Origin of the sequence: Shewanella vesiculosa (genome assembly GCF_009994065.1) — a bacterium.
GTDB classification, from domain to species: Bacteria; Pseudomonadota; Gammaproteobacteria; order Enterobacterales; family Shewanellaceae; genus Shewanella; species Shewanella vesiculosa.
In genome coordinates this window covers 1-115,343 of sequence record NZ_JAACSD010000011.1, presented here as the reverse complement: position 1 = coordinate 115,343, position 115,343 = coordinate 1, and the positions used below count along the sequence as shown (strand labels likewise).

At 42.1% G+C, this 115,343-nt stretch carries 103 protein-coding genes (1 of these 103 running past the window's edge); 49 read left to right on the top strand and 54 right to left on the bottom strand.

Annotated elements, in window-relative coordinates; translation table 11 throughout:
* Both GW828_RS12855 and GW828_RS12850 read right to left on the bottom strand, forming a co-directional pair.
* A protein-coding gene (locus tag GW828_RS12855) for a sigma-54 interaction domain-containing protein (RefSeq protein ID WP_273058032.1) crosses the window boundary here: on the bottom strand, positions 1-806 show its 5' portion. The gene continues 637 nt to the left of window position 1, outside the view; 806 of the gene's 1,443 nt are visible here — the first part of the coding sequence; its start codon is at positions 804-806; its stop codon lies off the left edge, out of view.
* A 203-nt stretch (positions 807-1,009) separates the two neighbouring features.
* The gene (locus tag GW828_RS12850) at positions 1,010-1,660 is read right to left on the bottom strand and encodes a paraquat-inducible protein A (RefSeq protein WP_273058031.1); all 651 of its coding nucleotides are present in this window, start codon (positions 1,658-1,660) and stop codon (positions 1,010-1,012) included.
* Between the two features lie 160 nt (positions 1,661-1,820).
* Between GW828_RS12850 and GW828_RS12845 the strand changes: the two genes are divergently transcribed.
* From GW828_RS12845 to GW828_RS12830, 4 genes are read left to right on the top strand one after another with little or no spacing between them, the layout of a single operon-like run.
* Positions 1,821-2,516 carry a methylamine utilization protein gene (locus tag GW828_RS12845; protein ID WP_273058030.1) on the top strand — a complete coding sequence of 232 codons (696 nt, stop codon included), beginning with the start codon at positions 1,821-1,823 and terminating at the stop codon, positions 2,514-2,516.
* Complete coding sequence (locus GW828_RS12840; protein WP_273058029.1) at positions 2,506-4,815, top strand: putative bifunctional diguanylate cyclase/phosphodiesterase; 2,310 nt, start codon at positions 2,506-2,508, stop codon at positions 4,813-4,815. The genes GW828_RS12845 and GW828_RS12840 overlap by 11 nt, the downstream gene beginning before the upstream one ends.
* A gap of 18 nt (positions 4,816-4,833) precedes the next feature.
* Positions 4,834-5,676 carry a DUF3034 family protein gene (locus tag GW828_RS12835; RefSeq protein WP_124016714.1) on the top strand — a complete coding sequence of 281 codons (843 nt, stop codon included), beginning with the start codon at positions 4,834-4,836 and terminating at the stop codon, positions 5,674-5,676.
* Positions 5,676-6,107 carry a group I truncated hemoglobin gene (locus GW828_RS12830; RefSeq protein ID WP_124016713.1) on the top strand — a complete coding sequence of 144 codons (432 nt, stop codon included), beginning with the start codon at positions 5,676-5,678 and terminating at the stop codon, positions 6,105-6,107. The genes GW828_RS12835 and GW828_RS12830 overlap by 1 nt, the downstream gene beginning before the upstream one ends.
* A gap of 34 nt (positions 6,108-6,141) precedes the next feature.
* On the opposite strand, the gene GW828_RS12825 is transcribed toward GW828_RS12830, so the two are convergent.
* Positions 6,142-7,335, bottom strand: a complete 1,194-nt coding sequence (locus GW828_RS12825; protein ID WP_273058028.1) for a cyclic di-GMP phosphodiesterase — start codon at positions 7,333-7,335, stop codon at positions 6,142-6,144.
* Positions 7,336-7,690: 355 nt separating this feature from the next.
* Here GW828_RS12825 and GW828_RS12820 point away from each other — a divergent pair, with 355 nt between their 5' ends.
* Positions 7,691-9,049, top strand: coding sequence for an isochorismate synthase (locus GW828_RS12820; protein ID WP_420542431.1), 1,359 nt, complete (start codon positions 7,691-7,693; stop codon positions 9,047-9,049).
* Between the two features lie 304 nt (positions 9,050-9,353).
* Positions 9,354-10,034, top strand: a complete 681-nt coding sequence (locus GW828_RS12815; RefSeq protein ID WP_273058026.1) for a 7-cyano-7-deazaguanine/7-aminomethyl-7-deazaguanine transporter — start codon at positions 9,354-9,356, stop codon at positions 10,032-10,034.
* 543 nt (positions 10,035-10,577) lie between these two features.
* On the opposite strand, the gene GW828_RS12810 is transcribed toward GW828_RS12815, so the two are convergent.
* Together GW828_RS12810 and GW828_RS12805 are read right to left on the bottom strand one after the other, a co-directional pair.
* Positions 10,578-12,668 (bottom strand): sensor histidine kinase, encoded by a 2,091-nt coding sequence (locus GW828_RS12810; RefSeq protein ID WP_124016773.1) that lies wholly within the window; start codon positions 12,666-12,668, stop codon positions 10,578-10,580.
* Positions 12,669-12,724: 56 nt separating this feature from the next.
* Positions 12,725-14,113 (bottom strand): sigma-54-dependent transcriptional regulator, encoded by a 1,389-nt coding sequence (locus tag GW828_RS12805; protein WP_273058025.1) that lies wholly within the window; start codon positions 14,111-14,113, stop codon positions 12,725-12,727.
* A 644-nt stretch (positions 14,114-14,757) separates the two neighbouring features.
* Here GW828_RS12805 and GW828_RS12800 point away from each other — a divergent pair.
* The 7 genes from GW828_RS12800 to mutM all read left to right on the top strand — a co-directional run bounded on the left by GW828_RS12800 (position 14,758) and on the right by mutM (position 20,948).
* Positions 14,758-15,522 (top strand): ABC transporter substrate-binding protein, encoded by a 765-nt coding sequence (locus GW828_RS12800; protein ID WP_371697349.1) that lies wholly within the window; start codon positions 14,758-14,760, stop codon positions 15,520-15,522.
* Positions 15,519-16,226 (top strand): ABC transporter permease, encoded by a 708-nt coding sequence (locus GW828_RS12795; protein WP_124016707.1) that lies wholly within the window; start codon positions 15,519-15,521, stop codon positions 16,224-16,226. Before GW828_RS12800 ends, GW828_RS12795 begins: the two co-directional genes overlap by 4 nt.
* A gap of 58 nt (positions 16,227-16,284) precedes the next feature.
* Positions 16,285-16,977 carry an energy-coupling factor ABC transporter ATP-binding protein gene (locus tag GW828_RS12790; protein ID WP_420542433.1) on the top strand — a complete coding sequence of 231 codons (693 nt, stop codon included), beginning with the start codon at positions 16,285-16,287 and terminating at the stop codon, positions 16,975-16,977.
* Positions 16,961-17,551: a molybdenum cofactor guanylyltransferase MobA gene (gene mobA, locus GW828_RS12785; protein ID WP_182698238.1), complete on the top strand. Its 591-nt coding sequence runs from the start codon at positions 16,961-16,963 to the stop codon at positions 17,549-17,551. Before GW828_RS12790 ends, mobA begins: the two co-directional genes overlap by 17 nt.
* A gap of 18 nt (positions 17,552-17,569) precedes the next feature.
* A complete protein-coding gene (locus GW828_RS12780; protein ID WP_182698237.1) occupies positions 17,570-19,387 on the top strand; it encodes a bifunctional molybdopterin-guanine dinucleotide biosynthesis adaptor protein MobB/molybdopterin molybdotransferase MoeA in 1,818 nt (605 codons plus the stop codon).
* Between the two features lie 278 nt (positions 19,388-19,665).
* Positions 19,666-20,124 (top strand): hypothetical protein, encoded by a 459-nt coding sequence (locus GW828_RS12775; RefSeq protein ID WP_182741151.1) that lies wholly within the window; start codon positions 19,666-19,668, stop codon positions 20,122-20,124.
* Between the two features lie 8 nt (positions 20,125-20,132).
* Positions 20,133-20,948 carry a bifunctional DNA-formamidopyrimidine glycosylase/DNA-(apurinic or apyrimidinic site) lyase gene (gene mutM, locus GW828_RS12770; RefSeq protein WP_124016702.1) on the top strand — a complete coding sequence of 272 codons (816 nt, stop codon included), beginning with the start codon at positions 20,133-20,135 and terminating at the stop codon, positions 20,946-20,948.
* Positions 20,949-21,044: 96 nt separating this feature from the next.
* Here mutM and GW828_RS12765 read toward each other — a convergent pair whose 3' ends face one another.
* The 3 genes from GW828_RS12765 to GW828_RS12755 form a co-directional block, all read right to left on the bottom strand.
* Positions 21,045-22,544 carry a capsule assembly Wzi family protein gene (locus GW828_RS12765; RefSeq protein ID WP_273059586.1) on the bottom strand — a complete coding sequence of 500 codons (1,500 nt, stop codon included), beginning with the start codon at positions 22,542-22,544 and terminating at the stop codon, positions 21,045-21,047.
* Positions 22,545-22,548: 4 nt separating this feature from the next.
* Positions 22,549-23,055 (bottom strand): pantetheine-phosphate adenylyltransferase, encoded by a 507-nt coding sequence (coaD, locus tag GW828_RS12760; protein WP_124016700.1) that lies wholly within the window; start codon positions 23,053-23,055, stop codon positions 22,549-22,551.
* Between the two features lie 104 nt (positions 23,056-23,159).
* Entirely contained in the window at positions 23,160-23,915 is a 756-nt protein-coding gene (locus GW828_RS12755) for a glycosyltransferase family 25 protein (protein WP_124016699.1), read from the bottom strand.
* Positions 23,916-24,421: 506 nt separating this feature from the next.
* Between GW828_RS12755 and GW828_RS12750 the strand changes: the two genes are divergently transcribed.
* From GW828_RS12750 to GW828_RS12730, 5 genes are all read left to right on the top strand, one after another.
* The gene (locus GW828_RS12750) at positions 24,422-25,423 is read left to right on the top strand and encodes a glycosyltransferase family 9 protein (RefSeq protein WP_273059583.1); all 1,002 of its coding nucleotides are present in this window, start codon (positions 24,422-24,424) and stop codon (positions 25,421-25,423) included.
* A gap of 52 nt (positions 25,424-25,475) precedes the next feature.
* Positions 25,476-26,429, top strand: coding sequence for an ADP-glyceromanno-heptose 6-epimerase (rfaD, locus tag GW828_RS12745; protein ID WP_182698227.1), 954 nt, complete (start codon positions 25,476-25,478; stop codon positions 26,427-26,429).
* Positions 26,430-26,475: 46 nt separating this feature from the next.
* A complete protein-coding gene (locus tag GW828_RS12740) occupies positions 26,476-27,321 on the top strand; it encodes a glycosyltransferase (protein ID WP_124016696.1) in 846 nt (281 codons plus the stop codon).
* Positions 27,322-27,413: 92 nt separating this feature from the next.
* On the top strand, positions 27,414-28,196 hold the full coding sequence (locus GW828_RS12735) for a glycosyltransferase family 25 protein (protein ID WP_182741154.1): 783 nt from the start codon (positions 27,414-27,416) through the stop codon (positions 28,194-28,196).
* 1 nt (position 28,197) lies between these two features.
* The gene (locus GW828_RS12730) at positions 28,198-29,337 is read left to right on the top strand and encodes a glycosyltransferase family 9 protein (protein ID WP_182741155.1); all 1,140 of its coding nucleotides are present in this window, start codon (positions 28,198-28,200) and stop codon (positions 29,335-29,337) included.
* Positions 29,338-29,403: 66 nt separating this feature from the next.
* Here GW828_RS12730 and GW828_RS12725 read toward each other — a convergent pair whose 3' ends face one another.
* Both GW828_RS12725 and GW828_RS12720 read right to left on the bottom strand, forming a co-directional pair.
* Entirely contained in the window at positions 29,404-30,399 is a 996-nt protein-coding gene (locus GW828_RS12725; protein ID WP_124016693.1) for a glycosyltransferase family 4 protein, read from the bottom strand.
* Positions 30,400-30,452: 53 nt separating this feature from the next.
* Positions 30,453-31,514 carry a glycosyltransferase family 9 protein gene (locus GW828_RS12720; protein WP_182741156.1) on the bottom strand — a complete coding sequence of 354 codons (1,062 nt, stop codon included), beginning with the start codon at positions 31,512-31,514 and terminating at the stop codon, positions 30,453-30,455.
* 110 nt (positions 31,515-31,624) lie between these two features.
* Between GW828_RS12720 and GW828_RS12715 the strand changes: the two genes are divergently transcribed.
* A complete protein-coding gene (locus tag GW828_RS12715) occupies positions 31,625-32,353 on the top strand; it encodes a 3-deoxy-D-manno-octulosonic acid kinase (protein ID WP_273059578.1) in 729 nt (242 codons plus the stop codon).
* Between the two features lie 44 nt (positions 32,354-32,397).
* On the opposite strand, the gene waaA is transcribed toward GW828_RS12715, so the two are convergent.
* On the bottom strand, positions 32,398-33,660 hold the full coding sequence (gene waaA, locus GW828_RS12710; protein ID WP_182741158.1) for a lipid IV(A) 3-deoxy-D-manno-octulosonic acid transferase: 1,263 nt from the start codon (positions 33,658-33,660) through the stop codon (positions 32,398-32,400).
* 117 nt (positions 33,661-33,777) lie between these two features.
* Between waaA and GW828_RS12705 the strand changes: the two genes are divergently transcribed.
* The 5 genes from GW828_RS12705 to glpG all read left to right on the top strand — a co-directional run bounded on the left by GW828_RS12705 (position 33,778) and on the right by glpG (position 38,281).
* Positions 33,778-34,434: a TetR/AcrR family transcriptional regulator gene (locus tag GW828_RS12705; RefSeq protein WP_124016689.1), complete on the top strand. Its 657-nt coding sequence runs from the start codon at positions 33,778-33,780 to the stop codon at positions 34,432-34,434.
* A 334-nt stretch (positions 34,435-34,768) separates the two neighbouring features.
* Positions 34,769-35,962 carry a glycine C-acetyltransferase gene (locus GW828_RS12700; protein ID WP_273059576.1) on the top strand — a complete coding sequence of 398 codons (1,194 nt, stop codon included), beginning with the start codon at positions 34,769-34,771 and terminating at the stop codon, positions 35,960-35,962.
* A 24-nt stretch (positions 35,963-35,986) separates the two neighbouring features.
* Positions 35,987-37,012, top strand: a complete 1,026-nt coding sequence (tdh, locus tag GW828_RS12695) for an L-threonine 3-dehydrogenase (protein ID WP_124016687.1) — start codon at positions 35,987-35,989, stop codon at positions 37,010-37,012.
* Positions 37,013-37,124: 112 nt separating this feature from the next.
* Entirely contained in the window at positions 37,125-37,433 is a 309-nt protein-coding gene (glpE, locus tag GW828_RS12690) for a thiosulfate sulfurtransferase GlpE (protein ID WP_124016686.1), read from the top strand.
* Positions 37,430-38,281: a rhomboid family intramembrane serine protease GlpG gene (gene glpG, locus GW828_RS12685; RefSeq protein WP_182741159.1), complete on the top strand. Its 852-nt coding sequence runs from the start codon at positions 37,430-37,432 to the stop codon at positions 38,279-38,281. Before glpE ends, glpG begins: the two co-directional genes overlap by 4 nt.
* 89 nt (positions 38,282-38,370) lie before the next feature.
* On the opposite strand, the gene elbB is transcribed toward glpG, so the two are convergent.
* On the bottom strand, positions 38,371-39,024 hold the full coding sequence (gene elbB, locus GW828_RS12680; RefSeq protein WP_182723160.1) for an isoprenoid biosynthesis glyoxalase ElbB: 654 nt from the start codon (positions 39,022-39,024) through the stop codon (positions 38,371-38,373).
* Positions 39,025-39,554: 530 nt separating this feature from the next.
* Between elbB and polA the strand changes: the two genes are divergently transcribed.
* Positions 39,555-42,314, top strand: a complete 2,760-nt coding sequence (polA, locus tag GW828_RS12675; RefSeq protein ID WP_273059573.1) for a DNA polymerase I — start codon at positions 39,555-39,557, stop codon at positions 42,312-42,314.
* 684 nt (positions 42,315-42,998) lie between these two features.
* On the opposite strand, the gene yihA is transcribed toward polA, so the two are convergent.
* Entirely contained in the window at positions 42,999-43,661 is a 663-nt protein-coding gene (yihA, locus tag GW828_RS12670) for a ribosome biogenesis GTP-binding protein YihA/YsxC (RefSeq protein WP_124016682.1), read from the bottom strand.
* A gap of 263 nt (positions 43,662-43,924) precedes the next feature.
* On the opposite strand from yihA, the gene GW828_RS12665 reads away from it, so the two are divergent.
* From GW828_RS12665 to GW828_RS12645, 5 genes are all read left to right on the top strand, one after another.
* Positions 43,925-44,548, top strand: coding sequence for a c-type cytochrome (locus GW828_RS12665; protein WP_182698217.1), 624 nt, complete (start codon positions 43,925-43,927; stop codon positions 44,546-44,548).
* Between the two features lie 837 nt (positions 44,549-45,385).
* On the top strand, positions 45,386-46,048 hold the full coding sequence (locus GW828_RS12660; RefSeq protein WP_124016680.1) for a methyltransferase domain-containing protein: 663 nt from the start codon (positions 45,386-45,388) through the stop codon (positions 46,046-46,048).
* Positions 46,049-46,103: 55 nt separating this feature from the next.
* On the top strand, positions 46,104-46,652 hold the full coding sequence (gene yihI, locus GW828_RS12655; RefSeq protein ID WP_124016679.1) for a Der GTPase-activating protein YihI: 549 nt from the start codon (positions 46,104-46,106) through the stop codon (positions 46,650-46,652).
* A gap of 95 nt (positions 46,653-46,747) precedes the next feature.
* Positions 46,748-47,215, top strand: a complete 468-nt coding sequence (locus tag GW828_RS12650) for a DUF2489 domain-containing protein (protein WP_124016678.1) — start codon at positions 46,748-46,750, stop codon at positions 47,213-47,215.
* 338 nt (positions 47,216-47,553) lie between these two features.
* Entirely contained in the window at positions 47,554-48,108 is a 555-nt protein-coding gene (locus tag GW828_RS12645) for a 1-acyl-sn-glycerol-3-phosphate acyltransferase (protein ID WP_182742493.1), read from the top strand.
* Positions 48,109-48,367: 259 nt separating this feature from the next.
* Here the strand turns inward: GW828_RS12645 and GW828_RS12640 are convergent, their stop codons facing one another.
* The 4 genes from GW828_RS12640 to hutC form a co-directional block, all read right to left on the bottom strand.
* The gene (locus GW828_RS12640; RefSeq protein WP_220487642.1) at positions 48,368-49,612 is read right to left on the bottom strand and encodes a mechanosensitive ion channel family protein; all 1,245 of its coding nucleotides are present in this window, start codon (positions 49,610-49,612) and stop codon (positions 48,368-48,370) included.
* Positions 49,613-49,965: 353 nt separating this feature from the next.
* Complete coding sequence (hutH, locus tag GW828_RS12635) at positions 49,966-51,504, bottom strand: histidine ammonia-lyase (protein WP_273059569.1); 1,539 nt, start codon at positions 51,502-51,504, stop codon at positions 49,966-49,968.
* Positions 51,505-51,507: 3 nt separating this feature from the next.
* Entirely contained in the window at positions 51,508-53,178 is a 1,671-nt protein-coding gene (hutU, locus tag GW828_RS12630) for a urocanate hydratase (RefSeq protein ID WP_273059567.1), read from the bottom strand.
* Positions 53,179-53,273: 95 nt separating this feature from the next.
* The gene (gene hutC, locus GW828_RS12625; protein WP_182756947.1) at positions 53,274-53,981 is read right to left on the bottom strand and encodes a histidine utilization repressor; all 708 of its coding nucleotides are present in this window, start codon (positions 53,979-53,981) and stop codon (positions 53,274-53,276) included.
* A 134-nt stretch (positions 53,982-54,115) separates the two neighbouring features.
* Here hutC and hutI point away from each other — a divergent pair, with 134 nt between their 5' ends.
* Entirely contained in the window at positions 54,116-55,348 is a 1,233-nt protein-coding gene (gene hutI, locus GW828_RS12620) for an imidazolonepropionase (RefSeq protein WP_273059564.1), read from the top strand.
* A gap of 411 nt (positions 55,349-55,759) precedes the next feature.
* On the opposite strand, the gene GW828_RS12615 is transcribed toward hutI, so the two are convergent.
* Positions 55,760-56,248 carry a DUF2846 domain-containing protein gene (locus GW828_RS12615; protein ID WP_273059562.1) on the bottom strand — a complete coding sequence of 163 codons (489 nt, stop codon included), beginning with the start codon at positions 56,246-56,248 and terminating at the stop codon, positions 55,760-55,762.
* A gap of 357 nt (positions 56,249-56,605) precedes the next feature.
* On the opposite strand from GW828_RS12615, the gene GW828_RS12610 reads away from it, so the two are divergent.
* Positions 56,606-58,267: an amidohydrolase gene (locus GW828_RS12610; RefSeq protein ID WP_273059560.1), complete on the top strand. Its 1,662-nt coding sequence runs from the start codon at positions 56,606-56,608 to the stop codon at positions 58,265-58,267.
* A 295-nt stretch (positions 58,268-58,562) separates the two neighbouring features.
* On the opposite strand, the gene GW828_RS12605 is transcribed toward GW828_RS12610, so the two are convergent.
* A complete protein-coding gene (locus GW828_RS12605; protein ID WP_273059558.1) occupies positions 58,563-58,919 on the bottom strand; it encodes a nuclear transport factor 2 family protein in 357 nt (118 codons plus the stop codon).
* 213 nt (positions 58,920-59,132) lie between these two features.
* The gene (locus tag GW828_RS12600; RefSeq protein WP_182698208.1) at positions 59,133-59,372 is read right to left on the bottom strand and encodes an HP1242/YdcH family protein; all 240 of its coding nucleotides are present in this window, start codon (positions 59,370-59,372) and stop codon (positions 59,133-59,135) included.
* Between the two features lie 180 nt (positions 59,373-59,552).
* Between GW828_RS12600 and GW828_RS12595 the strand changes: the two genes are divergently transcribed.
* A complete protein-coding gene (locus GW828_RS12595; protein ID WP_273059556.1) occupies positions 59,553-61,418 on the top strand; it encodes a DUF885 domain-containing protein in 1,866 nt (621 codons plus the stop codon).
* Between the two features lie 74 nt (positions 61,419-61,492).
* On the opposite strand, the gene GW828_RS12590 is transcribed toward GW828_RS12595, so the two are convergent.
* The gene (locus GW828_RS12590; RefSeq protein WP_273059554.1) at positions 61,493-62,686 is read right to left on the bottom strand and encodes an alpha/beta hydrolase-fold protein; all 1,194 of its coding nucleotides are present in this window, start codon (positions 62,684-62,686) and stop codon (positions 61,493-61,495) included.
* Positions 62,687-62,898: 212 nt separating this feature from the next.
* On the opposite strand from GW828_RS12590, the gene mtnC reads away from it, so the two are divergent.
* A complete protein-coding gene (gene mtnC, locus GW828_RS12585) occupies positions 62,899-63,579 on the top strand; it encodes an acireductone synthase (RefSeq protein ID WP_182698206.1) in 681 nt (226 codons plus the stop codon).
* A gap of 60 nt (positions 63,580-63,639) precedes the next feature.
* On the opposite strand, the gene GW828_RS12580 is transcribed toward mtnC, so the two are convergent.
* Complete coding sequence (locus GW828_RS12580; protein WP_182723150.1) at positions 63,640-64,671, bottom strand: hypothetical protein; 1,032 nt, start codon at positions 64,669-64,671, stop codon at positions 63,640-63,642.
* A 137-nt stretch (positions 64,672-64,808) separates the two neighbouring features.
* Between GW828_RS12580 and GW828_RS12575 the strand changes: the two genes are divergently transcribed.
* Complete coding sequence (locus GW828_RS12575; RefSeq protein ID WP_124016666.1) at positions 64,809-65,231, top strand: acyl-CoA thioesterase; 423 nt, start codon at positions 64,809-64,811, stop codon at positions 65,229-65,231.
* A 54-nt stretch (positions 65,232-65,285) separates the two neighbouring features.
* Positions 65,286-65,543: a GNAT family N-acetyltransferase gene (locus tag GW828_RS12570; RefSeq protein ID WP_124016665.1), complete on the top strand. Its 258-nt coding sequence runs from the start codon at positions 65,286-65,288 to the stop codon at positions 65,541-65,543.
* A 40-nt stretch (positions 65,544-65,583) separates the two neighbouring features.
* On the opposite strand, the gene GW828_RS12565 is transcribed toward GW828_RS12570, so the two are convergent.
* From GW828_RS12565 to GW828_RS12535, 7 genes are all read right to left on the bottom strand, one after another.
* Entirely contained in the window at positions 65,584-65,970 is a 387-nt protein-coding gene (locus GW828_RS12565; protein WP_404948466.1) for an acyl-CoA thioesterase, read from the bottom strand.
* Positions 65,971-66,333: 363 nt separating this feature from the next.
* Complete coding sequence (locus GW828_RS12560; protein ID WP_273059550.1) at positions 66,334-66,837, bottom strand: hypothetical protein; 504 nt, start codon at positions 66,835-66,837, stop codon at positions 66,334-66,336.
* A 346-nt stretch (positions 66,838-67,183) separates the two neighbouring features.
* A complete protein-coding gene (locus GW828_RS12555; protein ID WP_273059548.1) occupies positions 67,184-67,627 on the bottom strand; it encodes a hypothetical protein in 444 nt (147 codons plus the stop codon).
* 244 nt (positions 67,628-67,871) lie between these two features.
* The gene (locus GW828_RS12550; RefSeq protein ID WP_273059546.1) at positions 67,872-69,665 is read right to left on the bottom strand and encodes an AMP-dependent synthetase/ligase; all 1,794 of its coding nucleotides are present in this window, start codon (positions 69,663-69,665) and stop codon (positions 67,872-67,874) included.
* A 129-nt stretch (positions 69,666-69,794) separates the two neighbouring features.
* Entirely contained in the window at positions 69,795-71,087 is a 1,293-nt protein-coding gene (locus tag GW828_RS12545; RefSeq protein ID WP_273059545.1) for an ABC transporter permease, read from the bottom strand.
* Positions 71,084-71,953 carry an ABC transporter ATP-binding protein gene (locus GW828_RS12540; protein ID WP_273059543.1) on the bottom strand — a complete coding sequence of 290 codons (870 nt, stop codon included), beginning with the start codon at positions 71,951-71,953 and terminating at the stop codon, positions 71,084-71,086. Before GW828_RS12540 ends, GW828_RS12545 begins: the two co-directional genes overlap by 4 nt.
* Positions 71,954-72,007: 54 nt before the next feature.
* Entirely contained in the window at positions 72,008-72,385 is a 378-nt protein-coding gene (locus tag GW828_RS12535) for a GntR family transcriptional regulator (RefSeq protein ID WP_124016658.1), read from the bottom strand.
* A gap of 94 nt (positions 72,386-72,479) precedes the next feature.
* Here GW828_RS12535 and GW828_RS12530 point away from each other — a divergent pair, with 94 nt between their 5' ends.
* The 4 genes from GW828_RS12530 to GW828_RS12515 all read left to right on the top strand — a co-directional run bounded on the left by GW828_RS12530 (position 72,480) and on the right by GW828_RS12515 (position 76,313).
* The gene (locus GW828_RS12530; RefSeq protein WP_124016657.1) at positions 72,480-74,078 is read left to right on the top strand and encodes an alpha/beta hydrolase; all 1,599 of its coding nucleotides are present in this window, start codon (positions 72,480-72,482) and stop codon (positions 74,076-74,078) included.
* A gap of 2 nt (positions 74,079-74,080) precedes the next feature.
* Positions 74,081-74,815, top strand: coding sequence for an ABC transporter ATP-binding protein (locus GW828_RS12525; RefSeq protein ID WP_124016656.1), 735 nt, complete (start codon positions 74,081-74,083; stop codon positions 74,813-74,815).
* Positions 74,815-75,948: an ABC transporter permease gene (locus tag GW828_RS12520; RefSeq protein ID WP_273059540.1), complete on the top strand. Its 1,134-nt coding sequence runs from the start codon at positions 74,815-74,817 to the stop codon at positions 75,946-75,948. The genes GW828_RS12525 and GW828_RS12520 overlap by 1 nt, the downstream gene beginning before the upstream one ends.
* A gap of 140 nt (positions 75,949-76,088) precedes the next feature.
* Positions 76,089-76,313, top strand: coding sequence for a hypothetical protein (locus GW828_RS12515; RefSeq protein ID WP_124016654.1), 225 nt, complete (start codon positions 76,089-76,091; stop codon positions 76,311-76,313).
* A 52-nt stretch (positions 76,314-76,365) separates the two neighbouring features.
* Here the strand turns inward: GW828_RS12515 and GW828_RS12510 are convergent, their stop codons facing one another.
* The 3 genes from GW828_RS12510 to GW828_RS12500 all read right to left on the bottom strand — a co-directional run bounded on the left by GW828_RS12510 (position 76,366) and on the right by GW828_RS12500 (position 79,850).
* On the bottom strand, positions 76,366-77,928 hold the full coding sequence (locus tag GW828_RS12510) for a sensor domain-containing diguanylate cyclase (RefSeq protein WP_273059538.1): 1,563 nt from the start codon (positions 77,926-77,928) through the stop codon (positions 76,366-76,368).
* A 230-nt stretch (positions 77,929-78,158) separates the two neighbouring features.
* Positions 78,159-78,692: a molybdopterin adenylyltransferase gene (mog, locus tag GW828_RS12505; RefSeq protein WP_182698193.1), complete on the bottom strand. Its 534-nt coding sequence runs from the start codon at positions 78,690-78,692 to the stop codon at positions 78,159-78,161.
* A gap of 534 nt (positions 78,693-79,226) precedes the next feature.
* Positions 79,227-79,850 carry a TetR/AcrR family transcriptional regulator gene (locus GW828_RS12500; RefSeq protein WP_124016650.1) on the bottom strand — a complete coding sequence of 208 codons (624 nt, stop codon included), beginning with the start codon at positions 79,848-79,850 and terminating at the stop codon, positions 79,227-79,229.
* 408 nt (positions 79,851-80,258) lie between these two features.
* Here GW828_RS12500 and GW828_RS12495 point away from each other — a divergent pair, with 408 nt between their 5' ends.
* Positions 80,259-81,491 (top strand): efflux RND transporter periplasmic adaptor subunit, encoded by a 1,233-nt coding sequence (locus GW828_RS12495; RefSeq protein ID WP_182723142.1) that lies wholly within the window; start codon positions 80,259-80,261, stop codon positions 81,489-81,491.
* Between the two features lie 9 nt (positions 81,492-81,500).
* Complete coding sequence (locus GW828_RS12490) at positions 81,501-84,665, top strand: efflux RND transporter permease subunit (protein WP_420542432.1); 3,165 nt, start codon at positions 81,501-81,503, stop codon at positions 84,663-84,665.
* 93 nt (positions 84,666-84,758) lie between these two features.
* On the opposite strand, the gene GW828_RS12485 is transcribed toward GW828_RS12490, so the two are convergent.
* The 3 genes from GW828_RS12485 to GW828_RS12475 form a co-directional block, all read right to left on the bottom strand.
* Entirely contained in the window at positions 84,759-85,715 is a 957-nt protein-coding gene (locus GW828_RS12485; protein ID WP_273059533.1) for a carbohydrate kinase family protein, read from the bottom strand.
* Between the two features lie 104 nt (positions 85,716-85,819).
* Positions 85,820-88,216 (bottom strand): TonB-dependent receptor domain-containing protein, encoded by a 2,397-nt coding sequence (locus tag GW828_RS12480; protein ID WP_273059531.1) that lies wholly within the window; start codon positions 88,214-88,216, stop codon positions 85,820-85,822.
* 269 nt (positions 88,217-88,485) lie between these two features.
* The gene (locus tag GW828_RS12475) at positions 88,486-89,706 is read right to left on the bottom strand and encodes an MFS transporter (RefSeq protein WP_124016645.1); all 1,221 of its coding nucleotides are present in this window, start codon (positions 89,704-89,706) and stop codon (positions 88,486-88,488) included.
* Positions 89,707-89,893: 187 nt separating this feature from the next.
* Here GW828_RS12475 and gtfA point away from each other — a divergent pair, with 187 nt between their 5' ends.
* Positions 89,894-91,375 carry a sucrose phosphorylase gene (gene gtfA / locus GW828_RS12470; RefSeq protein ID WP_273059529.1) on the top strand — a complete coding sequence of 494 codons (1,482 nt, stop codon included), beginning with the start codon at positions 89,894-89,896 and terminating at the stop codon, positions 91,373-91,375.
* Positions 91,376-91,462: 87 nt separating this feature from the next.
* On the opposite strand, the gene GW828_RS12465 is transcribed toward gtfA, so the two are convergent.
* From GW828_RS12465 to GW828_RS12445, 5 genes are all read right to left on the bottom strand, one after another.
* Positions 91,463-92,494 (bottom strand): LacI family DNA-binding transcriptional regulator, encoded by a 1,032-nt coding sequence (locus tag GW828_RS12465; protein WP_124016643.1) that lies wholly within the window; start codon positions 92,492-92,494, stop codon positions 91,463-91,465.
* A gap of 153 nt (positions 92,495-92,647) precedes the next feature.
* Positions 92,648-93,208 carry a C40 family peptidase gene (locus GW828_RS12460; RefSeq protein ID WP_273059527.1) on the bottom strand — a complete coding sequence of 187 codons (561 nt, stop codon included), beginning with the start codon at positions 93,206-93,208 and terminating at the stop codon, positions 92,648-92,650.
* 91 nt (positions 93,209-93,299) lie between these two features.
* Positions 93,300-93,884, bottom strand: a complete 585-nt coding sequence (locus GW828_RS12455; protein ID WP_182698189.1) for a TetR/AcrR family transcriptional regulator — start codon at positions 93,882-93,884, stop codon at positions 93,300-93,302.
* Positions 93,885-94,027: 143 nt separating this feature from the next.
* Complete coding sequence (locus GW828_RS12450; protein ID WP_182698188.1) at positions 94,028-94,579, bottom strand: BON domain-containing protein; 552 nt, start codon at positions 94,577-94,579, stop codon at positions 94,028-94,030.
* A gap of 274 nt (positions 94,580-94,853) precedes the next feature.
* The gene (locus GW828_RS12445; protein ID WP_124016639.1) at positions 94,854-95,330 is read right to left on the bottom strand and encodes a hypothetical protein; all 477 of its coding nucleotides are present in this window, start codon (positions 95,328-95,330) and stop codon (positions 94,854-94,856) included.
* Between the two features lie 266 nt (positions 95,331-95,596).
* Here GW828_RS12445 and GW828_RS12440 point away from each other — a divergent pair, with 266 nt between their 5' ends.
* Positions 95,597-96,961 carry a sigma-54 interaction domain-containing protein gene (locus GW828_RS12440; protein WP_124016638.1) on the top strand — a complete coding sequence of 455 codons (1,365 nt, stop codon included), beginning with the start codon at positions 95,597-95,599 and terminating at the stop codon, positions 96,959-96,961.
* A gap of 15 nt (positions 96,962-96,976) precedes the next feature.
* Here the strand turns inward: GW828_RS12440 and GW828_RS12435 are convergent, their stop codons facing one another.
* The 12 genes from GW828_RS12435 to GW828_RS12380 form a co-directional block, all read right to left on the bottom strand.
* The gene (locus tag GW828_RS12435; protein ID WP_124016637.1) at positions 96,977-98,629 is read right to left on the bottom strand and encodes a diacylglycerol kinase family protein; all 1,653 of its coding nucleotides are present in this window, start codon (positions 98,627-98,629) and stop codon (positions 96,977-96,979) included.
* Between the two features lie 213 nt (positions 98,630-98,842).
* Entirely contained in the window at positions 98,843-99,037 is a 195-nt protein-coding gene (locus GW828_RS12430) for a hypothetical protein (RefSeq protein ID WP_124016636.1), read from the bottom strand.
* 80 nt (positions 99,038-99,117) lie between these two features.
* Positions 99,118-99,294, bottom strand: coding sequence for a DUF1328 family protein (locus tag GW828_RS12425; protein ID WP_124016635.1), 177 nt, complete (start codon positions 99,292-99,294; stop codon positions 99,118-99,120).
* 330 nt (positions 99,295-99,624) lie between these two features.
* Complete coding sequence (gene arsJ / locus GW828_RS12420; protein ID WP_273059522.1) at positions 99,625-100,842, bottom strand: organoarsenical effux MFS transporter ArsJ; 1,218 nt, start codon at positions 100,840-100,842, stop codon at positions 99,625-99,627.
* 6 nt (positions 100,843-100,848) lie between these two features.
* Positions 100,849-101,859, bottom strand: a complete 1,011-nt coding sequence (locus tag GW828_RS12415; protein ID WP_124016633.1) for an ArsJ-associated glyceraldehyde-3-phosphate dehydrogenase — start codon at positions 101,857-101,859, stop codon at positions 100,849-100,851.
* Between the two features lie 61 nt (positions 101,860-101,920).
* Positions 101,921-102,415: a phosphatase domain-containing putative toxin gene (locus GW828_RS12410; protein WP_273059520.1), complete on the bottom strand. Its 495-nt coding sequence runs from the start codon at positions 102,413-102,415 to the stop codon at positions 101,921-101,923.
* A gap of 74 nt (positions 102,416-102,489) precedes the next feature.
* Positions 102,490-103,509, bottom strand: coding sequence for an ACR3 family arsenite efflux transporter (gene arsB, locus GW828_RS12405; RefSeq protein WP_124016631.1), 1,020 nt, complete (start codon positions 103,507-103,509; stop codon positions 102,490-102,492).
* A 59-nt stretch (positions 103,510-103,568) separates the two neighbouring features.
* Positions 103,569-104,381: a metalloregulator ArsR/SmtB family transcription factor gene (locus GW828_RS12400; RefSeq protein ID WP_124016630.1), complete on the bottom strand. Its 813-nt coding sequence runs from the start codon at positions 104,379-104,381 to the stop codon at positions 103,569-103,571.
* 232 nt (positions 104,382-104,613) lie between these two features.
* A complete protein-coding gene (locus tag GW828_RS12395) occupies positions 104,614-105,795 on the bottom strand; it encodes a BaiN/RdsA family NAD(P)/FAD-dependent oxidoreductase (RefSeq protein WP_182723133.1) in 1,182 nt (393 codons plus the stop codon).
* A 126-nt stretch (positions 105,796-105,921) separates the two neighbouring features.
* Positions 105,922-106,938 carry an NAD(P)H-dependent glycerol-3-phosphate dehydrogenase gene (gene gpsA / locus GW828_RS12390; protein WP_124016628.1) on the bottom strand — a complete coding sequence of 339 codons (1,017 nt, stop codon included), beginning with the start codon at positions 106,936-106,938 and terminating at the stop codon, positions 105,922-105,924.
* A 3-nt stretch (positions 106,939-106,941) separates the two neighbouring features.
* Positions 106,942-107,415: a protein-export chaperone SecB gene (gene secB, locus GW828_RS12385; protein WP_124016627.1), complete on the bottom strand. Its 474-nt coding sequence runs from the start codon at positions 107,413-107,415 to the stop codon at positions 106,942-106,944.
* 208 nt (positions 107,416-107,623) lie between these two features.
* Positions 107,624-108,058 (bottom strand): rhodanese-like domain-containing protein, encoded by a 435-nt coding sequence (locus GW828_RS12380; RefSeq protein WP_124016626.1) that lies wholly within the window; start codon positions 108,056-108,058, stop codon positions 107,624-107,626.
* Between the two features lie 247 nt (positions 108,059-108,305).
* Between GW828_RS12380 and gpmM the strand changes: the two genes are divergently transcribed.
* From gpmM to GW828_RS12365, 3 genes are all read left to right on the top strand, one after another.
* The gene (gene gpmM / locus GW828_RS12375) at positions 108,306-109,850 is read left to right on the top strand and encodes a 2,3-bisphosphoglycerate-independent phosphoglycerate mutase (RefSeq protein ID WP_182723225.1); all 1,545 of its coding nucleotides are present in this window, start codon (positions 108,306-108,308) and stop codon (positions 109,848-109,850) included.
* 10 nt (positions 109,851-109,860) lie between these two features.
* On the top strand, positions 109,861-110,994 hold the full coding sequence (locus GW828_RS12370; protein ID WP_124016624.1) for a murein hydrolase activator EnvC family protein: 1,134 nt from the start codon (positions 109,861-109,863) through the stop codon (positions 110,992-110,994).
* Positions 110,995-111,182: 188 nt separating this feature from the next.
* Positions 111,183-111,941 carry a divergent polysaccharide deacetylase family protein gene (locus tag GW828_RS12365; protein WP_420542430.1) on the top strand — a complete coding sequence of 253 codons (759 nt, stop codon included), beginning with the start codon at positions 111,183-111,185 and terminating at the stop codon, positions 111,939-111,941.
* Here GW828_RS12365 and GW828_RS12360 read toward each other — a convergent pair.
* Together GW828_RS12360 and GW828_RS12355 are read right to left on the bottom strand one after the other, a co-directional pair.
* Positions 111,916-112,371, bottom strand: a complete 456-nt coding sequence (locus GW828_RS12360; RefSeq protein ID WP_273059514.1) for an Rrf2 family transcriptional regulator — start codon at positions 112,369-112,371, stop codon at positions 111,916-111,918. The genes GW828_RS12365 and GW828_RS12360 overlap by 26 nt on opposite strands.
* Positions 112,372-112,406: 35 nt before the next feature.
* Positions 112,407-112,658, bottom strand: coding sequence for a YkgJ family cysteine cluster protein (locus GW828_RS12355; protein ID WP_124016622.1), 252 nt, complete (start codon positions 112,656-112,658; stop codon positions 112,407-112,409).
* Between the two features lie 240 nt (positions 112,659-112,898).
* Between GW828_RS12355 and rihA the strand changes: the two genes are divergently transcribed.
* Positions 112,899-113,831 carry a pyrimidine-specific ribonucleoside hydrolase RihA gene (gene rihA, locus GW828_RS12350; protein ID WP_273059512.1) on the top strand — a complete coding sequence of 311 codons (933 nt, stop codon included), beginning with the start codon at positions 112,899-112,901 and terminating at the stop codon, positions 113,829-113,831.
* Positions 113,832-113,884: 53 nt separating this feature from the next.
* Complete coding sequence (gene rbsK, locus GW828_RS12345) at positions 113,885-114,793, top strand: ribokinase (RefSeq protein WP_273059511.1); 909 nt, start codon at positions 113,885-113,887, stop codon at positions 114,791-114,793.
* Positions 114,794-115,343: the final 550 nt, after the last annotated feature.

The window sequence follows — 115,343 nt, the reverse complement described above, 5'->3', positions numbered from 1 at the left end:
TTGGCTAATTCAAATCGGCCTTTGCGACGCGCTGTGGCACCAGTAAATGCGCCTTTTTCATGCCCAAACAGCTCACTTTCTAACAAGGCCGTCGAAAATGCAGCGCAGTTAACACTTACCATAGGCTGGTCTTTACGATGACTTAGCCTATGTAAGTTACGCGCAACTAACTCTTTGCCGGTGCCGTTTTCACCACAAATTAATACCGTACTGTCGGTATTTGCGACTAAGTGGATCTGTTGAATGAGTTGATTGATAGGTTGGCTGTTACCCGATATTCCTGAGGCGCCTTGCTGACCTTGAAGCTCAGTGAGTAAGTATTGATTTTCTGATGCTAACCGTTCTGACAAAGCCTGCACTTGTGCCAATGCTTGTCTCAATGATTGCTCGGTATGTTTTTGCATGCTTACATCACGAAATATCGCGATAACACCGACGAGTTGTTGCTGATCATATACTGGTGTTGAACTGTAATACACAGGAAAGCTGCTGCCATCTTTACGCCAAAATACATCGTCGGTCACTTGCCGAGGGATAGCATCATGTAAGGTGCGATAAATGGGGCAATCATGCTGAGGATAATGACTGCCATCAGCATGACTATGATGATGACAGTCATGAATATTTCTGCCAATTAATTCGGCACTTTTCCAGCCGGTCATTTGTTCTGCCGCGGGATTAATAAACACTGCATTACCGGCTAAATCAAAACCATATACGCCCTCTGTCATGGCATTAAGCAATAGAGTATTTTCGGGTAGAAAATGATCAGAGCCAATATACTCAGAGGTTGTAGAGTCAGTCATAGTCAATCTTAAGGTTACCAATGCATATGCTCATTATAACCATTGCAAAACATAAGTCGCGAAATATCACGACTTTGAATATCCAAAACAATAATGACTTATTTTCGTGTTATTCACGACTCATCAAGATAATGAGAAACTGATTTAAGCTCTTTTTATTTTAAGGTCGATATTATCGTCGTCAGCCCAAAAACCCAGCAGCATCAGCCGTCAATATTAACAAAGGTACTCTGTGACTTTCGCGTTTGTGTCATGTCGATCATCATCTGGCTGGCGATTGAAAAAATACAGTAGCCTAGAAAATAATAGAAACCGATTTCAAACTGAGATTGAGTCTTAAGCATATCGCCCATACCGGCTGAAGCATTACCTGCCATGTAGGTCACGATAATAGCAACCACAAAAACATCGGCCATAGACCATTTGCCGATAGCACCAATCATACTGTTAAGCTGTTGTTTGATTCGCTGGGGCACTGGCAGCAGTAATATCAGCATAGTGATTAACTTCACTGCGGGGATCACAATACTAAATAACCCCACTAACATGGCGACGATTAGATTATGAGACTGATACAGCGCCACTATAGTATCAATGATACTGCGACTATTGCGAAACACCTCCACCTCTCCCTCAAGTGTATCTAGGCCAAACAGACTGGCCGCAACATCGAGTATTCCACGGGTATTAGCACGAGAATCTTCGGTGAGGTTTTGGGTTAACATGTCTTTACCCGTTTCAAGCAACTGTGACTTTTCAATCGTTCCTGTCATCGTTAACATGGGCTCTGTTACACCGGGAATGAGTAATATTAACGATATCAATACTAAACTAATCGATAAATACACTTTCATGAACACCTCGGTTAATAATTTGTAGCAAAACAAATGGTCGTATTTTACTGTGATAATGATGTATTTTGAGTATGCTAGGTTATGATGTCATATTGTTCATATGATTAGCCATTATGTTGCAACCCGCTCTACTGTCTAATAATGAGGCGAATACATGCCAATGTTCCGGTTTACGACATGCTTACTCTGGTTAACTTATATTATTTCAGCATCAGTGACTGCGGCAACCTTAACGGTTGATGTTACCGATGCTCAAGGTAATATGCTCAGCGATAGCGTGGTAGAACTTATCTCGACTGCGCCACTTGAAGCCACTTCGACAACAGAAATAACACTGCCTGCTACAGCCCATTACGAAATGCGTCAACAAGATCGCGTATTTTACCCTTTTGTATTAGCTGTACCAGAAGGGGCAAATGTTGATTTTCCTAATTTAGATCGTACTCGACACCATGTTTATTCCTTTTCTGAAGCCAAACAATTTGAGCTAAAATTATACGTAGGCACGACCGCAGACCCGATTAACTTTGATAAAGCGGGTCTAGTCGCTATCGGCTGTAATATTCATGACTATATGCAAGCCTTTATTTACGTTGCTAAAAGCCCTTACTTCTCGGTAAGTGATGCGTCGGGGAAAATACAATTAACGGATGTACCGCCAGGAGAATATCAAGTTAAGATTTGGCATCCTTGGCAAATTGTTGCACCAGCATCATCTTCGATTATCCTTAATGATGGCGCGAATCAATTAGCGCTTAGTGTCGATATAGAACACCAAAATAAACCATCATCGCCACCTAGTGGATTTGGTGCTTCTGATCATGCCAGCCATATGATGGGACAACATGCCAAATAGTTTTCGCAGCAGATTGATCATTGCATTTTTACTCATATTAACTTTAATGCAGTTAACTACTGCCTTGTTTGTGTTAAGCGCAACTCAACGAGATTTCCGCCAACAACAAACTCAAAATCTTAAAATTGGCTCTAACGTTTTTGTCGAAATGTTGTCAAATCGCAACAAGCAGCTTAACCAAAGTTTGTCATTATTAAGCGCTGACTTTGGCTTTAAGCGCGCGGTCGCGACCGGCGAGCAAGATACAATATCATCCGTTTTAGCGAACCACGGCCGTCGGATTAATGCCGATGCCGCTATTTTACTCTCTCCGCAGGGAACCCTGCTGTCATCAAGTTTACAAGGTCTGACTAAAGCGAATATTGATGAGTTATTTGCATTAACAAAAAATCGCTCAACCACGTTCGAAATTTTTAATTATGATCACAGTAGCTACCAATTTGTTTTGCAGCCCGTTAAAGCACCTACATTAATCGCTTGGGTTGGTATGGGCTTTGCGATGGATAAAAACGTCGCCGACCAAGCAAAAACCATTACCGGGATCGATATTAGTTTCATTAACCAGTCAGCTGACAGAGTTGAAATAGTCTCCACCCTGCCAACCGCTCAGCAACAAGATGTTCTAGCGCAGATGGATCAATTAGACCAAACTATCGATGTGGTCAGCGACGACGTACCACTGGGCTATTTATCTACCACCATTGCATTAGACAACAATAGCGATAATCAATTAGCGGTATTACACCAATCGAATATTAAGTGGCAGCAAAATTACGATGCTTTACGCAATAACATGTTACTTGTATTCGCGATAACCTGTTTACTGGCCTTTATGATTGCAGCCTGGTTTGCTGGCGGCTTAACCAAACCTATTTATGGATTGGTTAATTTTGCCCGCAAAGTGGGCCAAGGCGAAAATCCTCCGCCAATTAAAGGTGCTCCCGCAGAGTTACAAGTATTAGCCAACACCCTATCGATAATGCGTGAAAATATTGAGTCACGCAAAAATGACTTAGTGTACCAGTCACAGCACGATAACCTCACAGGCTTGTATAACCGCGTAGCAGCTAAACAACTCCTTAGTCAGCTGCTAAGCAAAATGCATGGCAACTTAGTGATGATAGACATCAAAAACTTTCGTCATTTGAATAACATTATTGGCTTTGCCAATGCCGATGATCTGTTGGTATTGTTTGCCAGTCGCTTAGAAAGCTTATCTCCAACAGCCCAGTTAATATCGCGCTTAGATGGCGACTCGTTTTTATTATTATTCCAACCTGGTATTGATGATCAACAGCTTGATAATTATTTACGCTTATTAACTCAACCCTTTGCCATTCAAGGCTCAAAAATCACAGTCAACGTTCGCGTAGGGATGGTAGATTTATCCCGAGGCTATGACAGTAATGATATCGATACCTTGATTCGCCATGCTGAAATTGCCTTAAACCAAGCCCGCATGGAATCATTAAGTATTGCCACTTATCAACAAGGCGAAGATGAGCGCTATCTGCGTGAATTAATGATCATCCGCGATTTACCGATAGCCCTAAGTCAAGGGCAACTGCATTTAGTGTTTCAGCCCAAAGTTGATATTCAGACGAATCATTGCCATGGAGCAGAAACCCTGATCCGTTGGCTGCACCCTGAATTAGGGTTTATTCCACCGGACGAATTTATTCGCTTAGCTGAAAACTCAGGTAATATCTCGATTATTAGCGAATGGGTGCTCAATACCACCATAAAACAGCTAGCAAAATGGCAGCAACAAGGTATTTCACTTACGGTCGCGATTAATTTATCCGCCCACGACTTAACCAATCCTCAGCTACCACTGGACATTGAACAATTACTCATTAGCAATAATTTACCCATTACCGCCTTATCGATAGAGGTCACTGAAGGTGCGGTGATGAAAGATGCGCAAACGGTGATTGCGGTTTTACAGCAATTTCGCAATATCGGTATATCGATTGCCATCGACGACTTTGGCACAGGACACTCTTCATTAGCCTATTTGAAATTATTACCTGTCAATGAAGTGAAGATTGATCGCAGTTTTATTAAAGATATTCATACCGATGCCACTGATTTAATGATCGTCGATACTAGCATTAGGTTAATTAAGGGACTTAACTTATCCGTAGTGGCTGAAGGCGTAGAATCCGCAGAAGGAATCGATATTTTGCGCAAGCTTAATTGTGATATAATTCAAGGCTATGTGTATTCTAAGCCATTAAAAGCGGATGATTTTATTGTATGGTTTCAACAATTCAATCAATCTAATATCCCATTCTAATGAAGATACGGTGCGCTAATGTATCAAATCATATGCATTATATTATCCGGGCTATTAAGCCTAATCGTGACGCAGGCCCAAGCTGATACGAGCAAAATTATCGCCACTGGCGGCGCAACAACTATTGAAGGTAGTGCCGGAGGTGGCATAGTACCTTGGGCGGTAATTAATGGTTATGCAAGCTCTGATCAATGGTCTTTAACCGCGATGAACTCCGCCGTTTATGTTGACGACTTTACCCTGCATTCTATGGGAGCATCGTTAAGCATTGATAATCGCTTTGAACTGAGTATTGCCAAACAAACTTTTGATTTAGACACTCTGGGCGGCAAACTAGGCCAAGATATTGTAGGCATAAAATACAAACTGGCTGGTGAAGTACTCTATACCGCAATGCCGCAAATCAGCTTAGGATTACAGTACAAACGTGTTGATGACTTTGCCTTACCACAAGCGGTGGGAGCGAGAGATGATTGGGGGTTAGATGTGTATTTGGCCGCTAGCAAGGTCTATTTTGAAGCCATTGCAGGTCGTAACCTTGTGACCAACTTAACCCTGAGAGCTACCAAAGCAAACCAAACAGGTTTACTCGGATTTGGCACTGCAACCAACAACGATTACACCTTACAAGCCGAAGCTTCTATCGCGGTGTTATTAACTGATAATATTGCTCTGGGTTATGAGTACAAACAAAAACCAGATGAGTTGAGTTTTGCGCAAGAGCAAGATTGGCAAGATATTTTTGTCGCCTGGTTTGTTAATAAACACCTTTCGGTTGTCGGCGCATATGTCGATTTAGGCAGTATTGCCGGATTTAAGCAGCAACAAGGGTGGTATTTATCCGTAGAGGGAACACTGTAATGCTGAATGCTTTTAAACATCATCTACTGGTATTGGGCGCACTGTTATTACTGTCTACTGGCTGCGCAAGCCAACCAACAAGCCTTTACCAGCAGCTGGGGGGGAACAAAGGCATCAGTATGATCACCGACGATTTCCTGGTTAATTTGTCCCAAGACAAACGCCTCTTGCATCACTTTGAACAAACCGACATCAGTGTTTTTCGTCAACGGCTGATTGAGCATTTATGTGTTGTCACTGGCGGTGAGTGTCTTTATCAAGGAGCATCTATGTATGATGCCCATATCGGACTGCACATTAGCCAAGCCGACTTTGATGCCTTAGTGGGCCATTTGATTGAAGCCCTTAAACAACAGCATATTCCTATCGCAACACGTAATGCGTTACTAGCTAAGTTAGCACCCATGTACCAACAGATTATTGGCCATTAGTGATTGCTATTCACTCACAGGACTTTACTGGCATTTAGTAAAAAGGGCTAGGATCGACATCGAGCATACTTGGCGATACGCCTCGCTCAATATTTAACTCAGATTTAAGTAAATCCACCATAGTCACTTCGGTATAGCGCTTATGCTTGATTGAATAAAAGCACTTAACGATAGGATGCAAGGCATCGCGACCTTTAGCATCCCATACAATTCCTACACGCAGGTCCGATAGCTGTACTAATGAGCCGACAGGGTAAATACCCACGCAGCGGATGAACTCATATACCAGTTTTTGATCAAGATGAAATGGTGTCAAGCTGATCAATATTTTAAATGCTGCCGCGGGGCTCATGGCTTCTTTGTAACAACGAGCAGCGGTTAACGCATCGAAAATATCTACAATACAACTCATTCGTCCATGCAGAGGAAGTTGCTCATCTTTGAGGCCATTAGGATAACCGCGGCCATCAAGCTTTTCATGATGCATTAAGCACACATCTTTACTCACTTGCGACAGCCCTGTTGTTTCATTCATGATTTCAATTGCATAAAATTGATGCAATTTCATGTGTTCAAATTCTTCTGGGGTCAGCTTACCTGGTTTGTGTAATATTTCGTTATCAACTTTAATTTTGCCGATATCATGTAAAATCCCCCCAACCGCCATTTGCTTAAGCAATTCGCGGTCAAGCTTAAGGTGCTTGCCAAAGGTGACGAGCAAAAAGGCAACATTGATAGAGTGTTCAAGTAAGTAAGCATCTTTGCTACGCAGTGCTGAGATACACTTAAATGCGTCGGCATCATCCATAACCGACTCAATCATTTTATCAGCCACATCTTCAAATTGACCCACTTCGATAGCTTTACCTTCGAAGGTTTCAGACATTACTTTTTTGATAAGCCCCTTGGCTTCAGCAAGTAACTTTTTAGCCTGCCCTCGCTGACCATCTCGAGTGACCGTCGCTTTACGCATTAATAGGCTGCTAGCAGAGCTTGCTCTTTCTGCTTTTTTTAATCCACAGGTGTCTGAAGAGCGTTCAATATCAACCCACACCAATTCAATATTGTTGGCTTTAAGTTTGACAATTGCATCACGGTATTTAATTTGTCCGGGATTACGGATGGCTACTTTACCGTTCTGATGATCTATCGCGGTAACAAACATGCCTAAAGCAAGTTTATCGATAGGGACTTTAATGACATTGCTTGATTCGGCAGAATCATTCATTGTACAAATTACTCCGGGAGACGAAACTAAAAAACGAAATCTGACTTGCAATTTCTAGTGATATTTTGAACTACTTTACTCAATTCAGCTAATTTTTTACTTCAGATCATCACACAAATATCGATGGCACTTTAACATTGGCTCAACGAGATGTTCGACATTGCTTTTTCATTCTATAACGATCCAATAACACTAGCCAATAGCTGAATTCTTTAACATGGTTACCTAACAAACGCATTACCAAAATCTCATGGCTATATTAGCAATTCAGATCACACACTTTAATCTTGCTAATTGACACTTTTTCATCTGTTTATTAACGTTAACGCTTATGTTGATGTACGAGAGGCACAGATTGAAAGGTCACTTTTTTTCACCACAATTTAGCGAGTTGATCTCTAAGCTCGAACAACTTCGCAGCATACCGATCTGTGACCCTATAGTGCAACTGTCAGTCGATGCTCCAGCATTGCCATTAATCTCTTGGTTAAGTGCCCAAACCGTATACCCTAAAATTTATTGGCATGGCCGTGATAGAAATGAAGATGTCGCCGCTATAGGTTCATGTAAGGCATTTTATTTTGCCGACCAAGTCGACGACAATGCCTTAGCGCAAATCTATCAGCAACAACGTAACAAAACCAATCACCTAGACATTCGCTATTACGGCGGTTTAGCGTTCGATCGCACGGTAGAATGTTGGCCTGAATTTGGCCGTGCACACTTTATATTACCTAGAATAGAATTACGCCGAAGCGGTCATAAGGTTAGGATATTAGTAAACCTTAATTTTGAGAATGGAAACGCTGAAGACGAAATCCAAGCTGCACTTGATACTATCGCAATGGTGCAAAAACCTGCTCCCTTGTCACCACCGAATAAACTCATGTTAATGGGTCGAAGTGATTTACCTAATTTTGCCCGTTGGAAGGAATTAGTTGAACAGGTCACCCAAGCTAATTTTATCAAATCGACCCCCAAAGTCGTCTTATCACGCCACAGCCAAATTGATGTAAATGACCATATTGACCCTTGGACTGTTTTAGCCTGTTGGCAAGGACGTAATCCAAATAGCTTTCAATTTGGCTTTCAATTTAGCCCTGAGCGCGCATTTATATCTTGTTCACCCGAACGGTTATATTTACGCCGCCAACAGGAACTGTTTACCGAAGCATTAGCCGGAACAACAGTGCGAGGACTTAATCCTGATGAGGATGCATTACTGGCTCAAGCGCTATTAGATGATATTAAAAATAGCCATGAGAATCAGTTAGTCAGAGAGCATATTGTCAATGTACTCACACCATTAAGTCAGTATGTGGGCGCCGACGAGCAGCCTAAAATATTTAAGCTTGATCATATTCAACATTTACATCGCGCTATTCGAGCACAGTTAAAACCAGGCATTAGTGATTTTGAATTATTACGGGCGCTGCATCCTACTCCTGCCGTAGGAGGTTTACCCCGCGAGGCGGCATTAAACTTTATTCGCCAGCGAGAAGGTTACGCTAGAGGTTGGTATGCTGGAGCTTGTGGTTATTTAAATCACCATGAATCAGAGTTTTCTGTTGCAATCCGCAGCGCTTTAATTGAACCCAGAAGAATCAACTTGTTTGCCGGAGCAGGTATTGTTGCGGGGTCAAATCCTGAAGCTGAGTGGCAAGAGCTGGAAAACAAATTAGCGACAGTATTGTCTATATTAATCGATTTTTAATATTCCTAAGCTGACTCCAACGATGCTTGCTCGCCATGACTAGGCCTTTCGCTTGTACAAAACCCATGCTATTATCCCGCCCCCATGATTGCTGACCGCCATGAATTAGCTTAAAAAGGTTAATCAAGTGGTGTATTTATCAGCAAACACGACCAATAAACTATAATGATAATATTCTCTATAACAGGTATTAACTTATCGGCTTAACTCAGGCTATATAGTCCCGTTAACACCAGTAAATACTGTTAACTAATTAATAGCGGGTTCCCTCACCCCGCGCTAACCCAATTAAAAAGGCCACAATATGTTGACGTTAACCCAGGCGAAATATCGCCGAGCACTGATGCTATTAGTCAGTTTCCATATCTTAATTATTTGCGCAAGCAACTATCTTGTTCAGCTACCATTTCAGCTGTTTAGCTACCACACCACTTGGGGTGCATTTAGCTTTCCATTTGTCTATCTCGCCACCGACCTAACCGTAAGAATTTTTGGCCAACAAGCTGCTAGAGGCATTATTCTTAAAGCCATGATACCGTCACTTTTGGTGTCGTATTTAGTCGGGGTACTGTTTCACCAAGGTCAATTACAAGCATTTGGTGCATTAATCGAGTGGAACAGCTTTGTGTTTCGCATCGCCTTTGCCAGCTTTGTGGCGTACTTGATTGGCCAGCTAATGGACATCACTGTATTTGCTAAATTACGTCAGGCCAAAGCTTGGTGGGTTGCCCCCGCAGCATCAACATTAGTGGGTAACTTAGTCGATACCTTAGTGTTTTTCAGTATCGCGTTTTATGCTTCCAGTGATGTATTTATGGCCACACATTGGCCAGAAATTGCTAGCGTTGATTACGCCTTTAAATTGATCGTGAGCTTAGGATTATTTTTACCGGCTTATGGGGTGTTATTGAAGGTACTACAAGATAAAATTTTATTAAATGACATCACGACTGATGACGACATTATTATTCATGCATCAAAGTAATCGTTGTTAGGATAGGTGAATAAGCAAAAAAGCATCGTCAGCTCAATTACAGTGCCGCCGATGCTTTACTTATTTAATATGCTCAGTTTTTATCAAATACGATGACAGTATTGTTGTTCTAAACAATATTCCACAGATTATCATCAGCACATTAATCGCAAGATGCGCCTCGCGTTCCAGTAACGTTCATCTAAGCGTGAACAATAACAATCAGACTAACACCAACCTCTAATACCAGAATAAGCGCCAAACTGTTTTATTTTACAAAATACATTTACATACAAGTAATAAAGCATAAACATTTTTAATAAAAACAATAGTTTATTATTTTATGTGCTTAATTGAATGTAAAGATGCGATATATTATCTTAAATGCTTGCAAACACTAATGAGAATGATTATTATTAACTCGCGTTCCAAAACTCGGTTTAGTGATTAAAGACTTCATCACCTTTAATCACTTTTCAGAGTTCGCAAGCACGACATTGCTCATACACTCTTTGTGGCCGGATTCATCATCCGGCTTTTTTTTTGGCTGTTTTCTTATTGTGCTTTTTCACCAAAATGTAAGCCTTCATAAGGCCCAAGTTGCTGATCATCTTTTGCCTTGTGGTAAAGACCAATGGTAAATATGGTGCCCTTACCTACTGTCGAATTCACTTCAATCGTACCACCAAGCCGTTTAATGATCCCATAGCTCAACGAGAGACCTAAACCGGTACCATCTTTACGTGTGGTATAAAATGGGTCAAAAATACGACTCAAATCTTCTTTATTAATCCCCACGCCCTCGTCTTCAACTTCAATTTTAACGCCAATCGTTTTGCCATCTTCTAGCCAGTCATATGTTCGTAGCCAAATTCGGCCTTTGTTTTCAATCGCATGAGCGGCATTGACCATTAAGTTAATCAGTACTTGTAACAGCTGGGGACGATTGACTTCAACATCACCTGTGGCAGTGAAATCTTTGATCAGTGTGACCTCTTGTTGTTCAATGGAATGGCGGGCTAATAACAGCATCTCTTCAACAATTTGCGTCACTGGTTGCGATGTTATGGGGGCATTGAACTCACCTGGACGGCTGTATTGCAGTAGGCTTCGAATAATAGTGGTGATCCGCCCCACTTGCTGGAGCACTAACTCGATCTCTTCTTCGACTACGGCAGCATTATCACCAAGTTCATATTTTAACAGCTCCATATTGCCCAAAATTACCGCGGTAGGATTATTAATTTCATGGGCGATACCTGCGATGAGCTCTCCTAATGCGGTAAGTTTTTCATTGGTGACCAACTGTTGTCTGGTCGCATGCAATAACGCCACATTACGCTCGAGCTCCTCCGTTTTATCTTGCAAGCTACGAGTACGCTGCTCAACTTTAATTTCAAGTTGCTCTGCAGCAGATTGAATTTGGGCATTACGTCGCTGCAACTGATCCAACATATTGTCAAATTGTTCGGCTAAATGTGCCAGTTCATTATCACCATTGATGTCTAATTTACCGATCCTGATATTGCGCCCAGATTGCACCGCAGTAACCACTTGGTGAATATACTCAATTGGCTGTAATAAGCTGTTTGCTCCCCGGTACACTAGAAAACCTGAAATCAATAACACAAACACTAAAATGGTACCGAGCTCGATAATATTGAGTAAATAATTATGCAGAAAAGGAGACTCAGAAAAGCCCACATAAACCATCCCAATCCGTTTACCGCGCACATCCTGTAAAGGTAAATAACCAGAGATGTACCAATCATTGAGAACAAAGGCACGATTTATCCATGTTTGCCCTTCAACCAGTACTTGTTGATACACTTCATTAGACACCAGCGTACCTAATGCTCTATTGGGTTTATTCGGGTCTTTGGGAAATTGCTCCATCGGCACATTAGTACTAATCCGAATATTATCCAGAAAAAGGGTCACGGTACCGATTGAGCGTTCTGGTAATGTGCCTTTGCCGTAAACTAAGTCACGAATATTATCGACGATGGCAGTATTGCGGTTAAACAACATACCACCATCTAAATACCAAAATACATTACCCGACTGGTCGGCTATCGGTAATAAGGTTCGGCTTAATAAACCACGTGTTTCGATATTTTGTAGAGGCTGTTTGGCATGTAATGTGGGAATTAAGCTAATGTTAGCTTGGGTTGCTAGACTTGAATTAATTCTTTCGAGACGTTTAGCTGACAGCACCATCAAACCAGAAAAAGCCTTCTGTTGAGTTTGGTGCAACATCAAACGTAAGTCGGGATCCGCGGCAGCATCTGCGACACGAATTAACCTTAGAAAGTCTAATCCTGATGCTTTTTGCTGCTGTTCTAATAGTATATTTAGCGCACTAATAACCTTGGGATCCGCTTGCTGCTGACTGTGTTGTAGTAACCTAAATGCATGTTGAAAATCCCATGATTTACTGATCGACTCTAAACTGTCTTGTTGGCGTTCCTGCACTTGCATCAAGGTACTATTAGCGACAACTAAATCAGCCTTTACCTTCATAAACAATTGTTTGCCCGTGTATATTACATTCCAATATATGGTTATAAAAACTAAGCTAACTAGGGTTAATACAATAGGCAGAGATGTCAGAAACAAGATCCGATAACGTACTTTGGCTTGCATTTGCTGCCAACTAATACCGAAAACTCGTGTAAAAAAACCCTTCGAATTCGCCACGTTTATGTGTCCTCGTGACCTTCTTCGGCGTGATTCAACCAATCTTTAAATTTTCGATCTAATGTTTTTCGCGACACACCTAAATCGCGGGCAGCAGCAGATTTATTGCCGTTATGATTATCAACAACCTTTGTGACATGTTGTTTTTCAACTTCTTTCAATGGCCAGTTAAGCGGGTAACCCATGGCATCGTTGACCATAACTGACGCAGGCTTTTTCCAATATTCAGCAGGGGGTTTGCCTAATAAAATACACCGTTCAATCATATTACGTAGCTCGCGAATGTTGCCAGGCCAATCATGTTGCTGCAGCACTTGCAGATCTTCGTGGCTCCAAATAACGTCTTTAATACCCAATTCTTGTGACAATTGTAAGGTAAAATAATGGGTAAGTTCAGCAACATCATCGTGGCGAGATCGCAAAGATGGAATAACAATATTTAATACATTCAAACGGTAAAATAGGTCGCGCCTAAAACGTCCCGCCTCAACCTCATCGATTAATAAACGATTAGTTGCCGCGATAACGCGCACATTAATATCCACTTCTTTTTCGCTTCCAACTGGACGAATCGCACGCTGTTCAAGCACTCTTAATAATGCCGTTTGCATATTCATTGGCATTTCGCCAATTTCATCCAAGAATATTGTGCCACCCGAGGCATAACTAAATAAGCCTTCACGATTACCTTTGGCCCCTGTAAATGCGCCCGCAGTATGGCCAAACAACTCACTGGCCAACAGATCTGGGGCTATTGCACCACAGTTCACCGGCACAAATGCACCACTTCGACCGCTAAGCAGATGTAGCTGTCTGGCCACCAGCTCTTTACCCGTTCCAGACTCGCCTTCAATTAACACCACAGCATTCGTCGGGGCGATGCGTTCAATCACTTCTTTAACATCGCGAATAGCTTCACTGTTACCGATAATAGTCGATGATTGACCGTGCGATAATTCACGCTTTAGCATAAAATTCTCACGCTTAAGCAAACGTTTTTCGATACAACGATCAACGGCAGTGATCATCTGCTCTAAATGAAACGGTTTCATAATAAAGTCACACGCACCCGCACGTAATGCTTTGATTGCCACATCCATATCGGCGTAACCAGTCATAAAAATAATATCGGATTGGTGCTCGGGATCATTAAGCGCTTCATGCCATTCAATACCCGATCTATCAGGCAAGCGAATATCCACAATCAATAAATCGAAATGACCATGACTGCGTAACTCTTCAGCTTGGGCAATTGAAGAAGCGGTTTCAACCAAGGCAAACTTTTTAGCCAAGGCTTTCATCAAAAAACTGCGCATACCGGGTTCATCATCAACAATGAGTACTGACATTGTGGTCTTTGCTACTGGGTTGGCATGTTCATTTGGACTCATAAATGGACTCTTATATGGACGCTTTGGCAAGCTTTGTAATACTGTATCACTGAATTCAAATCACTTGGTCACTATGAACCATAGAAAGGTGATCATGGGACAATTTGTCTAATATAAATAACCATAGCTTGGGAGCAAGTTCACAGTTTCGATTTTATGCGTGAACAGTATTTGCATTAAAGTACTTTGGCATTTAACTTGCTTATTACGTTGGGAATTAGTTATTTCCTAATGCATTTAATTTTTTAGTTAGGGCTTGTTGATCTTTCGAGATGAATTTTTATGCAGTTTATAGCCATTTCTCCGAGGCGAAGCTTATAGCATGTGATCATTCTACATGAACAAGCGGTCAAGTAATAGAAAGTGGCTACAAGTGCTGCCCGAAAGGTTCCACTTAAGCGTGAGACGCCTTTGCAAGTAAAAGTCTTTGTTGCAAATTATTCGCTTAGAAGGCTAGGCGTCATAACTTGCACTGCGATTTTGATACAAGGTGCGACACGGTTTACGTTTAAAAATTTTGATCATCAAAGATCAACAGACCAAAAATATGAATATCATAACGATTAATATATCAAGGAGCGGCAATGTTAAAACTCAAAGCAAGCATTAGTATTCTGATAGCAGCATCGGTACTTAGTGGAGCGATGTTTAGCCCTACTGCACTGGCAAATGAAGTGATTAAGTTAGCAACCACAACCAGTACTGAAAACTCAGGCCTACTGGGGGCACTGTTACCTAAGTTTGAAGCTGAATCAGGTTATACTGTTCAAGTTATTGCAACGGGTACAGGTAAAGCATTAAAACTTGCCAGCCAAGGAGATGTTGACGTTGTGATGACTCACGCCCCAGATGCTGAAGCGAAATTTATCGCCGATGGCGATGGTATTGAACCGCGCGGCATTATGGAAAATGATTTCGTGGTATTAGGACCTAAAAATGATCCTGCGGCAGTAAAGTCTAGCAAATTAGTCACTGAAGCATTCAGTAAAATTGCCCAAAGTAACAGTAAATTTGTTTCTCGCGGCGATAACTCTGGTACCCACATGAAAGAATTAATCATTTGGAAAGATGCCGGCATTACACCAGACTTTGCAGGTTATACCTCTGTAGGCCAAGGCATGGGTAAAACGTTATTAATGGCGGATGAATTACAAGCTTATACATTAACCGATCGTGGAACGTATATTGCTTATAAAGCTAAACTTGATCTCAATATTAGCTTTGAAGGTGGCGATAAATTAGCTAACCCTTATCAGATCATGTTAATTAACCCAGCAAAATACCCAGACTTAAATCATAAGGGTGCCAGAGCATTGAGCGATTGGTTTATTAGTCCTGCAACACAAACTATGATTAACAATTATAAAGTGCAAGGAGAGCAATTGTTTAAGGCAACCTATAAAAAATGAGTGATGGCTGGTTAGTACTATTGCAGCAAGCATTTAGCTTGCTGCTCTCTTTTGACCCTCATGTTTGGGCCATTATTAATATTTCTTTTTCAGTGTCTTTTGCTGCACTATTGATCACGATTATTCCCTCTATTATTTTAGGTTTTATCCTTGCTTTTAGCCACTTTAGAGGTCGTTGGATTGTCACTAACTTAGTGCAAACTTTACAATCCATTCCTACTGTTGTAATCGGTTTATTAGTCTATTTATTGCTGACCCGTAATGGCGCTTTAGGTGATTTAAAGTGGCTATTTACTCAAAAAGGCATGATTCTAGGTCAAATGCTAATTTGCGCCCCGGTATTGATAGCATTATCACAAGCAGCATTTTCGAGTGTCGATCGTCGAGCTTGGGAAACATCACGAACCTTAGGAGCATCCTGGTTACGCGCAGTGTGGACTTTATGCCGAGAATTACGGGTGCCACTCTTACTCGCTATTATCGCTGGTTTCAGTCGAATTTTAACTGAAGTGGGTTGCTCTATGATGGTCGGTGGCAATATTATGAATGTCACTCGTAATATCCCTACGGCTATCGCCCTCGAAACGAGCAAAGGCGATTTTGCCCAAGCAATTGCCTTAGGACTGGTGTTACTCATATTAGCCTTAGTGTTAAATTTCATTTTGGGTTCATTGCGAGGCAAAGCCGTCCCAAGGAGCCATTAAAATGTCGTTAGCGAATAACACTGTTAAATACCCAGTCAGTATTGAAGCTAAAGATGTCATGATTAAATTTAATCAAAAGATGTTATTTTGTGCTGATAGACTTAGCTTTAGTCAGGGTGATGTCATTTATCTGCAAGGTGATAATGGCTCAGGTAAATCAACCTTGATGAAGTTACTTGCTGGATTACAGTCCCCTACTAAGGGCCAAATTGAGAGTCATGGCTTTGTGTCCACACCTTGGTGGCGAACTCAGTCCCTTTTAGGTAAAGCAGTCTATTTGCATCAGCATCCTTACCTGTTTGAGGGGTCTGTCAAATACAACTTAACTTATGCCTTAGCTCAACGGTCGTTATCGTCAGAACAACGAAAAAAACGCATTAGCCAAGCGATTCATATGTCTCAATTAACTGACTTGCTTAACCACCATGCCAGCGATTTATCTGGCGGAGAGCGACAACGCCTTGCCATCGCAAGAGCCTGGATTGCTCAACCAAAACTATTAATGCTCGATGAACCGATTTCGAATATGGATAAACACTCGCAGAGTTTAGTGCTTGCGATGATTAATCAATTAAAACAAGATGGCACAGGACTATTAATCAGTAGTCATCAAACCTGTGGCCTGACGGCGTTATGTCATCAATATTGGCACATCAAACAACATACCATTCATACCAGCATGCATGTTCCTACAGTAGAAGAAGTGCATCAGGCTAATACAACGGAATTACATTATGGCACCACAAATTGACGCAGTAATTTTAGCTGGCGGCATGGCTAGGCGCATGGGTGGCAATGACAAAGGCTTAGTGAGTCTTAATGGCCAAGCCATGATTTGCCATACAATTGATAAGCTAAAAAGCCAAGTCGATGGCATTATGATTAATGCTAACCGTAATCAAGAGCAGTATGAACAATGGGGTTACAAAGTCTTTAGCGACCAAGATAGTGGTTATCTAGGGCCGCTTGCTGGAATGGTCACCGCGTTAAAGCAAACTGAAGCAGATTATCTTCTGGTCGTGCCTTGTGATTGCCCAATGTTACCTGATGACTTAGTCGTAAGGTTATTAGCGGCTTTAGAGCAACAGCAGGCCGACCTTGCTGTGGCCAGTGATGGTGAGTATGAACAACCCGTAGTATTACTATTAAAACCTCATCTAGTGACATCGATGCAGGCTTTCTTGGATGCGGGAGAGCGCAAAATTGATTTGTGGTACAAGCAACATAAAGTGGCAGTAGAAAGTTTTGCCGACCAACCCAATGCATTCGTTAACATCAATACACCAGAACAAAAACATCAGTTAGCAAAGCAAATTGCCAAGTAATTTCAGTAGAGGTACTTCATGACAGCATTATTTACCAATCCATTGCCGATCCCCGTTTTAGGTTTTTGTGCATACAGCGGCACTGGGAAAACCACCTTACTGAAACAACTTATTCCGTTATTGAATCAGCGTGGTTTACGTTTGGCAGTCATAAAACATGCTCACCATAATTTTGATGTCGATATTCCAGGTAAAGACAGTTTCGAAATGCGTAAAGCAGGAGCAAAACAAGTCTTAGTGGCGTCGAATATGCGTTGGGCGTTAATGACCGAAGATCCGCTCGATGATGATCCCCAGTTACAACACTTATTGCGTCAAATTGAAGTAGATAAAGTGGATATTGTTTTGGTAGAGGGCTTTAAAAAGTTAGCATTACCTAAAATTGAACTACATCGTGCAGCACATAATAAGCCATTGATCCATATCCATGATGACAATATTGTCGCTATCGCCTGCTGTGATGAGACGACGGTCCCTGCATCTTTAACTCGTTTAGATTTAAACAATGTGGCACAAATTGCTGATTTTGTTCAGCACTACCAACAAAACTGGCAAGCTACAGTCATCAATTTACCGGTTGATGCCAGTAAAGCGGCGAAAATAGACGACACCGCAAACAATAAAAACGGTATTAGTGTATCGCAAGGTGTCGCTGCAGTGTTGGCACAAATTACACCAACCAACCACCCCGAAGTCGTTGACCTGATTGATATTGATAACCATGTGTTAGCACAAGATATTATTTCTGAAATCAATGTGCCGCAGCAAACGAACTCCGCAATGGACGGTTACGCATTTGCCTTTAATAGCATAGCTAACGCCCCCCTCAAAGTTGTCGCTGAAGTGTTAGCAGGACATCACTATCCTAATATTTTACAAGACGGTGAAGCAGTGCGCATTATGACTGGAGCTACCGTGCCACAAGGCGCCGATACGATTCAGGCAATCGAACTGGCAAATGAGCAAAATCAAAAATTAATACTGCTTGAAACAGACAAGATTATCAAAGGCCAACATGTTCGCCTTGCTGGTGAGGATATAGCTCAAGGTCAAGTCGCTTTAGCTGCTGGTACAAGATTAGGTGCTGCAGAACTGGGATTAATGGCCTCACTCGGTTTCCATAGATTACCGGTATTTAAACGCCCAATTGTGGCGGTATTTTCTACCGGTGATGAAGTGAGTCAGCCTGGCGATCAACTAAAAGCTAACTGCATTTATGACGCTAATCGCTACACGATTTTATCTATGGCGAAAAAGCTCGGCTGTCAGGTCATTGATCTCGGTATCATAGATGACAACGAGCAGACACTGACCAATACCCTCATTGATGCCGGAACCAAAGCAGATATTGTGATCAGTTCTGGCGGCGTATCCGTGGGTAATGCCGATTACATTAAAATGGCTCTCGCGAATGTGGGCAATACCCATTTTTGGCGGATTAATATGCGCCCAGGAAGACCGCTTGCGGTGGGTAATATTAATCAAAGTCTCTTTTTTGGCTTACCGGGTAACCCAGTGGCTGTAATGGTGGCTTTTCTACAATTTGTGCAGCCGGCTATTCGTAAAATGGCAGGCGAAGCAAACTGGCTACCGCAATTTATTCCCGCCATTGCCAGCCAACCACTGCGAAGCAAAACAGGTCGCACAGAGTTTTTACGCGGTATTTATACTCTTGGGCCTGATGGCAAAATTCATGTCAGTACAACGGGGGCGCAAGGTTCAGGCATGCTCAGTTCGATGGTCAATGCCAATTGCCTTATCGTCATTGGCGATGACCATGACACTATACCCACTGGTGGATCTGTATTTATTCAGCCATTTGCCGATTTATTGTAACTGAAACTAAACACGTCCCCGATAGTCATTACACTAATATCATGACGTCATGATATTAGTGTAATGACTATCGGGGGAATGCAGTAAAGCAGGTAATTCATTGCTCATCGTTAACCTAAAACCCTATCCGCAACCGTATCAATACTACAACAAAGATTAACTTACGGATGACTCCTGAGGCCGATTCGTTTTTTATCTCCTGGGTGATACACTCAAAAATCAACAGGGCACAATGCTGCTTTAAGATAAATAACATCATCCGATTAAAGGTAATGACTATGGCGCTTTCTCGTAAAAGTTGGAACTATATTATTATTGGGGCCAGTGTATTTATGATTGCCGTACTGTCTTTCATCAATGATAAAACGGCTAGCGTTCCCGCTGATGCTGTGGCTTTATTTGACTCGCAAATGCCTTTGAAGCAATTACACCTCGATGATATATGGCTAAGTCAACAAGATGGTCAATGGCAATGCCACCAGCAAGTACTCAATTGTCAGCAATGGGCCCAATCATGGCAAAACATTAGTGTGTCACCATTAAAAACCGAACCAGAGCATAGCCTTGCAGAGCAGACGCTCACTATTGCGATTAATCATGTTCACACAGCACAACAATGGCGTTATTTTCCAAATGAAGGTCTATTACAATCGTCGAACCAGAATTGGTATCAAGTACCACCCAGTTTACGCGCCGATTTACAGCCTATTCTTGCCGTTCCTTCTCAATCAAAATAAGAGTTTTTATGCCTGAATTACCGGAAGTTGAAGTAACCCGCCTTGGGATCAGTCCTTATCTCATAGACCAAACTGTCAGTGAGCTCATTGTCCGTAATGGATCATTACGCTGGCCAGTGCCTGACGTGGCACAAAATATTGTCGGCCAACGGATTAATAATGTTCGTCGCCGCGCCAAATATCTATTAATCGACACTGATGCGGGCATCACCATAGTGCATTTAGGTATGTCCGGTAGTTTACGTATTTTGCCGCGTAACACCCCGGTAGAAAAGCACGACCATATTGATTTAATCCTCGATAATGGTCGTATGTTGCGATTTAACGACCCGCGACGCTTTGGCGCCTGGCTATGGTACGAATTACCAGAAGAGGCTCATCCATTGCTATCAAAGCTTGGTCCAGAACCATTAAGCCCGCATTTCACACCATTACAATTGCAAGCTGCACTGGCTGGCAAGAAAAAAGCCATTAAGTTATGCCTAATGGATAATCATATCGTAGTGGGAGCAGGTAATATTTATGCTAATGAAGCACTATTTGCAGCAGGGATCCATCCACAAGCTGCCGCTGGGAGTATTGACCTAGAAAGGTTAACCATTCTTGTGGCGGAAGTTAAACAGATTTTGGCTCATGCTATTGAGCAAGGTGGAACAACATTGAAAGATTTCACTAATGCAGATGGTAAGCCAGGATATTTTGCGCAAAAGTTGCATGTTTATGGTCGCGGCGGCGAAACATGTACCAGCTGTGGCAACTTATTAAGCGAGATAAAACTCGGTCAGCGTACTACAGTATTTTGTGGTTTATGCCAGCAACGGTAAATGTCTAGCCACTGCGCCTAGCATTAACCAATAAAAAAGGGAGCCATTCGGCTCCCTTATATCATCAACCTCAACTCGGTTAATAAACCATAACGCTTAAAACTTATACTCGTAAGTTGAAAAAATAGTCCCTTGACTATCATTGGCTTGCACTTCAAATTTGGAATTTGCCACACTGCCGCCTAAGGTCAACATACCGTTAAACGCCGGCAAGCGATATGACAACTCGAGCATCATAATATCTTCTTTTAATGGTTGCGGCGCCCATTCACCGCCACGATTAGCACCATCTTTATTCAATTGAGCGTAACGAATAATTGAGGTAAAACCATGGCTATTGTCGAACTGACCTATTAACCCGAGAGCATAAACATTGGCATCGCTGTCATAGGTACTGCCAAAAGCACGGCCATAATAACGTGAGCCACTTTGGTAAGTTGAATGCTCGTAAAAACAGTTAAACTGGTTTTTATCTTCACCGCAATACACCATAGTATCGGTATATTCGATAAACAATTTGTACTGTTGTTTGGCAAAATTGAAACGCGTGTCAGCACCGACCATTTTGCCGCAATCAACGATTTGCCATGGATCACCTTTAGAATCTTCACAAGTGCGTTCCAGATACAAACCGACAGGCACATTAAACCAGGTATCTGCATAACGGACATCAAAACCCGCCATCTGGTTACCATAGTTTGAACAACCAAATTCATCGACATTATCTGCTCGACAATCGCGCTGACCGGTAATGGATTTAACCGCTGTATTAAAACTACACTCTTGACCTTCACCACAAAACTGCGTAGTCCAAGACAAGCCTATTTCTAACTGTTTAAATGGCTTAATGGCACCACGGAGGTTCCACAATAGGGTATGCGGAGCATAACGATCTTTCTCTGTAACACTTATACCTCCAGTTAAACTCCAATCGCCCATCCATGACAGCCAAGGCGTGTCGAATGCTTGTGAATTATTACGGCTGACCATCAACGATGGCATGGGTCTGGCATTGTTCGATTTATGCAGCGAGGAATCAAATCCTGGTCCCCACCACTGGCCAACACTGCCGGCAGTGACAATCCAATTGCCTAACACCACAGCAATATAAGAATCATCTAAACGGATTTCTTCGTCGTCCGCAGGGTTATAATTTGCAGAGGTGGAAATCTTATAAGCGAAACGCTCACCTGTGTATTCGTGTGAGCCTTGTAATTGGCCCTTTTCACGATAATCAGAGCCAAAATGTTGAAAGCGCGCCTCATCAGATGCAGCAGCCACTTTGATACTGGTGTTACCACGATTACCCACAGCATTCTGGTAGTAAAAGTTAACCCGTGCGAAAGCATCCACTAAGTCAGGGGTTAATATCGAAGACTCAACTTTGGCAAGATCAGCTCCAATACCCGCCCACATCAATGGAAACGTATTAATCGGCGCGCTAATCACACCTGCATCGGCTAAAGCTTGGATATCTGCGCGTAAATAGATATCTGAAGTATCAACCCAGGGCGCAGCTTGAGCATTGGTGTAAACCATCATAGCGCTTACCCCCAATGCGGCGGTAACACTAGCTAAACTAAATCCTTTTATCATGCAATTACTTACCCTTATTCTCAGCTTTAATTTGAGCAACTTTCTGCTTTAATTGTAACGCAATCTGTGGATGAACAAACTGGCTCACATCCCCTCCGTGCAAGGCAACTTCTTTCACTAGCGTAGATGAAATAAATGAATTCTCTTCCGCTGGTGTCAAAAAAACACTTTCAAGATCGGGGCTTAAACGGCGATTCATATTCGCCAATTGGAACTCATATTCAAAATCGGATACCGCACGCAATCCACGCACCAACACGCTCGCATGCTGTTCTTTGGCAAAATCAACCAACAAGCCTGTAAAGCCGACAACTTCAACATTGTCTAAATGTGCCGTCACCAAATTAACTTGAGCGACACGCTCTTCGAGGCTGAAACGAGGTTGCTTAGAAGGATTTGAGGCGATACCAATAATCACGTGTTTAAATAGGCGTGCAGCACGTTCGATTAAATCGGCATGACCGTTGGTCACTGGGTCAAAGGTACCCGGGTAAATTGCTCTTCTATGCATAATATTTCGCCTTTACATCATCTTTATAGTCGCTAGTTTATCTATTTTTTTGGTCAGAATGAATCACTATTAAGTTTACATATTAGCAAGGTAACATGGCTAAATTACTCTTTTTGTATTCTGGGCAATGGCGGCAATTGTTGTTTATATTTTAATAATTCCAGCTCGTATTTCACTTTTTGCCAAATACGCAATAAATGATGACGCTTGGCGTTATTGCGTCGCCCTTGTCGGCTAATATCACTGTCTAAATCGGTCGCGATCACCGGGAAAGGTCTAACAACAAAACAGCGTAATTGTTTTTCATACCAATACTGAATATCAATATCCACAGGACGTGCAATAGGATAGGCCGTAGCTAATAATTTTTCAGCACCAGCCAATGACACGCACTGCCCGCGAGTCGAAGACGGCAGCTTCAAACACGTCGATAAACTAAAACGATCATCAAGCGCTATTGATTGTACAATGCCTTTCTGCTTACGCCCATGGCACAGTTTGATGTAATCCCAATCTGTAGATAAATTATCGATATGCTGTATCACAGTCATCAATGCGGGATCTAAGACAGAATCATCTTCGAGAATTAAGGCATAATCTAATTGCTGATCAATAATCATTTGCCAACATTGCACATGACTGAGGTAACAACCAATTTCACCTAAATTCAGTTTTTTATCGTACTTTTGAAGGTTTGTTTGCGGATCATATACTTTGCTAATGTCGGTAGCGTGTAAATCCTTACCATATACGGCAGAAATACGTTGATATTCGATACCTAACTGTTTGAGTTGATCATCCATGAAGGTAAATCGTTCTGTACTGCTATCTAAATTTATTAGAAAAACTTTAAATTTCATATGCTAATAACCCAAACACCTATTTTAATCATGTTCAACTACTGACGATTAACCCAATAATACTCAGTCGTGATGATATCTGCTGAATAAAGTGGTCGATGCTTCAGTTAGGTTACTTTTGCCAGTGACATTTGATGTAATCCTTTGAATAAGCTTGAAATAACCGTTATTAAATTAGTGGTTATTTGCGTCCTGTCTCTCACATACATTTCACTATTTTGAGAGTGAGAGGTTTGGGAGTATATCACTAATATTATCGCTTTAGTTTGTTGTCAAAAAACTTCTTTATTGTCACCAGATGAGTTAACAATAACAACCGATATTTACTCACCCTCAATACAATTCCTAATGCAAAACGATGAACAAACGGTCTTGAGTTGATATACTTGGCAAAAGCGTTATACCTCAATCATCATGATGGTTAATAGAATCGTTAAAAGTTACACTATAATGAGCCCCATCATCTGATGGAATTAAGTTAATATTTTTATCTTTCAGACACTAATATGAAAAAAATCTTAGTCATCAAACACGATAAAATTGGCGATTTTGTACTGACATGGCCTGCATTCTATCTACTCAAACAAGCCATTCCAGATGCGACAATTGACGTATTTGTTGCCAAAGTAATTACACCTTTTGCCGAAGCATGTCCCTATATTGATAATGCTATTGCTGATTCTGGTGATGACAAGGCTATCGCAGAACATATTGCCAAGCAAAATTACGATGCTGTCATCGTGGCACATTCTGAAATGAGAATGTATAAGCTCTTAAAAAAAATTGATATTCCATACAAGCTAGTGCCGAAACATAATTGGTATCAGTATCTGTATAAACATCGAGCAAATACAGATTACAAAAAAGGTGAAGGTTGTTGGCGTGGCAGCTGTATGTTGATAGAACATTTTTTACACCATCATGGTTATCCTATCCCAAGTTTACCGAAGCAGTATTGGGATATGAGTGAATATAAACCTAAATGGCAGCAATATTATGGCCAACAAGGTGATGAAAAGCTGATTTTTATTCATCCAGGTACCGGTGGTTCTTCGGGCAGTGTTGCAGAAGTCGATCTGGCAAAAATGATCAGCCAAATCAACCGCCTTACCCAAACAGCTTGTCATTTTGTTTTAACCTATAATGGCGATGAATTGGTTTTAGCCCAAAATATTCAAGCGTTACTTGCAGATCAACCTATACGCGTTTCAATAGCGAAACCATTAAGCAGTTTGCGTGATTTTGCCGAATCGCTAGTTGCCGCAGACATGTTTATTGCCGGTTCAACAGGCCCATTGCATATTGCCGGCTTACATAATGTACCGACTGTCGGTTTTTATGCCGGTAGACGATCAGCACCACATATTAGATGGCAAACGTTAACCGAGCCGAGTAAGCGACTCACTTATACGCCGCCAATTGGTAAGAAAACTGGCCGTAATATGTCGCTAATTGACTTTGATCAAGTGTCCCAAGAAATTGCAGATTTTTTGAATAAGTTATCTTAATCGCAATAGGTTCAGCCTGCTCATCTAGAGCACAAATATTGGAAATATTATTATGATAGTGGTTACAGGCGCAGCAGGGTTTATTGGTAGTAATTTAGTTAAACAACTTAATGCCATGGGACGAAATGACATTATTGCCGTTGACGATTTAACCGACGGTACCCAAATGTTTAATTTAGCCGATTGTGAAATCGCCGACTATCTTGATAAAGATGATTTCATCAAGCAAATTCAAGCCGGTGATTTTGATAACGCACTCGAAGTAATCTTCCATCAAGGTGCTTGCTCATCGACCACAGAGTGGGATGGCAAGTTTATGATGGCTAACAACTACGAGTATTCAAAAACTTTATTACATTATAGCCAAGCCAATAACTGTCAATTTATCTATGCTTCTTCGGCCTCGGTATATGGCGGCAGCGAAAAGTTTATTGAGCAACGTGAACTCGAGAAGCCGCTGAATGTCTACGCTTACTCCAAGTTTTTATTCGACCAGTATGTAAGACAACAAAAACTTACCAGCCAGGTAGCTGGTTTACGTTATTTCAATGTCTATGGTCCGCGTGAGCAACATAAAGGCGGTATGGCCAGTGTGGCTTTCCACTTTAATAACCAAATTAATCATAATGGTGTATGTCGTTTATTTGAAGGTGTGGATGGTTATGACAATGGCCAGCAACTTCGTGACTTTGTGTTTGTCGAGGATGTCGTTAAGGTTAATTTATGGCTCTGGCAGAATCCATCAGTATCTGGCATTTATAACTGTGGTACTGGCCAAGCACAAAGCTTCAATGATGTTGCTAATGCTGTGATTGCGTATCATGGTAAAGGACACATTGAGTACATTCCTTTCCCTGATAAGCTTAAAGGTGCCTATCAGAGTTACACTCAGGCTGATTTAACCCAACTAAGAGCCGCCGGTTATCACGCCGAATTTAAAACGGTCGAACAAGCGGTACCAGAGTATTTAAATTGGCTTAAGAGTCAGCACTTTATTGGTCAATAATGACGAGCAACCGTTAAGCTAACTCCTACTTTACTTGGATACAATAATGAAAAAAGCTATCTTCACGCTTGCGATTGGTGATGAAAATCCGATGTACCGAGCGGCACTGCTCAGCTTTGAGCAATATGCACAAAAAGTTGGCGCGGATCTCATTGTATCTAAAGAATTTCATTATCCAATCACGATTACAGATCCTCAACATACCGCCAGCCCTGCATGGACTGAAAAACTGTATATTAAAGAAATTCTGAAACAATATGATCGCGTATTGTATGTCGATGCTGACATTATTATTCAACCCGATGCAGAGAATATCTTTGAGGTTTACGATGACCTGAACACGGTTTATTTGTTTAATGAAGGCGAGCACTTAGAGCGCCAAAGTGTAATTGATAAAATAACCTCAATTATGGGGCCTGTCGATAACTGGCCTGTGGTCAACAATCGCCCAGTGTATTACAACTTAGGTTGTATGCTTATTTCGAAGCAAAACCGATTGTTTGATATTGCTAAACTCGACGATCTGCAACAGCTATGTAACCATATCAAGTATTACGAACAAACATATGTAAACTACTTATTGCACCGAGACGGTCTAAAGCATCAGAATATTTCGCCTAAATTTAATCGCATGGACTTTATGGGGCCAGAGCATTATCGCGATGCCAGTTTTATTCACTACGCTGGCCGAGGCTACAGTAATTCATCGCTCAAGCGAGAAGTAAGATTTGTAAATGACTTTTGCGAGCTATTTAAAGGTCACATCGATGACAACACATTAGATGAAATTAAACAAAGTGGTTGGGATCTGTTTATCAATAAAGCCCAACAACGCTATAAATTACCCAAACCGATTATCAATGCGATAGCAAAGCGTTTTATCACTATTTAATAAAGGGTTATTGACCCTATTCTTAGCGTAATAGGCATTGAGATTTAACCCGTTTAGCAACAAAGTATTCCGTGAAAAAGGCTTAATTATTCATGTTAAAGTACAAAGTGTTTGTTATTAATTTGGCTCGTTCGCAAGAGCGGCTGGCACAAATTGCAGCGCAACTTGCGGCGGTTAACATTCCGTTTGAACGCATTGACGCTGTTGAAGGTAAATTGCTATCAAGCGAAGAAATCGAAGCCGTATCCCCCGCACGTTTAGCCAGACAACATTATTATCGCGATCTCAGTGCTGGTGAAATCGGCTGTAGCTTAAGCCACAAACGAGCGTGGCAAAAAATTATCGACGACGATTTAGACTTAGCCTTTGTATTTGAAGATGATATTCACCTTGAGGCTAACTTTGCCGATACAATCAACATGATCCTCAATCTGCCCACCATGGATTGGGACTTTATTAAGCTATATCCATTGACACGAAAAAGTCGTAAAAATATTCAGTCGTCGGTGCACTATGGTGAATTTGAATTTGTGACCTATAAAAAATTTCCACTTGGGGCAATGGCCCAAGCCATTAGTCGTCGTGGTGCAGAGTCACTGATTAAACATATGCCTTATATTGTTCAACCAGTTGATGGTCATTTAAAATCTTGGTGGAGCCTAGGAATAACGCCTTTTGGCTTGCTGCCTTACTGTATTTCTGTCGACATAGAAGGTCCGTCAGATATTAATCCTGACGGTAACTTAGAAAGAGCACCTCAACGACGTGTGACAAAGTTAATGTTAAATTGGAGCCGGGCATTGATGCGATTTATCGCAACACCTCAGCTGGAAAAACAATTTCGTCAATTCACTCAAGCGTTAAAAAAGGATTAATGTGTCTTCATTAATTAGCCATACACAATTACAAAATGCCCAGCGTATTTTGTATATGACCCACTTAGCCATTGGTGATTTTGTTTACCAGAGTGTCTGGTTAAAAGCCCTAAAAGCTAAGTATCCACATTTGGTTATTGATGTGTGGTTTGATGATTGTCGTAGTCGTCCACAATCGTGGGCAACAGGCCGCAATAAAGTCCTCAATGAATGGATAGACTCACTGGGTATTATCGATAAGACCTACCCCATTGTTGGCGACCTCGCCCAAAGACAAGGCTATATCAGCCAAGCACAATCACTCAATTATGATTTAATTGTATTTATTGGTAAGAATCGCAGTGAGCAGTTCGCAAAAATTGCTCGAAAAATATCAACTTCAGCCTTTGTCGTCGCCTCTAAAAGTAAACCATTGAGTAACCCGATAGCAAAATGGCTGTATTTTAATAATATAAATACCTACTTCAGCTACGATGACATGGTTAAGAGCAGTCAACATATTACCGATTTATATGGCCAATGTTTCGAGCGGGCGTTAGGTCTTACTTGTGGCGATTTAGTCGATGGTCAAAAGCAATTAGTGTTTCATGTTGATGCCATTTATCAACAACAAGCTTGTATACTGATTAACAAGTTAACTGCAAATGACACCAATAAACTGGTGGTGTTTGTAAACCATTTATCCACCGCCGATAAACGTGATTATCCTTTTGCTCAACTTAAACAAGTGATTTTAACTCTCGAACTTCAATATCAAAATCTGGTGTATATTTTCAACTGTCCGCCAGATAAATTGAATGAAGTGACCACTCAAGTTGCTGAAGATAGCGAGCTAAACCATTTAGCGATTACCACATTTACTGCTAAGCAAAACTTCTTTCAATTGCCCGCCTTAATTGCACAAAGCGATATCGTCATTAGCGCTGAAACCGCTACGGCACACTTAGCTGTATGCATGGATAAACCACAAGTGACCATAATGTCGAATGATTTAACCCTATGGCAACCTAAGGGCGACAGTATTATTTTAACCGGTAGCGGCCAAGCTAAATCAATTACACCGCAGCAAATTGTTGATGCATTCACCCAACAGCTAAGGCAACATTATAGTGGCACGCCCAAGCTAGCTGAACGGTTATAATTGGAGTCAATAAAAAAGGCCGAATAGGCCTTTTTTATTGAAACGGTTAACCGTGAATGATGCGAGTTATGACATCAATTCGGTAACAGGCAGTAAATCTAATAAACTCTGGGTAGCATAAGGAGCAGCCTGATTTAAATATTCACCGTTAAGTACCTTGTCGTACATGGCTTGATACTGTTGCGCCATCACATCGGCATTAAACACATCCCTTGCCACTTGGTGACACACTTTACGATCAAAACGATCTAGGTGCTTCAGTGCATCCACCATCTCATTATAATCTGTCGTCAGAAGTCCCATTTCAGGTTGGGTGATAATCTCAGGTAAAGACCCAAAGGGTGTTCCAATAACTGGCGTACCTAAAAACAGGCTTTCGGTTATCGCCAAGCCAAAGGGTTCATGCCATCTCACTGGAAATAATAACGCTTGTGATTGCTTAATAATCGTAAATTTATCATCGCCACCCACCATGCCTTTAAAGTCGATATTCATATCAAGGTTAAAGTAGCCTTTTTTACCAAACTCAAATCGTTTACCGCCCAATACCGCTAATTTATGACCCGCTTTTTTAGCAATCTTAGCGGCGCCAGTCATGTTTTTATGACGAACCGTCGCTTTACCCAAAAAGTGAACATAGTTACTGTTAGATTCAAAGCTAGGTTGGCCATACTCAGACCAATCTAGGCCATTGTAAACATAGCAATCGCTGTGATGATTATTAGCATGACGCTGGGAGATAAAAATAGTGTTGCGATCATATTGTTTCGCTTTATCTGCATTGGCGTGTTCAGTGCACACAAACGGCTTATCTAATTCGCCAGTAAAGGCGCAATGAAAATGCACCACATCAGGCCAATCAGTAATCTGTTGATTAAATGATTTTCTCTTATCGTACAACAAGGTTCCTTCAGGCCTAATATCATGTGGGCGCATCAAAAACTTAACTTCGTGACCTTGCTGTTTTTGAGCGGTAGCCAATGACCATACCACGCGCTCAGTACCGCCAAACTTAAACGCCGGAAACGGTCCTCGGCAAAGTAGTACATGTAAGATTTTCATTTAACCTTTCCATATTGAATATGTCACCGAACAGAATAATCGCTGATCTTCTATCAGCGTAAACCAGCAGCTGAAACTGTGTATTGCTCTGCGCAAAACTGTTTGAAGGAGGCAATAACCTCATCAACCTCTATTATTGCCATTAAATGCTCGCCTTTAGCGCGCGTGCCCCAGTTTACATCTCCTTCAACCTGTTGCTTTATGACTTGGTCATAAACAGACACGGTATAATCTCGATAAAAATAGGGGCCCGTTCGCCCGGGATTAGAATGAGCATATAAACCAATAACCGGAGTACCTTGAGTCACCGCCATATGTAATGGCCCGGTATCTGGTGCAAGCACTATTGTCGCTTGCTTTAACACCGCAAGCAGTTGCGTAAGCGATGTCTTGCCCACTTGATTATCAAAGGGCTGCTGACTATGAGATTGAATCACATCTGCTAAGGTTTGTTCTAGCGCGCTTGGGCCGCCACACAGCATCACTCGGTAACCTTGATCAATGGCGTAATCGGCTACTGCAGCGTAACGCTCTGGCAGCCAATTACGCTCTGCTTTACTGGCAGCAGCACAAATCACCAACACCTTATCATCACCCACGAGCCGTTTAGCAAAATCAGTATCGGCTTGAGGTACCGGAATATTCCAGCTTGGGGTTAAGTCTTCTACGCCAATGGCATTAGCAAAGCCCATAAAACCATCTAATACATGCGGCGTGGCCAAGGGCTCAACGGCATGATTGGTAACCAACCATTGACCTTCTTTGGCTCTTGCTTTATCAAATCCGACCCGCACTCGGGCCTTAATCATTAACGATGCTATGGTTGCACGCAAGGCAACTTGCATGTGCAGCAACACATCAAAACGCTGACCATGTAAATCACGACGTAACTGAACATAACTACGCCAGCCCTTAGACTTATCGAAAATAACAAACTCAATGCCAGGTAAGTGTTTAAGTAACTGATATTCGATCTTGCCAATAACCCAAGTGATACTCAGATCGGGATACTGTTTTTGAATAGCCTGTACCATAGCTACAGCGTGGCAAACATCACCAATAGCAGATAAACGCAGTAAACATAATGAACGTATCGCACTAAAGTCAGCTTTCATTGATTATCCAATATGCTTAAATGAAGAAGTAAGACGGTGGAGGCAAGTAAGTGATCTTAAGGTATAATGTTATTTCGATCCACAATCTCGCCAATGCTATTGATAATTAGATGCAAATAAAAACCACTCAACTTGGCCATATTGCCTGGTGTGAAACTACAGCCCAACAACTGGAACCTCACGACTTTGCCGTAGAGGCTTGGCAACAAAGAAATGCCATTGTCGGTCAATCTAAGGGGCGTTATACCACCTGGTTTGTCAAAACCGATAACTTGGATTCGCCGCAAACATGGGTGTTACGTCATTACTGGCGTGGTGGGATGATGGAAAAGTTGAGCCGTGATGCCTATCTTTATACTGGCCTACAACATACTCGCGCTGTGGCTGAATTAGCCATACTGGAAACCTTATATCAAGAAGGCTTTGCTGTTCCACGTCCAATAGCAGCGAATGTTGAGCGCTTTGGTTTATGGTATCGGGCCGACATCATCATTGAACATGTCGCGGGATCAAACGATTTAGTGGCGCATTTACGCCATAAGCCAATGACAGAAGCACAATGGTATTTACTCGGTGAAACCATTGCCAAATTTCATCTGCGTGGGGTGTATCATGCAGATCTAAATGCTAAAAATATCCTACTGGCTCAAGGGAAATTCTATCTAATTGATTTTGATAGAGGTGAATTACGTCAACCACAAGCCAGCTGGCAACAAGCCAATCTGCAGCGGTTACTACGTTCTTTTAAAAAAGAACTCACCAAACTCGCTACACTGCAATTTAATCAACAGCACTGGCAGCAATTACTTAAAGGTTATCAAAGCGTTAATCCTATCTAAACCAAGTCATCGTCTGGCCTTGTCATACGATTAACCGTTCAAGATTAAACGATAAGTTGATTGATCAATGTAAACTGCTTTAATAAGGCACCACGATTTTGCTCAACCACTGCAAGAGCGGCAAAAGACGCCGATTGATATAGGGGGTTATCTGTGAACTTATGTTGTAACTCTTGGGCTAACTGTTCTGCAGAAGTAATGCAGCTTAATGCTCCGGCATCTGCGAGTAATTGCGTAATCTCAGCAAAATCCCAATGATTGGGACCAACATACACAGGTAGCCCCATGGCCGCAGGTTCAAGCGGGTTATGACCACCATTATTAATCAGTGTCCCGCCAACAAATGCCTGATCAGCTGTACCATATAGCATAACCAGTTCCCCCATAGTGTCACCAAGTAACACTTGAGTTTGCCCATTCACTTCATCATGCATACTGCGTCTAGCTAAGGTTAATCCAGACTGAGTAATCGTAATCGCGGCTAAGTTGAATTGCTCAGGATGTCGGGGTGCCATGATCAATAATGCATCTGGAAAATAACTCAGTAGCTGCTTATGGGCACTTAACATTGCCTCAAACTCCCCAGGATGAACACTTCCGGCAACCCAAATAGGTGAATTAACACGATGCCATTGATCTCGAAGCGTATTGGCTTGCTGTTTTTTAATGGGATCAATCGTGAGATCAAACTTCAAACTGCCACACACCTGTAGGCGTTCAGCTTCCACTCCCAGATGAATAAACCGCTCTGCTTCAACCTGAGTTTGAACAGTAATCAACTTGAGTTTATTTAACATAGGTACTGCTAAACGACGCTTTTTAGCGTATTTATCGGCTGATTTTTGCGACAACCGTGCATTGGCTAAAATCACAGTCACTTGTTGCCGCGCGGCAAAGTGGACTAAGTTAGGCCATAACTCGGTCTCCATGATAATGCATACTTTGGGCTGTAATTGGCGGAGAAATTTTTTAATCGCATAAGAAAAATCAAATGGTAGATAACAATGCTGTACCTTATCGCCAAATGCTTTTACCACCTCTGCAGACCCCGTTGGGCTGGTAGTGGTGACGGTAAATAAATAATCTGGGTGCGCTGCCATAAGCTGCTTAATCAAGGGAATCGCCGCCAGGGTTTCCCCCATAGACACGCTGTGGATCAATACATCAGTTTGCTCTAGTTTGGCCAAGCCAAAACGTTCAGACCAACGACGACGGTAATCGACACTTTTTATTGCCCGAAATGCAAGATAGAGCACCACCAGCGGAAACAATAAATACAGAAATAAAGAATAAAAAATACGGTTCATGGAAGAAGAGTCATCGATTTTTGCTTGTCAGATGAGCACAATGTTAACATACTCATACTAAGTCGGCTTAAGCAATTATTTGACCGATAATAAGCTAATAATGAATATGGAAATCAAATGAAAACCCGCGATAAAATTATTTTTGCCAGCTTAGAGTTATTTAATGAACATGGTGAGCGTAGCATTACGACTAACCATATTGCCGCTCACTTAAGTATTAGTCCGGGTAATTTGTATTATCACTTCCGCAATAAAGAAGACATTATCAATTCGATTTTTAGTTTATATGAAAGTCATTTAGAGTCAGGCTTTAAGCCTTATGATGATGTGCCTATTACGATTGAGTTATTAATGGGTTACTTTGATGCCATGTTCTACACCTTATGGCAGTTCAGGTTTATGTATGCCAACCTAGCTGATATTTTAAGCCGTGATGAAGCACTTAAAAAACGCTATTTACATGCTCAACAACAAGTTCTTAATCGTTCAAGCGATGTGCTTCGCAAACTCAAAAAAGACGGTTTCCTCGATGTCGATGATAATAAAGTCACTGCGCTTGCCGATACCATTAAAATGATGGTCAGCTTCTGGATCAGCTATCAATTAACCCAATCCAGCACATCAACTATCACTAAAGCCACTCTGTATGATGGACTATTGCGAGTTTTGATGATTTTTCAGGCTTATTCTACGCCTACGTCAAGTGCAACATTTTGCCGTTTAGAACAACATTATTTAGATATAGCCAGCCAAGAGCGCCATAACGCTGCGTAACCAAATACTGACATTCTCGCTCATCTCATATCCATAACACACCTTCCAATCCGCAAGTAACCGACTACAATTGAGTCGGTTACTTGCGGATGATGTTGGACGGATGCATCCACTTCCCCACCATCGTAATCAACCATGTTAATGATTAGTTTTTTTAATGTGAATATATCAGTAGCCCTAAACTAACTCATGTTGGTCTGACGACTAAAAAAAACGCTGTAGAGCGGCAAAAATAAAGGTTAGAATGCCAACAACTCCAGAACACCCTGTCATTTATCGCGGTGTTTACTGCGTGATTTGGATAAGCATAATAACCATATTTAGGAGAACACAGGTGGCATCTACCTCTTTTTACGACCGAATTAATCAGCAAATTGTCGATGTAAAAGCCGATGGTTTATACAAGAATGAACGCGTCATTGCTTCCGCTCAACAAACTGCCATCCAAGTTAATAGTGAAGAAGTGATTAACTTCTGCGCCAATAACTATTTAGGTCTAGCCAATCATCCGGATCTTATTGCAGCAGCAAAAGCAGGTTTAGACAGTCATGGTTTTGGTATGGCTTCGGTACGATTCATTTGCGGTACTCAAGATATTCATAAGCAATTAGAAGCTAGCCTAAGTGAATTTTTAGGCATGGAAGACACTATTTTATATTCATCTTGCTTCGATGCTAACGCGGGTTTATTTGAAACCCTATTAGATGCAGAAGATGCGATTATATCTGATGCGCTTAACCATGCTTCAATCATTGATGGCGTGCGTTTGTGTAAGGCTAAGCGTTTTCGTTACGCCAACAACGATATGGCCGACTTAGAAACTCAGCTTATTGCCGCCCAAGCTGCTGGTGCACGCAACATTTTGATCGCCACTGACGGTGTATTCTCAATGGATGGCGTAATCGCTAACCTTCAAGGTGTGTGTGATCTAGCCGATAAGTATGGCGCATTGGTGATGGTCGATGACTCTCATGCCGTAGGCTTTATCGGTCAAAATGGCCGTGGAACCCATGAATACTGTAATGTTATGGATCGTGTCGACATTATTACCGGTACATTAGGTAAAGCCTTAGGTGGTGCATCGGGTGGTTTTACTGCAGCGAAGAAAGAAGTGGTTGAATGGTTACGTCAACGCTCGCGCCCTTACCTGTTTTCAAACTCATTAGCGCCTTCTATTGTTAGTGCATCAATTTGTGTGCTTGAAATGCTAAAAACCGGTCAAGACTTGCGTGAAGCCGTATGGGAAAACAGTCGTTATTTCCGTGAGCAAATGTCAGCAGCAGGTTTTACCTTAGGTGGTGCAGACCATGCCATTATTCCGGTTATGATTGGCGATGCGAAATTGGCAGGTGACTTTTCAAACCGTTTGTTGCAAGAACACATTTACGTGGTTGGATTCTCGTTTCCTGTAGTGCCTAAAGGCCAAGCGCGTATTCGCACCCAAATGTCTGCGGCACACACCCGCGAGCAACTTGATCATGCAATTGGTGCCTTTACCCGTATTGGTAAAGAAATGGGCATTATCTAATTCCAGACAACATAGGTCATTAACATGAAAGCATTAAGTAAGTTAAAGCCTGAAGAAGGCATCTGGATGGTCGATGCACCAAAACCAGAAATGGGTCACAACGACCTACTGATTAAAATTCGTAAAACGGCTATTTGTGGCACTGACGTCCATATCTACAACTGGGATGAATGGTCACAAAAAACCATTCCTGTACCTATGATTGCTGGCCATGAATATGTCGGTGAAGTTGTCAGTATGGGTCAGGAAGTTCGCGGTTTCAGTATTGGCGATCGCGTATCGGGTGAAGGTCATATTACTTGTGGCCATTGCCGTAACTGTCGTGCAGGCCGTACTCACTTATGTCGTAACACTTCAGGTGTTGGCGTGAACCGTGACGGCGCATTTGCCGAATATTTAGTGCTACCTGCATTTAACGCTTTCAAGATCCCGGCTGATATTCCAGATGATTTAGCGGCTATATTCGATCCTTTCGGTAACGCTGTACATACCGCATTATCATTTGATTTAGTCGGTGAGGACGTATTAATTACCGGCGCTGGTCCTATTGGTATTATGGCTGCTGCTGTGTGTAAACATGTCGGAGCACGTCATGTCGTGATCACTGATGTAAACGAATACCGACTTGATCTTGCTCGTAAAATGGGTGCTACCCGCGCAGTGAATGTCGCCACAGAAAGTCTTAAAGATGTGATGAAAGAGCTTGGCATGACAGAAGGCTTTGACGTCGGTTTAGAAATGTCAGGTGTGCCATCGGCATTCCATGCCATGTTAGACACGATGAACCATGGTGGTAAAATTGCCATGCTAGGTATTCCTGGTGGCGAAATGGCTATTGATTGGAGCAAAATCATTTTTAAAGGTTTGATCATCAAAGGCATTTATGGCCGTGAAATGTTCGAAACTTGGTATAAAATGGCCAGTTTAATCCAATCTGGCTTAGATTTATCTCCGATCATTACTCATCACTTTAATATTGATGATTTCCAGAAAGGCTTTGATGCAATGCGCTCAGGTCAGTCTGGCAAGGTTATCCTGAGCTGGGATTAATTATTATTAACATCTAGCATATCCACACTAACAAGGGGTTGTATTTATACAACCCCTTGTTGCAGACTGATACTAAGTCAAACGCTATGCGTACATTTTTATAGGTAATAACATGTCTGGTTTTAAACATCTGTCGATTAATGAGCTTATCCATATGTCCTCCGAATCTAACGACATACAAGTTGTTGATATTCGTGATGCTGCTAGTTTTACCGCTGCTCACATTGAAGGTTCAACCAATCTAACCAATGAAAATCTAGCAACCTTTATTGCCGATGCTGATATGGACAAACCTTTGGTCGTAGTGTGCTATCACGGCATGAGTAGCCAAAGTGCGGCCAACTACTTAAATGAGCAAGGTTTTGATGATGTTTACAGCCTAGATGGCGGCTTCAGCGCTTGGAGCTTAGCTCACTCATGATAGAAATTGGCCAACTTCCTAATGCACGTGCAGCACAAGCATTTATTGACTACCTTAAAGGGTTAAATATTCAATGCAATGCTGTTTCTCATGCTGAGGGTGTTGGCCTAGCGATCACCAATCCTGCTGATGAAGTTCAAGCCCGCGCCGAGTTACTTGAGTTTGCTAAAAACCCTCACGACAGCAAGTATTTGCAGGCATCTTGGGATAACGGCGCTACCGATACTAAATTTGACTACGGCCCGGGAGCTAAAGGCCTAATTCAACAGTTTATGACAGGTGCAGGCCCACTCACATTAGTATGTTTTTTTGCATGTGTGGCCGTTTTTGCTGCTATGAACCTTGGTTTTGCTAATGATACCTTTACTAAATTATCTTTTTTCGGCGCCGTAGCTGATAGTGATTTAAGCCAAATATGGCGAGTCTTCACCCCTAGCCTAATGCACTTTTCTGCTATGCATATTATCTTTAATTTACTTTGGTGGTGGTATTTAGGCGGTAAAATTGAGACCAATTTAGGTACTCGACCATTATTATTTTTATTAATCGTCGCGGGTACGTTACCCAATATTGTGCAGTTTTACATGACAGGGCCTAATTTTGGCGGGCTGTCTGGCGTCGTTTATGCTGTGGTGGGTTACACTTGGTTAATGGGGATCCGTAAACCCAATTGTGGTATTAATTTACCGCAATCTTATATGGGGTTTATGATGGTTTGGCTCGTTCTTGGCTTTACGGATGTGCTGGGAATGCCTATTGCAAATGGTGCCCATATTGCAGGGCTTTGTGTTGGTTTGGCTCAAGCATTATTTGATAGCAAAAAATCACCAGCCGCGAAAACGAACTAACACTCTTGCAGGATGAATAAAAAAATGCCACCAAGGGTGGCATTTTTTATTCATCCGCTCACATGTAAGATATATGTCACGCCTAATCGTTAAGCCATTTCAAGCACTTTTGTAACCAGTTTCTCAATACCTATGTGCGCCTCTAAAATCGAGGTTGCTAACATATAGGCTGGCGTGCTGACGATTTTATTGGCCTCATCAACCACAATATCTTCCACTTGTGCATCTTTATGTTTACCTCCCATTTCATTAAATGCATGCGCGGTATCAGAATCAGTTCCAATAGTACCGACAGCTCCTTTGCCATAAATATTGGGGATCATCACAGGTGAAACACACACAAAACCCACCGGTTTATGAGCTAAAGCGAATTCACGAATAAAGTTCTCTACAATAGGCTGAATATGGCAATGACTGCCCGTGGTGGCAAAGTTTGATAAATTTTTAGCCGCACCAAAGCCACCAGGGATCACCAAAGCATCAAATTGACTGACCTCTAAGGCATTAGCATTAAGCACTTCACCACGGGCAATTCGTGCCGACTCAACCAAAACATTACGACTTTCGTCGTTATTGACCTCACCGGTTAAATGATTCACTACGTGCATTTGAGTAATATCTGGCGCAAAACATTGATATGTCGCCCCCGCTTGGGTTATCGCCAGAAGCGTTAATACCGCTTCGTGAATTTCAGTTCCATCAAATACCCCACAGCCACTCAGTAAAACAGCAACCTTTTTCATGACACTCTCCTTCATCTTTTAAGTGACAATACAAAAAATACAACAAAAAACTAACAAAACGGTTGATCTGATTAAAAATCGTGCTAACTTAGAGCGTCGAATTTAGTAGATGCGCTTTTTTTAGTCACAAAACATCACTAAATTTGCGAGTGACTTAACTGACATCAATAAAAAAGTCCACAAAATAGTAATATTTATTAAAATTAATATTTAGCTCACAAAAATAAAAATAAATTAAAAAAATCAACTAGTTACCGATTTCGTTTCAAGCCGTAAGAAAATCTATCCAACAAGGTTGACTATTCCACTCACAGACTTATCCACAGGCTGGGAGCTTTTTTCGTGGCTGATTTTCTACTTTCTGAGATATTTGCACCGATAAAGTCCCACTAAATGCACGACTTGTCATACGTCAAGATTATTTAGCGTCATTTTGGATAAATAACTGACAATCTCACAAGCATCTTGAGGTGCTGTGGGTATAATGTCATCCTATTAGTCTCGCAAAATAATGAACACGAATATTAATTATGCCAACGATTCCCAATAACCCGCTCATCCTAGTTGATGGCTCATCTTATCTTTATCGCGCTTATTATTCGCCGCCTCATTTAACCAATTCAAAAGGTGAAGCGACTGGTGCGGTTTATGGCGTCGTTAATATGCTTCGCAGTTTATTAAGCCGCTATAGTCCGAGTCATATTGCGGTGGTTTTCGATGCCAAAGGCAAAACCTTCCGTAACGATATGTACGGCGAATATAAAGCCCAGCGTCCACCTATGCCTGATGATCTGCGTACTCAAATCGAACCATTGCACAAAATCATCCATGCGATGGGCTTACCACTGATCAGCATTTCTGGTGTCGAAGCCGACGATGTTATCGGTACCATCGCCCTGCAAGCGAGTAAAGAAGGCCGAGCAACCTTAATCAGTACCGGCGATAAAGACATGGCGCAACTCGTCAATGAGCATGTCACGTTAATCAATACTATGACAGACACCATTATGGGACCGGAAGAGGTCAAGACTAAATACGGTGTCCATCCAGATAGAATAATCGACTTTTTAGCACTCATGGGCGACAAGTCAGATAATATTCCAGGTTTACCTGGCGTCGGCGAGAAAACCGCGCTGGCTATGCTGCTTGGTGTGGGAAGTGTAGAGAAGATTTTAGCGGATCCACAAAGCGTCATTGAAGTGGGCTTTCGAGGCTCAAAAACCATGCCGACTAAAATTATCGACAATGCCGATATGCTAAGACTGTCTTACGAGTTGGCCACCATCAAAACTGATGTCAAACTTGAACAAGACTGGCATGAACTCACAGTTAAGCCACAAGATCGAGATGAACTGATTAAATGCTTTGGTGAAATGGAGTTCAAGCGTTGGTTAGCAGAAGTATTAGATAACAAGCAACCTCGCGGCACAGTTAGCGACAAAGATAGCGATGAAGACATCACGGTATCACCGACCATTGAAGCAGAATATGAAACTATTCTGACGATGGAAGCACTCGACAAATGGATCGAACAGCTCAATAGCGCTGAACTGATTGCAATTGATACTGAAACAACTAGCCTCAATTACATGGAAGCTGAACTTGTGGGTTTATCATTTGCCACTGAAGCAGGTAAAGCAGCTTATTTACCATTAGCACATGATTACCTTGATGCACCGCAACAAATTGATAAAACCAGTGCACTTGAAAAACTGCGTCCTATTCTTGAAAGCGATACACCGCAGAAAGTAGGCCAAAATCTCAAATATGACATGAGTATTTTAGCCAATGTTGGTATTACCCTAAAAGGTGTCCGCTTTGACACCATGCTCGAATCCTATGTATTTAACTCAATAGCATCACGTCATGACATGGACGGATTAGCGCTTAAATATCTTGGCCATAAAAATATCAGTTTTGAAGAAGTCGCAGGCAAAGGCGCAAAGCAACTGACTTTTAATCAAGTTGATTTAGATATTGCTGGACCATATGCCGCTGAAGATGCCGATATTACCCTGCGTTTACATCAACACTTATGGCCAAGACTGGAAAAAGAACCCAAACTGGCCAGTGTCTTTGATGAGTTAGAGCTACCGTTAATTCAAGTACTGTCAGACGTTGAACGCCAAGGTGTCCTTATCGACTCAATGTTACTGAGCCAACAAAGTGGTGAGTTAGCCAAAAAACTGGATGATTTAGAAAACAAAGCCTACGAAATAGCCGAAGAGAAGTTTAACTTAGCCTCACCAAAGCAACTACAGACACTATTTTTTGAAAAACTAGGTTACCCAATAAAGAAAAAGACTCCTAAGGGTGCACCATCAACTGCTGAAGACGTATTAGTCGAGCTAGCACTTGATTATCCTTTACCTAAAGTTATTCTCGAGCATCGCAGCCTAGCAAAACTAAAAAGTACTTATACCGATAAACTGCCGCTAATGGTTAATGCCATAACTGGCAGGGTTCACACTAGCTATCATCAAGCGAATGCCGCAACAGGCCGCTTGTCATCAAGTGAGCCGAACTTACAAAATATTCCTATCCGTACCGAAGAAGGCCGCCGTATTCGCCAAGCCTTTATCGCTCCTGCGGGTCGAAAAATTTTAGCTGCCGATTATTCACAAATCGAACTGCGTATCATGGCTCATTTATCTCAAGATGAAGGCTTACTGACCGCTTTTGCTGAAGGTAAAGATATTCATAAAGCCACTGCAGCCGAAGTATTTGGGGTGCATTTTGAAGAAGTCACGACCGAGCAACGTCGCCGCGCCAAAGCGGTTAACTTTGGTTTAATTTATGGCATGTCTGCATTTGGTTTAGCTAAGCAATTAGATATTCCACGCAACGAAGCACAAACCTACATAGACACGTATTTTGCTCGCTATCCTGGTGTGCTTAAGTATATGGAAGAAACCCGCGCCATTGCTGCTGAATTGGGTTATGTTTCGACCTTATTTGGCCGTCGTTTATATTTACCTGAAATCAACGATCGCAATGCCATGCGCCGCCAAGCCGCTGAGCGAGCAGCGATTAATGCTCCCATGCAAGGGACTGCAGCAGACATAATCAAAAAAGCCATGATTGCTATCCACCAGTGGATTAACCAAGATACTCAAGGTGAAATTACCCTGATCATGCAAGTACACGATGAATTAGTGTTTGAAGTGGATGAAGCTCAAGCAGAAACACTCAAAACCAAAGTGTGCGATTTAATGGCACAAGCAGCATCATTAGATGTGACCTTGTTAGCAGAGGCAGGTATTGGCGACAATTGGGATGAAGCCCACTAAATCGTAGTTTGATAGGTTTGCATTGCATAAGATAAATAACCTAAGTTGCTAAAACATAAAATGCCGTATTCATTGGAATACGGCATTTTTATTGGCCAAACGTTTCAGCGGCTACGCTTTTCAACATTTGTAGACCTTAAGCGCATAACCTACACCCCAAATCAACCTAATAAACACAACATTTTCGTCGACACAGTTAACAAAGCTGCATTAATTTGTTGCCAAACTCACAGTTATTGTATCTTTATATGAAAAACAGTTTTTCATTTTAAGGCGGATACGGTATTATATTCGTTGTAGGGTACAGAGGTTAAGATGTTCAATCTTTCAAACCTTTATTTCACTAGCAGTAGTGACTAGCCAAATTCGGCGCCCCAGCAACTCAGGTTGCTGGGGCTTTTTTTTGATTTTTTTTCACCGCAAAAATATTTAGAGTAAATACTTTAATGTTGGTTAAAAAAAGGTTATTGTATGGTTATTGAGAGTCATCAAATTGAGTTGATGGCACTTGAGTCTTGTTGAATTTAGCTTCTCCCCAAAAGAGCTAATTTTTTTGTACCGATGACCGTTTGGTTATCGGTTTTTTTTTGCTTGAAAATCACCATTCTCATATCAAACACATAAAAAAACCGACTTGGTTGTCGGCTTTTCGTGCTGTTGGTAATCAATTACATCATGCTATTGTTACTCAGACTCTGAAGCTTGCTCGGCCTTCTGTTCCGCTAACCATTGGGGATGACACCAATCATTTAGAATACTTAGCACTTTAGGTTTACCCGTGCCTTTTAGCGATGACAGCGTCTCCACTTGTACTTTATCACCAAAATCTTTTAGGGCAGCACGGACATCATTAACTGTTTTCATTTTGACACTTTGGGTCAATTTATCCGATTTGGTTAACAATGCTAACACCGGAATATTACTGATCACGGCCCACTCAATCATTTGCATATCAAGATCTTTCAATGGATGACGGATATCCATCAACACCACCACGCCGCTTAAACAAGCTCGTTTTTGCAAATACTCGCCAAGCGCCTCTTGCCATTTATTTTTTAACGCTAAAGGAACTTGGGCAAAACCATAACCCGGTAAATCGACTAAACGACGATCATCATCTAACTGAAACACGTTAATCAGTTGGGTACGACCAGGGGTTTTACTGGTTCGAGCTAAACTTTTTTGTTCAGTAAGTGCGTTTAACGCACTGGATTTACCGGCATTAGAGCGTCCAGCAAACGCAATCTCAACCCCGATATCCCCAGGAAGATACTGATCTAAATGCGCAATATCAGGCGCACTGATTAAAAACTTAGCCCTACGGAAATCGATACGAGATTCTGTCACTCTTAACTCCAATTAAATTACTTCTAGTAAACGCGTTACCATAAATTTTTAACAATTGCTTACTTTTGCACATTTTCGTGTAAAATATTAGGCAGATCACATTATATACCCAAGCAAAGCTGATATGTGTGATGTAGTCAAAAATGATCTCACTCTTAACGAGCATCGTAAACTACATCAAAGCGCTTGGAAAAACATTTTACCACGCTTGCGGGTCTTCCTAGTAAGCTCAGGACAATAAATTAACTAGAAGTTGGAACGCCATGAAAAAGTTAGCTCTTGCGCTGTCTGTAGTAGCCGCTATGTCATCATCAGTTATGGCTGAAGGTAATGCTGAAGTAGGCAAAACTAAAGCAATCGTATGTTCTGCCTGTCACGGTGCTGACGGCAATAGTATGATTGATATGTATCCTAAATTAGCAGGTCAACATCCTGCATACCTTGAAAAACAATTGACTGAATTTCGTTTAGCTGCGAAAACCGGCGGTGCTGAGGGTCGTATGAACCCAATTATGATCGGCTTTGCTATGGGACTCAGTGATGAAGACATTGCAGACCTTTCAGCATACTTCTCTAGCCAAGTACAAGCGGCCTCAAATGTTGCCGATGTACCTGCTGCTGGTGAAAAACTGTATAAAGGCGGTGATACCGCTCGTGGAATTACCGCATGTGTTGCTTGTCATGGACCGGAAGGTAAAGGCGCCTCTGCTGCAGGTTTCCCTATGGTTGGCGGTCAACATGCTAACTATATCAAAATTCAGCTAACACAATTCCGTGATGGACTTCGTCACAACGATTTAAATGGCATGATGCAAGATGTAGCGAAAAAATTATCTGATGCTGATATCGAAGCATTATCTAAATATATTTCAAGTATTAAGCATTAATACCACTGAATATTCACTAATAAAGAATGGGCTTTTGAGCCCATTCTTTACCGCCTAAAGTTTACGTTTACGTCAACTTCACTGATTTTTACTTGACAGTGTTCGTTGTTTTAGCGTTAAATACACCCCGTACCGAGGTAAACCCAGCTGTTTGTAATATAAATCTAATAACATCAAGCAGGTTTCGGACTGATACATTTAAGATATAAGAATAAAGCTAATTTATAATAATAATAATTTAAGACCGCTCACTAATAATAACTACATGAGTCGATATTTCATCTTGAAATACTGGTCGTAAAATTTGTAAGGAACAGACCGATTGGTCGACATGCTGTTTAGCACTGCCTTACACAACAGAGTGACTGATAACCCAGAGTATTATTTGAAGATTCAAATAATAGCTGACAAAGCTTATAGCTGAGGATGCACACTGGAAGCTTTATCGCTCGAAGGTACAAAGCAACAAGGATGGTTAACTAATGTCATTGAAGACAATTAGGATAATGATGCGTCATTGAAGACCATCTACGGAAGCTGTAGTCAGGACGGCAACAGAATATAAAAAAGCGTCATTGATGACCAATAACAACTAAAAACGGCATGGAAAGCAGAATAAATAAAGATCTGACCGGGACAGTCACATAGCAAGTACGGATACTTGGAATCAGAATAAAGTGCGTTAAGCACTGTTTTACGAGGTGGCAGTTTATACTGCCACCTTTTTTTATGCCTAAAAAGCATTAATATCGACTTGATTTCAAATACTTACTTTTAATTAACCGCATTCGCTATATAATCGTTTATCCAGTCAATACTTAGGTGCTGCTGTATTTGATGAATGTATGTCCGCTTTGTAATCATATTGCTGAATTTTTTGTTCAAGACAAAAAAAGAGCGTTCTACAGCTGCGAACAATGTGGTTTAGTCTTTGCTAACCCAAAATCTCATCTGATGCCCGATCTTGAGAAACAGCGCTATGGTCGATCGCAAAAGTCATCGAAACAGAAGCCATTATCGCAATTTATTCTGCCACTGTTAGATCAAATATCTCAGCAACAAACCGGTACATTAACAGGCCTCAATTTTGGCCGCTTACTTGACGAGCACAGTAGACAATCTATCGCTGATGCCGGCCATATTGTTAATGAGTACGATCCTTTTTTTGCTGCTGATCAGTCAGTGCTGCAACAGCGTTATGATTTTGTGTGCTGTTATCGAGTCTTTGAACACTTTCGTCATCCTCACCGAGAATGGCTCTTACTCAATCAATTGATTAAACCGGGTGGCTGGTTAGCAATAAGCACTCCCTTACTGACTGATAAAGACCATTTTGCCAAATGGCATTACAAAAACAATCCAACTCATGTAAGCTTTTATCAGCACTCTACATTTGAATATTTAGCATTGAATAGTGATTTTGAGCTATTATTTGCATTGAAAGATCTGGTTTTGATGCAAAAATCATCAAAATCTGATATAAAGCGCATCCTTATTTAGTGTCTTGTAGAAATTGATCTGCAAGGACGTGTTTAGAAAACCTAACGAGAACATCATGGCTCGCAGTAAAAAAACTCGCAAAGGCGGCGAAAACGGCGCTAAGTTTGCCCCAAGAGTAAAAAAAGTCGATCGTAATGCGGTCGATGGTAAAAAGTCAGAAACCGGCCGTAAATCAGGCAGCCGTCATAATGAAACGTTGCTTAAACAAGCCGCGGATAATGCAACGGTTAAAAATAAAGATGCACGCCATGGCAGTAAAAAGCCGGTCGCATTAATATTACCAACATCAATTACCAAGCCTTTAGTGGTTAAGCCTAAACAGCCTAAGCTAACTGACGAGCAAAAGTTATTGAAACTCGAAGACGATCCAAGATTAAATCAGTTACTCGACCAACTTGAAGAAGGTCGTGATTTATCTGACGCAGACCAAAAGTGGTTGGACGCTCAATTAGACAGAATTGAGCAACTGATGTTAAGTTTAGGTCTTACTGATGGTGATGATACGCCAATGGAAAGCCCTAAAAAGCAACTGAGCGACGATGACCTATTGAATCGTTTTGAATCAGGTGCGGATCTGCTTAAAGATTATCAGCAGAAAGACTAGTCTGCTCGATGAAAGTAATACCAAGCTATTTCTTGGTTTGATATCAGAAAACTGGCGCATATGGCGCCAGTTTTGTATTCAGAAAAGGATAAATTGTGTCTACAACCGCCATCGTTATTGCATTACTCATCATTATTGCCCTTGCAACTTACGCAACATACTTACTGATAACGCTTAAGCGTCGCACCCAAGCTAATCAACTCGCACAGTCAGAGCGTAAGGCTAAAGCCGAAGAGCGCAGACAGCAGATTCTGACCGATATCCGCTATATTGCTGCTGCAATGTTAGAAGATCGCTGTGAGTTGTCTGAAGGCGTTATGCGCATTGGCAAATTATTTGATGCCTTATCCATGTCGGAACAAGTTGTCGCCGACTTCCCTAAGCTGTTTAGCCATTATGAGCTGATTAGAAACCACCCTATTATGGAAGCTCGCACAGCTTTACCAAAGCAACAGCGAATGAAATTAGATTTGGAACGGATGAAGTCAGAAGCAGAATTAGAACAAGCCATCCTAGACGAGGCAAAACGCATTGCAGAATTTAGCAAACCAAGCACTCACTAACACATCCCGCTTAAGAATAAGTTGATGCTACACGCTTAGCATGCAGGTGTGCTCTGCTAAGCGATATTCCCTAGGGAGAATAAGCACACTCTTGAGGCACAAATTTGCCTGATGAGCATTTCAGCCCATGCCTAACATAGTCTCATGCCAGCGATTATTTTAAGTCAGATTCAAGCATCAAATGACCATGATGATCGACTATGCTGATATGAGATCAGATACACTGACACGTCGAAATAGCTAGAAAACATGTTTGACTCCGATTCTCGGCACAGGCTTTGATGAGTCAATACCATAAAACAAAAAGCTTAATAAAGCTCAATGATTGGAATGACGCCATGTTCAGCTCACTTTGCTCTGGATTACTCACAATACTTGGTTGGAAAATAGATGGCCAACTGGATAAAACCAGGCCGTGCGTCATCATTGTTGGCCCACATACGAGTAACTGGGATTTCATTATCGGTATTATCGCTCGCAGTGCGTTAGGCACTAAAATCCACTTTTTGGGCAAACATCAGCTGTTTATTCCACCTTGGGGGTGGATGTTTCGCGCCATGGGCGGCAGTCCAGTCAATAGAAGCAAATACAATAAGTTAGTTGATGGCGTCGTACTGTTATTCCAACAAGATCCGCTTTATAAACTAGCCTTAGCACCAGAAGGTACCCGCAGCCCTGTAACACGTTGGAAAAGTGGTTTTTATCATATAGCAGCCAAAGCCAATGTTGATATTGTGCCAATAGGATTAGATTTTGGCCGAAAGGCCATTGTGATTGCCAAGCCCTTAAAGCCGAGCGGAGAGATTGAAGCGGAAATAAACCAGTTAATGGATTTCTATCGTTCAATCAAGGGTGTGCACCCAAAAGTAATTCCTGACTATCAACAAAAATAGTGGCGATATGCTACTGCTTAGCCAATGTAGAAATAACCTTTAACCCACTGTCCTTGTTTATACGCTGAGTCACTTAACCTTCAGTAAGCACAAGCCTATCATTATGCTCAGACCTGTCGACACACTATGGCTGTGGTGACTTATTGCCCGAACTTGCCTATTGAGATTATTTAACCAACTGGCTTGCACGGGCACAGCCCTGATATAAGGAGTCGTATCGGTGATTTAACGACTCAGAGATCCATTATCTGACCGCTTATCAATCTTGTTCGGTATGTTGCTTTATGCTGCGAATATCGGTTCCTGTCGGATTTTGAAACGCACGTAAACCAAACTCGGGTAACACGGCAAAAATGTGGTCAAAAATATCGGCCTGAATGGCTTCGTAATAGGTCCATCGAATGTCATTGGTAAAAATATACAACTCGATGGGTAAGCCTTCAGTCGTTGGCGCAAGCTGCCTAACCATCAATGTCATGTCTTTATGTATTTTTTCATGACGGCGCAAATATTCTTGTAAGTATGCTCTGAATGTTCCGATATTGGTTAGATGACGACCGTTCACCTTCATTTCAATATCACTTACGTTAGCATTAGCGACACTGATTTCAGTAAATATTTGTGGTAAGTATTCTTTTAAATAATTCACCTTACCTAGGCGTAGACGTTCTTCATCAGTTAAAAATTGAATACTATTTACATCGATGTTGATTGAACGCTTAATCCGTCGACCACCAGACTCAGACATGCCGCGCCAGTTCTTAAATGCATCAGACACTAATGCATAGGCTGGGATCATGGTAATGGTATTGTCCCAGTTGCGGACTTTGACTGTGGTTAATGTGACGTCTTCAACTGCGCCGTCTGCAGCATACTTATCCATTTGGATCCAATCGCCTTTACTCACCATGCGATTAGCCGCTAACTGAATTCCGGCAACAAAACCCAAAATAGTGTCGCGAAACACTAGCATTACCAAACCAGTTGCCACACCTAAGCCACTAAAAAAATAAATAGGCGACTGGTCGGCTAAAATGGCAAATGCGACAATTAACCCAATAAAAAACAGGAATAATTTGGTTAGCTGAACAAAGCTTTTTACCGGTAAACGGCGATTCACATGATTAACATCAGCAATTTCATCGATGGCATTTAAGCCGCTATATATTGCGCGAATAATAAAGAACACCAACAAAGCGCTAAGAGAACGGTCGATAATGGCACTGATTAACGGGTGCTCAGTCACTAAAATAGGCATTAATAAATCGAGGATTAAAATCGGTACCAAAATAGCGAGGCGCTCAAATACAAAAAAGCGCATAAAAATATCGTCCCAAGTCACCGAGGAGCGACGGATCACGGCATTCACACCATGAACAACAAATCTGTGGGTAATGTAGTAACTGATACCTGCCACTAGCAAACAAGCAAGAACTAATATTGATGTGGCAACACCATCCGATGGTTGGCTATTAATGCCTAAGCGGGTTAACCAAGCCGCCATTTCAACTCGTACATCTATATTCACAAAAAAATCCTTAGCAAGACGTTCTCTTTACTCAATAAAGAGACTTAAATTAAATCGCGTAAAAAATGATAAAGCATTCACAGGCTTATCAATATGACATTATGCATTGTGTTGATGCAGAACGTTAACGAAACCTCGACAAGATCAGTAACACGCTCAATATAAATGTAAGTCACGGCTATGTTAGCAGTGATAAATAGTGCCAGTATACCTATGAAAGATTAAACAAAAATTAGCTTAGCCTTGAACAAGAAAGGCAATAAAAAAGGACCTTACGGCCCTTTATTGGATTATTGATCAATATCTTATGCTAATGATCAGTGGCATCACTAAAAGCTCGGTAACATACCCTGTGGCAGCAGCCTGTTAAAGCTTGCACTCGATAACAAATCGACCGAGTTCTCGATATCAGGTGAAAAATAACGGTCTTTATCATAAAACGTGACGATGTCACGCAGTTCGGCTTTGGCCATTGCCACTGCTGTACTTGGTTGCAAAGGCGTTCTAAAGTCGAGTCCTTGTGCAGCAGCTAACAATTCAATGGCTAATACACCACGGGTATTTTCGCTCATGTAGCGTAAGCGCCGTGCTGCAAAGGTGGCCATCGACACATGATCTTCTTGGTTAGCCGATGTGGGTAAGCTGTCTACCGAGGCTGGGTGAGCATAGGTTTTGTTCTCAGACGCTAACGCTGCCGCAGTCACCTGAGCAATCATAAAACCAGAATTCACCCCGCCGTTATCCACTAAAAATGGCGGCAACTTAGATAAGCTAGAATCAATTAGTAAAGCCATTCTACGCTCGGAAATTGAACCCATTTCAGCAATCGCAATAGCAAGATTATCTGCCGCCATTGCTACAGGTTCCGCATGAAAATTACCGCCCGAAATAATATCGCCAGTGTCTTGGAACACCAGTGGATTGTCGGTAACACCGTTAGCTTCAGCCCCAAGCACTTCTGCAGCTTGACGTATTTGGGTTAAACAGGCACCTAACACTTGCGGCTGACAACGCAGTGAATAGGGATCTTGTACTTTTTCGCAATTGGTATGGCTTAAGCTAATTTCTGACTCATTGCTTAACAGATGACGGAAAATAGCGGCCGAATCAATTTGGCCTTTTTGACCACGCGCAGCATGAATGCGTATATCAAATGGGCTACGACTGCCCATAGCCGCTTCAACACTCATAGCACCAATCACTGAACTGGCTGCAAACAAGTCTTCGGCATTAAATAACCCTTCAAGCGCTAGCGCTGTAGATGCTTGAGTACCATTGAGAAGCGCTAAACCTTCTTTAGCGGCTAATTCTATGGGGTGTAATCCTGCGATGTCTAAGCCTTCTTTAGCGCTAATGATCTGGCCTTGATAACTCATTTCGCCTTCGCCTAATAACGGCAAACACATGTGTGCGAGTGGCGCTAAATCACCTGATGCACCAACCGAGCCCTTTTCAGGCACACATGGATACACACCGGCATTGATTAGCTGGATTAAAAACTCAATCACTTCTAAACGAATGCCCGAAAAACCGCGACTTAATGAGTTAATTTTCAATACCATCATTAGGCGCACAGTGGCATCTTGCATGTATTTGCCAATACCTGCGGCATGAGACAGCACAATAGAGCGTTGCAGTAATTGCAGGTCTTCAGGAGCAATTTTAGTATTGGCTAATAAACCAAAGCCTGTATTGATGCCGTAAACAGTTCGGCCTTCGCGGAGCACCTGCTGAACGATTTCAGCACTTTGCTTAATATCTTTAATCGCTTCTTTCGCAAGGGTCAGCTTGACACTATTACGGCTGATCGCACGAGTCTGAGCTAATGTCAGCGTACCTGGAATAAGTTCAAATGAATAAGTCGACATGGGTTATGCTCCTAACATTGGCAGGTCTAAGCCTTGCTCTTTGGCACAGTTTTTTGCAATGTCATAGCCAGCATCTGCATGACGCATTACCCCAGTAGCGGGGTCGTTCCATAATACTCGGCCTAATCTCACCGCAGCCTCATCGGTACCATCGGCAACAATCACCACCCCAGAGTGCTGACTAAAGCCCATGCCTACGCCGCCGCCATGATGTAATGATACCCAAGTCGCACCACTGGCCGTATTGAGTAAAGCATTCATTAATGGCCAATCCGATACCGCATCAGAACCGTCGAGCATGGCTTCGGTTTCACGGTTTGGACTGGCAACTGAGCCAGAATCTAAGTGATCACGACCAATGACAATCGGTGCGGATAACTCACCATTTTTGACCATTTCATTAAAGGCTAACGCTAAACGAGCGCGATCTTTTAAGCCAACCCAACAGATACGTGCCGGCAGACCTTGAAATGCAATACGCTCACGCGCCATGTCGAGCCAATTGTGTAACTGCGGATTATCAGGGATCAACTCTTTGACTTTGGCATCTGTCTTATAGATATCTTGCGGATCGCCAGACAAGGCGACCCAACGGAATGGTCCAATGCCTTCACAAAATAATGGCCGCACATAAGCAGGCACAAATCCTGGGAAGTCGAACGCATTCGTCACACCTTCTTCAAAGGCCATTTGACGAATATTATTACCGTAATCCGTGGTTGCCGCACCGGCAGCTTGTAATGCCAACATAGCTTTAACTTGAACGGCCATTGACTGCTTAGCCGCTTTAACCACTGCCGCTTCGTCAGTTTTACGCATTTGCGCTGCGTGCTCTAAGGTCCAGCCTTGAGGTAAATAGCCGTTTAATGGATCGTGGGCTGAGGTTTGGTCAGTGACCACATCAGGCACAATGCCGCGAGTCACTAACTCAGTAAACACATCGGCGGCATTCGCTAATAAACCTACCGAAACAGGCTTGTCGCTTTGGTTTGCTTCATAAATCATCGCTAATGCTTGATCTAAGGAAGTGGCTTTTTTGTCGACGTAACCGGTGCGCATGCGAAAATCGATACGGCTTTCATCGACTTCACAGGTTAATACTGAATAACCCGCCATAGTACCAGCCAATGGTTGCGCGCCGCCCATGCCACCTAAACCGCCAGTTAAAATCCACTTGCCAGCTGACGAGCCTTTAAAGTGCTGTTTCGCCATGGCGACAAAGGTTTCGTAGGTGCCTTGAACAATGCCTTGGGAACCAATATAAATCCACGAACCGGCGGTCATTTGGCCATACATAGCCAAACCTTTTTTATCCAGTTCATTAAAGTGCTCCCAGTTAGCCCAATGTGGCACTAGGTTTGAATTAGCAATAATCACGCGGGGCGCATTGCTATGAGTGGTAAACACCCCAACAGGTTTACCAGACTGCACCAATAAGGTTTGATCGTCTTCAAGGCGTTTTAGCACCTCAATAATCTTGTCGTAACTTTGCCAGTCACGCGCAGCACGGCCAATACCGCCATAAACCACTAGGTCTTCTGGGCGCTCGGCTACATCTGGGTGGAGGTTATTCATTAACATCCGCATTGCCGCTTCAGTTAACCAGCTTTTACACTGTAATTGAGTACCGTGCGGGGCAATAATGCGACGGCTTGGATCATGTCGTTTGTCCATATTATCCTCTTCAACCGATTAATTCGGTTTGGTTTTTTTATTGGTCTTGTTGTTTATGATTAATGTCTTACGGTTTTCATTTTCGATATCACTATTTAACGCGCAAACGTTAAATGACCACCCAGTTTAAACTTGCTGCCCGGGTGAACTAAGCGAGCAAAACTCACCACACCTTGGCGTGACCAAGTACGACGTAAAATTTGTAAACAGGGTTCACTCGCCGTAATAGCTAAACGTTGCTGCAACAGCTCATTAGCCATAATGGCTTCAACGGTATGTTTAGCCTCTGTCAGTGGCGCCACCGCCGATAAATATTCATGGGGTGTATGTAAGTTAAAATCTTGTTGTAGGTAATTAGGTACAAGTAGTGGATTCACATACCGCTCTTCAACTTGCAGTGGTAAGCCTTGCTCGCAATGCACTAATACTGAATAAAATACTGGGTTGCCGACTTCAAGTCCTAACGCATTCGCCACCGCTGTTGAGGCATCTATTTGTTTTAGTTCCAGCTGTTGAACGCTATAGCCATGGCCGCGATCTTTTATCTCGTCAGCAATATTACGAATAGCCAACAGTGACGATTGCGACTTTAATCCTGCCACAAACGTGCCTACCCCTTGAGTGCGCTCTAACACGCCCGAGTCCACCAGCTCAGTTAACGCCCGCCTTGCTGTCATGCGGCTACAGGCAAACAATTCAGTTAACTGATTTTCAGACGGCACTCGATCGTTTTCTTGCCATTCGCCCGTTTCAATACGGCTCAAAATGAATTGTTTTATTTGGGCAAACTTTGCTTGGACCATATCAGCAGCTCTCAGGTTTTTTAGACAATAATGCCATTGCTGTTTAAAAACACATCATTCATCCTACCTTGTATATACAAGCTAAAACAAGTATTGTTTAGCAAACAGTTATAAACCGATTTTGAGGGGATGTTATGTCGTGGGATCAAGTGTGGATTGATGTAAACGTGGCCACCATGGATACCAATATCCAAGGGGCTTACGGCGTAATACATCAAGCGGCCATTGCAGTAAAAGACGGTAAAATTGCTTGGGTTGGCCCGCGCAGTGAACTACCTGAGTTTGATGTACTGGCAACACCTGTTTACAGAGGCAAAGGCGGCTGGATCACGCCGGGGCTCATTGATGCACACACCCACTTAGTCTTTGCCGGTAATCGTGCCCACGAATTTGAACAGCGTTTACAAGGTGCGACTTACGCCGAAATCGCTCGCGCAGGTGGCGGAATTATCTCAACGGTTAATGCGTGTCGTGATGCCGATGAAGCCGAACTCTTTGAACTGGGCCGACAACGCTTAAACGCCCTAGCCAGAGAAGGCGTCACCACAGTTGAAATTAAATCAGGCTATGGCTTAAACACCGAAACCGAACTTAAATTACTTCGCGTAGCGCGTGAACTCGGCGAGCATCATCATATTGACGTCTGCACCACCTTTTTAGGCGCCCATGCTATCCCGCCAGAATATAAAGATAATGCCGATGCGTATATCGACCTCGTCATCAATGACATGCTCCCCGCGGTAATCGCTGAAAACCTTGCTGATGCTGTGGATGTCTTTTGTGAAAATATCGCCTTTAGTCTTGAGCAAACGGAGCGAGTATTAACCGCAGCTAAACAAGCAGGATTACAGATAAAACTGCATGCCGAGCAATTAACCAACATGGGCGGTAGCGCCTTAGCCGCCAAGCTTGGGGCTAAATCAGTCGATCATATTGAGTTTTTAGACGAAGCTGGCGTTAAAGCCATTAGTGAAAGCGGTACCTGCGCAACCTTGTTACCAGGGGCATTTTACTTTTTACGCGAAACCCAATTACCGCCAATTGAATTACTGCGCCAATACAAGGTACCTATGGTGATTGCCAGCGATTTTAATCCGGGGTCATCGCCTATTTGCTCAACCTTATTAATGCTCAATATGGCCTGTACGCTATTTAGATTAACCCCAGAAGAAGCCTTACAAGGTGTGACCATTAATGCCGCCAAAGCGCTGGGTATCGATAATAATGTCGGCAGTATTAGCATCGGTAAACAAGCCGATTTTTGTTTGTGGGATATCACCACACCAGCACAATTGGCTTACGCATACGGGGTTAATCCGTGCAAAACCGTAGTCAAAAAAGGTCAGGTAGTTGCGATCCCCAATTAAATGGTCATGCTCAATTTTTACCAGTCAATTACCCTGCCACTATAGCTCAAACTCATTAATGACATCTGTGCCACTGGTGATAATGCCTATCTCCAGTGGCACTGCTATGAACGTCATCTCAGCCAGCAAAGATAATCTTCTAATTAGTCAATAAAACCGTTATTTGAAGGTCTGTTTCACTGAGGTTGACCAGATTTATGCACTCTCAATTAGCTTATTAACCTCAGTATTACTACCATTATGGCTCTCTGCCGTGCGGCAGCATTGTTTGATTGTTTCAGCGAGTACAACCAGACAACAACCTACTGGATATAAATCAATTGCCCTGTACTTTAGCTAAGTTTATGTCGCCTTAACGACTATCGCCCAGCATTAGCTGGGCGATAGAGTTAAACTGAATTAGGTTAGCGTTTAAGGATTTGCAGGCGCTTGTTTAGGTAAGTAAATATCCAGTTCTGTTTCTTTAGCTAATTTACACTGTTTGATATTTTTCATGCCGGTTTCGTTATCTACCTTTTTCAAAGCAGCACCACCAACAAAAACGCCCATCTTAATATATTGCTCCACAAAATAGAGCTGACCAGACTCTACTGGTAACTCAATATTATTTTCACTGAACTCAGACTCTGTCGCAAGAACATAACTTCCTGGCGCTAACTCTTTATAAAAAAAGACTTTATTTGCCGTCTCACCGATTAACTTACCATCTATATAAACATTCTTTTTAAGTGCTTGTCCCACAAAACTGTTGCGATAAATATATAAACCAGCATTACCATTTTGCGGTTTCTGAAACTGCTTTAAGGCATTATCTTGCTCAGGTGAAGCCATTGGAACTGACGCACAGCCAGAGAGAAATGTCACAGCAATTAGTGATAGAACTAAATAGATTTTTTTCATTATTATTGACTCTAAAAAATATAGTTGAACAATATAAGCCCATCAAAACAGACTATTTACTCAAGTAATAAGACTGGAAAAAAGGTAGGTAATGAGACAATAGCCATCCTGACTTTAGTTTGCTCTGTCCTTGAGTTTAATAGAGCAGTCTTTAAGTTGTAATGTAGATCAAACCACTTTGTCATACAATAGTTGTACGAACGTAATTTAAATACTGTGATCTAATTACAATCTTTAGTCTACATCTTATAAATACAGGTAAATATCGAACTACATCCCTCAAGCTCTCTTGCCATTAACGATTAATTAACATTTAATGGGTACTGATTAAATGGTCGCATGACAAGGGATAACAAGATGAAAAAAGGGTATTTAGCGCTATCGATAGCATTGGGTTTTGCAGGTTTTAGCGCTAACAGCATGGCGCAAACCACACTGGTGCATCACGTTAATGGCTACACGCTCGTTGACGGCAAACTGCAAACCTTTAATGCGATTCAATTTACCGATGATAAAATTGATCAGTTATTTAGCCAAAATCAAACCTTACCCACGGCAACGGATATCACCTTAATTGATGGACAAGGTAAAACGCTGCTGCCTGGATTAATCGACGCCCATGGTCATGTACTGAATTACGGCTTGAGTCTGCTCACCGCTGATTTGACCAATACCAGTAGCGAGCAAGATGCTGTTGCGCGAGCTCAAGCATTCAGTAAAAAAAATCCCACCGATGGCTGGCTGATGGGTCGCGGTTGGAACCAAGAATTATGGGACAGTAAGCAATTTCCCAGCAAAGAAAGCCTAGATAAAGCCTTTAGCGCTAACCCAGTGTCATTTGGTCGGGTAGATGGCCATGCTATTTGGGTGAATAGCAAAGCCCTAGCGCTAGCCGGTATTTCCGCCAACACAGTCGCGCCAGAAGGCGGGGAAATTGTTAAAGATGAGCAAGGTAATCCAACTGGCGTACTTATCGACAACGCAATGAACTTAGTGTTTAACATCATTCCAGACCTTAACCAGCAGCAACTTGAATCCACTTTAACGCTAGCGATGAACAGCCTTGCCTCTTACGGACTCACCAGCGTTCACGATGCTGGCATTAGCATTGCTAACATCAAAGCCTATCAGCAATTAGCCGATAAAAAAGCCATGAGCATTCGAGTCAATGGCATGCTGTCGGTAGAAGACCCACGCTTTGACACCATATTAAAACAAGGATTCATCACCACGGCTGACGATATGTTTAAAGTCGACAGCGTTAAAATATCAGCCGATGGCGCACTGGGCAGTCGCGGCGCTGCGTTAATCAAAGAATACTCAGATCAACCTGGCCATAAAGGCTTAATGCTTTACTCAGACGAGCAATTAGGCAAACTAATTTTACAGTCGATGAAAGCGGGATTTCAGGTCAACACCCACGCCATTGGCGATAATGCCAATCAAGTCGTACTCGATAAATACCAAACCGCGATTGCAGCCACAGACTCTAAAGCATTACGCCACCGCATTGAACACGCACAAATTCTCGATTTAGCCGATATACCGCGCTTTGCCCAACTTGGGGTTATCGCCTCAATTCAAGCAACACACGCCACCAGCGATAAAAACATGGCCGAAAATCGTTTAGGTAAAGCCCGTCTAGCCGGCGCTTATGCATGGCGAAAACTGTTAAACGCCAATGCCGTTATCGCCAACGGTTCAGACTTTCCCATCGAGTCACCTAACCCATTTTTTGGATTACATGCATCAGTTACCCGCCAAGATCATGTTAACCAGCCACTCGACGGCTGGCTCTCTAGCGAAAAACTATCACGCATCGAAGCACTCAAAAGCTTCACCATCGACGCCGCCTACGCGGGCCACCAAGAGCAATTATTAGGTTCATTAGAACCCGGTAAAAAAGCTGACTTTATCTTAGTCGAAGATGATTATTTTAAAATTGACCCACAACAGATTTGGCAAAACAACGTCATCGCCACCTGGGTCAACGGCCGTCAGGTATTTGCAAAAGAGTAAATGATTTGGGACGCCGTTTAGCGTAGTAAGTTACTGCGCCTAAACAACTTGGTACTGGCTTGGCTTAACTTGAATCGTCACTTCACTGTGACTAATTGCCTGCCGCAGGCTCAGTGCAGATGATTAAGCGAGACGCCGCAAGCACATCCGTGTGGGCTTAGCCAAAACATCCCTGTTTTGAATACTCGCTGACTCATCTGCACCTGCGATTCTAGTTACTTCGATTTAACCTCATGGTTGTCCGAAAGTAAGATCATATTTGAAAGGTTCTAAAACAGTAGCTAACTCAACTTAGCTACTGCACATTGTTACTGAAAACGTCAAAAGGTTCACATGAAGTGCTTTGATGAAATAACATTTGCCAAGTTTGACCACTCAACTTCCAAGTCGAACAAGGTACAAAATAAGACACTGCTAGATCATTTGGCCCTTTAATCGTTGCTTTATAGATTAACTGAGCCAAGCCTTCTACCAGCATTCGAATTTGATAATCTTGTTGAGTAAAAATAGGCAATACTTCATCTAGAATACGACTCGACACATGTGACTTATCATAAGGCGCACCTGTACTTGGAATTTCTAAAAAATCATCAGCCAATAGTCGTCCAAGCTCTTCCCGAGAAGAACAAACCTCAGGTTTTAAGCAATACAACTCAATTCTATCAATGTCTCTATAAGTGAGTTCAATCGACTCCTATGGCGTTTTAACGCCGCTACAACGGTACAGAATGGCAACCTAACATGATAAGAATCGAACAATAACCAGCAATGTTATGCCAAATTTAATTGTCTGGTATGGCAGCAAGAATTGACCATGTCATCACAACCTAAATGGTGACATAGCCAAAAATGCCGAATAAACGAATTAAGCTTGCGTAAACTGCAGGTAAAGCTTGTCTTTGAGCACGGTTCGGTCAAGCTTGGCTTGATGCATAAAGTCATCACTTGTTGGAGAGTTGCGTAACTCCAGCTTACGAATTTCAGTATCTAAATTATGGTACTGCTTTGCATCTTCTGCAAACTCAGTATCAGTGGCGGTTAACATCAAAATCTTGTCTTGATACTCAGGAAAATCAACTAATAACGCATGGCTTTCACCTAACATATCCTTCTCCATTTCATGTCAATGTTCAATAATGTTAGACCATATTTATACCTCATCGTCAAACTGACAGCGTTATTTTTCAATAGGTCGCACATAAAACTGCAACAGCTTAAGCCTCATAACTGTTAGGATATGCTCATATTCGTACTTGAATGCCACTATTAACGTAATGAGTAATCAATGAAAAAAATTATCCCTGCCATTATTATAAGTCTGCTTGCCACCGCTTGCTCTGATCCCAGTAAAGCTAATAACAACTCAAAAACAGCCAGCGACCAAACAGGTAAGTCAGCGACCAAGCTAAGCCTTAAACAACAAGTAGAGTCGATCACGAGAGATTACTTTTTACTTAGACCAGAAATTGCCACTTACTATGGCGTGAGCGATGCCAGTATCAACGCCAAAGTGATGTCTAAACTCACCGACTACAGCCCATCTGGTGAAACTCACCGTCGAAAAGGCCTTAAGGCAATACTGAGTCAACTGAATAGTATTGATACCTCAAGCCTTAGCGATTCAGAGAAAATAAGCTTGAGCGCGATAAAATCGGAAGTAAAAGGCGCATTGCTGCCGGCTCAAACAGTGAATTATGGCACGGTATTAGGCGAATATGGTGTGTGGTTTTTACCCTACTCCGTCAACCACCTATCGGGTTTACAAATTGAATTTCCGGGTTATATGGAAGACAAATTTGCCGTAACCAATACCGATGAAGCGAACGCCTATTTAAACCGTTTAAGCATGTACCCTGCAGCAATGGGCACGCTTGTCGATAAGCTTAACCATGATGCCGATATAGGCGTCATTCCACCCGATTTTGTTATTGATAACACCTTACGAGGGTTACAGGCACAAATCAGCAGCCCGGCTAACATGCATCCTTTAGTTACCAGTTTTGGCGCCAAACTTAATACTGCAAAGGTTGCGGGTAGTGATGCGTTAATCAGCTCTGCCGCTGAACTGGTTGAAACTAAATACTATGCCGCAACTCGCCAACTAATCAATGCGTTAGAAGCCGTGCGTCCAAAAGCAACCCATGAAGCTGGCATTGGTCGTTTGCCTCAAGGGGCTAAGTTATATCAGACACTTATCCAACATTTAGGTAACTCAACTAAAACCGCCGATGACATTCATCAACTCGGTTTGGCCGAAGTGGCACGGATTACTCTGGAAATGGACGGACTACTTAAAGAGGTGGGTTATGTTGACGGTACTGTAGGTGAGCGCATGCAAGTATTGCTCAACGACCCACAATATCTTTACCCAAATACGCCAGAAGGTAAGCAACAACTAATGGCCGATATTGATGCCGACTTAGCCTTAGTTGATGCCAAATTACCAGACTGGTTTGGCCGTTTACCTGACCAAGATGTGGCCATTGAAGCGGTACCAGATAGTCGTGCGGCTTCAACTAGCGGTGCATTTTATGATGCCCCATCGCAAGATGGTTCACGCAAAGGCACGTTCTGGATCAGCTTGTATGATACAGCATCACTGCCATCATATTCATTACAAACCTTGACCTACCACGAAACCAATCCAGGTCATCATTTACAAACCATTATTGGCTTATCTGATGAATTGCCACTGTTGAGTACCGTATTTTACTCCAATGCGGCTGGTGAAGGCTGGGCCTTGTACGCTGAACGCTTAGCTGCCGAGATGGGTATTTATGCTAATGACCCAATTGATAATATTGGTCGCTTACAATCTGAACTACATCGTGCAGTACGTTTAGTGGTTGATACGGGCATGCACGCCAAAGGTTGGAGCCGTGAAAAAGCCATTGATTACGCGGTAGCGACTGAAGGTATTCATCTATCTGAAGCGACAGCTGAGATTGAACGTTACACAGTATGGCCGGGGCAAGCACTGGGTTATAAACTAGGTGAGCTAAAAATTATCGAACTTCGCGAAAAAGCCAAACAAGTTTTAGGTGATAAGTTCGATATTAAAGTATTTCATGATCGTCTTTTAGAAAATGGTGCATTACCGTTGGATTTAATGGAGCAGAAAATCAATCAGTGGCTTGAAACTGCAGCGTAAACAATAACGCAATCAAAAATACGGGGCGAAATATCGCCCCGTATTTTACTGTAATAAACTCACCAGAGTTAATTTTACTGCGCTTGATATTCAGCTAATTGCTGAGTGTATTTACTTTGATAAAACGGATGATCAGTATTGGCGAGCGCTTGTTTTTCAAAAGCGATTGCTTGGTCAATGTCACCTGCTGCTGCATAAACACTGGCTAACGAATGATAAGCGGAGTCAGCTTTTGGGTAAGCGTTAATCGTGTCTTGATATACACTAATGGCTTGCTCCGGAGGTAAACTATCAGCCAACGCTAGCAGCGAATCAATCGCAGGTACATCAAAGCCATAAACGTCATCTGAAAGGTGCTCGTAATAGGCTAGAATGGCCTTAGTACCTTGTTGTGACACCTCAGAGTCTGCCGCTAATACGCTATGCACATCATTAAATATCATCTCAATACCCAATGCCGTCGCCAAAATAGGTTGAGTCATATAATAGCTGCCATCAAAGCGCTTTATTTGATAATTCAATTTGCTATTAGCATGGGCCTGAATAATATTTTCAAGCGTCGCAAACGAGTCGAGCTGCCTTTGCTCAAAGTCGCTGTCGCTAGTGCTCACGAATAAAAATCGTGCCTGGTTTTTTATGCTTTGCAGCTTTTTAGGCGCATCGTTTAACACGTAGGCAAACTCTTTAGAAAGTACCGGACTGGCAGCAATATACGCATTAAACAGACTAGGACGATTGATGAGGCTATATAGCACTAAACCCGCATTGCCAGTAAAACCATTAAAAATACGAAAGCCATTGGTGCGATAACGTTTATCTATCGCTGGTAATAAGTCTTGCTCAAAAAAATCCAGTAAAGCTTGGTCGCCTCGCTGTTCAATGGCCTGCTTTTTCAACTTACCTAGCCCTTGATGACCATCTGGCGCGGTGACAATGATAGTCTCTAACCACGGCCATCCGCCATTATGGCTCATCCAATCGTGCATTCCCGACAAATACAAATGGCTACGTGGATGTAAGTCAAATAACACCACATAACGCTTATCGGTTTGCTTGGTATAACCGTTTGGCAAGGTCACCACAAAGTCCGCTGGGTCACTAAATAGAGTGGAACTGACACTCAGGGTTTCAGTGTTAAGTTGCGGCAATACCTCAGTGGCAGACACCGCGCCTATGGAGAAAAAACTCAGTAATAGCGTGTATCTCGTTATACGGTTAATCCAAATGAGCGGCCATTTGAAATAACGTTTTGTCCCTGTTGTAAGCATGGTGCCTTCCTTGTAAAACTCGAGCATAAAGTTATCCCTGAAGCTACCAGACCGCATCACTCAAGGCAATTTAGCGTTATCTAAACTTAGCTCACACCTTGCACTCAAAATCAGCGAATACAGGGGCAAAGTGATGAATAGCACTAGCCTTAATCCCCAATAAAGCATAGGATCATCATTAAGTTAATTATTGTTTTGGAGTAACAAGTCTTATGAGCATTAGAGCTATTATCGTTGATACCGCCGGTACCACTACCGATCTTAACTTTATTCAGGATGTGTTATTTCCTTACTCAAGAAAGGCTATGGCTGATTTTCTTGAGCAAAACCAACATAACGTAGTCGTTGATTATTGTATTAGCGATGTTAAAGATATCGCCCTAGAACCCGATGCGTCACTTGAGCGAGTCATCGAGATTTTACAGCAATGGATCGACGAAGATCGCAAACTTACGCCACTGAAAACCCTGCAGGGATTAATCTGGAAACAGGGTTATAACCGCGTAGAGTTTACTGGCCATATTTATCCAGACTTTATCGAGAGCATTGAGCGCATTAAAGAGAAAGGCATTCGTATTTACAGCTTCTCCTCTGGCTCTGTCGAAGCACAAAAACTGTTATTCAGCCACACCGAAGCAGGCGATTTAACCGGTTCGTTCAATGGTCACTTTGATACCCGAACAGGCAATAAGTTAGACAAACAAGCCTACTGCAATATTTGTAATACCATCAGCTTGAAGCCAAAGCAGATCTTATTTGTGTCAGACGTAGCAGAAGAACTTGTTGCTGCAGAAGCGGCGGGGATGACGACTTGCCAAATGCTCCGTTTTGCCGATCAACGTCAAGCTAAGTGTAAAAAAGTAACTAGCTTTAGTGAGCTAACCTTCGATTAAGACTTTAGCAGCACATATAAAAAACGGCCTCTTGGGTCGTTTTTTTATATGTGCTACTTATTAGCTGCTAGGAAATGCCGGTGAGATGCATTTTTTAACTTCAAAATGATAACCATACACAGCATTGATATCTGGCGTTATCTCAAGTATTTCATAATCATTAAGTTCAACTACATGCGACAGTGGCAGCTTTTGGCAGCGCGATTTAGCATTAGCCTCTAACTGAAAAGCAAACAAGGCAATGGCTTTGCGCACACTGGTAAAATACTGGCTGCGTAAATGGTTATATGGCCGCTTCGCAATCTCATCGATCACGTCACGTTCTTGATCATGCACCAATTCATCAGCACTTTTAATCAACGGAGGCTCTGCAACCTCTTGCTGCTCACCTTGTTGTTTTACAACTAAAGGGGTGCCATCATCTGCGATTATTTCATCTTCTGTTTTGGCTTCAACTAATTGCACAACTTGTGGATCATCTAAGGCTTTCTCAATCTGCCCACCCAGATCCATCAGCATGGCAAGGTGATACAGCACAACAGCAGCTAAAATCACCCGCACCCAAAAAGTAGTACGATGAAAATGTTGATGACTAATCAAGCGAAAATTGGTTACACCAAAAGGACGGAGTAAAAAAGACACGGCAAACATCAGCGGGAAAATAAGCTGCAGCACTAACAATACTATACAGCTCATCACCACACTCCATGCTGGGATATACAATAATATGGCAAAGTTATGAGTATAATTAAAACTACTAGCAGCCACACCAACCACATCGTTAACCACTGAACTTGAGCTTGCCAAGGCAAAATTAGCTACGATGGCGTAGAACAATAACAACACCGCTTTACCAGCCAAACTGTGCCACATGCGTTCAAATAAATGCCAGAACTCAATCGACATCGCCATGACGCTGATAATCGCCACCCACACAACGGAGTCAGTACAAAACAACAACACTATCGCGACGAGGTAGAGCTTTTGCGGCGCACTCAGTTGAGTTTGCAGCTTAGCAAATCGTGCAGTAAACACTGCCCAACATGACGATATCCATAAACTCGATGTTGTTAGATAAGTCTCTTTTCGCAAGGTGAAATCCTTATAAGTTCACTGGATATACTTACTGTAATAGCCACTGTCCCTTGTTGTTCATCGTCCGGACTGTTAGATTAACAGTTGAAATTTAAACAAGCGTTTAATTTATTAATCCACAACAGAGAACCGCCATGAATGACTTTTTAGCTCAACATTCTATCAGCACAGACATTCAAGTAGCATGGGGTGAAATGGATGCTCTACAACACGTTAATAACTCAGTATATTTTAAGTACTTTGAAACCGCGCGTCTCGATTTCTTTAATCAAATTAACCTACTAGGCGATATAAAAACCACTGGAGTAGGTCCAGTATTGAGCGAAACCAATGCCCGCTTTAAGCGCCCACTGACCTTTCCTGACGCTATCATTGTTGGCGTAAAAATAAGTGACATCACTCAAGACCGCTTTGTGATGCATTACACTGTATTCAGTAAAGCACAGCAAGCTGTTACGACTATCGGCTGGGCAAAAGTGGTGATGTTTAACTTCAAAACGAACCAAAAAGCCAAATTAACCCCAGAATTACTTGCCGCATTGAAGCTGCATGAATAACGAGATTAATCTTGCTTAAACAATGCAGCAATCAATAACAATAGAGAACAAGCCATGAGCAACCAAGAAGCTGTAACAGTGCAACATCAAGTCGATCGACATCGTTTTGTAGTCGTCACTCAAGGGGCTGAAGCCGTGCTCGAATACCACTTAGATGGTCAAAGTATCGATTTCCAACGCACCTTTGTCCCACCCGCTTTACGCGGCCAAGGTATTGCCGAAAAATTAGTTCGTACTGGGCTGGCGTGGGCTAAAACGGAAAATTTTAACATCAATACCAGCTGCAGCTATGTGGTCAAATTTATACGTTAAGCCCTTATGTTACCTAAAGCTATTATGGCTCATTAACACCTTAAACCGGACCCGTTAACGCTGCCAATTGCTGACGGACACACTCAGCGAGTGGCTCACTTTTTTCAGTTTGGTAATTATAATGCACCATAGTAGTGGTCGCTTCAGCGGTTTTTTTACCTTGCTGCCAACTGCTTTGTAATATATCGAAGCTGCTATTGCCTAAACGGCTAATATGCGTTTTAACCACAACTTCTGCGCCATAATATGTTGGTGCGGTAAAGGCGACGGTAAAACCAGCAATGATCATGTTCCACTTAGTTAAATCTTGGCCTGGATTTACGATTTCAAAAATGGGCTCACGAGCCGCTTCAAACCACACAGGAATAACCGTGTTGTTAATGTGTCCTAATGCGTCGGTTTCACAAAAGCGCGGTTTGAGGGTCATGCTAAATTGAGTGTCTGTCACAAAGAATCCTTTATTATTATTTTGAGTCCATTGACGTTTTGTTCGTTGAACAAATGTCATTAGCCCATTCTAACGACACATCTCACTCGAGGTCATCAAAAAAGTTATTATCACGTAGGGTTTTTATGGGGGGAGTGCGAGGAGAAATCTGAAATAGTATTCATCTGCCATTACAAAAATCTCCCGGCGATAAAGGAATCAAATCACTATGTTTTCGGGTTGCTAAGCGGCAAATTAGCTAGGCTTACTTAACCAAAGTTGTAGCTTCACTATCCTTATTATCGTTCGTGAATTTGCCATATTAACTGAGTTATAAGCCACTCTAATAAAATAAAAAACCTTTTAATATTTAGCTTTGTCTGCAGCAACTTCAGCCGCTATTTCAGCACGAACCTCTTTGATATCTTCTAAGGCATCAAATTGATACTGAACAAATACTTGATAGTATTTACTTTGTAACAAGTAAAGTGACATGAGCAAAAAAACAACAGCTAACAGATATGCATAAATAAATGTTGCCTGCTCTGCGATTAAAAACACTGTTGGCAAAAATATAATAAATAAAATACAGAAATACCATTTTAAGACTTTTACAGCGAAGAAAGATCCTCTAACAACTGCATAATTGAAGCCACTGAAAATAATTACTAATGCCGATAGATATAAGAACAGAAGCTCGCTTCCTATATCAACTATACCAAAATAAAAATCTAAAATGAGCAGATTTAACAGTGCGATGGAAAGCATCATGAATAGTGTCGCAGCTAAAAAAGCCGCTATGGACTTCATAGGTGGAAATAATCCGACAATATCGTCATCACTTTTCTGTTCAATTTGTCTATTCATTAATCGACTAGATCTTCACCGTGACCCATTAGCATCACCCTTTTGATTTATAAGATAAACGTGCTGACGATGCTGGTTACTACCGGAAAATACTCGGATGGAATTGATAGTCTGCCTCTGTTGGATAGCTTAGCGGCTCCAATCAATAATCGTGATACACATGATAGCGACAATGACTAAATACTTGAACACAAGTATCGATCAGATAACACAGATTTAAAGATTAGATTAACAGGCGACAATTCTATAAATAGTGCGATATTTTCCACGGAAATTCAGCCATCCAGTGCTTTAAGTATTTACGGGTGACTTAACGGTTTAATTGCTTTTTTGCAGCAATCTCTGCTTACACAGATTTATAATATTCAACGCTATTTAATCGATGTTGAACAAAAATTTGATATTGTTTGCTGTCTAAAATAAATATTGAGCTAATCGCGATAACAGCTGAAACTAATTTAAAAATAAATATTCCAACAGAAAAATACTGTATTATCACGACAGGAACCAGTATGACCAAGAGAGCATATTGGAATAACTTTAGAACCTTAACGGCAAAGAATGAACCTAGAACAACTTGGTAATTCACCAAACAAAAAATGATAGATAAAACGGCTAAAACGCCTAAAGTCACTTCCGGTGAAGAGGTAAAATAAAAATTCATTGCTATAGATCCTATAGCTCCAAACGATATAGTCATCAGCACTGAAGCAATTAAAAAGGTTATAAATGACATCGGGGGCGGAAATATCCCAACAGAAACATCTTCACTCTGCGAATTGTTGATCATTTACCACTCATCTCTGCAAAAATACCACTAGCCAACACTTTCTGGCTAAATTGATTGCCATAAAAAGACTGAGTGCTAGACCTAAAAACAGGCTTTCCATTTACCGTGATAATTTCCATAGTTCCCTCTATGTTGCCTCATTTTAAGAATGGCATTGTACCTCTACTGAAAATACTGGCAATTATCACTAAGTATTACAAAAAAGGACGCTAGTGCGTCCTTTAGGATTATTATTGATAATTAATTACTGCCCGTACATGGCATTAATTTCACTATGATATTTGCTGTAAATCATTTTACGACGCAGCTTTAATGTTGGCGTAATGAGTCCAGACTCCATTGAAAATGCTTCATGTAATAAAGTGAATTTTTTGATTTTTTCAAACCCAGCTAGCTCATGCTGCAACTCAATTAATCGCTGCTCAAAATGAGCCACCACTTGTGAGTGACGTAATAACTCAATTGGGTTTTCAACATGAATACCTTGGGCTTTAGCCCAAGTATTTAATGCTTCAAATGCTGGCACAATGAGGGCAGATACATAATTACGCGCATCGGCAACAATGGCGACTTGTTCGATAAACGGACAACAAGCCACCTTACCTTCAACTCGCTGCGGTGCTATGTATTTACCGTTCGAGGTTTTCATTAATTCTTTAATACGATCGGTAATATATAAGTTACCTTGCTCATCAATACGCCCTGCATCACCGGTTTTTAACCAACCATCTTCAAAGGCTTCAGCTGTATCTTGTGGTCGATTGTAATAACCACGCATCACGGTGTCGCCACGTACCAAAATTTCGTCGTCTTTGCCTAGCCTAATTTGCATGGCATCGAGTGGCTTGCCGTTCGATCCCGATACGCGATTATCTAAGGTGTTACAAGTTACTGTGGCGCTGGTCTCTGTCATGCCATAACCACACAATACCGGCACATCAATGCTGTGAAAAAAGCTGCCAACATTAACATCGAGAGCTGCACCGCCAACAGGCATAAACTTTAACCTGCCACCCAACACTTGCTGTAGCTTACTGTAAACCAGCTTGTTAGCCAGCAGCCACTGTGCACTTAACCACAAACTTCCTGCAGCACGGCCTTGGCTAACGTCAAATTGACGTTTGCCTACTCTCATCGCCCAGGCAAACAGAGCTTGCCTTGGTTTAGAGGCTCGGCCAACTTTATCGTGTACTGCGCTGTATATTTTCTCTAAAAATCGCGGCACAACACATAAGGTATGAGGTTTTACCGCAACGAGGGCTTCTTTAATTCGATTCGTGTCGTTTAGATAGACATTATGGCCGCCGCGACACAATACATACATGCTCCAACCGCGTTCAAATACATGGCTCAGCGGTAAAAATGCCAACGACACATCACCTGCTGTAAAAGGTAACTTACTGTCATGTTGATTGATCATTGAGGCAAAATTACGGTAGTCCAGCATCACACCTTTAGGGTTACCTGTGGTGCCAGAGGTATAAATCAGCGTTAATAAGTCATCTAGGTTGCTATTGGAAAGCCTGGTATTGAGTTCTGCGTTAATCAGCGGATTAAATTGCGCCGCTAATACCTGATCAAAATACACATGATTATCGGCATTCAGGGTCACATTCGCATCAAACACCACAATATGCTCTACGCAGTCTGCTTGAGCAGCAATGGTACATGCCATGTCGTATTGCTGTTGGTTACCGGCAAAAATTAATTTAGCTTGAGCATCATTAACAATAAACACCGCTTGATCGATAGTACTGGTGGGATACACAGGCACGACCACATTGCGCGCTTTTAGGGCGCCAATATCAGCACAAGTCCACTGTGGGCAGTTTTGGGCTAAAATAACCACCTTGTCTTGTACTTGTAAGCCAAATTCAATTAACAACTGTGCGACTGAGTCGGTGATTGTATTGAATGTACTCCAAGAGACAGTGTGCCAAGGGGCCGGCATATCAAAGCCTTCAAGGGCGATATTATGACCTAGTGACTGACCTTGTTGCTGCAGAAGTTGGACTACGTGGTATTGATCTAATGACATATGGCTGTGGCCTTTTTAGCTTACAGGTGTTCCGCTTTTCGCATTCTACATTAAGCGGCCACAAACCATAAGAGCTTTTGCTCTATTTTTGAGCTTAACGTCACGTTCGGACTAAAATTAGACCTGCTGTTAAGCTGCACTAATGCCATTTTTCCATAACTGACTCTTACCCCACACTAGTGCAAGTATACCGATGACCACTAGCGGAATATCAATAAGCAGCCACATCGTCAAGCTGTCGCCGTCCCTTAAGGCGGCAAAGCTCAGTGACACCAGAATGGAGTGTATCAATACAATCAGCATTGCCGCAGTCGCTTGATAGCTGTTACGACAAGCCGAGCCAGCACCGAGCATAATGGCACTGCCCCAAAAGGTACTTAATCCTAAATGAGCCACAAACGGCAGAGTTATTTGTGGATCAATAAGCCATTTTACTAGCCCTAGCGCACTGACCATCATCACCAACACCACAATAAAACGATATTGACTTCGGTAAAATGCATCACGCAATCCGTTCAGGCCACTATAACAAGGTAGTAAAAACAAGGTTTCTGCCGCGCGCCAACGTTGAATTCGGCTCCAATGAACGATGGAGCAACTGAGCACCGAAAATTGTGCCAATAAAAATAATGTGGGCAAATTAATCTCAAACAACCACGATAACAACATCAATCCAAGAGCGATAATTGGCAAGCACAACATCATTACCGCCAGCACAGGACCAATGAAAAAATTCATCGGGTGGAAAAAACGTTCAAAGCGGGTAAGCCAAGTAAAACCTTTTATGCTTGGCAACCACATCCAGCCCATTTGCACGGCGTTGAGGTACACCACACGCGATTCTCTGTTCCAGCGTAAGCGCCGACACAAGTCAATAACATGATAAGACAGTATCGCAACCATAATCAGCATTATCCACGTCGGTATGGTGAGCACTAACCTATCTAATAAGGGTACCGCTATGAATAACAAAAATGATAAATGAAAACTGTTACTGCGCCATAAACAAGCCCATACAAACAGTAAACCGACCACAATGGCGAGGAGTAATTTGGGGATGACATCATAAGCAGAAAAACTAATACAGATTAATAGCTGTATCAATAACATGCCCGCCGCGATGCTCGCTGCTTGTATGAGTACATACTGTTGATAACCAGGTATTAGACCGGTCAACTCGGTTGCTGATAACCGATTTAGCTGCCACGCGATTGCTGCTGCAGTAGATACAGTAGCCATTGAAAAAACCAGGCTAACAACTTCAGTTTTACCGCTGATAAAGCACAACAGTCCTAACACTAAGCCTAATCCTGCAGTGGCAATAAAACTGACACTGCCTAAGTCATATAACCATAAACGCAGCATGCCACGATAAGGTTTACGCCATAAGCTATTGCCACTGTTAAACGGCTGCAAACTCATCGATGCAGCTCCATAAATAACTGTTCTAAATTAACGGCCTTGGCGCTCTGCACTCCCGTGATGACGGCCGAGTCGCCTTGTGTGTCCACCAGCATATTTAGCCCGCTTTGACTCAAAATTTTGTAGCTTGATGGTAAGGTGGTACCGTCATTTATGCTGAGTAATTTAACCTCTTCTCGCAGGGCATCAATCTCTTTAAACAGCACTAGTTGACCTTTTTTAATCAGGGCAACATGACTGGCAACGCGTTCTAAGTCAGAGGTGATATGCGATGAAAATAATACAGCAGAACCCGAATCAAGCGCGAGATCAAATAAGTCGCTCATAAACTTGCGTCTGGCGATAGGGTCAAGGCTGGCGACGGGCTCATCGAGTAATAACAAACTTGGGCGGTACGCCATGGCCATGATCAAGGCCAATGATTGACGCTGCCCAACCGAGAGTTTTTGCACCGCTTGGGTGACATCTAAATCGAACCGCTCTAACCAATCTTGTTCAAGCGTCCTATCCCAGTTTGGGTAGAAGCTTCGATGCAGTTCTAATGCTTTATCTATGGTAAAACCTTCATAACCAAAAGGCTGCTGTGGTACATAACCAATACGTTCTTTTGCCTGAATAGATAACGCGGCAGGCGTTTCGCCTAAGGTTAAAATATCCCCTTGATCAATATCAATAATACCTAACGCACAGCGCATTAGTGTCGACTTACCGGCACCATTTTGGCCTAATAATCCGACCACCATCCCAGGATAAAGTGTTATCGATAGATCAGATAATACTGTATGTCCTGCTGCCAATTTATCTTTGACGGCAAAAGTTTTGCTCACATGATTAAAACGTAAAATGGGTTGTTGTTCGGATTCCATTGTCGACTTCCTAGATAATATCCTTAACGATAAAATGAATGAACTGTGTTGCTGCTATTCTTTATCCCAATATTGCGCCAGCAAACGCTGTAATTGGTCATAATCGACTCCTAACTGGCGCGCTTGCTCAACTAACTCAGATAATTGCGGTGCCAGTAAACTACTACCAGAAGCACTATTGGCTGACGTTCTTGCTGCCACACGTGATGGCTGGCCACGACGACGCTCAACCCAACCTTGGTCGACAAGTTGCTGCATAGCCCGCGACACTGTCATTGGGTTTACAGCTAAATGCTCAGCAAGTTGACGTACCGAAGGTAGCACATCTTCAGGGTGCAATTGTCCGCCAACAATTAAGCGCACGATTTGATCGTGTAACTGTCGATAAATGGGTTCACCACTGCTGGGGTTGACATTTAATAATTCTAACATTAGCCTTTAGTAACTGTATTAATACATTGATACACTCATACACTAGATGCTAAGGTATCATAATCGTCATGAAATGCAAAAAGGAAACGTTCCGATGATCAACAGGAAGTTTGTCAATACAGCCTTAGCAGAGCGAATTAACCGCCCTGGTTTATGCCATTCGCTAACGCTTACGAGCCGCTGGTTTATTGCTGCTATAAGTATTTTACTCGCCAATTATAGCTATGCCGACACACCAGAGGTTAATCTCGCAGCGGCTGCTAAAACCAGTGCTTGTTACTTAGACGGTTTAGACGAGCAGCTTCAATGCGGTAAAATCAGCGTGTTAGAAAATCCTAAGCTCACTGATGGCAAGAGAATCGACATTCATTTTGCTATTTTACCCGCGATTAAAAACACTCATCCTGGTGAAGCCTTACTGGCCATCGCAGGTGGTCCTGGCCAATCAGCGATTGAAAATGCAGCTGGTTTTAATCGTATGTTGTCAAAGGTTCGTCAGCAACGCGACATTTTACTCATCGATCAACGCGGCACGGGCCAATCGAATATTCTATCTTGTGACGATGACACCACTGAATTACTCAGCATGAATGATGACGATATCGATGTGATTGCCATGACCGAAAAATGCCTCGCCCACATTGATGCCGACATCACACAATACGGTAGCAACTCAGCATTAAAAGACTTTGAAGCGGTACGCAAATTTTTAGGTTATCAAAAACTGCATTTATACGGCATTTCTTATGGTACACGGATGGCACAGCTTTATATGCGCCACTATCCAGAAGCACTATTGACAGTGACATTAGATGGCGTGGTGCCCATGCAACAAAGTGTTGTCGCCATTGGTAGCTCAATAGAACGTGGCTTAAATGTATTATGGCGCGACTGTAAAAGTACTCCTGCTTGCCAACAGCAATTTCCTGAATTAGCTGACGAGTTCAATAAAGTCGATATGCTACTCGCGAAAGCCCCCATTAGTCAGCAAGTACGTGATCCGCTTACCGACGAACTCAGTGACTTTTTACTCACACGCGGTAAGTTTAGCGGCGCAATCCGCATGGCGATGTACATGCCAAACATACGTGCACTGATCCCCCATGCGATTCACCAAGCTGCACAAGGTAATTATCAACCCATATTAGGTATTTACACCTTAACCGCTGACAGTACAGGTATTGCTATCGGTATGCATGCCTCTGTGGTGTGCGGCGAAGACATTCATCGCATTACTTCACAAATGCGCAAAGATGCTAAAGACTCCTACATCAGTGGCAACATGCTAGAGGGGCTAGAAAAAACTTGCCAAGCTTGGCCAATGCCATCTGAGAGTGAGAATTTCAGCGAACCAATCCACAGTGACATACCGACCCTACTATTATCTGGCGAGCTAGACCCGGCTACGCCACCTAACTGGGGCGCGCTAGCGCAAGAGAAACTCACCCATTCAAAACATTTTATTGCGCCTTATGCTACCCATGGTGTAGCAGGACAAAGCTGTGGCAATGACCTAGTCGCCCAGTTAGTTGAACAAGGCTCTGTAAAAGACATCAATGGCGAATGTTTGCAAAAAGATGTGCGTCGCAGTTTTTACCTCAACGCGAATACTGTAGAAGCATTGCCAGTTGTCAAAACGCCGACAGACATAGAAACAACAGCGCCAGCGAATACTGCTGCAGATAAGGAATAATCATGATTACTGTTGCAAACTTAACCAAAAAGATTGGCGATGTGCAGGCGTTAGATGATTTAAGTTTTAGCGCTGAAAATGGTCAAATCACTGGATTACTTGGCCCAAATGGTGCCGGTAAAACCACCTGTTTACGCACCTTATTTGGCTTACTTAAGCCTGACTCAGGAACCGCGACCGTCAATGATATTGATGTCGCTATCGATCCTATTGGTGCTAAAAAGCAGCTAGGTTTATTCCCCGATCCTTTTGGTTTGTATGAGCGCCTTACGCCGCGTGAATATATTAGCTTCTTTGCCGAGCTCAGTGGCATGTCGCGTAAACAAGCCAAGCAAGCCACCGCCGATGTGATTGCACAATTGAAGCTTGAAGACATTAGCGACCGTCGTTGCAAAGGTTTTTCCCAAGGCCAACGAATGAAAACGGCCTTAGCACAAGCCATAGTGCACAAGCCAAGTAACATCATTTTAGATGAGCCCACTCGCGGACTCGATGTCATGAGCACTCGCTTACTGCGCGATATTTTATTGCAACTCAAAGCTGAAGGTCATTGCGTGCTGTTTTCAAGCCATGTAATGCAAGAAGTCGCCGCCTTGTGTGATCGCGTCATCGTAATGGCTAACGGCAAAGTTGTTGCCATTGGTAGCCCAGATGAACTGTGTCAGCAAACAGGTAAAGACTCGCTTGAAGATGCATTTATCGAACTTATCGGAACAGACGAAGGGATTGCAGCATAATGAAAATGATACTCGCAATGGTGCGTAAAGAACTCGTCGACGCCGCACGCGACAAACGATCGGTAATGGCTGGTCTTTACTATGCCATCGGTACACCGCTGATCATGTGCGCCATGTTTATGGTGTTAATTGGCCAGTTATCTAGCCCTGAAGATTTAAACATCAACATCCACAATGCCGACAAGGCGCCAGATTTAGTGCGCTACTTAAGTAATAACGGCATAAACCATGGTGAAGATGAACAAGCTAAAAAAATCATCTTAACCATTAGCGATGATTATGCCGCTAACATGGCTAAAGCCAAACCGGCAGAAGTATTATTGATTGCTGATAATTCAGATGAGAAGCTACAAAAGTCGATTCGTCGACTTGAACGTCAGCTGCAAACATATAGCGCAGAAATGGGCAGCATACGTTTAATTGCCCGTGGAATTAATCCACGCATTACCCAACCACTCAAAATAAATATTGAAGATCAAGCCACACCGGACTCTAAAGGTGGGATGATTTTGGGCATTGCCATTTTCACTATGATGTATTCAGTGTTTATCTCTGGTATGAACCTCGCTATCGACACCAGTGCTGGTGAGCGCGAACGTAATTCATTAGCGTTATTGCTTAGCCATCCCATGAGCACCCGCCAGTTAGTGATAGGTAAAATCATTGCCGTAACCTGTTTTGCTTTACTGGGGTTAATCTTGATTTTACTGGTATCTAAAGTGGCTTACCCTTTTGTTCCGTGGCAAGAAATTGGCTTTACCGTCAATATCACTCAAGATTTTATGGGCTTAATGTTCTTAGTTGGTATTCCCGTCGCGTTAATGGCTGCAACCTTGCAACTGTATGTGTCGTTTATGGCTAAAACCTTCAAAGAGGCACAATCATACTTAACCATGGTGTTATTTGTCCCCTTGGCACTTTCTATGGCCGCTAGTTACAACATAGCTCCAGACGTATTGCAGTGGTTACCTGTGTCGGGCCAGCAACAAGCCTTAATGGACTTTATTAAGGGCCGTGAAATTCCAATGATGCAATTAATCGTGTCGTCTGTGGCCACATCAGTAATAGCCATTGGATTAGCCGCTGGCTTAGAGAAGTCACTTAAGAGTGAAAAAGTGGTCTTTGGCTTATAACTACTGTTATCAGCGTTTATTGATAACGGTGTGACGCCAGCCTTAACGGTTTAGAGTAAGGCTGGTAGATTTACAACTTTTTGATTTAAAAATGATTTACACGAATTAATATAGCAAAGAGCATTAACAAGGAGCATATTATGGACAACGATATTGCGATCATAGCGTTAGTATTTATTGTTATTGTCGGCACCACGGCATCCGAAATGTTTAAACATTATTTAAAGCATAAACAAAAAGCTGACGCCGATGGTGTCGCCGATATAAAAGCCCAAAACCAAGCATTAATCGAACGGATACAAGTGTTAGAAAAACTGGTAACTGACAGCGATTTTGAGCTTAAGCAGCAATTTAAAAAGTTGTAGTGCTTGCGCTAAAGTGCCAAATATCGAGTTAACTCATCGATATTTGGCACATTTAGTTGCTAAACCTCGCCACTATGACGGTATTACGCCCCGTTTGTTTGGCCAAATAAAGTTGCTCATCTGCATGTTGTAGTACATCGCTAAAGTTGTATTTTTGTACGCCGGCTAATTTATCATCAACCACAACAACACCAATACTAACGGTGACCCAATTTCGGCCATCTATTTTATTGGGGATCTGCAATTGCTCGATAGACTCACGAATTTCTTCTGCGACTTTCAATATATTTTGATAATGATTATCGGCCCAAATTATACAAAACTCCTCACCACCATATCGAGAAGCAAGCGCATCATATGGAGCCATGACCTTTACCAGACAGGTCGCGACGGCAACTAATGCATCATCGCCATTAAGATGACCTTGTTGATCATTAAAATACTTAAAATTATCGACATCAATCATCATCACACTGAAACCAATATTTTCCAGATGCCAACGTGAAATAATTCGCTTTGAAAATGATTCTAGTCCTCTCCGGTTAGTAATGCCTGTGAGTGAATCTTGAACCGCTAAGGTCTCTAAGTAATTTTGTTGAGCGTTAAACTTAAGCAGTAATTGATTAAATGAGTAAGACACATTTTCGATTTCATCGATAAAATGATTGGAAGCCATTTTGCTCATAAAATTATTATCTGATGAGTCATTAATGCTTTTGTTAAAACGAATAAGCGGCTTAATAAGCAGTCTTGATAATGCTATTAACGAGAGAGAAACAATCAACACTATTGACAACAATATCGTTATGGCCGAGACCCAATTCAATTGGGGTAACGACACTTTTTTATGGTGTAAAGTCACCTGTATTGCTTGGTTATCAAATGTATTACGAATTAGCCAACTGTGTGATGGCGCAATGTTTTCAATCGGTTTTAAACTAAAAAACTCTTGCATGCTTTTGGTTGATGTTTGTACATCAGCAATTGAAAAGTTCACTAAAGAAAACTGACTGATATCTTTAATTAACGCTTTATCCACTAAACGGACCATAGTTAAACTACCAACGATTTCACCGTAACCAGTCGATGGTAAAATAGTGGTATTACTAAAGTAAATGAGCGCCCCGCCAAAAACGATATAACCACTGCGGCTAGACACTGTTTGTGATGCAATTTCAGCTGTTGTCGGCAAAATAGCAAAAGATGGTATATTTTGCTGATGAATTAAATCAACGAGTGACAATCTGGATGATGCTAATGAGTCATCCTGATAATCCCAAACCAACTCATTATTAATGTCACTGACAAAAACAGCATCAATATTTGCAGCTTTAAATGCATTGTCAGGCATACTGCGTTGAACAAAATCATCAGTCGGGTTACCAATATATTCAACTAACTCATCCCACACGGCGTAATCGTAACACAAGGTCGTTAAGCTGTTTTTTGATAACGATAATGCAGAATACAACAAATTATATTCTTGTTGTTGCTGATCTAAAATTTCAGTTTTTATTCCAGGAAGGTAGAAAAAATAGTAAATACTCACCAATAACATGGTTATTGCAAGTAATAGTGAAGACAACAATAAAAGCGAAAAACGTTTTAATGTCATAATGAACCAGCCCTACTGAAGATATATTGCTAGTGTAGTACTAAATATGACTCAAAGTACTTTTTACAACATAATCAATAATAAGAAACACAAACAGGTACAAACATAAAACTCATCTATCACAGCAAATGAACCCGGTTATCAAGCAAACGTTAATGAATAATCGCAATGGTCATTAGCTCTGTATTGGCCTGCAACAACAGCAAACTAATACAGAGCTAGCTTAAATACTACTTCGCTTTCGGTCTAAACGGCTTTATCACGGCTTCGTCACAGACTAAAAATGGTCCGTCCATTAAGTCGATACAATAAGGTATTGCGGGAAATACAGCATCCAAACATTCGCGGATTGACTTAGGTTTACCAGGTAAATTAACAATTAACGAGTTGGCACGAAGACCTGCAGTTTGACGAGACAAAATAGCTGTTGGCACAAACTTTAATGATTCGGTGCGCATTAGCTCACCAAAACCAGGCATCATTCTGTCGCACACAGCTTCGGTGGCCTCTGGCGTTACGTCGCGTTTTGCAGGGCCCGTGCCACCAGTGGTGACGATTAAACAGCAATCTTGATTATCGGCTAAATCAATCAATGTGGCTTCAATAACGTCACGCTCATCAGGTATCACCTTGTAAACAGGTTCCCATTCAGACGTTAAATACGCATTCAATACTTCAATAATGGCTTTACCAGACAAATCTTCGTACACGCCAGCGCTGGCACGATCACTCACAGTCACGATGCCGATTTTAGCTTTGCTCATGGTTATTTTTCCCTTATGAGGTTAAATCAGTAATGCATTTATAGGAGAGTAATCTACCAAATAAATGTGGGTTCACAAAATCTCAAGTTGATAAACAGAGCCCTCTTAACACAATGGCATAACCTTAGGGGCTATTGATAGGGTGATTATCTGTCTACTGGGTTTAACTACCGACACTCAAAAGAGTTATGCATATAATTAATAGTAGGGGTTCTTCCTATTGAGTCAGTTGCGATGAGCCCACAGTCGATGCTAAATGCTAACCAGACCTTTTGATTGCTCGGATTGGATAACCATCTATATTACAAAAGGATACGATAACACTGGGAGCTATAGATCAGCTTATTCGGTAAACTTATCTGTTGTGGTTAAAGCAACATTTTATAGTATTACCATAGCGACTGTTGGAGCTTAATAACAAGCAACAAATAGAGAAGATGTCTAGAGAATAGTGGATGTTTAAACAAGATTGATACTGCCAAAAAGTACAGTATCAATTGATTTACGGGTTAATTTTGAGGATGAGTGACTAAGTTACTTAGGATTAATGTACAAGATCAAAATACCATCTACGGCCATGTTGGCAATTTGCAGTAACTCTTCAATGCTTGCCCCTTCAGATGCCTGAATCGACATCCCCTGAAACAAGGTCGTAATCAATTGAGCTAACACTGCAGGCTGACAATCTGCATTTAACTCACCTTGCTGCTTAGCTTGCTCAAATCGAGCGACTAATTGGAGCTTATGCCGTGCTTTGCGCTCTAAAACGGCTTGCTTAATTGATTCGCTCGCTTCACTACAGGACAGGGTGCTATTAATTAATGCGCAACCTTGAGGATGGCTACAGTCAGTAAATTTGGCTGCAGCACCAAGCAATAGGCCGCGAACCACATCAGCAATATGTTGATGTTTAAAAGCTGTATTAAATAATGAATCTGGACGGTTTTCATATAAATCGATAGCTTTTAAAAATAGCTGCTCTTTATTACCAAATGCGGCATACAAGCTAGGCTTCTTGATCCCCATCGCCTCGGTGAGCTCGTTTAAAGAAGTTCCTTCATATCCATGACGCCAGAAAATATTAAGCGCTTGCTCTAATGCCAAGTCGATATCGAACCCACGAGGGCGACCAACACAAGCTGCTTTGGTTATTGTCATAAATAGTACCTCTTATATTAACGGAGCTTTATTTATCAAAAGCTTAACTAACTTTTATGACAAACAACCCGCATACTTTAGCATAATATTAAGCCACATCAGGGTTAATATTATGCAGATTAGTCGCAACTATAACAATTTAACAAGTATTGATTAACGCTATTTCATCGCAACAAATCACCTTACAAATAGTGATGTTACTTTATTTTCCCGCTTATTGAACCTCTTGTCAAAATAATTTAATACCTATCGGTACAAAAGTCATTGACAGGGTTATTTTAATCTATATATTACCGTTCGGTACAGAACGTTTTATACCTATCGGTATAAAACGAACTCGTATACCAATATAACGCACCCTACAGCCTGCTGAAAAAACGTAAATGCTATTGATTAAAGGACCGCACCATGAAGACGTTAAAATCAATTAAAATCACTTTACTAGTTAGCCTAACGGCATTGCTATTAGTGGCATGTGGAGAACAACCTGCACAACAGGCGAATACACCTGCAGCGCCTAAAGTAGACGTAGCTAACGTGCTTTATGAGCGCATTACCGAGTGGGATCAATTTACCGGACGCTTACAAGCTCCTGAAAAAGTGACCTTAGTCCCTAGAGTATCAGGCTATATTGAATCGATTAACTTTAAAGAAGGCGCACTGGTTCAAAAAGGTGATGTGTTATTTACCATCGACTCGAGGGTTTTTACTGCTGAATATGAGCGTCTTAAAGCAGAATTAACCAGTGCAATATCAGCTAATCAACTTGCTGAAAATGATTATGAGCGAGCCAATAAACTGTTTCATCAAAAAGCGGTTTCAGAAGAGCTGATTGATACTCGCCGATCTAACATGCATCAAACTGCAGCAGCGGTTGCGTCAGTTAAAGCTGCATTAACTAGCGCCCAACTTAACGTTGAATATACCCAGGTTACCGCACCTATTACTGGTCGAGTGTCATATGCTAATGAAACGGCAGGCAACTATGTCACTGCGGGTCAAACGCACCTCACCAGTTTAGTCTCTACATCGCATATGTATGCTTATTTCGATATCGATGAGCAAACGTATTTAAAATATGCCGCGTTATCGTTTGAGAACAAACGTCAAAATCCACGTTTAGGTAACAACGCTGTGGTTATGGCTCTGGCAAATGAAACCAGCTTTAATCATCAAGGTGTGATCGACTTTGTCGATAATACCGTTGATCAACAAACTGGTACTATTCGGGTTCGAGCTAACTTTGCCAACCAAGAAAATCAATTATTACCCGGCTTATTTGCCCGTATCAGCATTGCTGGTAGTGAGTCATACGACAGTATTTTAATTGACGACAAAGCCATTTTTACCGACTTAAATAACAAGTTTGTTCTGGTGGTAAATGACAAAAACACCCTTGAATATCGAAGTGTCAGTCTAGGTGAAAAACTTCATGGCTTACGTATTATTACTGCTGGCTTATCACCTAACGACACCATAGTGGTAAACAGTCTGCAGAAAGTGCGCCCTAATGTCACTATTGAGCCAAACCTAACCGACATGGCTGATAGCGAAAAATTAGAAGCATTACATCAAGCACAACGCCTCCTCGATAACCAGCCATTAACAGCACGTGTTGCTGATGACGCAAGTCAGGGTTAAGGAAACTACATAATGTTGTCTCAATTCTTTATTAAAAGACCAATTTTTGCCGCTGTTTTGTCGCTGCTGTTCTTTATTTCAGGCGCACTAGCAGTATGGCAATTACCCATTACCGAATACCCAGAAGTGGTACCACCTACCGTGGTTGTTACGGCAAACTACCCAGGTGCTAACCCTAAAATCATTGCTGAAACGGTTGCATCCCCGCTAGAACAAGAGATTAACGGCGTCGAAAACATGTTGTACATGTCTTCTCAAGCCACGTCTGATGGCCGCATGACGCTCACCATCACCTTTGCAATTGGTACTGATGTTGATTTAGCTCAAACTCAAGTACAAAGTCGTGTTGAGCGAGCAAAACCACGGTTACCAGAAGAAGTACAACGCTTAGGCATAGTCACTGAAAAATCATCACCAAGCTTAACCATGGTGGTGCATTTAACCTCACCCGATGACCGTTATGACATGTTATACCTGTCTAACTATGCGGTATTGAAGGTCAAAGATGAATTAGCCCGTATTACCGGTGTAGGAGCTGTGCGCGTGTTTGGCGCCGGCGATTACAGCATGCGCGTGTGGCTAGACCCTAATAAAGTGGCCGCCTTAAGCTTATCACCGAGTAATATTGTTGCTGCTATTCGTGAGCAAAACCAACAAGCTGCAGCTGGCAGTTTAGGCGCACAACCAAGTGGCGACAGTGATTTCCAATTACTGATTAACGTCAAAGGTCGTTTATCCAATGTTGAAGAGTTCGAAGACATTATTGTTAAAGTGGGCGATCAAGGTCAGATCACTCGTTTAAAAGATGTTGCCCGGGTGGAATTAGGTGCGTCGACTTATGCCCTGCGCTCAATGCTAGATAATAAAGACGCGGCTGCATTACCAGTGTTCCAAGCATCAGGCTCTAACGCAATTCAAATATCTGATGATGTTCGTTCTAAAATGGCAGAACTGTCTAAGTCATTCCCAGAAGGCTTAGCCTACGACATCGTCTACGATCCAACCGTGTTCGTGCGTGGCTCAATTAAAGCTGTGGTACAGACACTGGTCGAAGCATTATTGCTGGTTGTATTAGTAGTAGTACTGTTTTTACAAACCTGGCGCGCATCCATTATTCCATTAGTGGCGGTTCCGGTATCACTTGTGGGTACCTTCGCCTTTATGCACCTAATGGGCTTCTCATTAAATGCCTTATCACTGTTTGGCTTAGTGCTGGCGATTGGTATCGTGGTCGATGATGCAATTGTGGTAGTTGAAAACGTTGAGCGAAATATCTCTGACGGATTATCACCCGTTGCTGCCACGCAAAAGGCAATGAAAGAAGTTACCGGTCCAATTATTGCCACCACATTGGTATTGGCAGCAGTATTCATTCCTACTGCGTTTATGTCAGGCTTAACTGGGCAGTTTTATAAGCAGTTCGCGCTAACCATTACCATATCCACTTTTATTTCGGCAATTAACTCGTTAACCCTTAGCCCTGCTTTATCGGCATTATTGCTTAAAGGTCATCACGAGAAAAAAGATCTGCTGACCCGTGGTATGGATAAACTGCTAGGCGGCTGGTTATTTAAACCGTTTAACCGCATGTTTGCGCGTATGTCTGACGGTTACGGCTGGTTAGTGAAGAAAATCATTCGTTTTGGGGCTGTCATTGGTATTTTGTATATCGGTTTAGTCGGCTTAACTGGTTTACAATTCTCAAGCACTCCAACAGGTTATGTACCAGGGCAAGATAAACAATATCTTATCGCCTTTGCTCAGTTACCTGATGCTGCATCATTAGATCGCACCGAAGCTATCGTGAAAGAAATGTCGCGTATTGCACTAGATCAACCAGGTGTTGCCCATGCTGTCGCCTTTCCAGGTTTAAGCATTAATGGCTTTACCAATAGCACTAACAGCGCCATTTTGTTTACCCCGCTGGATGACTTTGCCGATCGCACAGATCCATCATTATCGGCAGGTGCTATTGCTGCCGCGTTAAATCAAAAATTCGCCTCGATTAACGGCGCATTTATTGCGATTTTCCCGCCACCGCCAGTGCAAGGCTTAGGCACCATTGGTGGCTTTAGATTACAAATTCAAGATCGTGCTAATTACGGTTACGAAGAGTTGTATAAAGTGACCATGCAAGTGATGCAAAAAGCATGGGCAACGCCTGAGTTAGCAGGAGTATTCTCGAGTTATCAAGTCAATGTGCCACAACTTGAAGTGAATATTGATCGCACCAAAGCCAAACAGCAATCGGTGTCGTTAGACGAATTGTTCTCCACCCTGCAGGGATACATGGGTTCGGTTTACGCCAACGACTTCAACCAATTTGGTCGCACTTATCAAGTTAACGTACAAGCAGATGAGCAGTTTAGACAAACCCCTGAACAAATCGCCCAACTAAAAGTACGTAACAACCAAGGTGAAATGGTGCCTATTGGTTCATTTATTAATGTCACCAATTCATCTGGTCCAGACCGAGTCATGCATTACAACGGTTTCACCACTGCTGAGCTCAATGGTGGTGCTGCACCTGGCTTTAGTAGCGGTGAAGCACAAGCTGCCATTGAAAAGATTTTAGCTGAAACCTTACCTAATGGCATGACGTACGAGTGGACTGAACTCACATACCAACAGATCCTGGCAGGTAATGCGGGCGCGTATATTTATCCATTAATTATCTTGTTAGTGTTTATGGTTTTAGCCGCGCAATATGAAAGCCTAAGCTTACCTATAGCCATTATTCTGATTATTCCAATGACGCTATTGTCGGCATTAACAGGGGTACTTATCTACGGTGGAGATAACAATATCTTTACCCAAATTGGGTTAATTGTCCTGGTGGGGCTAGCAACCAAAAATGCGATTCTCATTGTTGAGTTTGCCAAAGAGTTACAAGATGATGGCATGGAACCATTAGAGGCCATACTTGAAGCCGGCCGCTTACGTTTACGACCTATTTTAATGACCTCGATAGCCTTCATTATGGGTGTGGTACCTATGGTGTTTTCTAGCGGACCAGGTTCAGAAATGCGTCAAGCAATGGGTGTTGCGGTATTCTCTGGCATGATTGGGGTAACTATTTTTGGCCTTATTTTAACACCACTGTTTTATTATGCCCTCGCAAAACGTGGCAAAAATAAAACCGCATTAGCTGAATCAAGCATAACCCAAGATTAACCACGCTATTGATTCAATGATAACCAAAAAGAGGTCACCTTAGGGTGACCTCTTTTTATGACTAATAACGCTACTCTACACCCACTTGATCCATTATTGCACTTGTGACCAAACGGGCAACGCAGGAAATGCGCCTTTTTTCGCACACGTTATCGCACCACACTTAATCGCAAACTCAGCAGCCGTTTGAACCTTCACTCGATTAAGCAATTTTTGCACTAAAAGCTCTGGCGCTAAATATCCTTCATCACTGCCAAGTTCATATAAGAACCCCGCAACAAAACTATCTCCGGCGGCTGTAGTATCTGTGGCGACAATTTTAGGCACCGGCAACTCAAAGGAAAATTCAGCGCTGTGACATAAAATGGACTCTGGGCCATTGGTGACCAAAATTAACCTCACCCCTTGTCCAATACAGAATGCTAAATATTCGTCAAATGATGTCCCACGCTCCTGAGCCAAATACAGTGCTTCCTCTTTACTCATTTTAAGCACGTGAGTATAACGAAAGCATTGCTCCACACGGGCTGATAACAACCGAGTGTCTTGCCATAATGACAAGCGTAAATTAACATCAAAACTGACTAATGCTTGTTCCTTATGCGCTTTTTTAGCACCATAAAGACTGGCATTGAAAATAGCCTTTTCAGTAAAGGTATTAGAACAAAGATGAAAAATATCAATTTTTGACCAGTCGATAGCATCAAAATCAGCTTCACGGTATAGCATGTCAGCAGTGTTCTGCCGATTAAAGCTAAACGACCGCTCCCCCTGCGCATCCAAACTAACTAACACTGTGGCAGTAGCAGCATCTGGTATTAATGCTAAACAACTAACATCAACACCTTGTTCTACCAGTGTATTTGTTAACAACTGGCCATGATCGTCAGCACTAATGCCACCAGCAAAAAGACTCTTACCACCTAATTTAGCGTAACCCACAGCGACATTGGCAGGCGCGCCGCCAGGGATAGGCTCGTGAACCAAACCAGAATGGCCCACCGGAAGTAAATCAATTAATACTTCACCAAAACTCAATAATGTACTCATATAAAACGTCCAAAAAAAAGCCCATTTGCATGGGCTTGTTAACAGGGATTTCTAAAAACTAATACAACTAATACTATTACAACTAAGGTTATGACAATAAAAGATTAAAACTCGTACTTAACCGTTGCGCTGGTTGTACGACCGTTAATGGTTCTGGCACGAATGATATTGTTATCGGGTACCGAACCTTCTTCAGCTTCTGTAATACCCACAGTATCAAACAAGTTATTGACGTTAAGCGCGACGGATAACGCATTGGTTAACTGGTAAGATGCAAACGCATTGACTTGAGTATAACCATCAAAACTTAGGTCATTATTATCTTGAGCATAAGACTCAGTGGTACCAATCAAATTGACCCCAACAGAGCCTTTATCAAAGTTATAACGGCCCATTAGCGAGTAAATAAAATCAGCTTGGCGACGAGGTGTGTTGCCAATTACACTTGGATTAAGGGCATCTTTAACAATTTCAGCATCGGTCCAAGTTACGTTACCGCGAAAATCGAAATCACCAACATAATAAGCACCTTCTAACTCAATCCCTTTGGCTTCATATTTACGGTCAAAGAATATTTGGCTAGTGGCTTCAAAGTTTTGCTCTTCTGTTTCAGAGTAAAACGCCGTTGCAAATAGCGACATGCTATCGTAACGATACTTCACACCCACTTCGTACTGGTCTACTTCATCCACAGAGTCTTCGTCAGAAACTGAACCATCGGCATTAACTTTACCAAATAACAAACGGTCAGCATTGGCACGACCACCATGACTGATACGACCAAATGCGGCTAAATCTTCAGATACTTGATAGTTAGCACCTAATGAATATGACAGGTAACCCCAGTCATAATTCACTAACTGTGGGTTAGCATTATCAATTGACGACACACTTAGCTCAGGCTGAGAAATCACCCCATCACGGTTCATATCCACTTGTGATTGCACATTACCCGCATAGTAACCACTGGCATCGCCAGAGTCATAGCGCACGCTACCGTCTAATGATAAATCGCCGAACTTAGATGACGCTGCAATATACGGTGCTTTAATAGTGTAGTCTGAATCATAGTTACGTTGACAACAATTGCCCCAGTAAGGCACGCCATAAGCGTATAAACCATTATCTGAGTACTCAGTGCCATCGGCACCGACCACATCTAAAAGCGCGGCATTATCGCCTTGCACTTCCATCAAATAAGAGTTCCACATCCAAGTCATATTGATATTTTGCGTGGCAGTATAAAAACCAAAAGTGACATTAGAATCATCAAACGTCTTGGTTAATTTCATGTCATTGACGATAGAACCAAAGTCATTCATGGTCACATCAAAACTGTGTACGCGCATAGCTAAATCACTATCAAATGCTTGACCCGCTTTGGCACCATTAGCATAAATCAGTGATGATCCGCTGCCACCAATACTGTCAGCAATACTCGAACTGTTAGCCACTTCGGCAGGCATTAACGACATAAAATTACCGCTAACATCCGAGATGCGGAAACGGTTTTCAACTAACCAGTCATCGCCTAAATCAAATGAAGCTTCTAGTCCAACTGAATTCACAATCGGATTCATACCATCACGCATATCACCACGGCTGATATTGCCGTCAGCATCTAAGCGCAGGGTTGATAACATGTTAGCCGAATGAACCGTATCAGATTGGGCATCAAATCCAGGTATTGAACTGCCATCTGAATACATTGGCATCGGCAAATAACCAATGCTCTTATCATTTAAGTGCTTTACATACAAACGCACATAACCAGAATCAAATTCTTTGGTTAAGTTAGCTTTAATTTGGCCACCCTTGTTCGCGGTGTAACCAGGATCACGCGGACCATCACCGGTACGTACAAAACCACCAATATGAAAACGCATTGAGTCATTAATGCTTGCGCCATATTCAAAATCAGTACGCAAAGTATCGTAATCAAGACCCACAGTAGACGAAATACTGCCTGCATCACTGGTGCCCGTTTTACTAATGACGTTAATAATACCGCCTGGTGCGTTACTGGCAGCTGTTGAGGCTGAACCACCACGGATTGATTCAATAGTTTGTGTTGTAGAATCAATACGTAAGAAAATATCCGCATTACCAAATGCAATATCACCAAACTGTAAAATAGGTAAACCATCTTCTTGAATTTGCAAGAATTTAGCTCCACCAGAGGCAACCGGTAAACCACGTACTGCAATGTTGGCGTTACCTTCACCACCGGTCGATTCAACCTTCATGCCCGGAATAATACGGAACGCTTCGGCTGATGAACGAGGTGAGCTAATTGCTAAATCTTCTGGTGACACACTGCTCACTGACACGCTCGAGTCCATTACACGTGTACCACGTGCGACACCCGTTACCACAATGCGCTCAAGACCAATGGCGTCTTTTTTAGTTTCCACCGTGTCAGTGTCAGCAGCCCACAAGCTTGAACTGACCATCACAGCTAGCGTACTCAATACAAATTTTTTAGATGTGCTTTTTATCATTTTTATGTCCCCACATAGAGTGTATTGATGTTGTCTTATCTCCCCATAACAACATCAGTAATATATTCATCAATCGAACTAAGCCCCAAACTATCTCAATAGCTAATCAAGGCGCTAAACTTAAACCTTTTACTTAATCGATTAAGTTACAAGTTAGCAACTAAATAGTAAATTGCAAGTACAATTTATGTTCAATTATCGTTAACCGGATTAAAAAATCGCCTAAGTAGATGTTTAATAAATTAAATATTTATAATAGTAGTTGTTGATTATTTAGCGTCAGCGGTTAACAAATGCCCTGAGGGGTCACGAAACAGATTGTATGCTGCCAAAAAGCACAACATAAATGCAAAGCCGGTGGCTAAATAAAACCCGTATTTAACATGACCAAATATGTCGCCTACCAGTCCCATTAACAAGGGACCTAATGCAGCAGAAAGTGCAGTAAAGAATAAAATGACCCCAGCAACCGAACCATGTTGATCAACTGGGAAACAGCTGATCCCTTTAGAATTTAATGTCGGATACATCATAGACATAAACAAACCTGATAAAGGCAATAAAATAACCGCAGCCGAAATGCCATACACCATAGCGCCTAAATAACATAAGCTAATTGCCAGACTGAACCAAAACATCACCTGTTGCCAACTGAATTGATTGAGGATCCATCCCCCCAGAAAACGTCCCAATGCCCGCAATGTGAAAAAGATAGTTAACGCATACGTTGCGATTAATGCCAACTCACCTTCATAGTTGAGTAATAACGTCGGCATCCAAACATAAATAGCCACTTCAGTAGCAACATAAAGCCCAATAGCTAAAGAGTAGCCTAATGCATAAGGGTTTTTCATCATGCTAAACGTACTGGCGAGATTAATATTTTGAGTAGATGAGCGCTTAAGTTGCGGGTATTCAGCCTTGTAAGCTAACCAACATAATATTAAACAAAACGCCCCAGCACCAAAATACAGATACTTCCACGACACGCCTGTTATCAATAAATAACTGACAATCGCCGGACCAACCATAGCACCCACACCAAAAAAGCCTTCAACGGTATTCATGGTACTTGAATGTTGTTTTGAGTTAGTTGAAATATCACCAATTAACCCTAGCGCGCCAGTTTTGAATACTCCAATAGCAATACCCACTAGTGCCAACAAACATAGAAAATAATAAAATGACTCACCTAAAGCGAACATAAAACTGGCCAGCGCAAACAACAGTAAGCCAATTAAAATCGTTACTTTCCGGCCTAACTTATCTGCCAGAAAGCCTAAAAACAGCCCACTTAATGCAATAAAAAGCATTGGCATGTAATGAAATGCGCTCGCTTGTGACATCGATAAGTCAAATGTGTTAATCAACTCAGGAATAATCACTCCCACTGCATCAGAGGTCATGGCAAACATAAAAAACATTAAATACGTTAGTATTCTTATCCTAGAGTTACCGCAATTATCTAGCTCTTTCATATGGTTAACCATACTTCTCACCTTATTGTTATATGTTTTCTTTGTGGTCACACTGTCTATTTATGGCGACACATTCGTCTTCTCCCACAGAAAACGAATTCAATATTTAAACAAAGCCCTTGAATAATGTTTCATATTGGTTAAATATACAACTTAATCGATTAAGTTTTTTTAAATACTTACTTTAAGAGTCACCAAAATGAAAAATAATGTTCAGCTGATCACTTACGTAGATCGTATAGCGCACTCAGACTTAAAAGGACTCAAACAGGTTCTCGACACAGAACTTCATAATCTCTTTGGTGGCGTACATCTGTTACCTTTTTACTATCCAATTGACGGCAGCGATGCTGGCTTTGACCCTATAGACCATGCAAAAGTAGATGAACGTCTTGGTGATTGGAATGACGTAAAGCAGATTGGCCAGCAATACGACATCATGGCCGACTTAATCGTTAACCACATGTCAGCGGAGTCTACCGAGTTTCAAGACGTACTTGCCAACGGTAAAAGTTCTGTTTACTGGGATTTATTTTTAACTAAAGAGAGCGTATTTCCAGACGGGTTGAGCGCAGAAAACCAAGCTAAAATTTATCGTCCACGTCCAGGGAGTTGCTTCACTACCTATAAACTTGCCGACGGGACAGAAGCCGAGTTTTGGACGACTTTTACCTCAAACCAAATTGATATTAATGTGCATACCGCTGCAGGTCAGGCGCATTTAAACAAGGTGCTAACGCGTTTTCATGAAAGCAAAGTCGATCTTATTCGTCTTGACGCTGCTGGCTATGCGATTAAAAAGCCGGGCACTAGCTGCTTTATGATTGAAGAGTCATTTGAATTTGTCGATGAGTTAGCCAAAAAAGCCAACAGCCTAGGCATGACGACCCTTGCCGAAATTCACTCGCACTACATGACCCAACTCGATATCGCTAAGCGGGTAGACATGGTGTACGACTTTGCGCTGCCACCATTGATCCTTCACAGCCTGTTTAGCCAAGATGTCAGTGCATTAAGCCATTGGCTATCCATTGCACCACGCAACTGTGTCACAGTATTAGACACGCATGACGGTATTGGTATTATCGACGCAGGCCCTGTCGGCAATAAAGCAGGTTTATTAACCGCTGCAGAAATTGATAACCTAGTTAACCGCATCCATAGCAATAGCAAAGGTGAAAGCTTACAAGCAACGGGCGCGGCAGCCAGCAATGTCGATCTATATCAAGTTAATTGCACCTACTACGATGCGCTTGGCCAAAATGACATTGATTATTTAATCGCTCGAAGCGTGCAATTTTTTGCTCCAGGTATTCCGCAGGTGTATTACACAGGTTTATTGGCTGTGCCTAATGCCATGGAATTGCTGAATCAAACTCAGGTAGGTCGTGACATTAACCGCCCTTATCTACAGGTAAGCGACATTCAAACCGCGATGCAAAAACCAGTTGTTAAAACGCTATGTGAGCTGATCACTCTTCGCAATAACGTTGATGCCTTTAATGGTGAGTTCACCATGACAAACCAAGCTAATCAGTTAACACTTTCTTGGGTGCATGGCGACAGTTCAGCCAAGTTAAGCGTGAACTTTGCCACTAAAGAAACCCATATCAACATAGTTGCAGCGCAACAATCGACCCATATTGTGCTGGCCGATTTATTGGCTAAACATAGCAGATAATCTGACGGGTAATTTAAGCTCAAACGTAAATAAGGCGCCTATTAGGCGCCTTATTTGTATCGAAATCGTCCGGTCATCAATATTACATCAACAACTGCCACCACGTGACAATTCATAACCTAACACTTCAGCATGATGGGCATCAGCAATAAACATTTCAGCGGCTTTACGGCCTTTTTGTTCTGAATACTGGAACACAGTCGTCAGCGGCGGGATCGCCCGAGTACCTTCGTCAATACCATCAAAACCCACCACTCGAACATCTTGTGGAATGCGTAAACCTTGTTGGATTGCCTCGCGCATTAAACTCAAGGCAATTAAGTCACTCATGCACAAAAATACATTCGGACGCGGTACACAATTAAGCGCCTCTTTGGCAGCTATGGTCGCAAAGTCGGCATTACTTTCAGGGATATTCCATATGCGGTCATCACCAAGCTTAACCCCAGTATCACCAATGGCATCCAAATAACCTTGCAAACGCTGATGCGCTACAGACGTGTCAATTTCCATAGAATGAATATCATACACGCGGCAGGTTAAATGGGTATCAAGCAAGCGTAATCCAAGAATTGCGACCTGATCTTGCTCAGATTGAATCGCCAACTTGGCCACTTCATAGGCACCGGCTTTATTATCGATACTCACCGAAGCACTACGGTGAATATTAAAGTCGACCGTTACCACTTTTTTACGGATTTTTTTCAATTGCTCAGCTAATAAACGGTTACGGGGGCGACCATAACAAATAAAGCCATCGACAAAATCATTGACGCCATTCACATTGTCAGAGCTACCAGAAAACAACAGTAAATTAATTTTATGTTGCTCGAAAACGGCCGCAACACCTTTCATAAATTTACTGGCCACAGGATCTGACACCATGTATTCAATACTGTCCGACAACACCAATGCGACCGTATCAAATTTACCACGCCTTAAAGATTGCGCGGCTTTATTAGGTCCAAAATATCCTAGCTCGTTGCAGGCAGCGAGAATGTCTGTGCGGCGTTTTTCCGACAACTGATCTGGACGATTAAACGCATTAGATACCGTCGCATTCGACACACCTAATTCTTTGGCAATACTTTTTAATGTCCAATGCTTGGAGTCTGGCATAACGGGTCCGTTTACGTCGTGGTTTTAGCCTAAACAGCTATTTATAACATGAATATATCGATGCTAAGCGGTGAAAACAACCCAAGCAATACTTCAGATGCAGGCCTAGGATTGAAGCAAATAAACGGCACCAGCTGTTAAACTGCTGCCAAATTATAAATGGTCTTGCTGTTGAGCATGTTCGACCAGACTGGCTATCGACATGTTTTGTTCAAACGTTGGATTGTCTATGCGTTTTGCAAACCAGAAACGAGGCTTCCAATAGATATTATTCAAACTCGAAATTTTTACCCCTTTTTTAGTCGAGGCATGTAAAAAACGATCATTGCCCATGTAAATACCGACATGATGAACCGTCCGAGTGGTTTTAAAAAAAACTAAATCGCCGGTTTGTAACTGGCTGCGCGGCACGTCTTTACCCAAAGTCCCTTGTGAATTCACTGTGCGAGGTAGTTTGTCGCCGACAATGTTCAGGTAGGCCAAATACACAAACCCTGAACAATCTACGCCATTTCGGCTCAGGCCACCTAAACGATATGGCGTACCTTTCCATTGATTATGAAAACTTAACAGGCTTGACTCGCTCCACTTGGGCGCTGCTTGCTTAAGCATGGGTGGAACTACCACAGGCTTAGGTGCGATAACCACTTGCGGACTAGACGCACATGCCGACAGCAGTAAAACCAAACAACTAAGTAATAATCTTTTAGCCAATTAACCCTACTCCAAACACCGAAAAAACCGCTCTATATAGCAATATTGTTTTCACAATACACGCTCAAAATCACTGCTGCAGCACTTGAATCTATCGAGTCATCATCTGCATACACTGCACTAAAGCTCGCTTAGCAGCCATTTTATCGACTTTAATTTGGCAGCGTAGCATAGTTCCTTGCCAGTTCGCCCAAAAAACACTCGCTAGTGTTAATGCTGGCAAGTCTGTACGGATATGGCCTTGCAGCTGCCCCTGCTCGATAAGCGCACTCAATAAGCCCAACCATTGATCATAAAGGTGGTTTAAGGTTTGATGCAATAAAGGCGCTTTGCTACTGACTTCAACCATTAAGTTACCCATTAAACAGCCACGAGGCTCACTGCCACTAAACAGCTCATCAATGAGTTGATGATACCCATTAAGCATTGTTGATAAATTAGTTTTAAAATTTACGCTTGAATCGATAGCAATAGGTTGAATACGTAATTGAAAATAATGTTCGGCAACGGCTGCCGCAAACGCCTCTTTACTGGCAAAGTAATGGTAAAAAGACCCTTTAGGAATACCGACCTCGTCGAGAATTAATTTAATGCCCACGCCACTATAACCGTGTAACGCAAAAAGCTTTTCGCCTACGGCGCATATTGATTGTCTACTTGCTGCACTTTTGTTCATTGAGCCTCCATTTCAATGACAGGATAAACAAGAATAGACCAGTCGGCTAACTTTAGTTGCTAATAATCAAAATATAGTGACTTATTGCCTATTTTAGGCATAAAAAAACCAGCCCAAAGGCTGGTTTAAAGATTATCAATAGATTACTGAGTGACACGTAACTTATTAACAACATCTTTTACGTCATCAGTATTTTTGGCAATCATTAAAGCTAAATCACGTTCAGCATCACTCGATACCGAACCTTTTAATGTTACCACGCTATTTTTTACCTCAACGTCAATATCGGTACCAGATACGTCGGCTGAGAATAATAGTCGCGTTTTGACTACGGTAGCGACTTTTGAATCGGTGAGGGTTTTAGCGAGATCATTAGTGTCTTTATCGCTATCAGGCTTCATTACCGACAATTCATTATTGACGTCTTTAACGCCATCTAAGCTTTTCACTAATTCTCCGGCAAGTGCCTTATCAACACTACTGTTAACTTTACCTGTTAGGGTCACATTGCCATCATGTACGTCAGTATTAATATCGAATGAATTCAAATTAGTATTTAACAAAAGTGTGGTTTCAGCTTTACCATCGATCCACGCATCTTTTGCATCATCTTGCCAATCTTGTGCTGCACTTGCACCGAATGCCATTGAACCTAACATGATGCTCATTACTACAGATAATGTGGTCTTTTTCATAAAGATTTCCTCCGTTGTTAATATCAAGGATTATAATGCGCGAATCATGCCAACAATTATAACCACATGTAAAATAACAACTAATTAAATTTTTTCATTGCTATGATGACTTTTAATAGTAATGTTATCGGACTTTTTTACCGATACTAGGTAAATTTTTCCTCATGGCAATCAAGAGTGGCTTAACCTCGACTAGACTTAAAAGGTGACGAAGCGAACATCAACAAAAAACGCCTGAGAATCAACATTATCAGGCGTTTTTATTACCCGCAGACTAATTACCTGCAACGGAAAGGTGTTTCATGGTATCAAAACTCATCTGTAGCCAAGCAATGCCTTCGGCAAGTTGCCCTGCGACACGCTTATTTTTAGTTTTTTTAGCGGCGTACTTTAATTGAGTTAATACTTGTTGCTCAGTTTCAACCAATACTGCAATCACCTGCGGTAATGGTTTATCCTGTATCAGGTGTTCGGCCTTAGCATAGTGTTTATATGAAGATTGTTGGTGAAAGGTTTTACTGTCCATAGGTCTTGCTTGGCTGGATCGCATCAACGTAAATAATGGTGTTAAACGCGTTAGCATGCATTTTCTAATGTCAGCCATATGGATAAAAACCCGCTTAATGTTGTAATCGTCGGCCCCTAGTATTGCTTGGGCATAAAATTGCTCGCCCTCTTGGCATAAATCAATCGCTTCATGCAAAAGCCACACATCGGACTCAACTTGTTCGTCTCGAGTATATGATTTCAACGCAAATCCTCCTGTATTCGATAATTTAACTAGTACTTTGCTCTATAGGTTGTATAACCTATAGAGATCCAGCACATATTATGTAAGCAAAGCCTAAACATAAGCACGTCTGCACATGGACAAAATTTAATTAACCATCTGATTATTAGTGTTATTATAATATTTTGTTACACGTTAATGGCCTAACAACACTGAATGATTGTCTTTAGTTGTCACACGACACCCGAGACAAACATTGGACTACATACCACAGGGAGTGAATCGGCATGCCACGTCCAACACTTTTTTACCATTTACACCGTCAAGAAGGTGAAGCTCGTCTACTTGCTTTACCAAGTAGCCAGCACTTTAATAAGATTGCCAGCTCAGTTGACCAGTCCTGGTTAGACCAACTAAAGAGTAACTCAATAGACGTTGCTATCATTGAACTGTCACAATTAAGCCAACAAGAATACGCTGAGCTAACTGACAGTTCGATAATGTCTGATATTGAGCTCATCTTCTTAACCGAAGGTAAGCCAAATCCCAACTTAGATCATTTAATGTCAAAAACGGCTGGTTATCATTTTCGCCAGCCTTACGATGCTGATGTGATTAACGACACGCTAGAAGACTTTGCCCGAGACTTCAAATCGCAATCGACTAAGCAAAAACAGCCTTTTTCGAGTGAACTAGACCAATATGGTTTATTGGTTGGTTCATCGCGTGCGATGCACAAGTTATATCGCACTATTCGTAAAGTCGCTGTCACCGAGAGCAACGTGCTCATCGTTGGTGAAAGCGGTGCAGGTAAAGAGCTCGTTGCCAATACTATTCATTTGGCTAGTCATAGAGTCGACGAACCCTTTATCGCAATTAACTGTGGTGCATTAAGCCCTGAACTGGTCGACAGCGAACTGTTTGGCCATGTAAAAGGCGCTTTTACTGGTGCTCATCGAGATCACCGTGGTGTATTTGAGCAGGCAGAAGGCGGCACCTTATTTCTTGATGAAGTCACCGAAATGCCGTTAGAACACCAAGTAAAATTACTACGCGTACTCGAAAATAATGAATATCGCTCAGTGGGCTCACAACATCTTAAAAAAGCCAATGTTCGTATTATTGCCGCCACTAACCGCGATCTAGCCGACGCTATTGATGCGGGTCATTTTCGCGAAGACTTATATTTTCGTTTAGCGCATTTTCCCATCCAAGTGCCACCATTACGCAACCGTAACAACGACATAAGTGGACTCGCACAGCACTTTTTGGCATATCGAAACACAGCTGAAAAACTCACAAAAATGTTTTCAGATGATGCACTTAATCTGATCCAACAACAAAAATGGCCTGGTAATGTCCGCGAATTGAAACACGCTATTGAACGTGCATATATTCTGGCAGAAAACGAAATTTTACCGAGCCATATCATGGTGTCATCGCTAGAACCTTCAACAGAGCCGTTAACTGACGGCGTACAAATACCTGTGGGCATGCGCCTCGACGAACTAGAAAAAGCTGCAATTTATCAGGCCCTTGATGAATCTATGGGCAATAAAAATGAAACTGCAAAACAATTAGGTATCAGCGTTAAAACCCTTTATAACAAGTTAAGTAAATACCAAGACCAAACGAGTCCAGACGAACCTTAACAGCGTGCTAAGTGATTAAATGTGTTTGCTCGCTTGAGGCAGCAACACATTTAATGACTTAGGTTTAACCTTGATGCATAAATCTTCAGACTCAAATAACTCACCATCAATAACATATTTGCACAACGAGTCCGTGCTCAACTGAATCGTCTTAGCTTGCTCATGATGAATTCCACTCTGCTGATCATCTTCACGCTCGCCTGTTAATCCGGCAAATAATAGCTCGGTCATACTCAATAATTGTTGTGGTGATGTCTCACTGGACTCAATCCAAGTAATGTCTAACAAACCATCGGTAATATTGGGTTCACCATTTCCTTGGGCTAATACACTGGTGAATGGCGCCGCATTGGCAATCACTAAACTCGTGGTGTTAATCATTTGAATATCACCACTATCAAGCTGTAATTTCATCGACAAAGGCTGATTTTCATCTATCGCCTCCCACAAACCATTAAGGTAAGCCAACTGTCCGAGCTCATTTTTGCGGTCACGATCGGCTTTCTGTATCATTTTCCGCTCAAAGCCCAAGCCCGCTAGCAACAACATCAATTGCTCATTACACATGGCAGTATCTATGCGCTGAGAATAACCTTGAATCAAAATATCAAGCGCTTGCGATACCGGTACTAACTTACTGGTGATACCAAACAAGGTGTGACTAAGTGCATTAGTGGTGCCCATAGGAATAATGCCTAGGTAAATATCACTGTCGACAATCACCGATGCCACCTCGTTAACTGTGCCATCTCCACCACAAGCAACAATAATATCAGCACCCTGTTTTTTGGCATGTTCGGTTAGTTGCACCGCAGACTTGTCTTTAGTGGTATATAAGACTTCAAGCTGAAAATAATCGCTCAAGGTTTGAGTTATATGATCGGCTTCATCATGCCACTTACCGCCACCTGACACTGGGTTCACAATCAACCAAGCGCGTTTATGGATATGAATTTGATTCAGGCGATGCATTTTTTCGACGGCCGCTAACTGCCATTTATTTAACCGCGCGGTTTGACGAATACTACTGATAGATTTCAGCACATCATTAACATTACGATTTTGCTCACGGCACACTAAGTAAGCGGCTAGCACTAACACCGAACGCCCTCGACCTAATGCACAATGTACTACGACATTTTTGCCATTACTGACTTGGTTATGTAACCAATTAATCGCTTGATTTAACTGTGCAACGCTAGGTACGCTGTGATCCAATACCGGAATATTTAAATAGGCAATATTTTCATCAACTAGAGTCCACTCTAATGCATCAAATTCTGCAGTAACATCTAAAATAGCATCTATTTTCTCATGCTTAAGTCGGTCAATATCGCCCGAAAACAATCGGCAGGCTAAATACAACTGCTTATCAATTTTTTGTATTGCTGGAACTTTGTCATTTTTTCTCGCCCAGGCGTTATATAGCTGGCAACCCAATAAAAACGGAATAAAACTCCAACCTATATACCAAGGAATACTGCCATCTTGGCGTTTACGGAAAATACCTGCGCTATTAAACCAATACGCCGAACTCACCAAGCCTAAAGATAATGCAAGCCACGCAAAAACAAGCTTAAGTAACACATAAGGAAGCGCCACACATAAGCACGCAGCCAATAACGTACCAAGGGTATAATAATATTTAATATGGATACGGGTGAGCATTGTGGTCCTCCTTTTTTAAAAAAAGCAGCACATGAGTGCTGCTTAAGACAATACTTATCACTATAACTATCTAATCACTTCGCGCCACGCTCTTAAGATTTTACATTGACTTATATGAGTCTAAACAAGTCGTGACCTTTGACATCAATGTACTTTACGTTAATAACCTAACGGCTCTGAACGGATTAAATAGTTAATCAGATTGCACTGTATTTAACAGTCTGGATCTTCTGACTTCATGCCTTCTTTTACATCTTCACATGCATCTTCAACAGCATTACCAGCATCTTGGATCATTTCATCCACTTTCTCACCAGCATTCTCAGCTTTATTGTCTGAACATGCTGATAAACCAGCCGTTAAAAACACCATTAAACTTGCCATTGTCAGTAATTTTAATAATTTCATATTCATCTCCTAGATGATGGTTGTAATCGAATAACGTTTTGTCGCTAACCTTAACTCGGCTTCAGAGCTCAGGTTACCTACTATGCTCGGGGACCTTTACCTCTAATCGCACTGGATAATAATGAAATCACCAGTAATACAATAAAGATAAAGAAAATAATTTTGGCGATCCCTGCTGCGGCTCCAGCAATACCAGTAAAACCCAATAGTCCTGCTATAACGGCTATAACTAAAAACATTAATGTCCAGCCCAACATAAAAACCTCCTTGGTGTACGATTTACAGTATGGTGCGTGATGTGCTAATCCTTTTGATATCGACCTCATACCTAACCATCTGAGAATTAACCATTTACACAACGACTATGTTTTTACTAATGCCAACATCGTGCCAACAGTAAATAAAAAATTAAAGCCATGATTATAAAGGATTTAATTTAATATCGAAAAATGAGCGATGGAAGAGCCACAGACTTGTAGGCACTTTTTACCGATGTTTCCGGTAAGAGTTTCAGATACTAGCGAACCAGTATCGAAAGGAGCAATGAAAAGGAGTCAACATAAGCGCCGCCAGAATAACACCAAGCATTACAACGTATACGGCAGCTTAAATGATATTAATGTTGCTAGCGCTATAAAGCCACTCGATATCCACAAACAAGCTTCTAAACCGTATATTTGATACACCAACCCCGAAAGAACGGTGCCGATAAGACGTCCCATGGCGTTGGCCATGTAATAAAATCCCACATCAAGTGATACGCCATCATGACCTGCATAACTAACAATCAGATAACTGTGCAGTGACGAGTTAATGGCAAACACAGCGCCAAATAGCATTAATCCGGCAATTAATGTCACGTGGATATAAAAGTTAAAGTGCAACGCAAGAGCAATAGCAGCGGGAATAAGTAATAAGTAGCCAGCCCATACAAAGGCTGCGCGTCCTGTTGGTACTTTGCCGTGTTTTTTACCAGTAACATAAGGCGCAAATGACTGGACGATGCCGTAGCCAATCACCCAACTCGCCATAAAACCGCCCACCCACCAATGATCCCATGCAAATGTCACCGCTAAAAACACTGGTAACGCCACCACAAACCATACATCTCGAGCACCAAACAAAAACATTCGCGCTGCCGACAACAAATTAATCGCCGGACTTTTGGAAAAAATATCGATAAATTTAGGTTTGTTTTTCGCTTTGCCTAAATCCGCTTTTAAGCTCAATAGACTCATCACCCACACACAAGCTAATAAGGCTGCCATCAACAGCACTGCACCACGAAATTCAAATAGCGTGAGCAAAATACCACCTAAAAAGAACCCCAGTCCTTTTAACGCATTTTTAGAGCCAGTAAGAATGGCCACCCATTGATACAACTTGCCCTGCGCATCACTAGGCACCAACATTTTAATCGCACTCTTGGCGCTCATTTTATTGAGGTCTTTAGCAATACCCGACAAGGCTTGCGCAACCATGACATACATTATGGTCAACATGTCCGCTGGTACGGCCAACATAGCTAGCGCAACTATTTGTAACCCTAAGCCAATGTTCATGGTGTTATTTAAGCCAAGCCTTGCCCCTAGCCAACCACCGACAAGATTAGTGACTACGCCAAAAATCTCATAAAACAAAAACAACATCGCGATATTGAACGGGCTGTAACCTAGCTGATGAAAATACAGCACCACCAGCATACGCAGTGCACCATCGGTTAAGGTAAATGCCCAATAATTACCAGTGATTATTAGATATTGCTTAATGTGAGATGGCAATGTACTGAAAGTTAACAGCCCCATGTTAGTTTATTCCTTGTCCGCCAAACCTACTTTGCGCGCAAGCTCAGCGGTGCGATTAGCGTAACCCCACTCATTGTCGTACCACACATACAGCTTAACTTGGGTATCATTAACCACCATAGTCGATAAGGCATCGATAATACTTGAGCGTGGATCGGTTTTATAATCGACCGACACTAATGGGCGCTCTTCATAACCCATAATCCCCTTAAGTTCGCTATCAGCAGCTTGCTTCAAAAGCTGGTTTACTTCTTCTGCCGTTGTGCCACGGGCCACTTCAAACACACAATCGGTAAGCGATGCATTGGCTAGCGGCACCCGAATCGCATGGCCATTTAACTTGCCTTTCAATTCAGGAAAAATATGAGTAATAGCAGTAGCAGAGCCGGTGGTGGTTGGAATTAAACTGATGCCACACGCACGGGCGCGGCGTAAATCTTGATGCGGTGCATCTAAAATCGTTTGGGTGTTAGTAATGTCATGAATAGTGGTCATCGAGCCATGTTTAATGCCTATTTTTTCGTGGATCACTTTTACCACAGGCGCTAAACAATTGGTGGTACAAGAAGCTGCCGTTACGATTGGATGAATCGCTTTATCGTATAAATGCTCATTTACGCCCATCACAATATTGAGCACGCCGTCTTCTTTTACTGGCGCGGTTACTACAACTCTTTTAACCCCTTGATCTAAGTAAGCTTGTAGCAAGGCTTTGGTTTTTATCTTGCCGGAGGCTTCAATCACTACATCGCATTTTGACCAATCAGTGTCTTGGGTGGCCACATTACGACTGCAAGGAATAGCTTTACCCTTAATCACTATGGCATCACCATCATGTGTCGCTTCATGATGCCAACGACCATGAACTGAATCAAAGGTCATTAAGTGCGCCAGGGTAGCAGCATCGCCAGCGGGATCATTAATGTGCACAATTTCAACATCGTCCCAATCATACGCCGCACGCATTGATAAACGTCCCATACGGCCAAAACCGTTAATGCCTATTTTTATTGTCATAATGGTGTCCTAAGCTTGCTCTGATTTTTAAGTGGTAATGTTAAAGGTTAGTCACTACATGCTAACCATTAAATGCATCAAAATATTCACGCTGAACCGGATGAGCCAGCGCCTTGGGTCGCAGAGTTTGCACTGCATTAATCACTTTATCTTTAGGCCAGCCTAAGCTTACTAATATCAGACCAATCACTAATCCCGTGCGGCCCGAACCGCCTTTACAATGCACTGCAATAGCGCTTCGGTTATTCAGCAATTCAATAATCTGGAGTTTATGGGCTACCCACTGAGTTTCAAACTCTTGCCCTGGCGCAGCATCATCAGCAATGGGCAATTGCACCCAAGTAATGGCCTGTGAGGCACATTCTGCGGCTAAATCCTCCGCTTTATTACGCACTATTTCGTCATCAAACATCAAAGTGATTAGCATTTTTGCACCCGCCGCCTTTAATGTGGCAACTGACGCAGCTAATGCTTCATCTTTGGTACCAGGACACGGGGTAAAAATCAGCTTGGCGCCATTATCTAACGCTAAAACATCATAAGGATGAGCTTGCATGGTTAACTCCAAAAAGTAACTTCAAAATATGTTCATAAATTGATTCACAAGGCCGAATTCACAAACTGACTTAATTAATGGTTAAACCAATGTTGAGTCCGATTGATAATGGCCACCAGCGATAACATCACCGGCACTTCAACTAATACCCCTACAACCGTAGCCAACGCGGCTCCTGAGTGCAGCCCAAACAACGATATCGCCACAGCGACAGCTAGCTCGAAAAAGTTAGATGTACCAATTAAACAAGCTGGGGCGGCAATGTTATGGGCTAATTTCAGCCATTTAGCTGCTATGTACCCAATAATAAAAATACCGTACGTTTGAATAACTAGTGGTATGGCAATTAAGCCAATGGTTTGCGGATCTGACACAATCACTTCAGCTTGAAAACCGAACAGCAACACCACTGTGGCCAGTAAACCGATAATCGACCATGGTTTTAAATTGGCTAAAAATGAGTTAACAGCGGCTAAGCCATGGCGACGATTAAGCAAGTAACGCGTTGTTACACCAGCCAATAATGGCAACAACACATACAGTAATACCGATATAAGCAAGGTTTCCCATGGCACCTGAATATCGCTTACACCCAGTAATAATGCAGTAATTGGCGCAAAGGCAAAAATCATAATTACGTCATTAACTGACACTTGCACTAATGTGTAGTTCGCATCACCTTTAGTTAATTGCGACCACACGAACACCATTGCGGTACAAGGTGCAACGCCTAATAAAATCATCCCTGCGATATACTCTTGCGCAGATGCAGGGTCGACCAAATCGGCAAACAGCACCTTAAAAAACAACCAGCCCAATGCTGCCATGGTAAAGGGTTTAATTAACCAATTAATGACAATGGTGAGTAATAATCCCTTAGGGTTTTTACCTACATCTTTCATTGCCGAAAAATCAATTTGCACCATCATTGGATAAATCATCACCCAAATAAACACCGCAACAACCAAGTTAACGTGGGCGATTTCAAGATTAGCGATAGCCTGAAAGACCTCTGGCTGCCATAAACCTAACAACACTCCGGCCAACATGCTTAAGCCAACCCATACCGATAAAAACCGTTCGAACGTTCCCATACAAATGACTCCAAACAACGAGGTATACCACAACGTATTCTTAAAATGACAACATCAGACTAGCGACAAAAGCTCACCTTATTAGGCCTATTTTGCATAATGTCTAATCGTTGTAATGACGACATAATCAACCCAAGGTTGTTTTCGGTGGTTTGTGCTATTACTGATTTGGCCCATAGAGGTAAGTTAGGATTGATGCGATAAAACACCCATTGACCATTTTTTCTGTCGCTAATAATCGCCGCCTTTTTTAACAAGGCTAAATTACGCGACACTTTAGGTTGGCTATCTTCATTGAGCGCCGCCATTAGCTCACACACACACAATTCACCGTGGTAATGGGTCAACATTAAGCTTTTTAAGCGAATGTCATCGGTAAGGCATTTATAAAACGCGAGGGGATCAATACTGGAGAATTCAGCGGCATTCAATGCAGACTGAGTCTCTAGCGACATTGGCTCTGTGGTTGGTTGCTCCACTGACAAAAACATCGTCAGGCGGTTGTTGATGTCATTTAAGGTGGTCAAAAATGCTTGCTCACCTGCGCGATTTTTAGGATCAGGAAAGTCCCACGCCAGCTGCTTACCCGCGCCAGGATAACTACGACATTCGTTATTGGCTTTGTCACAAAGGGTAATCACGTAATCAAATGTTTTACCCGCAAAGGTTTGTAACTTTTTAGACACCAAACCCCGAGTGTCAGCGCCAAAGCGAGCTATAGCGTCAATGGCCCTTTGGTCAATATCTTCAGGCTGCGTGCCAGCACTAAATACATCAAATAGATCCGCAGCTCTACTTCTTAGTAAGGCTTCAGCCATTTGCGAGCGCGCCGAATTGCCAGTACAGAGAAACAACACCGTTTTCTTTTTCATTGTTGACTCAATAACACGCAATACAAAATATACACCTGAGTGTATATATGATTATTTACATATACAAGCTTGAGTTACAAAAAAACCGATCCAGTTCAATGAATCGGTTTAGCAAAAAATGCGGCTATTGTTATCGTTAACAATCATTTAAAACATATACAGATATATTCCACCCAGAAAAAACATTGTGTCAAAAACCACTACGGGCAAACTTTATTGTCTCTACACACATCTAAACCGCCAACCCTGCCGCGACACCGGATGACCAGGCCCATTGAAAATTAAACCCGCCTAACCAACCACTTACATCCATTACTTCACCAATAAAATACAATCCTGGTACTTTGTTAGCTTGCATGGTTTTAGATGACAGCTCATTAGAATCAACACCACCTAAAGTCACTTCTGCGGTGCGGTAACCTTCTGTGCCATTCATAATAATTGACCAGTTATTTAATTCGTTTGCTAACTTTTCACGCTCGCCGTGACCCAGTTGATTTAGCGCTTTATCTAATAGCGACTCTTCAAACAGCGCATCGACCAAACGTTTAGGTAACCATTGGCTCAGGGTATTACGCAGGCTTTGTTTCGGATGATGTTTCAGTGCAAATTCAATTTTATCTAACGCGTTTTCACCCGGTAATAAATTGATAGAAATGGCTTCACCTGGCTGCCAGTAGTTTGAAATTTGCAGTACCGCGGGGCCTGATAAGCCGCGATGAGTAAATAATAAGGCTTCGCTAAACTGGGTGCCATCTTGCGCGGTAATTGTGGTTGGTACAGCAATACCCGATAACGGCTCAAAGCGGACTTTTTGTTCGGCATGCCAAGTAAAAGGAACCAAACCAGCACTGGTTGGCAGAACCTTTAAACCAAATTGCTCAGCAAGCTTGTAACCATAAGGCGTAGCACCTAATTTGGGCATGGATAAGCCACCAGTGGCAATAACCAGTGATCCGCAGCTAAAGTCGCCATTAGAGGTGCTTAAGGTAAAGCCGGTATCGCTTTTGTTGACCGATAAAATCTCAGTACGCAGCTGAACCTTGACCCCGGCCCATTCGCACTCTGTCATTAACATGGTGACTATGTCTTTAGCGGAGTCATTACAAAATAATTGACCATGATCACGTTCATGGTATTCAATGCCATGACGTTCAACCAAATCAATAAAGTCACTTGATCGATAGCGCGCTAATGCCGATTTAACAAAGTGCGGATTGCCACAGATGAACTGGTGCGGCTCCACTTTTTGGTTAGTGAAATTGCAACGCCCGCCACCACTGATAAGAATTTTTTTACCAGCTTGTTTGGCGTTATCTAACACCAACACATCACGACCTCTATAGCCCGCTGTCGCAGCACACATTAGTCCTGCCGCGCCGGCACCGATAATGATTACGTCATGATGTTTCACGTTTTACTCCACACTGTTTCAATTGGTTGTTTAATAGTTAACTGATAAACATCAAATGCAAAAAAGGATGCTATTTTAGCATCCTTTTTTGTTACTACTCACGATTAACTTAGCTTCTGGGTGACACTATTTTTTGAGTGTTTCAGACGTTTTTTCACGGCTAAGTAACTCTTTAGCAGCTTCAATTGGCGCTTTACCTTGATAAAGCACCTGATAGATTTGCTCGGTTATCGGCATTTCTACCCCAAGGCGTTTAGCCAAGGTAAACACTTCTTTGGTATTGCGGTAGCCTTCAACCACTTGTCCAATTTCTTCTTGCGCGGTGATCACGTCTTTGCCCTGACCTAAAGCTAAGCCAAAACGACGGTTACGCGATTGATTATCGGTACAAGTTAATACCAAATCACCCAAACCCGCCATGCCGATAAAGGTTGAGGCATCTGCGCCGAGCGCAACACCTAAACGGCTAAGTTCGACTAAACCGCGGGTAATTAATGCTGTACGTGCATTAGCACCAAAGCCAATACCATCTGACATGCCAGCACCAATAGCAATGACGTTTTTAACCGCACCACCTAATTGTATGCCAGTAAAATCATCATTCGCGTAGACGCGCAGACGTTTAGGGCTATGAAGTAGTTCGACCAAATCATGAGTAAACTCGGGGCAAGTACCCGCTACAGAAATAGCTGTCGGTAAGCCTGCGGCTAGCTCTTTAGCAAACGTAGGCCCTGACAATACCGCTAATGGATATTGTTCACCTAATTGCTCACGTGCAACATCTTGCAATAAACGACCAGTTTCAGGCTCTAAGCCTTTGGTTGCCCATACAATCCGTGCATCTTTTCGCAGTAATGGCTTTGCTTGTTTGAGTACATCACCAAACACATGGCTGGGCACAACCACTAAGATATTTTTGCTTGCCGCGAGTGCTTTGCCTAAATCCGGTTCGATTGCTAAAGAATCGGGGAACTGAATACCAGGAAGAAAACGCTCGTTACAGCGACTGTCAGCTAACACTTGCATGCTCTTAGGATCGTGACCCCAAAGCAATGTCTTATGACCGTTACTGGCTAAAGAAATAGCAAGGGCGGTGCCATAAGACCCCGCCCCTAATACCGTAATTTCGGCAGCATTATTCATAAATTATGCAGTTGCTGCTTCAGTTGCAGCAGCTTGGCGCTGTTGAACGTACTGAGCAAATAGTGCATCAAAGTTAACTGGAGCAAGATTCAGCTGTGGGAAAGTACCACGACCAACTAAGTTACCGACTAATTCACGTGCGTACGGGAATAATACGTTAGGGCAATATGCGCCTAAAGAATGGGCAAGTTGTTGTTCAGTTAAGCCAACGATTGAGAAAATACCCGCTTGCTGAACTTCACATAAAAAGGCAGTATCTTCGCCATTTTTAGCAGTAACAGTTAACGATAAGATAACTTCAAATGTGTCATCTGACAGCTTGTTGCTACGAGTATCTAAATCCAATTTTACTTCTGGGTTCCATTCTTTCTGGAAAACAGCAGGGCTATTTGGCGTTTCAAAAGACAAATCCTTTGTATAAATACGCTGAATGTTGAACTGTGGTGCTTGTGCTTCGTTGTTTGCTACTTCAGCCATAATTTCCTACCTATCAATGTTATTTAGCTTTTCTGTGAAGCTAATTGTGTTGGGCTGTCACACTTAATGTATAAAGAATTAATCTAACATTAGTGCTATCCCGTAAAGTTGATCCAGCTCGATAAATCATAACGAGCAAGATCTTGATAATAAACAGTGTTAATTCATACCCAAATGCATTAACACTGAATACAATTAAGCAACCATATTAACGCTTGCTTTTAACTACGGGTAAATTAGCACCCTGCCATTCACCCATGCCACCCTTAAGGTTAAACACATTCTCAAATCCTTGTTTAGTAAGAAGTTGAGCGGCTTGTGACGATGTCATACCTGAGTTACATACTAATATAATGGGGCTGGTTTTGAACTTTTCAAGGCTAGTGACTTGATTATTTTTTATTTCAGACAAGGTCACATTAAGCGCATCAACAATATGACCTTTTTTAAATTCTTCTTTTCCACGCACATCAACAACTTTAGCATCTTGCTTATTTACCATGAGTGTTAGCTCTTGATGGCTAACGTGCTTCACTTTTGATGTACCAGATTTAATGACACTAACAACAAGCGCTACAAACAAGCCGACCCACGCTAAACTTAACATTGGGTTCGCTTTAAAAAATTCCATATATTCTTGCATAATTACTGATTTCTCTGACGATGACTAAGATGAGATGGCCCGAGTATATCGTTTTGCTCGGCAGTTTTCATTAAAGAAACACCGAAAATAAACGCTTTACGCTGAGTTATTCGTGACTCGCCCCTCGTTATCAGCAGCTTTGGTTATATCTTCAAACCTATATGCCTTTTGCACACTATCGATAAGTAGTAATATTCATACAATTGAAATTTTCTAACTCTTCTATTTCCAACTTAAAGGTATTTGCATAATGACAAAGAAACGTCCACTCGCATTACTTATCCTTGATGGCTGGGGTTATAGTGAAAACACGCAAGATAACGCGGTTTTTCATGCTAAGACTCCTGTTTTAGATAAGCTCAATGCACAATATGCTCACAGTCTTATTTCGGGTTCTGGTATCGACGTCGGCTTGCCTGATGGTCAAATGGGTAACTCTGAAGTTGGCCATATCAATATCGGCTCAGGCCGCATCGTGTATCAAGAGCTCACTCGCATCAGCAAAGCGATTGCCGATCATGAGTTTGAACAAAATCCTGCGCTTAGCAATGCAGTAGACAAAGCCATTGCCGCAAATGGTGCGGTGCACATTATGGGGCTGTTGTCTGCCGGTGGTGTACACAGCCATGAAGAACACATTGAAGCAATGTGTCGCATGGCTATTGAACGCGGCGCGACTAAAGTGTACTTGCATGCCTTTTTAGATGGCCGAGATACACCGCCTCGTAGTGCTAAAAATAGCTTGGTTCATTTTGATGAACTATTTGCTGAATTAGGTCATGGCCGTACCGCATCGCTTATTGGTCGCTACTTTGCGATGGATCGCGACAACCGTTGGGATCGAGTATCGCAAGCCTACGAGTTAATCACTGAAGGTAAAGGCAAGTTTACCTATGCTTCTGCGCCTGAAGCACTTGAAGCGGCCTATGCGCGTGACGAAAATGATGAGTTTGTTGCTGCATCTGTGATTGTTGATGCTCAAGGCGAGGCTGCTGAACTTAACGATAACGATGCGCTCATTTTTATGAACTTCCGCGCAGATCGTGCTCGTCAAATTACTCGCACCTTTGTCAACCCAGATTTTGACGGTTTTGTACGTAATAAAACACCAAAAATTAACTTTGTAATGCTAACTGATTACGCGGCTGATATTAAGGCTCCAGTAGCCTATCCATCGAGTGATTTAGTGAATACTTTAGGTGAAACCCTGCAAAATCTGCATAAAACTCAGTTACGCATTTCAGAAACTGAAAAATATGCCCATGTGACCTTCTTTTTTAATGGCGGTAAAGAAGAGCCATTTGAAGGCGAGGATCGCATTTTAATTGAGTCACCTAAGGTCGCAACTTACGATTTACAACCTGAAATGAGTTCAACTGAATTAACCGACAAATTGGTCGCCGCAATTGAATCAAATAAATATGATGTGGTTATTTGTAACTATCCAAATGGTGACATGGTAGGCCATAGCGGTAAGTTTGATGCTGCAGTTAAAGCTTGTGAAGCCGTTGATGCTTGTATCGGTCGTGTTGTTGAAGCCTTAGCTAAAGTTGATGGCGAATGCTTGATTACTGCCGATCATGGTAATGCGGAGAAGATGACAGATCTGTCTAATGGACAAGCATTTACAGCTCACACCAGTAACTTAGTGCCCTTCGTTTATGTCGGCCGTGATGCGGTAATAAAAGATGGTGGACGTTTGAGCGATATTGCGCCAACTATGTTAACCTTAATGGGCCAAAGCATCCCGAAAGAAATGAGTGGACGCTGTATCATTGACCTTAAAGAGTAAACATTAACTCGTGATAACTCGTTTATTTGTTAAAGCCAGCATTATTGCTGGCTTTCTAATCTTCTCATTTACGGCAACTAGTGCCGATTTGTCTTCGCGCCAATCGGCTTTGAAGTCTATCCAAGCGCAAATAAACCAACAACAAAACTCCCTTAAAGATACCTCGAAGCAACGCGAGAAGCTCATTTCACTGCTTAAAAGTGATGAAAAAGCGATTGCAAAAGCCGCTCAACAAGTTAATCAATCACAAAAGGCATTGTCTGAGGTTAACATCAAACTTAAAGAGCTGGATAAACAACAAATTGACTTAGCTAAACTGAAACTAAGTCAGCAAGACACCTTATCAAAACAATTATCGAGTGCTTATTTAGCCGGTAATCATGATTACACCAAAATGATGCTTAACCAGCAAAATCCAGCCACGGTTGAACGTATGCTGGCGTATTATCAATTTCTGAATAATGCCCGTATAGACGCTATCCAGCAGCTGAAGCAAACCAGTATTGACCTTAATAAAGTAAAACAACTACAAGTCACTGCGCAGCAAAAACTCAATGCTTTAGTGATAGATCAAAAACAACAAGCACTGCAATTAACCAAAGAGCAAGGTCAACGCCAGCAAACTCTGACTCAATTACAGCGCACCTTATCGAGTAAAGGCGCAGAATTAGAACAACTGCAAATAGAAGAGGCAAGTTTAAAGCGCATCGTGCAACAAGCCATGGTCGCCGCCAAATCTAACCCAACAATGGATGGGTTATTGAATCAAAAAGCCAAATTAACATGGCCAACCAAAGGTAGAGTGAGTAAACGCTTTGGCAGCAGTCGCTCAGGACAGATTGTTTGGAAAGGCACAGTACTTTCGGCGCCAGAAGGACAAAATATCAATGCGGTTGCATCAGGTAAAGTCATTTATGCCGACTGGCTACGAGGTTTTGGTATGGTGTTAGTGATTGATCATGGTAAGGGCTATATGAGCCTCTATGGTCACGCCCAAACATTATTAAGACAACCTGGCGACATGGTCAAAACGGGTGAGTCTATTGCACTTGTCGGTCGTTCAGGCGGACAAAGTGAGCCAGGACTGTACTTCGAAATTCGCAACAAAGGTAAGGCCGTCGATCCGGCTTATTATTGCCGTTAAGCTTAACAAAACGCGATATAAAATCGGCTCACGGATGAGTAATAGCAGATATAAAATAACACTGCACGACGCTATTCAGTAGCACTCTCTTAACAAATGCTATATCAAGCTGTGTAACTGTGTTTATAATCGTCTTGTTATGCATGTCATTGAACAATTAAACTCACCCAACTAGATAAGTCAAATTCGTGCGCAATCTACTATTTATCTTACTCAGCCTCTGCTGCATCATGCCTGCCACGGCAGCCAAACTAGCCATTATCATTGACGATATAGGTTATCGTTCAACTGACGAAGCCGCATTGTTATTACCCAATGCCATCACCTTATCGGTATTACCGCATACTCCGCTAGGAAAAAAGCTGGCCACTGATGGTTTCAACAAAGGCCATGAAATTATGTTGCACCTGCCAATGCAAGCCTTAAATGGTAAAGCATTAGGGCCGGGAGGATTAACCAACGACATGACTGAAGTGCAAATTAAACAACAGTTACAAAGTGCGTTCGCTAATATTCCGTTTGCGAAAGGGGCTAATAACCATATGGGCAGCTTACTGACTCAAATGGATAAGCCAATGTTATGGGTAATGCAGAGTTTAAAAGAGCGACAACTGTTTTTTATCGACAGCTTTACGACTAAATATACTAAAGCTAGCAACAAGGCGATGCAGCTTGGTGTGCCATCAATGAGAAGACAGATATTTTTAGATAACGACACTAGTGAGCGAGCGCTTGAAAAACAGTTCCAACTGATAATTACACAATCAAAACAACAAGGTAAGCTGATTGCTATTGCCCATCCTTATCCTGAAACCATCCGATTTTTGAACGCTAATTTGGCTCGTTTAAATGACAATGGCATTACACTACTGCCAACATCTCAATTATTTGATGATCTCAATATTGCTTTATCAACTCAAGCTACTCCACCTGCAACACTGAGATAGATAAGTCTGGTAACGTTGCTAGAATTTGTGATTTATTCGCGACAATATCTGCTAATGTGTATTGGTCAAGCACCACTAAATAAGCTGAAACAGCCTGCGCTAACACGCCTTTTAATCGGCATATTGGTGTAAAGCGGCAATATGGTGACTCACAATCGATAGGCGCTAATGAGTGCTCTAAATCACGAACCAATTGCCCTATTACCACCTCATCTGCTGGCTTTGCTAATCTAAAACCACCACTCTTGCCTCTGACCGTTTGCAAATATCCCATCTTGCCTAATTGATGAATTATCTTTGCCACATGATTTGAAGAAAGATCAAATACACTAGTGACTTCGGCAATTCGAAACAAAGTTTCGCGTTCAGATTGCACAGCAAGATACATTAAAATGCGGATACCAAAATCTGTATATCGGGTTAGTTGCATGGTCTAAAATATCCAAGATAAATAATAAGTGCAGATTAACATGTTGATGACTCTAAATCAGTGATCAACCATAAAGCTTGATCATTGCTAGTACCACATACATCGATACTTGCACTAAACTCAGCGCATACCTCTGGACGCTCTGGCTGACCAAATATCATACATAAGTTAGCATCATTTAATTGGATACAACGCACCCCTGCAGGTTTGCCATTTGGCATTCCCGGTATTGCACTAGTAATAGAAGGCGCAATACAGCAAGCACCGCAACCTAAACGACAATTCATAATCCTACCTACTTAATAAAACCACACTGTAGCGTAAAACACCCCATCCATCACGGCATGGTTAATGACAAATTACATTGAGAGATTTGCAACAACTCTTGAGCTAAGGCAAGTTACTGCAGATCGATTATCTCAACCACTATTCCATGGTATTTTAGATCACATTTTACTTTTTAAGCATTAAGCCAACAACAATGATAGTGGTACATTATACCTTCTTATTGAATAAGGAAATTATCCATGAAACGTCCTGTTATTCTCGACTGCGATCCCGGTCATGACGATGCCATCTCACTTATTTTAGCACTAAGTTCAGCAAAACTTGATGTGTTGGCCATTACAACGAGTGCCGGTAACCAAACACCAGAAAAGACCTTAAACAATGCATTGCGCGTACTTACCCTATTAGGCCGACATGATATTCCGGTTGCAAGTGGCGCTCCGAAACCATTAGCTCGCGAGCTTATTATTGCTGACAACGTTCACGGTGAAAGTGGTCTTGATGGGCCAAAACTTCCCGATCCGGCATTTGCACCAGTACAACAAACCGCTATTGAACTAATGGCCGATAAGGTTCGTGGCAGCAAGCACCCCGTCACCCTTGTTCCTACAGGACCGTTAACTAATATTGCCCTGTTTCTCGCTGCACACCCTGAATTACATTCCAACATAGATAGTATCGTACTGATGGGCGGTGCAGCAGGTGTGGGCAATTGGACTCCTGCGGCAGAGTTTAATATTTTTGTCGACCCAGAAGCTGCTGACATGGTATTCAAATCTGGCTTACCGATTGTGATGTGCGGACTCGATGTAACCCACGAAGCACAAATCATGGATGAAGATATTGAACGTATCAGAGCAATCAACAACCCAATAGCCAAATGCGTCGCCGAACTGCTCGACTTCTTTATGATTTACCATCGTGACCCTAAATGGAGTTTCACAGGTGCACCATTACATGATCCTTGCACCATAGCATGGTTACTCAATCCATCATTGTTTACCGCTGTTGATTGCTGGGTTGGCATTGAAACTAAAGGGCAATATACCCAAGGTATGACAGTGGTTGATCGATATCAATTAACCAACAATCCACATAATGCCAAAGTCTTGTTTAATATAAACCGAACGGGTTTTGTAGACTTTATTATTGAGCGTTTAAACGATTACTAACGAACTCATGCCATGCCGATTCAACTAGATCGGCGTGGCAACTAAGGATAAACATGAGTACTTTATTAGTTGTCGGCAGTGCTAATGCCGATCATGTTCTAACATTTAATGAATTACCCCAAGCTGGGCAGACGTTGATTAGTCAGCAATATCGGCTAGAACTTGGTGGCAAAGGGGCAAACCAAGTTGTGGCTGCTGGGAGATTGAGTAACCCTCAACAGAAAGTATATTTCATCTGTGCTCTGGGTGATGATAGTAACGCTGTAATAATGCGCAAAACTTGGGCTGCTGATGGAATCAATTTAAGTGGCTGTTATGATATTGCTAATCAGAGTACCGGCACTGCCGTAATATTTGTTAATCAACACGGTGAGAATAGCATCGGAGTTGTTCCTGGTGCTAACGCCTATTTGTCTGCGGAGCACATTCAGCAGCAACAAGCATTGTTTGCTCAAGCAGATTACGTACTGGTCCAACTAGAAACCTCGTTAGACACTGTTCATCAGGCATTAATCCTCGCCAAGCAGTATCACTGCACGACCATACTCAATCCAGCTCCAGCAGCTAAACTGAGTAATGACTTGTTGCGCTTAATCGATATCATCACCCCAAATGAGACAGAAGCCTTTGCATTAACGGGCATTGAGGTTATCGATCAACAAAGCGCAGAGAAAGCAGCACAAGATCTTCATCATAAGGGCGTTAATACCGTTATTATCACACTTGGAAGTAAAGGCGCTTATGTCAGTGAAAAAGGCCGAGGACAAATCATTCCTGCGCCCATAGTTAATGCAATTGATACGGTTGCAGCCGGAGACACATTTAACGGTGCACTAATGGTGGCATTAGACGAAGGAAAATCATTAACAGATGCAGTAATGTTTGCTAACTTAGCCTCATCAATAGCCGTTACACGCAGCGGAGCACAAAGCAGCATTCCTTATAGAACAGAGCTGACTTAAAACCGTTTATTAGATGAAGTGATGCAATAAATTTTTAAATAAATGACCAAGGCCTCACATTGCAAATGAGGCCTGTTGTTATTGATAAATGCGCGGGTGAATATTGATATAAACACCACAGGTCCTCGGTTAACAAAGCACTTTACAGGCTCACCGATACAGTTAACATCAACTAAAAATCTGTGTATCAGTGATAACTTCGCTAATATTTTACTTATTTGACCCAATTACAGACACAAAAAGACCTTTGCATTACAGCAAAAGCCTTCAACTTACGTTGTTTTGCTGGAGCGGACGGGTTTAATCCGTGAGTTTTTGTGACACAAACAGGCCGCAGTCTGTTCATAAAGAGGCTAACAAGCCATGGATGGGTCATGCACTACAATCTCGCAACCTTGTCACTTCAACGAACCGCCGCGGGATTTTATGTTGTTCTCTTTTTATCGCCCAACGAAAAAAGCCCTAGCATTTCTGCTAGGGCTTTCATCTTAAGTTGGCGGAGCGGACGGGACTCGAACCCGCGACCCCCGGCGTGACAGGCCGGTATTCT

Coding starts and splice junctions, on each gene's coding strand:
- hutU (WP_273059567.1), bottom strand. CDS start 53,178: ATGGACAAACGACATGATCCAAGCCGTCGCATTATTGCCCCGCACGGT.
- GW828_RS12575 (WP_124016666.1), top strand. CDS start 64,809: ATGAATGACTTTTTAGCTCAACATTCTATCAGCACAGACATTCAAGTA.
- GW828_RS12720 (WP_182741156.1), bottom strand. CDS start 31,514: ATGAAAGCTGACTTTAGTGCGATACGTTCATTATGTTTACTGCGTTTA.
- GW828_RS12665 (WP_182698217.1), top strand. CDS start 43,925: ATGAAAAAGTTAGCTCTTGCGCTGTCTGTAGTAGCCGCTATGTCATCA.
- polA (WP_273059573.1), top strand. CDS start 39,555: ATGCCAACGATTCCCAATAACCCGCTCATCCTAGTTGATGGCTCATCT.
- GW828_RS12495 (WP_182723142.1), top strand. CDS start 80,259: ATGAAGACGTTAAAATCAATTAAAATCACTTTACTAGTTAGCCTAACG.
- GW828_RS12430 (WP_124016636.1), bottom strand. CDS start 99,037: ATGAAATTATTAAAATTACTGACAATGGCAAGTTTAATGGTGTTTTTA.
- GW828_RS12480 (WP_273059531.1), bottom strand. CDS start 88,216: ATGATAAAAAGCACATCTAAAAAATTTGTATTGAGTACGCTAGCTGTG.
- GW828_RS12805 (WP_273058025.1), bottom strand. CDS start 14,113: ATGAGTCCAAATGAACATGCCAACCCAGTAGCAAAGACCACAATGTCA.
- GW828_RS12610 (WP_273059560.1), top strand. CDS start 56,606: ATGAAAAAAGGGTATTTAGCGCTATCGATAGCATTGGGTTTTGCAGGT.
- GW828_RS12485 (WP_273059533.1), bottom strand. CDS start 85,715: ATGAGTACATTATTGAGTTTTGGTGAAGTATTAATTGATTTACTTCCG.
- GW828_RS12615 (WP_273059562.1), bottom strand. CDS start 56,248: ATGAAAAAAATCTATTTAGTTCTATCACTAATTGCTGTGACATTTCTC.
- GW828_RS12640 (WP_220487642.1), bottom strand. CDS start 49,612: ATGGCGGCTTGGTTAACCCGCTTAGGCATTAATAGCCAACCATCGGAT.
- tdh (WP_124016687.1), top strand. CDS start 35,987: ATGAAAGCATTAAGTAAGTTAAAGCCTGAAGAAGGCATCTGGATGGTC.
- GW828_RS12755 (WP_124016699.1), bottom strand. CDS start 23,915: ATGAAATTTAAAGTTTTTCTAATAAATTTAGATAGCAGTACAGAACGA.
- GW828_RS12570 (WP_124016665.1), top strand. CDS start 65,286: ATGAGCAACCAAGAAGCTGTAACAGTGCAACATCAAGTCGATCGACAT.
- GW828_RS12550 (WP_273059546.1), bottom strand. CDS start 69,665: ATGTCATTAGATCAATACCACGTAGTCCAACTTCTGCAGCAACAAGGT.
- mobA (WP_182698238.1), top strand. CDS start 16,961: ATGGCACCACAAATTGACGCAGTAATTTTAGCTGGCGGCATGGCTAGG.
- GW828_RS12455 (WP_182698189.1), bottom strand. CDS start 93,884: ATGAACAAAAGTGCAGCAAGTAGACAATCAATATGCGCCGTAGGCGAA.
- GW828_RS12645 (WP_182742493.1), top strand. CDS start 47,554: ATGTTCAGCTCACTTTGCTCTGGATTACTCACAATACTTGGTTGGAAA.
- arsJ (WP_273059522.1), bottom strand. CDS start 100,842: ATGGGGCTGTTAACTTTCAGTACATTGCCATCTCACATTAAGCAATAT.
- GW828_RS12850 (WP_273058031.1), bottom strand. CDS start 1,660: ATGAAAGTGTATTTATCGATTAGTTTAGTATTGATATCGTTAATATTA.
- GW828_RS12600 (WP_182698208.1), bottom strand. CDS start 59,372: ATGTTAGGTGAAAGCCATGCGTTATTAGTTGATTTTCCTGAGTATCAA.
- hutI (WP_273059564.1), top strand. CDS start 54,116: ATGTCGTGGGATCAAGTGTGGATTGATGTAAACGTGGCCACCATGGAT.
- GW828_RS12840 (WP_273058029.1), top strand. CDS start 2,506: ATGCCAAATAGTTTTCGCAGCAGATTGATCATTGCATTTTTACTCATA.
- GW828_RS12545 (WP_273059545.1), bottom strand. CDS start 71,087: ATGAGTTTGCAGCCGTTTAACAGTGGCAATAGCTTATGGCGTAAACCT.
- GW828_RS12815 (WP_273058026.1), top strand. CDS start 9,354: ATGTTGACGTTAACCCAGGCGAAATATCGCCGAGCACTGATGCTATTA.
- GW828_RS12400 (WP_124016630.1), bottom strand. CDS start 104,381: ATGAAAAAGAAAACGGTGTTGTTTCTCTGTACTGGCAATTCGGCGCGC.
- GW828_RS12590 (WP_273059554.1), bottom strand. CDS start 62,686: ATGCTTACAACAGGGACAAAACGTTATTTCAAATGGCCGCTCATTTGG.
- GW828_RS12500 (WP_124016650.1), bottom strand. CDS start 79,850: ATGACAATAACCAAAGCAGCTTGTGTTGGTCGCCCTCGTGGGTTCGAT.
- GW828_RS12810 (WP_124016773.1), bottom strand. CDS start 12,668: ATGCAAGCCAAAGTACGTTATCGGATCTTGTTTCTGACATCTCTGCCT.
- rihA (WP_273059512.1), top strand. CDS start 112,899: ATGAAACGTCCTGTTATTCTCGACTGCGATCCCGGTCATGACGATGCC.
- GW828_RS12790 (WP_420542433.1), top strand. CDS start 16,285: ATGATTAAATTTAATCAAAAGATGTTATTTTGTGCTGATAGACTTAGC.
- mtnC (WP_182698206.1), top strand. CDS start 62,899: ATGAGCATTAGAGCTATTATCGTTGATACCGCCGGTACCACTACCGAT.
- GW828_RS12355 (WP_124016622.1), bottom strand. CDS start 112,658: ATGAATTGTCGTTTAGGTTGCGGTGCTTGCTGTATTGCGCCTTCTATT.
- glpG (WP_182741159.1), top strand. CDS start 37,430: ATGATAGAAATTGGCCAACTTCCTAATGCACGTGCAGCACAAGCATTT.
- GW828_RS12415 (WP_124016633.1), bottom strand. CDS start 101,859: ATGACAATAAAAATAGGCATTAACGGTTTTGGCCGTATGGGACGTTTA.
- GW828_RS12750 (WP_273059583.1), top strand. CDS start 24,422: ATGAAAAAAATCTTAGTCATCAAACACGATAAAATTGGCGATTTTGTA.
- GW828_RS12765 (WP_273059586.1), bottom strand. CDS start 22,544: ATGATAAAAGGATTTAGTTTAGCTAGTGTTACCGCCGCATTGGGGGTA.
- GW828_RS12735 (WP_182741154.1), top strand. CDS start 27,414: ATGTTAAAGTACAAAGTGTTTGTTATTAATTTGGCTCGTTCGCAAGAG.
- secB (WP_124016627.1), bottom strand. CDS start 107,415: ATGGCTGAAGTAGCAAACAACGAAGCACAAGCACCACAGTTCAACATT.
- yihI (WP_124016679.1), top strand. CDS start 46,104: ATGGCTCGCAGTAAAAAAACTCGCAAAGGCGGCGAAAACGGCGCTAAG.
- GW828_RS12450 (WP_182698188.1), bottom strand. CDS start 94,579: ATGAAAAAGACCACATTATCTGTAGTAATGAGCATCATGTTAGGTTCA.
- GW828_RS12475 (WP_124016645.1), bottom strand. CDS start 89,706: ATGGTTAACCATATGAAAGAGCTAGATAATTGCGGTAACTCTAGGATA.
- elbB (WP_182723160.1), bottom strand. CDS start 39,024: ATGAAAAAGGTTGCTGTTTTACTGAGTGGCTGTGGGGTATTTGATGGA.
- GW828_RS12535 (WP_124016658.1), bottom strand. CDS start 72,385: ATGTTAGAATTATTAAATGTCAACCCCAGCAGTGGTGAACCCATTTAT.
- gtfA (WP_273059529.1), top strand. CDS start 89,894: ATGAAAAATAATGTTCAGCTGATCACTTACGTAGATCGTATAGCGCAC.
- GW828_RS12660 (WP_124016680.1), top strand. CDS start 45,386: ATGAATGTATGTCCGCTTTGTAATCATATTGCTGAATTTTTTGTTCAA.
- GW828_RS12410 (WP_273059520.1), bottom strand. CDS start 102,415: ATGCAAGCTCATCCTTATGATGTTTTAGCGTTAGATAATGGCGCCAAG.
- GW828_RS12830 (WP_124016713.1), top strand. CDS start 5,676: ATGCTGAATGCTTTTAAACATCATCTACTGGTATTGGGCGCACTGTTA.
- GW828_RS12360 (WP_273059514.1), bottom strand. CDS start 112,371: ATGCAACTAACCCGATATACAGATTTTGGTATCCGCATTTTAATGTAT.
- GW828_RS12520 (WP_273059540.1), top strand. CDS start 74,815: ATGAAAATGATACTCGCAATGGTGCGTAAAGAACTCGTCGACGCCGCA.
- hutH (WP_273059569.1), bottom strand. CDS start 51,504: ATGTCGACTTATTCATTTGAACTTATTCCAGGTACGCTGACATTAGCT.
- arsB (WP_124016631.1), bottom strand. CDS start 103,509: ATGGGAACGTTCGAACGGTTTTTATCGGTATGGGTTGGCTTAAGCATG.
- GW828_RS12510 (WP_273059538.1), bottom strand. CDS start 77,928: ATGACATTAAAACGTTTTTCGCTTTTATTGTTGTCTTCACTATTACTT.
- gpsA (WP_124016628.1), bottom strand. CDS start 106,938: ATGAATAATGCTGCCGAAATTACGGTATTAGGGGCGGGGTCTTATGGC.
- GW828_RS12595 (WP_273059556.1), top strand. CDS start 59,553: ATGAAAAAAATTATCCCTGCCATTATTATAAGTCTGCTTGCCACCGCT.
- rfaD (WP_182698227.1), top strand. CDS start 25,476: ATGATAGTGGTTACAGGCGCAGCAGGGTTTATTGGTAGTAATTTAGTT.
- GW828_RS12705 (WP_124016689.1), top strand. CDS start 33,778: ATGAAAACCCGCGATAAAATTATTTTTGCCAGCTTAGAGTTATTTAAT.
- GW828_RS12525 (WP_124016656.1), top strand. CDS start 74,081: ATGATTACTGTTGCAAACTTAACCAAAAAGATTGGCGATGTGCAGGCG.
- GW828_RS12465 (WP_124016643.1), bottom strand. CDS start 92,494: ATGCCAGACTCCAAGCATTGGACATTAAAAAGTATTGCCAAAGAATTA.
- GW828_RS12555 (WP_273059548.1), bottom strand. CDS start 67,627: ATGATCAACAATTCGCAGAGTGAAGATGTTTCTGTTGGGATATTTCCG.
- GW828_RS12560 (WP_273059550.1), bottom strand. CDS start 66,837: ATGAATAGACAAATTGAACAGAAAAGTGATGACGATATTGTCGGATTA.
- coaD (WP_124016700.1), bottom strand. CDS start 23,055: ATGCATAGAAGAGCAATTTACCCGGGTACCTTTGACCCAGTGACCAAC.
- waaA (WP_182741158.1), bottom strand. CDS start 33,660: ATGAACCGTATTTTTTATTCTTTATTTCTGTATTTATTGTTTCCGCTG.
- GW828_RS12515 (WP_124016654.1), top strand. CDS start 76,089: ATGGACAACGATATTGCGATCATAGCGTTAGTATTTATTGTTATTGTC.
- GW828_RS12775 (WP_182741151.1), top strand. CDS start 19,666: ATGGCGCTTTCTCGTAAAAGTTGGAACTATATTATTATTGGGGCCAGT.
- GW828_RS12440 (WP_124016638.1), top strand. CDS start 95,597: ATGCCACGTCCAACACTTTTTTACCATTTACACCGTCAAGAAGGTGAA.
- hutC (WP_182756947.1), bottom strand. CDS start 53,981: ATGGTCCAAGCAAAGTTTGCCCAAATAAAACAATTCATTTTGAGCCGT.
- rbsK (WP_273059511.1), top strand. CDS start 113,885: ATGAGTACTTTATTAGTTGTCGGCAGTGCTAATGCCGATCATGTTCTA.
- GW828_RS12715 (WP_273059578.1), top strand. CDS start 31,625: ATGCAAATAAAAACCACTCAACTTGGCCATATTGCCTGGTGTGAAACT.
- GW828_RS12780 (WP_182698237.1), top strand. CDS start 17,570: ATGACAGCATTATTTACCAATCCATTGCCGATCCCCGTTTTAGGTTTT.
- GW828_RS12380 (WP_124016626.1), bottom strand. CDS start 108,058: ATGCAAGAATATATGGAATTTTTTAAAGCGAACCCAATGTTAAGTTTA.
- mutM (WP_124016702.1), top strand. CDS start 20,133: ATGCCTGAATTACCGGAAGTTGAAGTAACCCGCCTTGGGATCAGTCCT.
- GW828_RS12845 (WP_273058030.1), top strand. CDS start 1,821: ATGTTCCGGTTTACGACATGCTTACTCTGGTTAACTTATATTATTTCA.
- GW828_RS12800 (WP_371697349.1), top strand. CDS start 14,758: ATGTTTAGCCCTACTGCACTGGCAAATGAAGTGATTAAGTTAGCAACC.
- GW828_RS12725 (WP_124016693.1), bottom strand. CDS start 30,399: ATGAAAATCTTACATGTACTACTTTGCCGAGGACCGTTTCCGGCGTTT.
- GW828_RS12530 (WP_124016657.1), top strand. CDS start 72,480: ATGATCAACAGGAAGTTTGTCAATACAGCCTTAGCAGAGCGAATTAAC.
- glpE (WP_124016686.1), top strand. CDS start 37,125: ATGTCTGGTTTTAAACATCTGTCGATTAATGAGCTTATCCATATGTCC.
- GW828_RS12740 (WP_124016696.1), top strand. CDS start 26,476: ATGAAAAAAGCTATCTTCACGCTTGCGATTGGTGATGAAAATCCGATG.
- GW828_RS12435 (WP_124016637.1), bottom strand. CDS start 98,629: ATGCTCACCCGTATCCATATTAAATATTATTATACCCTTGGTACGTTA.
- mog (WP_182698193.1), bottom strand. CDS start 78,692: ATGAGCAAAGCTAAAATCGGCATCGTGACTGTGAGTGATCGTGCCAGC.
- GW828_RS12425 (WP_124016635.1), bottom strand. CDS start 99,294: ATGTTGGGCTGGACATTAATGTTTTTAGTTATAGCCGTTATAGCAGGA.
- GW828_RS12825 (WP_273058028.1), bottom strand. CDS start 7,335: ATGAATGATTCTGCCGAATCAAGCAATGTCATTAAAGTCCCTATCGAT.
- GW828_RS12795 (WP_124016707.1), top strand. CDS start 15,519: ATGAGTGATGGCTGGTTAGTACTATTGCAGCAAGCATTTAGCTTGCTG.
- GW828_RS12540 (WP_273059543.1), bottom strand. CDS start 71,953: ATGGAATCCGAACAACAACCCATTTTACGTTTTAATCATGTGAGCAAA.
- GW828_RS12565 (WP_404948466.1), bottom strand. CDS start 65,970: ATGACCCTCAAACCGCGCTTTTGTGAAACCGACGCATTAGGACACATT.
- GW828_RS12835 (WP_124016714.1), top strand. CDS start 4,834: ATGTATCAAATCATATGCATTATATTATCCGGGCTATTAAGCCTAATC.